At 40.9% G+C, this 115,343-nt stretch carries 104 protein-coding genes and 3 tRNA genes (2 of these 107 running past the window's edge); 69 read left to right on the forward strand and 38 right to left on the reverse strand.

Translation table 11 applies throughout. The features are described 5' to 3' along the window. The 11 genes from HC175_RS04290 to HC175_RS04340 form a co-directional block, all read left to right on the forward strand. Positions 1-1,815 carry the 3' portion of a SusC/RagA family TonB-linked outer membrane protein gene (locus HC175_RS04290; protein ID WP_168137280.1) on the forward strand. The gene continues 1,299 nt to the left of window position 1, outside the view, so only the last 1,815 of its 3,114 coding nucleotides appear in the window; its start codon lies off the left edge, out of view; the stop codon is at positions 1,813-1,815. 12 nt (positions 1,816-1,827) lie between these two features. Continuing rightward, positions 1,828-3,330 carry a RagB/SusD family nutrient uptake outer membrane protein gene (locus HC175_RS04295; protein ID WP_168137281.1) on the forward strand — a complete coding sequence of 501 codons (1,503 nt, stop codon included), beginning with the start codon at positions 1,828-1,830 and terminating at the stop codon, positions 3,328-3,330. A gap of 17 nt (positions 3,331-3,347) precedes the next feature. Further along, entirely contained in the window at positions 3,348-4,445 is a 1,098-nt protein-coding gene (locus tag HC175_RS04300) for a PKD domain-containing protein (RefSeq protein WP_168137282.1), read from the forward strand. A gap of 4 nt (positions 4,446-4,449) precedes the next feature. Then, positions 4,450-5,385, forward strand: coding sequence for a hypothetical protein (locus HC175_RS04305; RefSeq protein WP_168137283.1), 936 nt, complete (start codon positions 4,450-4,452; stop codon positions 5,383-5,385). Between the two features lie 158 nt (positions 5,386-5,543). Further along, positions 5,544-6,566: a glycoside hydrolase family 16 protein gene (locus HC175_RS04310; RefSeq protein WP_235942518.1), complete on the forward strand. Its 1,023-nt coding sequence runs from the start codon at positions 5,544-5,546 to the stop codon at positions 6,564-6,566. Positions 6,567-6,596: 30 nt separating this feature from the next. Beyond that, entirely contained in the window at positions 6,597-8,030 is a 1,434-nt protein-coding gene (locus HC175_RS04315; RefSeq protein ID WP_168137285.1) for a glycoside hydrolase family 30 protein, read from the forward strand. Positions 8,031-8,053: 23 nt separating this feature from the next. Continuing rightward, the gene (locus tag HC175_RS04320; RefSeq protein WP_168137286.1) at positions 8,054-9,802 is read left to right on the forward strand and encodes a cellulase family glycosylhydrolase; all 1,749 of its coding nucleotides are present in this window, start codon (positions 8,054-8,056) and stop codon (positions 9,800-9,802) included. Positions 9,803-9,806: 4 nt separating this feature from the next. Next, on the forward strand, positions 9,807-11,207 hold the full coding sequence (locus tag HC175_RS04325) for a glycoside hydrolase family 30 protein (protein WP_168137287.1): 1,401 nt from the start codon (positions 9,807-9,809) through the stop codon (positions 11,205-11,207). Between the two features lie 2 nt (positions 11,208-11,209). Further along, positions 11,210-13,537, forward strand: coding sequence for a glycoside hydrolase family 3 N-terminal domain-containing protein (locus HC175_RS04330; RefSeq protein WP_168137288.1), 2,328 nt, complete (start codon positions 11,210-11,212; stop codon positions 13,535-13,537). Positions 13,538-13,569: 32 nt separating this feature from the next. Next, a complete protein-coding gene (bglX, locus tag HC175_RS04335) occupies positions 13,570-15,843 on the forward strand; it encodes a beta-glucosidase BglX (protein WP_168137289.1) in 2,274 nt (757 codons plus the stop codon). A gap of 76 nt (positions 15,844-15,919) precedes the next feature. Beyond that, positions 15,920-16,786 (forward strand): glycoside hydrolase family 16 protein, encoded by an 867-nt coding sequence (locus tag HC175_RS04340; protein ID WP_168137290.1) that lies wholly within the window; start codon positions 15,920-15,922, stop codon positions 16,784-16,786. Between the two features lie 153 nt (positions 16,787-16,939). On the opposite strand, the gene HC175_RS04345 is transcribed toward HC175_RS04340, so the two are convergent. Next, positions 16,940-17,389: a nucleoside deaminase gene (locus HC175_RS04345; protein WP_168137291.1), complete on the reverse strand. Its 450-nt coding sequence runs from the start codon at positions 17,387-17,389 to the stop codon at positions 16,940-16,942. 38 nt (positions 17,390-17,427) lie between these two features. On the opposite strand from HC175_RS04345, the gene HC175_RS04350 reads away from it, so the two are divergent. Both HC175_RS04350 and HC175_RS04355 read left to right on the forward strand, forming a co-directional pair. Next, positions 17,428-19,215 (forward strand): 1-deoxy-D-xylulose-5-phosphate synthase, encoded by a 1,788-nt coding sequence (locus HC175_RS04350; RefSeq protein ID WP_168137292.1) that lies wholly within the window; start codon positions 17,428-17,430, stop codon positions 19,213-19,215. Positions 19,216-19,288: 73 nt separating this feature from the next. After that, positions 19,289-20,233 carry a DUF3078 domain-containing protein gene (locus HC175_RS04355; protein WP_235942519.1) on the forward strand — a complete coding sequence of 315 codons (945 nt, stop codon included), beginning with the start codon at positions 19,289-19,291 and terminating at the stop codon, positions 20,231-20,233. Between the two features lie 17 nt (positions 20,234-20,250). Here the strand turns inward: HC175_RS04355 and HC175_RS04360 are convergent, their stop codons facing one another. From HC175_RS04360 to HC175_RS04380, 5 genes are all read right to left on the reverse strand, one after another. Beyond that, positions 20,251-23,064 carry a T9SS type A sorting domain-containing protein gene (locus tag HC175_RS04360; RefSeq protein ID WP_168137294.1) on the reverse strand — a complete coding sequence of 938 codons (2,814 nt, stop codon included), beginning with the start codon at positions 23,062-23,064 and terminating at the stop codon, positions 20,251-20,253. Positions 23,065-23,118: 54 nt separating this feature from the next. Continuing rightward, a complete protein-coding gene (locus HC175_RS04365) occupies positions 23,119-24,459 on the reverse strand; it encodes a deoxyguanosinetriphosphate triphosphohydrolase (RefSeq protein WP_168137546.1) in 1,341 nt (446 codons plus the stop codon). A 288-nt stretch (positions 24,460-24,747) separates the two neighbouring features. Beyond that, the gene (locus HC175_RS04370; RefSeq protein WP_168137295.1) at positions 24,748-27,165 is read right to left on the reverse strand and encodes a ribonucleoside-diphosphate reductase subunit alpha; all 2,418 of its coding nucleotides are present in this window, start codon (positions 27,163-27,165) and stop codon (positions 24,748-24,750) included. Positions 27,166-27,293: 128 nt separating this feature from the next. Beyond that, positions 27,294-28,271 (reverse strand): ribonucleotide-diphosphate reductase subunit beta, encoded by a 978-nt coding sequence (locus HC175_RS04375; protein WP_168137296.1) that lies wholly within the window; start codon positions 28,269-28,271, stop codon positions 27,294-27,296. 382 nt (positions 28,272-28,653) lie between these two features. Beyond that, a complete protein-coding gene (locus HC175_RS04380) occupies positions 28,654-29,226 on the reverse strand; it encodes a DUF3109 family protein (RefSeq protein WP_168137297.1) in 573 nt (190 codons plus the stop codon). Positions 29,227-29,351: 125 nt separating this feature from the next. On the opposite strand from HC175_RS04380, the gene HC175_RS04385 reads away from it, so the two are divergent. From HC175_RS04385 to HC175_RS04395, 3 genes are read left to right on the forward strand one after another with little or no spacing between them, the layout of a single operon-like run. Continuing rightward, on the forward strand, positions 29,352-29,927 hold the full coding sequence (locus HC175_RS04385) for a MarC family protein (protein WP_168137298.1): 576 nt from the start codon (positions 29,352-29,354) through the stop codon (positions 29,925-29,927). Next, on the forward strand, positions 29,924-30,121 hold the full coding sequence (locus tag HC175_RS04390) for a hypothetical protein (protein ID WP_168137299.1): 198 nt from the start codon (positions 29,924-29,926) through the stop codon (positions 30,119-30,121). The genes HC175_RS04385 and HC175_RS04390 overlap by 4 nt, the downstream gene beginning before the upstream one ends. Next, positions 30,121-30,726: an FAD-dependent oxidoreductase gene (locus HC175_RS04395; RefSeq protein WP_168137300.1), complete on the forward strand. Its 606-nt coding sequence runs from the start codon at positions 30,121-30,123 to the stop codon at positions 30,724-30,726. The genes HC175_RS04390 and HC175_RS04395 overlap by 1 nt, the downstream gene beginning before the upstream one ends. 21 nt (positions 30,727-30,747) lie before the next feature. Here the strand turns inward: HC175_RS04395 and HC175_RS04400 are convergent, their stop codons facing one another. From HC175_RS04400 to HC175_RS04415, 4 genes are all read right to left on the reverse strand, one after another. After that, positions 30,748-32,352 (reverse strand): S41 family peptidase, encoded by a 1,605-nt coding sequence (locus tag HC175_RS04400; protein WP_168137301.1) that lies wholly within the window; start codon positions 32,350-32,352, stop codon positions 30,748-30,750. Further along, the gene (locus HC175_RS04405) at positions 32,349-32,780 is read right to left on the reverse strand and encodes a deoxycytidylate deaminase (protein WP_168137302.1); all 432 of its coding nucleotides are present in this window, start codon (positions 32,778-32,780) and stop codon (positions 32,349-32,351) included. The genes HC175_RS04400 and HC175_RS04405 overlap by 4 nt, the downstream gene beginning before the upstream one ends. 107 nt (positions 32,781-32,887) lie before the next feature. Beyond that, positions 32,888-33,475 (reverse strand): HupE/UreJ family protein, encoded by a 588-nt coding sequence (locus HC175_RS04410; RefSeq protein WP_168137303.1) that lies wholly within the window; start codon positions 33,473-33,475, stop codon positions 32,888-32,890. Between the two features lie 205 nt (positions 33,476-33,680). Continuing rightward, positions 33,681-33,751: transfer RNA gene (locus HC175_RS04415), tRNA-Leu, on the reverse strand. Positions 33,752-33,884: 133 nt separating this feature from the next. Between HC175_RS04415 and HC175_RS04420 the strand changes: the two genes are divergently transcribed. Next, positions 33,885-35,099: a site-specific integrase gene (locus HC175_RS04420; RefSeq protein ID WP_168025996.1), complete on the forward strand. Its 1,215-nt coding sequence runs from the start codon at positions 33,885-33,887 to the stop codon at positions 35,097-35,099. A 211-nt stretch (positions 35,100-35,310) separates the two neighbouring features. Here the strand turns inward: HC175_RS04420 and HC175_RS04425 are convergent, their stop codons facing one another. The 5 genes from HC175_RS04425 to HC175_RS04445 form a co-directional block, all read right to left on the reverse strand. Continuing rightward, on the reverse strand, positions 35,311-35,607 hold the full coding sequence (locus HC175_RS04425; protein ID WP_168025995.1) for an amino acid permease: 297 nt from the start codon (positions 35,605-35,607) through the stop codon (positions 35,311-35,313). A gap of 119 nt (positions 35,608-35,726) precedes the next feature. Continuing rightward, complete coding sequence (locus HC175_RS24135; protein WP_168025994.1) at positions 35,727-35,951, reverse strand: GDCCVxC domain-containing (seleno)protein; 225 nt, start codon at positions 35,949-35,951, stop codon at positions 35,727-35,729. A gap of 20 nt (positions 35,952-35,971) precedes the next feature. After that, on the reverse strand, positions 35,972-37,318 hold the full coding sequence (locus tag HC175_RS04435) for a dihydrolipoyl dehydrogenase family protein (RefSeq protein ID WP_168025993.1): 1,347 nt from the start codon (positions 37,316-37,318) through the stop codon (positions 35,972-35,974). A gap of 15 nt (positions 37,319-37,333) precedes the next feature. Beyond that, positions 37,334-37,942: a mercuric transport protein MerTP gene (gene merTP, locus HC175_RS04440; RefSeq protein ID WP_168025992.1), complete on the reverse strand. Its 609-nt coding sequence runs from the start codon at positions 37,940-37,942 to the stop codon at positions 37,334-37,336. Position 37,943: 1 nt separating this feature from the next. Continuing rightward, positions 37,944-38,315 (reverse strand): ArsR/SmtB family transcription factor, encoded by a 372-nt coding sequence (locus tag HC175_RS04445; RefSeq protein WP_168025991.1) that lies wholly within the window; start codon positions 38,313-38,315, stop codon positions 37,944-37,946. Positions 38,316-38,588: 273 nt separating this feature from the next. Between HC175_RS04445 and HC175_RS04450 the strand changes: the two genes are divergently transcribed. The 23 genes from HC175_RS04450 to HC175_RS04560 all read left to right on the forward strand — a co-directional run bounded on the left by HC175_RS04450 (position 38,589) and on the right by HC175_RS04560 (position 62,923). Next, entirely contained in the window at positions 38,589-38,981 is a 393-nt protein-coding gene (locus HC175_RS04450; protein WP_168025990.1) for a hypothetical protein, read from the forward strand. Positions 38,982-39,074: 93 nt separating this feature from the next. Then, complete coding sequence (locus HC175_RS04455; protein ID WP_168025989.1) at positions 39,075-43,550, forward strand: CusA/CzcA family heavy metal efflux RND transporter; 4,476 nt, start codon at positions 39,075-39,077, stop codon at positions 43,548-43,550. Between the two features lie 30 nt (positions 43,551-43,580). Further along, a complete protein-coding gene (locus HC175_RS04460) occupies positions 43,581-44,822 on the forward strand; it encodes an efflux RND transporter periplasmic adaptor subunit (RefSeq protein ID WP_168025988.1) in 1,242 nt (413 codons plus the stop codon). Positions 44,823-44,910: 88 nt separating this feature from the next. Next, entirely contained in the window at positions 44,911-45,246 is a 336-nt protein-coding gene (locus HC175_RS04465) for a P-II family nitrogen regulator (RefSeq protein WP_168025987.1), read from the forward strand. Positions 45,247-45,515: 269 nt separating this feature from the next. Then, entirely contained in the window at positions 45,516-45,803 is a 288-nt protein-coding gene (locus tag HC175_RS04470) for a cation efflux transmembrane domain-containing protein (protein WP_168025986.1), read from the forward strand. Positions 45,804-46,062: 259 nt separating this feature from the next. After that, complete coding sequence (locus HC175_RS04475; protein ID WP_168025985.1) at positions 46,063-48,615, forward strand: heavy metal translocating P-type ATPase; 2,553 nt, start codon at positions 46,063-46,065, stop codon at positions 48,613-48,615. Next, positions 48,602-49,054, forward strand: coding sequence for an OsmC family protein (locus tag HC175_RS04480; protein ID WP_168025984.1), 453 nt, complete (start codon positions 48,602-48,604; stop codon positions 49,052-49,054). The genes HC175_RS04475 and HC175_RS04480 overlap by 14 nt, the downstream gene beginning before the upstream one ends. Before the next feature lie 72 nt (positions 49,055-49,126). Next, a complete protein-coding gene (rpe, locus tag HC175_RS04485; RefSeq protein ID WP_168025983.1) occupies positions 49,127-49,786 on the forward strand; it encodes a ribulose-phosphate 3-epimerase in 660 nt (219 codons plus the stop codon). 60 nt (positions 49,787-49,846) lie between these two features. Then, complete coding sequence (locus HC175_RS04490) at positions 49,847-50,191, forward strand: SpoIIAA family protein (protein WP_235942520.1); 345 nt, start codon at positions 49,847-49,849, stop codon at positions 50,189-50,191. Further along, the gene (gene nhaA, locus HC175_RS04495) at positions 50,176-51,540 is read left to right on the forward strand and encodes a Na+/H+ antiporter NhaA (RefSeq protein WP_168025981.1); all 1,365 of its coding nucleotides are present in this window, start codon (positions 50,176-50,178) and stop codon (positions 51,538-51,540) included. Before HC175_RS04490 ends, nhaA begins: the two co-directional genes overlap by 16 nt. Positions 51,541-51,709: 169 nt before the next feature. Then, positions 51,710-52,120, forward strand: a complete 411-nt coding sequence (locus HC175_RS04500; protein WP_317172082.1) for a SpoIIAA family protein — start codon at positions 51,710-51,712, stop codon at positions 52,118-52,120. A gap of 76 nt (positions 52,121-52,196) precedes the next feature. Continuing rightward, positions 52,197-52,373 carry a hypothetical protein gene (locus tag HC175_RS04505; protein ID WP_168025980.1) on the forward strand — a complete coding sequence of 59 codons (177 nt, stop codon included), beginning with the start codon at positions 52,197-52,199 and terminating at the stop codon, positions 52,371-52,373. Positions 52,374-52,797: 424 nt separating this feature from the next. Further along, the gene (locus HC175_RS04510) at positions 52,798-53,424 is read left to right on the forward strand and encodes a cation diffusion facilitator family transporter (protein WP_168025979.1); all 627 of its coding nucleotides are present in this window, start codon (positions 52,798-52,800) and stop codon (positions 53,422-53,424) included. A 127-nt stretch (positions 53,425-53,551) separates the two neighbouring features. Beyond that, on the forward strand, positions 53,552-53,728 hold the full coding sequence (locus HC175_RS04515; RefSeq protein ID WP_168025978.1) for a hypothetical protein: 177 nt from the start codon (positions 53,552-53,554) through the stop codon (positions 53,726-53,728). A 354-nt stretch (positions 53,729-54,082) separates the two neighbouring features. Beyond that, complete coding sequence (locus HC175_RS04520; protein WP_168025977.1) at positions 54,083-55,399, forward strand: APC family permease; 1,317 nt, start codon at positions 54,083-54,085, stop codon at positions 55,397-55,399. Between the two features lie 378 nt (positions 55,400-55,777). Next, positions 55,778-56,569, forward strand: coding sequence for a cation efflux transmembrane domain-containing protein (locus HC175_RS04525; protein WP_209309364.1), 792 nt, complete (start codon positions 55,778-55,780; stop codon positions 56,567-56,569). A gap of 629 nt (positions 56,570-57,198) precedes the next feature. After that, positions 57,199-58,209, forward strand: a complete 1,011-nt coding sequence (locus HC175_RS04530; RefSeq protein ID WP_168025976.1) for a sodium:calcium antiporter — start codon at positions 57,199-57,201, stop codon at positions 58,207-58,209. A gap of 224 nt (positions 58,210-58,433) precedes the next feature. Continuing rightward, a complete protein-coding gene (locus tag HC175_RS04535) occupies positions 58,434-58,922 on the forward strand; it encodes an asparaginase domain-containing protein (protein ID WP_168025975.1) in 489 nt (162 codons plus the stop codon). A 41-nt stretch (positions 58,923-58,963) separates the two neighbouring features. Continuing rightward, the gene (locus HC175_RS04540; protein WP_235942521.1) at positions 58,964-59,839 is read left to right on the forward strand and encodes a helix-turn-helix domain-containing protein; all 876 of its coding nucleotides are present in this window, start codon (positions 58,964-58,966) and stop codon (positions 59,837-59,839) included. A gap of 243 nt (positions 59,840-60,082) precedes the next feature. Then, positions 60,083-60,919 carry an RteC domain-containing protein gene (locus HC175_RS04545; protein WP_168025974.1) on the forward strand — a complete coding sequence of 279 codons (837 nt, stop codon included), beginning with the start codon at positions 60,083-60,085 and terminating at the stop codon, positions 60,917-60,919. A 317-nt stretch (positions 60,920-61,236) separates the two neighbouring features. Then, positions 61,237-61,521, forward strand: coding sequence for a helix-turn-helix domain-containing protein (locus tag HC175_RS04550; RefSeq protein ID WP_168025973.1), 285 nt, complete (start codon positions 61,237-61,239; stop codon positions 61,519-61,521). Between the two features lie 3 nt (positions 61,522-61,524). Further along, complete coding sequence (locus tag HC175_RS04555) at positions 61,525-62,277, forward strand: hypothetical protein (RefSeq protein ID WP_168137305.1); 753 nt, start codon at positions 61,525-61,527, stop codon at positions 62,275-62,277. After that, a complete protein-coding gene (locus tag HC175_RS04560) occupies positions 62,261-62,923 on the forward strand; it encodes an ATPase (RefSeq protein ID WP_168025971.1) in 663 nt (220 codons plus the stop codon). Before HC175_RS04555 ends, HC175_RS04560 begins: the two co-directional genes overlap by 17 nt. A gap of 158 nt (positions 62,924-63,081) precedes the next feature. Here HC175_RS04560 and HC175_RS04565 read toward each other — a convergent pair whose 3' ends face one another. Next, the gene (locus HC175_RS04565) at positions 63,082-63,732 is read right to left on the reverse strand and encodes an N-acetylmuramoyl-L-alanine amidase family protein (RefSeq protein WP_235942522.1); all 651 of its coding nucleotides are present in this window, start codon (positions 63,730-63,732) and stop codon (positions 63,082-63,084) included. 194 nt (positions 63,733-63,926) lie between these two features. Here HC175_RS04565 and HC175_RS04570 point away from each other — a divergent pair, with 194 nt between their 5' ends. Genes HC175_RS04570 through HC175_RS04610 form a run of 9 tightly spaced genes read left to right on the forward strand, consistent with a single transcriptional unit; the run spans position 63,927 to position 71,054 of the window. Continuing rightward, positions 63,927-64,214: a hypothetical protein gene (locus tag HC175_RS04570; protein WP_168025969.1), complete on the forward strand. Its 288-nt coding sequence runs from the start codon at positions 63,927-63,929 to the stop codon at positions 64,212-64,214. Further along, positions 64,214-64,498 (forward strand): hypothetical protein, encoded by a 285-nt coding sequence (locus HC175_RS04575; protein WP_168137306.1) that lies wholly within the window; start codon positions 64,214-64,216, stop codon positions 64,496-64,498. Before HC175_RS04570 ends, HC175_RS04575 begins: the two co-directional genes overlap by 1 nt. Next, on the forward strand, positions 64,485-66,896 hold the full coding sequence (locus tag HC175_RS04580; protein WP_168025967.1) for a TraG family conjugative transposon ATPase: 2,412 nt from the start codon (positions 64,485-64,487) through the stop codon (positions 66,894-66,896). Before HC175_RS04575 ends, HC175_RS04580 begins: the two co-directional genes overlap by 14 nt. Next, positions 66,893-67,462 (forward strand): TrbJ/VirB5 family protein, encoded by a 570-nt coding sequence (locus HC175_RS04585; protein ID WP_146831850.1) that lies wholly within the window; start codon positions 66,893-66,895, stop codon positions 67,460-67,462. Before HC175_RS04580 ends, HC175_RS04585 begins: the two co-directional genes overlap by 4 nt. A gap of 2 nt (positions 67,463-67,464) precedes the next feature. After that, positions 67,465-68,307 (forward strand): hypothetical protein, encoded by an 843-nt coding sequence (locus HC175_RS04590; protein WP_168025966.1) that lies wholly within the window; start codon positions 67,465-67,467, stop codon positions 68,305-68,307. 10 nt (positions 68,308-68,317) lie between these two features. Next, positions 68,318-68,932, forward strand: a complete 615-nt coding sequence (locus tag HC175_RS04595; RefSeq protein ID WP_168025965.1) for a conjugal transfer protein TraK — start codon at positions 68,318-68,320, stop codon at positions 68,930-68,932. Continuing rightward, entirely contained in the window at positions 68,922-69,851 is a 930-nt protein-coding gene (gene traM, locus HC175_RS04600) for a conjugative transposon protein TraM (RefSeq protein ID WP_168137307.1), read from the forward strand. The genes HC175_RS04595 and traM overlap by 11 nt, the downstream gene beginning before the upstream one ends. Further along, the gene (locus HC175_RS04605; RefSeq protein WP_168025963.1) at positions 69,848-70,681 is read left to right on the forward strand and encodes a DUF4138 domain-containing protein; all 834 of its coding nucleotides are present in this window, start codon (positions 69,848-69,850) and stop codon (positions 70,679-70,681) included. The genes traM and HC175_RS04605 overlap by 4 nt, the downstream gene beginning before the upstream one ends. 7 nt (positions 70,682-70,688) lie before the next feature. Continuing rightward, entirely contained in the window at positions 70,689-71,054 is a 366-nt protein-coding gene (locus tag HC175_RS04610; protein ID WP_168025962.1) for a Tim44 domain-containing protein, read from the forward strand. 16 nt (positions 71,055-71,070) lie between these two features. On the opposite strand, the gene HC175_RS04615 is transcribed toward HC175_RS04610, so the two are convergent. From HC175_RS04615 to HC175_RS04650, 8 genes are all read right to left on the reverse strand, one after another. Continuing rightward, the gene (locus HC175_RS04615) at positions 71,071-73,683 is read right to left on the reverse strand and encodes a S8 family serine peptidase (RefSeq protein ID WP_168025961.1); all 2,613 of its coding nucleotides are present in this window, start codon (positions 73,681-73,683) and stop codon (positions 71,071-71,073) included. Continuing rightward, the gene (locus tag HC175_RS04620; protein WP_168025960.1) at positions 73,676-74,656 is read right to left on the reverse strand and encodes an AAA family ATPase; all 981 of its coding nucleotides are present in this window, start codon (positions 74,654-74,656) and stop codon (positions 73,676-73,678) included. Before HC175_RS04620 ends, HC175_RS04615 begins: the two co-directional genes overlap by 8 nt. 38 nt (positions 74,657-74,694) lie before the next feature. Further along, positions 74,695-76,275 carry a type IV secretory system conjugative DNA transfer family protein gene (locus HC175_RS04625; protein ID WP_168137308.1) on the reverse strand — a complete coding sequence of 527 codons (1,581 nt, stop codon included), beginning with the start codon at positions 76,273-76,275 and terminating at the stop codon, positions 74,695-74,697. A gap of 13 nt (positions 76,276-76,288) precedes the next feature. Then, positions 76,289-77,320: a MobB family relaxase gene (gene mobB, locus HC175_RS04630; protein WP_168137309.1), complete on the reverse strand. Its 1,032-nt coding sequence runs from the start codon at positions 77,318-77,320 to the stop codon at positions 76,289-76,291. Positions 77,321-77,331: 11 nt separating this feature from the next. Then, entirely contained in the window at positions 77,332-77,712 is a 381-nt protein-coding gene (locus HC175_RS04635; protein ID WP_168137310.1) for a BfmA/BtgA family mobilization protein, read from the reverse strand. Positions 77,713-78,141: 429 nt separating this feature from the next. Then, positions 78,142-78,339 carry a hypothetical protein gene (locus HC175_RS04640; RefSeq protein ID WP_168025957.1) on the reverse strand — a complete coding sequence of 66 codons (198 nt, stop codon included), beginning with the start codon at positions 78,337-78,339 and terminating at the stop codon, positions 78,142-78,144. Positions 78,340-78,350: 11 nt separating this feature from the next. Then, on the reverse strand, positions 78,351-78,800 hold the full coding sequence (locus tag HC175_RS04645; RefSeq protein ID WP_168025956.1) for a JAB domain-containing protein: 450 nt from the start codon (positions 78,798-78,800) through the stop codon (positions 78,351-78,353). A gap of 73 nt (positions 78,801-78,873) precedes the next feature. Beyond that, positions 78,874-79,230, reverse strand: coding sequence for a single-stranded DNA-binding protein (locus HC175_RS04650; RefSeq protein WP_168025955.1), 357 nt, complete (start codon positions 79,228-79,230; stop codon positions 78,874-78,876). Between the two features lie 917 nt (positions 79,231-80,147). Here HC175_RS04650 and HC175_RS04655 point away from each other — a divergent pair. The 4 genes from HC175_RS04655 to istB all read left to right on the forward strand — a co-directional run bounded on the left by HC175_RS04655 (position 80,148) and on the right by istB (position 85,497). Further along, positions 80,148-82,667 carry a DEAD/DEAH box helicase gene (locus tag HC175_RS04655; RefSeq protein ID WP_168137311.1) on the forward strand — a complete coding sequence of 840 codons (2,520 nt, stop codon included), beginning with the start codon at positions 80,148-80,150 and terminating at the stop codon, positions 82,665-82,667. 12 nt (positions 82,668-82,679) lie between these two features. Beyond that, positions 82,680-82,764: transfer RNA gene (locus HC175_RS04660), tRNA-Phe, on the forward strand. 422 nt (positions 82,765-83,186) lie between these two features. Further along, positions 83,187-84,740 carry an IS21 family transposase gene (gene istA / locus HC175_RS04665; RefSeq protein WP_168025953.1) on the forward strand — a complete coding sequence of 518 codons (1,554 nt, stop codon included), beginning with the start codon at positions 83,187-83,189 and terminating at the stop codon, positions 84,738-84,740. Positions 84,741-84,759: 19 nt separating this feature from the next. Next, positions 84,760-85,497, forward strand: coding sequence for an IS21-like element helper ATPase IstB (istB, locus tag HC175_RS04670; protein ID WP_168025952.1), 738 nt, complete (start codon positions 84,760-84,762; stop codon positions 85,495-85,497). A 366-nt stretch (positions 85,498-85,863) separates the two neighbouring features. On the opposite strand, the gene HC175_RS04675 is transcribed toward istB, so the two are convergent. The 3 genes from HC175_RS04675 to HC175_RS04685 all read right to left on the reverse strand — a co-directional run bounded on the left by HC175_RS04675 (position 85,864) and on the right by HC175_RS04685 (position 89,779). Further along, positions 85,864-87,612: a hypothetical protein gene (locus HC175_RS04675; protein WP_168025951.1), complete on the reverse strand. Its 1,749-nt coding sequence runs from the start codon at positions 87,610-87,612 to the stop codon at positions 85,864-85,866. Beyond that, positions 87,609-89,501 carry a hypothetical protein gene (locus HC175_RS04680; protein WP_168025950.1) on the reverse strand — a complete coding sequence of 631 codons (1,893 nt, stop codon included), beginning with the start codon at positions 89,499-89,501 and terminating at the stop codon, positions 87,609-87,611. The genes HC175_RS04675 and HC175_RS04680 overlap by 4 nt, the downstream gene beginning before the upstream one ends. A 195-nt stretch (positions 89,502-89,696) precedes the next feature. Further along, positions 89,697-89,779, reverse strand: a tRNA-Leu gene (locus HC175_RS04685). A gap of 334 nt (positions 89,780-90,113) precedes the next feature. On the opposite strand from HC175_RS04685, the gene HC175_RS04690 reads away from it, so the two are divergent. From HC175_RS04690 to HC175_RS04750, 13 genes are all read left to right on the forward strand, one after another. Continuing rightward, positions 90,114-91,055: a ribose-phosphate pyrophosphokinase gene (locus HC175_RS04690; RefSeq protein WP_168137312.1), complete on the forward strand. Its 942-nt coding sequence runs from the start codon at positions 90,114-90,116 to the stop codon at positions 91,053-91,055. A 186-nt stretch (positions 91,056-91,241) separates the two neighbouring features. Then, positions 91,242-91,868, forward strand: a complete 627-nt coding sequence (locus HC175_RS04695) for a 50S ribosomal protein L25/general stress protein Ctc (RefSeq protein ID WP_168137313.1) — start codon at positions 91,242-91,244, stop codon at positions 91,866-91,868. 86 nt (positions 91,869-91,954) lie between these two features. Continuing rightward, the gene (gene pth / locus HC175_RS04700) at positions 91,955-92,590 is read left to right on the forward strand and encodes an aminoacyl-tRNA hydrolase (RefSeq protein WP_168137314.1); all 636 of its coding nucleotides are present in this window, start codon (positions 91,955-91,957) and stop codon (positions 92,588-92,590) included. Positions 92,591-92,598: 8 nt separating this feature from the next. Continuing rightward, entirely contained in the window at positions 92,599-93,537 is a 939-nt protein-coding gene (locus HC175_RS04705; RefSeq protein WP_168137315.1) for a bifunctional riboflavin kinase/FAD synthetase, read from the forward strand. Next, positions 93,527-94,846: an HTTM domain-containing protein gene (locus HC175_RS04710; protein ID WP_168137316.1), complete on the forward strand. Its 1,320-nt coding sequence runs from the start codon at positions 93,527-93,529 to the stop codon at positions 94,844-94,846. The genes HC175_RS04705 and HC175_RS04710 overlap by 11 nt, the downstream gene beginning before the upstream one ends. Positions 94,847-94,921: 75 nt before the next feature. Continuing rightward, positions 94,922-96,193: a serine--tRNA ligase gene (gene serS / locus HC175_RS04715; RefSeq protein WP_168137317.1), complete on the forward strand. Its 1,272-nt coding sequence runs from the start codon at positions 94,922-94,924 to the stop codon at positions 96,191-96,193. A gap of 131 nt (positions 96,194-96,324) precedes the next feature. Then, positions 96,325-98,109 carry a tetratricopeptide repeat protein gene (locus tag HC175_RS04720; RefSeq protein ID WP_168137318.1) on the forward strand — a complete coding sequence of 595 codons (1,785 nt, stop codon included), beginning with the start codon at positions 96,325-96,327 and terminating at the stop codon, positions 98,107-98,109. Positions 98,110-98,153: 44 nt separating this feature from the next. Next, on the forward strand, positions 98,154-98,462 hold the full coding sequence (locus tag HC175_RS04725) for a DUF4286 family protein (protein ID WP_168137319.1): 309 nt from the start codon (positions 98,154-98,156) through the stop codon (positions 98,460-98,462). A 14-nt stretch (positions 98,463-98,476) separates the two neighbouring features. Beyond that, on the forward strand, positions 98,477-99,319 hold the full coding sequence (gene rsmA, locus HC175_RS04730) for a 16S rRNA (adenine(1518)-N(6)/adenine(1519)-N(6))-dimethyltransferase RsmA (RefSeq protein WP_168137320.1): 843 nt from the start codon (positions 98,477-98,479) through the stop codon (positions 99,317-99,319). Beyond that, entirely contained in the window at positions 99,309-100,661 is a 1,353-nt protein-coding gene (gene mgtE, locus HC175_RS04735; protein WP_168137321.1) for a magnesium transporter, read from the forward strand. The genes rsmA and mgtE overlap by 11 nt, the downstream gene beginning before the upstream one ends. Before the next feature lie 266 nt (positions 100,662-100,927). After that, positions 100,928-101,293 carry a cupin domain-containing protein gene (locus HC175_RS04740; RefSeq protein WP_168137322.1) on the forward strand — a complete coding sequence of 122 codons (366 nt, stop codon included), beginning with the start codon at positions 100,928-100,930 and terminating at the stop codon, positions 101,291-101,293. A 6-nt stretch (positions 101,294-101,299) separates the two neighbouring features. Next, positions 101,300-102,247: a 2-hydroxyacid dehydrogenase gene (locus HC175_RS04745; protein ID WP_168137323.1), complete on the forward strand. Its 948-nt coding sequence runs from the start codon at positions 101,300-101,302 to the stop codon at positions 102,245-102,247. Between the two features lie 120 nt (positions 102,248-102,367). Further along, the gene (locus tag HC175_RS04750; protein ID WP_168137324.1) at positions 102,368-102,754 is read left to right on the forward strand and encodes a VOC family protein; all 387 of its coding nucleotides are present in this window, start codon (positions 102,368-102,370) and stop codon (positions 102,752-102,754) included. Here HC175_RS04750 and HC175_RS04755 read toward each other — a convergent pair. The 5 genes from HC175_RS04755 to HC175_RS04775 all read right to left on the reverse strand — a co-directional run bounded on the left by HC175_RS04755 (position 102,749) and on the right by HC175_RS04775 (position 106,725). Next, positions 102,749-103,258: a hypothetical protein gene (locus HC175_RS04755; RefSeq protein WP_168137325.1), complete on the reverse strand. Its 510-nt coding sequence runs from the start codon at positions 103,256-103,258 to the stop codon at positions 102,749-102,751. The two genes, HC175_RS04750 and HC175_RS04755, sit on opposite strands and share 6 nt — an antisense overlap. A gap of 160 nt (positions 103,259-103,418) precedes the next feature. Next, positions 103,419-104,177, reverse strand: a complete 759-nt coding sequence (locus HC175_RS04760) for a DUF6090 family protein (RefSeq protein ID WP_168137326.1) — start codon at positions 104,175-104,177, stop codon at positions 103,419-103,421. A gap of 184 nt (positions 104,178-104,361) precedes the next feature. Continuing rightward, complete coding sequence (locus HC175_RS04765; protein WP_168137327.1) at positions 104,362-104,874, reverse strand: PIN domain-containing protein; 513 nt, start codon at positions 104,872-104,874, stop codon at positions 104,362-104,364. Positions 104,875-104,885: 11 nt separating this feature from the next. Then, entirely contained in the window at positions 104,886-105,932 is a 1,047-nt protein-coding gene (locus HC175_RS04770) for a helix-turn-helix domain-containing protein (protein WP_168137328.1), read from the reverse strand. 229 nt (positions 105,933-106,161) lie between these two features. Next, a complete protein-coding gene (locus HC175_RS04775) occupies positions 106,162-106,725 on the reverse strand; it encodes a hypothetical protein (protein WP_168137329.1) in 564 nt (187 codons plus the stop codon). Between the two features lie 281 nt (positions 106,726-107,006). Here HC175_RS04775 and HC175_RS04780 point away from each other — a divergent pair, with 281 nt between their 5' ends. Then, the gene (locus HC175_RS04780; protein ID WP_168137330.1) at positions 107,007-108,206 is read left to right on the forward strand and encodes an MFS transporter; all 1,200 of its coding nucleotides are present in this window, start codon (positions 107,007-107,009) and stop codon (positions 108,204-108,206) included. Between the two features lie 660 nt (positions 108,207-108,866). On the opposite strand, the gene HC175_RS04785 is transcribed toward HC175_RS04780, so the two are convergent. From HC175_RS04785 to HC175_RS04805, 5 genes are all read right to left on the reverse strand, one after another. After that, positions 108,867-109,067: a YwbE family protein gene (locus tag HC175_RS04785; RefSeq protein ID WP_168137331.1), complete on the reverse strand. Its 201-nt coding sequence runs from the start codon at positions 109,065-109,067 to the stop codon at positions 108,867-108,869. A gap of 39 nt (positions 109,068-109,106) precedes the next feature. Beyond that, positions 109,107-109,757: an SDR family oxidoreductase gene (locus HC175_RS04790; RefSeq protein WP_168137332.1), complete on the reverse strand. Its 651-nt coding sequence runs from the start codon at positions 109,755-109,757 to the stop codon at positions 109,107-109,109. Between the two features lie 82 nt (positions 109,758-109,839). Beyond that, positions 109,840-111,663, reverse strand: coding sequence for a GNAT family N-acyltransferase (locus tag HC175_RS04795; RefSeq protein ID WP_168137333.1), 1,824 nt, complete (start codon positions 111,661-111,663; stop codon positions 109,840-109,842). A 24-nt stretch (positions 111,664-111,687) separates the two neighbouring features. After that, positions 111,688-112,938: an aspartate kinase gene (locus HC175_RS04800; RefSeq protein WP_168137334.1), complete on the reverse strand. Its 1,251-nt coding sequence runs from the start codon at positions 112,936-112,938 to the stop codon at positions 111,688-111,690. Continuing rightward, positions 112,935-113,417, reverse strand: a complete 483-nt coding sequence (locus HC175_RS04805; protein WP_168137335.1) for a GNAT family N-acetyltransferase — start codon at positions 113,415-113,417, stop codon at positions 112,935-112,937. The genes HC175_RS04800 and HC175_RS04805 overlap by 4 nt, the downstream gene beginning before the upstream one ends. Before the next feature lie 115 nt (positions 113,418-113,532). On the opposite strand from HC175_RS04805, the gene fbp reads away from it, so the two are divergent. After that, positions 113,533-114,543, forward strand: a complete 1,011-nt coding sequence (gene fbp / locus HC175_RS04810) for a class 1 fructose-bisphosphatase (RefSeq protein ID WP_168137336.1) — start codon at positions 113,533-113,535, stop codon at positions 114,541-114,543. Positions 114,544-114,628: 85 nt separating this feature from the next. On the opposite strand, the gene HC175_RS04815 is transcribed toward fbp, so the two are convergent. After that, positions 114,629-115,054, reverse strand: a complete 426-nt coding sequence (locus HC175_RS04815) for a TerB family tellurite resistance protein (RefSeq protein ID WP_168137337.1) — start codon at positions 115,052-115,054, stop codon at positions 114,629-114,631. Between the two features lie 200 nt (positions 115,055-115,254). Here HC175_RS04815 and HC175_RS04820 point away from each other — a divergent pair, with 200 nt between their 5' ends. Continuing rightward, positions 115,255-115,343, forward strand: partial view of a ligase-associated DNA damage response exonuclease gene (locus HC175_RS04820; protein WP_168137338.1) — the 5' end (the start) only. 964 nt of this gene lie beyond the right edge of the window; the window shows 89 of its 1,053 coding nt (coding positions 1-89); the start codon lies at positions 115,255-115,257; its stop codon lies beyond the right edge, outside the window.

Raw genomic sequence — 115,343 nt, forward strand, 5'->3', positions numbered from 1 at the left:
GTGGCATATGTGCAAACGCGTTTAGGAAACTACAGCTGGTCTGATGACTTTGTAGGGAATGCATATGTGGAATTCCGTCCAATAGAGCAATTGACTTTGCGTTCATCTGTTGGAGGTAAAATAGCTTATTGGGGAGGAGATGCTTTTACCCCGGTATACTTCTTAAGTTCTACAGTAGGAGCTTCAGAAAACAGCCTTAGCCGTAACCTTAACCAAGGTTTTGGCTGGAATATAGAAAATACGTTGTCATACGGAGATACCTATGGAAAACACGATTTCACATTATTACTTGGGCAAGGTACTTACGTAGACGGTATCACCAGTGGTACTTACACCTCTTACCAGGGACTACCAGTAGATAGCTATAGAGATGCTTCTTTTAACTATCAGATTTCGCAGGACAAGATCACTGCAAGTGCTTACACTGGAACCGAACACAGGGTTATTTCTCTCTTCTCTCGTTTGAACTACAACTATGATGAGAGATATCTCTTTACCGGAATTGTACGTAGAGATGGATCTACCAACTTTGGATCAAACAATAAGTTCGGGGTATTCCCATCCTTCTCGGCTGGTTGGAATATTTCAAATGAAGAATTCTGGAATGAAGAGTCCTTTATCAATACTCTAAAACTTAGAGCTGGATATGGGGTGACAGGTAATGACGCTATTAAGCCTTACGGATACCTTGCGCTTATTGGAGGCGGCCGTAACTATACCTTCGGAAGAGATGGAAGTGGAATTATCATTGGGTACAGCCCAGATGCTCCACCAAACCCAGACCTGAAGTGGGAGGAAACTTCTCAGCTTAACGTGGGGGTTGACGCAAGATTATTTAGAAATCTTACTACAACGATCGAATACTATAAAAAAGTGACTACAGGTATCCTTCAGGAAGTGGAACTTCCAGGTTATGTAGGTTCAACAGGTCTTCCTGTTGGTAACGTAGCAGATATGGAAAACCGCGGTTTGGAATTCGAACTTGGTTTCAATAAGAACTTTGGAGATTTTTATTTCTCTGCTAATGGAAACCTTACCTACCTTGAAAATGAGGTGACTTACTTAGGGCAGGATAAGGAGTTCATTACTACAGGAACTGCTGGTTTCCAATCTATGGGTCCAATAACCCGTACCCAGATTGGGCAACCTTACAACTCATTTTATGGTTTCAGAACGGCTGGGATCTTTCAGACCATTAGCGATGTAAATTCTTATACCGGACCCGACGGAAATCCAATTCAGCCAAATGCTGTTCCTGGAGATTTCAGATGGGTTGATACCAACGGAGATGGTACCATTACAGATGATGATAAGCAATTCATTGGAAGTCCGCTGCCAGACTTTACTTTCGGTCTTACCCTTAACATGAATTACAAGAATTTCGACTTCATGTTATTTACTCAGGGTGCTGCAGGAAACCAGATCTTCCAGGGCCTTAGACGTCTTGATATTCAGAATGCGAACTATTCTACTAAGGCACTTAGCAGATGGAGAGGAGCAGGAACTTCAAACGATTACCCGCGCTTGACAAATGAAGATACCAATGAAAACTTTAGCAAAATGTCTGACTTCTATTTGGAAGATGGTGATTATCTTAGAGTTAAGCTGGCGCAGGTAGGATATACCATTCCGAAGTCCTTTACCGACAGCTATGGAATTCAGAACCTGAGATTCTATGTTACAGGAGAAAATCTCTTAACCCTTACAGACTACACCGGGTACGATCCCGAGATTGGTGGAAACGTATTGGGAATTGACCGGGGTTACTACCCACAAGCCAGATCCTTCTTATTTGGAGCGAACTTACAATTTTAAAAAAAAATGAATATGAAAACACATACTGTCAAGTTAGTAGTAGCTGCTCTTGCAGTGGTATTTACGATGAACTCTTGTAGTGAAGAATTTCTTGAGGTTCCTGTCAAAGGTTCCAACCTGGAGTCTAACTATTACAAGAATGAAACTGAAGCTTTTGCGGGTCTTGTAGCAACTTATGATGTTATGAGAAAATACTCGGGAGGTTTTGAAAATATGGTAACCTTCTTCAACGCTGGGTCAGATGACTTTAGAGCTGGTGGAGGTAACGCTTCCGATGGGGTTGGAATTCAGAGTTTTGATGATTTTATCATAACTCCTACTACCATGCCTCAAAGTTACTGGGGAGATTTCTATCAGGGAATAGCTCGTGCGAATTTCCTTTTGACCAAGTTACCAGATGTTCCAATGGCCGAAGACCTGAAGGCTCAGTACACTGCTGAGACCAAGGCGCTAAGAGCTTTATATTATTTCAACCTGGTTAAAATGTTCGGGAATATTCCATTGATCACTGAACCATTAGCAACCAGTGAATTCCTTAACGTACCACAGGCAGAGCCTGCAGCAGTATATGCTCAGATCGAAGAAGATCTTCTTGCTGCAATTCCAAATTTACCAGGTAACCTGCCGGCAGACCAGGCGGGACGAATTACCAAAGGTGGCGCACAGGCGATCCTTGGAAAGGTTTACTTGTTTCAAGGTAAAAATCAGGAAGCTGCAGATCAGTTAAGAGAAGTAAATGGAACTCCAGGCGAGACCAACCAGTATGGAAACAGGTTGCTTGAAAGCTTTGACGCTTTGTGGGAAACTGACAATAAATTTAATGCTGAATCTCTTGTGGAAGTAGCACATACCAATGCTTCAAACTCTCACTGGGGTATTTGGGGGAATGGAATGGATGAAGGAAATTCCATTAATACCATGGTAGGCCCAAGATCTTACTCTCAGGTAACTGAAGAGGCACCAGATCTTCCTTCGGGCTGGAGTTTTAACCCTGTAGAACCAGAATTATATGACCTACTTCAGGGAGATCCAAGATTTGATGCTACGATACTTGATATGGAAGCACTTGTTGCTGCAGGGGCAGCCGTTTATCTTCCCGGATATGAGGATACAGGATACTTCCTTAACAAATACATCCCCACTCGTGCAGATGTTACTACTGGTGCAGGAGAACCTATATTGAATTATAGACAGAACCACTATGTGATCCGTCTGGCCGATACCTATTTAATGGAAGCTGAAGCTTTAGGTGGTACAGGAGAAAGAGCACAGGCTTTACTTGATGCTGTAAGAGCGAGAGTTGGTCTTCCTAGTGTTCCTGTTTCCTTACAGGCTATATACAGAGAACGCAGGTTGGAACTTGCAGGAGAAGGACACAGATTCTTTGACCTTGTAAGAACCGGAAGAGCTGCCGAGTTTTTGGCAGATGAAGGATTTACCGCTAAAAATGAAGTATTGCCAATTCCATTCAGGGAACTTGAAAATACCATCATTGAACAAAACCCAGGCTACTAAGCAATAAATTTAAAGACATGAAAAAAATTAAAATTCTATTCGGATTCTTTGCTCTGCTTACTTTCGCAGTAGGTTGTAGTCTGGAAGATGGCATTGATGGAGATACTTCTTTCCTCAATTCTATCAATACCGAAAATATTGATGCCATTTTTGAAATTACTAATGACAATTCTGGAAATGTGACCATTACCCCAACGGGAGAAGGCGTTACAAGATATAAAGTCATCTATGGAGATGGTTCAGGGTCTGATGGGGCAGTTACTTTAAGCCCAGGTCAGAGCACTACCCACTCTTATGCTGAAGGCAGCTATACTGTGACTGTTGTAGGAATGAATCTTGCTGGTGAAGAAGTTTCCCAGGATTTTCCTTTGACGGTGACCTATCGGGCTCCCGAGAATGTTACTGTAACTACTTCAGGTAACATGCAGGTATCGGCAAGTGCAGATTATGCTGAATCTTTCCTTGTATATTATGGGGATGTGGAAAATGAAACAGGGACTCCACTTGCTGTAGGAGAAACTTTACCTCCTCATACTTATCCAGCTACAGGAGCTCCGTTTACCCTTCGGGTAGTAGCTTTAAGTGGAGGTGCCGCTACGACCGAAGTGGCCAAAGAACTTTTTGGCCTGCCTATTACTTTTGAAAGAGAGGGCGGGGCATTCTTCGGAACTTTTGATGATTGGGGACAACAGGCCTTTGAAGTGGTAGACAATCCTGCATCTTCTGGTTTGAATACCTCGGCTAAAGTAGGGAAATATACCAATGGTCATGCACCATGGAGTGGTACTTACAGCCCTCTGAATATTCCTTTGAACTTTGAACACGGCCAGGTCGTGAAGGTTATGATCTACAATCCAGATTCTGCAAATATTGGTAAAATGCTGAATCTGGAATTGGAATGGCCGGTTGGAGGCAGTGAAGCTAATCCTTACGGAGCCATTTTGAAGCAACCTATCACCAAATCGGGCGCTTGGGAGGAACTCACCTTCGATTTTAGTGCTATGGAATCAATTCCTGATGATGCTTTATTTACACAGTTGGTTTTCAGGTTTAATGATACCGCTGAAGGTACAGAAGAAGTCATCTACATGGATAATATCACATTAACAAATTAAAAGTATGAAAACGAAATTTCTATTAGGGATCAGCCTGATCTTTGCCAGCCTCCTGCTTTTTGTAAGCTGTTCAGAAGAGGAATACGAAATGGGCGAGCTCGCTGCACCCACAAACCTGGTTGTAGAAACCGAACTGGTAGGTCAGGATGAAGAACATCCTTATGGCGATGGTTCAGGAGAGGTCAAGATCACAGTGACAGGAGACAATGCCCTGGCATATAAAATCGATTACGGGCTTTCCGAGAATCTGAACCTTGTTTCTTTTGGGGGGCAGACTACCAGAAAATATACAAGAACAGGAGTTAACACCTATACGCTAACCATCGTGGCTTATGGCCCGGGGGGAACAGCTACGAATATCACTCATGATATCACTGTAGAAAGCGTGTTTACTCCAGAGCCTCGCATCATTACTGCTCTTGTTGGCGAAGGTTCAAAGACCTGGGTTGTTGATAAATCTACTTCAGGACATTTTGGAGTTGGGCCCTGGTCCGATGCTTCAACCTGGCCAGAATGGTGGTCTGCTGGTGTGAACGAAAAAGTAGGATCTGCAGATTGTTTCTATTCTGCGACCTTTACCTTCAGTCAGGAAAGTGAAACCAGTTTCTCTCTTTCGGTAGATACTCCAGAGGGGGCATTTACAAAGACAGGCGGCTTAACCTCTCTTCCTGGTATTCCAGCTTCTGGAGATGAAGGTTGTTATGATTATGGTGGTGGTGCATCAGATTTTTCATTCATTCCGTCAAGCACTGGAATTCCGGCTTCCACGCCGTCTACCAGAACTAGTATAGAACTGGCAGGAAATTCCACTTTCATTGGTTATGGTGCAGTTCAGAAGGAATACGAGATCCTTGAGATCACACCCGATGTACTTTATTTAAGAGTACAGGGTACAGAAACAGGTAATGCCTGGTATATCAGATTAATTCCGGCCGAATAATATTAGTGCCGTAGCTACCTGAAGAACATCCGGAGTCGAAAAAATCTCCGGATGTTTCTCGGGTAATAGATCAATTCAAATACTTCTCAAAAATGTCTTTTCAAAAGCTAATTTTTAGGCTAAGGCCTCTCTTTTGCCTATTTTTCTGCATCCTTCCATTGAGTTGCAGCAGTTCCGATCCTGGTGAGGATGAGAGTGGCGCCCTTTCTAATCTTACCGTTGAGGTAGATGTAGTTGGTACCTCTGAGGCCAATCCGAATGGCGATGGGAGCGGAAGGATCAACCTTAGCTTTAGTGCCGATAATGCCAAAAATTACAAGGTCAATTTTGGTAATGGTGATGTCCTTGAGACCAGCCAGAAAAATCTCTCTTACACCTATACAGGAAAGGGGACCAATACCTATCAAATCTTCGTTTCAGCCTACAAAGGAAGTGAGTTCATTTCCAAAACCACAACAGTAACCATTTATGTAACACCTGCTCTGGCTTTTTCTGAAGAATTTAATTATTCAGGTGCGCCAGATGGTTCCAAATGGACCTTTGACATTGGCCGCGGTGATGGCGGATGGGGAAATAATGAGGCTCAGTTCTACACCCAGCGCCCCGAAAATGTAGTCGTTGAAAATGGCATTTTAAAGATCACAGCCAAGAAAGAAGATTATGAAGGTGCTGCGTATACTTCGAGCCGATTGAAAACTCAGGGTAAGTTTTCCTTTACCTACGGAAAAGTGGAAGTCAGGGCGAAATTACCTCAAGGTGGTGGAACATGGCCGGCGATCTGGATGCTGGGCTCTAATATCAATACTGCAGGATGGCCTGCCTCTGGAGAGATAGATATCATGGAGCATGTAGGTAATAATCCGGGGAAGATCATAAGTGCCATTCACACGCCTTCAAGTTATGGGAATACGCAGAACAAGGCTGTAACCACAGTAGCTAATGTCTCTTCAGAATTTCATGTTTATGGTCTTGAATGGACTCCAGATAAGTTGGTGTTCTCTGTAGATGGGAAAGTTCATTACACCTACAACCCAGCTACAAAGAATGCGAGTACATGGCCTTTTAATGCAGATCAGTTTATCATTCTGAACATAGCTGTTGGAGGTACACTGGGTGGAAACATAGACCCCGATTTTAATTCGGGAACTATGGAAGTGGATTATGTTAGAGTATACCAGTAAAACTTCCAAAGCAAATAAAAAATAACAGATATGAAAGGGATTATTTCAGTTTTGCTTGTCCTCCTTATTTGGAGTTGTACCAGCGATGGGGAAACCGATCCACCTAAACCTCCGGAGCCGCCCCAGGTGGAGAACGAGGTTGATTTCTACCTCACAAAGGGGGACCAGTCGCAGAAGTTTGCGAAACAACCTGGCATTCTGGCTTTCGGAAGTTCCTATAATGCCTATGCCTCTATAAAAGTAAGTACCTCAGAAACCTATCAAACTGTTGCAGGTTTTGGTTTTACACTCACAGGAGGAAGTGCCGAAGTGATCAATTCCCTTACCGCAAGCAAGAAGCAGGAGCTGCTCGACATGCTTTTTGGAAAAGGCGAAAATGCCATAGGTATCAGTTACCTGAGGATCAGCGTTGGGGCATCAGACCTTAACTCCAGCCCTTATTCATACAATGATCTTCCTGCTGGAGCAACAGATGAAGATCTTTCCGAATTCAGCCTGGAAAAGGATCTGGAAGACGTTATTCCTTTATTACAGGAGATCCTTGAGATCAATCCGGAAATAGGCATCATGGCCACCCCGTGGTCAGCACCTGTGTGGATGAAAGACAACCAAAGCTTCGTGGGAGGAAGTCTGCAGCCTCAGTACTATGATGTGTACGCAGATTATCTTGTAAAATATATCAAGGCAATGGAGGAATTGGGAATAGAAATTCACGCCCTCACACCACAAAATGAACCTCTGCATGCCGGGAATAATCCAAGCATGCATATGACTGCTGCAGAGCAGACCAATTTTATAAAAAATTCCTTAGGGCCTGAATTTGCCGAAGCGGGAGTAGCAACAGATATCATTATTTATGATCACAATGCAGACAATCCCGGTTATCCCATCTCCATTTTAAATGATCCGCTGGCAAGACAATATGTAGCCGGCTCTGCCTTTCACTTGTATGCTGGAGATATTTCGGCCTTGTCAACTGTTCATGATGCTTATCCCAACAAGGATATTTATTTCACAGAGCAGTACACTTCTTCCACCGGAGATTTTGGAGGGGATCTGAAATGGCATTTAAGAAATGTGATCATTGGTTCCATGAGGAACTGGAGTAAAACAGCTTTGGAATGGAATCTTGCTAACGATTCCAGCTTTGGGCCGCATACCGATGGCGGATGCACCACCTGTAAAGGTGCCATTACAGTGAACAGCAGCGGAACTTACACCGAGAATGTGGGTTATTACATCATTGCTCATGCTTCCAAATTTGTTCCGCCAGGTTCGGTAAGAATCTCAAGTAATATCATTGGAAACCTTCAAAATGTAGCTTTTAGAACGCCGTCAGGAGTAAAAGTGTTGATCGTGCTCAATGATGGGAACAGTAGTGAAAACTTTAATATCGAATATAACGGGGAGTGGATAACAACCTCCCTTAGTCCTGGTGCTGTGGGAACCTATGTGTGGGAATAACCGGGGAAACTAAATCAACAGCAATGAAAAAGCTTTTATTCTTTCTCTTTTTGATCTTCAGCCTCTTCGGAAATGCTCAGGAGATCCCTTCTGAATTTTTACATACCAGTGGCCAAAAAATTCTTGATCGAAATGGTGAAAATGTTCTTCTAAGAGGAATAGGTCTGGGAGGACATATGTTGCAGGAAGGATATATGCTGAAAGTGCCATTTTCAGGACAGCAGTATGTGATCAAAGAGCATATTTCAGAACTCATAGGGAAAGAAAGAACTGAAGAATTCTATGAGGCATGGCTTCAGAATCATACCCGGAAAATTGATATTGATTCTTTAAAAAGCTGGGGCTTTAACTCGGTACGGCTTCCCATGCATTTTAACCTTTACACCCTTTCTGTAGAAGAGGAACCTGTAAAAGGTGAGAATACCTGGCTGGAAAAAGGCTTCCAAATGACCGATTCTCTTTTGAGCTGGGCCGAAGCAAATGAAATGTACCTGATCCTGGATATGCATGCTGCACCCGGGGGGCAGGGACATGACGTTAACATTTCAGATCGTGATCCTTCCAAACCCTCTCTTTGGGAAAGTGAAGCCAATCAACAAAAGCTGGTGGCGCTATGGAAGAAACTTGCAGAACGATATAAGGACGAACCCTGGATTGGAGCTTACGACATCATCAATGAACCCAACTGGACCTATGAAGAAGGCAAGCACAAGCACGGGATTGAAGACAGCCAGAATGCGCCTCTAAAAAAGCTGATGGTCGAAATTACCAGATCTATTAGGGAAGTTGACAATAACCACATAGTGATCATTGAAGGCAACGGCTGGGGTAACAACTACAACGGCATCCTTCCGCCATGGGATGACAATATGGTCATTAGTTTTCACAAGTACTGGAACTATAACGACACAGCTTCCATTCAGCAATTCCTTGACTTCAGGGAAAAATATGATGCTCCTATTTGGCTTGGGGAAACCGGTGAGAATTCGAACGTCTGGTTTACAGATGCGATCAGGTTAATGGAAGAAAACAACATTGGCTGGTGCTGGTGGCCTCTCAAAAAGTTGGGATTCAATAATCCTCTTGAAGTACCGGTGAATCCTGGGTATCAAAAGATGCTCGAGTACTGGAGAGGAGAAGGCGAAAAACCTTCCGAAGAGGAAGCCTATCAAGCAGTCATGCAGCTGGCTGAAAACACAAAACTGGAAAATAATTACTTCCACAAGGGCGTGGTGGATGCCATGATAAGGCAGCCGCATTCCAAAGAAGCTATTCCGTTTACCAAAATTATCGTCAATGATTCTGCGACCATTAAAGCTGCAAATTACGACATGGGACCATTGGGAACTGCCTATCACGACAGTATCTCGGCAAACTACTACATCTCAACCGGAGGAGAAAGGCAAAGCTGGAACAGCGGTCGCACCTATCGCAATGACGGAGTAGATATTTTTCCTTCCGAACCCAGGGCGGCGTATGCCGATGTTTATGTAGGCGAAATGGAAGCAGGGGAATGGCTGCAGTACACTTTCCAGGCTTCCGAAAAAGGGGATTTTGAGCTGAGCTTTACTATGGCTGCAGATGCTGAGGGGGAAGCGGCAATTGAGATCAATGGGAAAAGACATCCTGTGTTTGCCGTTCCTGCCAGTAAGGATTGGATTGAAATAACTGTAAAAAACATACCCCTTCAAAAAGGGGAAAATCAGCTTAGATTTCTGGTGATCACCGGAGACTATAAGCTGAAAGAAATAAAAATTAACCGACAAAACTAACCTCATGAGACCCCTGCAAATAATCTCTTTACTCCTGTTGCTTGTTGTAGCTTCATGTGCAGAAGCACCAGAAAAGACATCAACAGCTAACCTTTGGATAACCACCTTAGATCAAAATTCGCTTTTAGAGTTGCGCAATCTGGAGGTGACATCTGCAAAAGATTCCCTGGAGCATGCAATTTCCATTGACACTTCTCAAACCTATCAGGAAATTGACGGCTTTGGCTATACACTTACCGGCGGGAGTGCGCTTCACATTAACAAGATGAGAGATTCGGCAAGAACTGCTTTACTTCAGGAGCTTTTTGGAACAGGTGAAAACGAGATCGGGGTGAGCTATCTTCGGTTAAGTGTAGGGGCTTCAGATCTTGATGAGGCGCCATTTTCCTATAATGATCTTTCTGAAGGGGAAACAGATGTAAATCTTGAAAAATTCAGCCTGGCAAATGATACTGTTCATTTAATTCCCGTGCTAAAAGAGATCCTTGAGATCGCACCAAATATCAAGATCATGGGTTCTCCCTGGTCTCCGCCGGCCTGGATGAAAGATAATAAGGATACCCGCGGTGGCAGCCTGTTGAAAGAGTATTACCCGGTTTATGCCGAATATTTAGTGAAATACGTAGAGGCAATGGCCGCTCATGGGATCACCATTGATGCTATTACAGTTCAGAATGAGCCGCTGCATCCCGGAAATAACCCAAGCTTACTTATGCTTGCTGAAGATCAGGCTGAATTCATCAAGAATCATCTAGGTCCGGCATTTGAAAAGAACAACATCGACACCAAGATCATCATTTACGATCATAATGCCGACAGACCCGATTATCCCATCAGCATTTTAGATGATCCTGAAGCAGCTCAATATATTGATGGTTCTGCTTTCCATCTATATGGCGGGGAAATAGGAGCTTTATCTGAAGTACATGAAGCGCATCCCAACAAGAATCTCTACTTCACCGAACAGTGGGTTGGGGCACCGGGAAATTTCTCCCAGGAAATGAGCTGGCATACCGAAAACCTAATTATTGGCGCTACGCGGAATTGGAGTAGAACTGTCCTTGAGTGGAACCTGGCAGCCGATGAAAATCAACAACCCCATACAGATAGAGGGGGATGCGACCGCTGCCTTGGAGCGATCAGCATTACTGGTGATGAAGTGACAAGGGAACCGGCATACTACATAATTGCACAAGCTTCAAAATTTGTTCGTCCGGGTTCTGTAAGAGTAGAATCTAACATGCCGGAACACCTGCCAAATGTGGCATTTTTGACACCCCAGGGAAAGGCCGTTCTTATCGTTCAGAACAAAGCAGAAAAAGAAGAGACTGTAACTGTAAAATTGAATAATAAACAAACTTCCTTTCAGCTTCCGGCAGGAGCAGTTGGGACTTTAGTATTGTAAAGATGAAGATCACAAAGATAATTTTAGGATTGGGCCTTGTTATGGCCACCGGCTGCGGTGTAAAAGCTCAGGATAAAGCAACTGCACCCTCAAAGGCAGAAATTACTGCTAAAGCAAACGAGCTATTGGCAAAAATGAGCCTCGAGGAAAAAGTGGGGCAGATGACCCAGGTAACTCTTGACGTCATTGGAAAAGGCGACGATAGATTTTCTAGTTTTGAACCCTTCGCATTAGATAAGGAGCTCGTTAAAAAAGCAGTTTCTGAATACCATGTCGGTTCATTTCTGAATACCGCAAATAACCGTGCTCTTCCAAAAGAGAAATGGTATGAGGTGATCAAAGAAATTCAGGATATCAATAAGGCCGAAACCAATCTGGGAATTCCTATCATTTACGGAGTTGACATGATCCACGGCGCCACTTACACCGCGGGAGCGACCATGTTTCCGCAGCAAATAGGGCAGGCAGCCAGCCGTAATCCGGAACTTGTTCAGCGGGGAGCCGAGATCACAGCTTATGAAACCCGTGCCAGCGGAATTCCGTGGAACTTCTCTCCTGTTTTAGATCTGGGAATGGATCCGCGTTTCTCAAGAATGTGGGAATCTTTTGGAGAAGATCCCTATTTGGCATCTGTCCTGGGAGTGGCGATGATCGATGGTTACGAAGGTAAAGACAACAATATTGGACATCCCGAGCATATCGCTTCTACCCTGAAGCACTTTTTGGGCTATCACGCTGTAACTTCAGGAAAGGACAGAACTCCGTCTTATATTCCACAAGATGCTTTAAGAGAATATCACCTGCCGCCTTTTAAAGCTGCAGTAGAGGCTGGAGCGCACACGATCATGGTGAATTCAGGGATCATTAACGGAGTTCCTGTTCACGCGAATTACGACCTGCTTACTTCTCTTTTGAAAGAAGAACTTGGCTTTGAAGGATTAGTAGTGACCGACTGGGCCGATATTGAAAACCTGCACCGTCGCGACCGCGTAGCTGCATCTGATCGTGAAGCTATAAAAATGGCAATTAATGCGGGTATTGACATGTCAATGGTGCCTTATCAATATGAAGTCTTTGTAGATAACCTGCTTGACCTGGTTAAGTCGGGTGAAGTTAAGGAGTCACGTATTGATGATGCGGTGAGAAGGATCCTGAAAGTAAAGCTTGCACTTAACCTTTTTGAGACTCCGATAACACATTACAAGAACTATCCAAAGTTCGGGAGCAAGGAATTTGAACAAGCTGCCTACACCACGGCGGCCGAATCAATAACGCTGCTTAAGAACGAAGAAAATATACTTCCGCTTGAGAAGAATGTAAAGGTGCTTGTGACGGGTCCAAATGCGAATTCCATGCGCACGCTTAACGGAGCCTGGACGTACTCATGGCAAGGTGAAAAGACTCCGGAATTTGCGGAATCCTATAACACTATTCTGGAAGCAGTTCAGAAGAAAATAGGAGCCGAAAATGTCATTTTTGAACCTGGAGTTTCCTACGTCGAAGGCGGTAAATACTATGAGGACGAAAAAGTGAATTTTGAGCAGGCAATTTCCGCAGCTAAGAACGTAGATTACATCATTCTTGCTGTAGGTGAAAATACTTATACTGAAAAGCCGGGGGATCTTAATGATCTCTACCTGTCTGACCATCAAACGGAATTAGCCAAAGCTCTCGCAAAGACCGGTACCCCCGTGATTCTTGTCCTTAACGAAGGGCGCCCCCGGATTATCAGTAAGTTCGAAAGAGAAATGAACGTGATCGTTCAAACCTATCTCCCCGGAAACTTTGGTGGTGATGCGCTTGCCGATATCTTATTCGGAGATGTAAACCCTTCCGGAAAGCTGCCATATAATTATCCGCGTTACCCAAACGCCTTGATCCCTTACATTCATAAGCCTTCTGAAGAGCAGGCAAAAGCTGAAGGTGTTTACAACTACGAAGCCGATTACAATCCGCAGTTCTTCTTTGGTGACGGGTTAAGCTACACCACTTTTGAATATTCAGATCTAAAGCTGGATAAGAGCCAGATAAGCACCACCGGAAGTGTCACAGTAGAAGTGAAAGTGACCAACACCGGTAAAAGAGCAGGAAAAGAAGTCGTAGAATTATACACCTCAGATCTCTATGCGAGCCAGAGTACACCCGATGTAAAAAGATTGAGAAGGTTTGAAAAGATATCTCTTGAACCGGGAGAAACAAAGACCGTCAGCTTTATTTTAAATGCGAAAGATCTTGCCTACTTCACTCCAAAAGGAGCGTCGATGGTTGAGCCGGGAGATTTCGAGGTAATGGTAAATAAATTGAAAACAAATCTTGAGGTGACCAACTAATTTAAGCAGCCTCTTATATCAAATTCAAAATAATGAAAAAGCGAATATTACTCCTGGCCTGCCTTTTTCCGGCTTTTACAGCTACTGCACAGGATGCGGAGATCCAAAGTTCAATAAAGAATGTAGAAAAGAAAGTCGATTCTGTACTTTCCCTTATGACCCTCGAAGAAAAGGTGGGGCAAATGGTGCAGTACAGCGGGACCTGGGATCTTACCGGTCCGGCAACCGGCGATCAAAACCAATATCGCAAGGAACAGCTGAAGAAAGGACTTGTAGGCTCAATGCTGAATGTACTTTCAGTTGATGCCACCCGCGAAGCACAAAAGCTGGTCATGGAGAATTCCAGGATCAAGATCCCGCTTATGTTTGGATATGATGTGATCCACGGGTACAAAACAATGTTTCCCGTGCCTCTTGGAGAAACCGCGAGCTGGGATCTCGAGGCAATGGAAGAAACTGCAAGGATCTCTGCACTTGAAGCAGCAGCCGACGGAGTGAACTGGACCTTTGCACCAATGATCGATATTTCGCGCGATGCACGTTGGGGCCGCATTATGGAAGGTGCCGGAGAAGATCCATATCTCACCTCCCGAGTTGCTGAAGCAAAGGTTAGAGGATATCAAAGTGATGATCTCTCTAACCCTGCATCTATTGCGGCAACAGCCAAGCATTTTGCAGGTTATGGTTTTGCTGAAGCCGGTCGTGATTACAACACCGTCCATGTGGGTGAAAATGAGCTGCATAACACTATTCTGCCTCCGTTTAAAGCCGCTGCTAAAGCTGGAGTTGCAACCTTTATGAACTCCTTTAATGATATTGATGGCACTCCATCTACCGGAAACAAAATCCTTCAAAGAGAGATCCTGAAAGGCAACTGGGACTGGGACGGATTCATAGTTTCAGACTGGGCTTCAATCGCCGAAATGAGAGATCATGGTTTTGCTGAAGATCTTACTCATGCCGCCGAAATTGCCGTTAAAGCCGGAAGCGACATGGATATGGAAGGCAGTGCCTATGAAACCGGACTTGTAGAACTGGTTGAAGAAGGAAAAGTAAATGAGGAATTGATCAATGATGCCGTAAGAAGGATCTTAAGAGTGAAGTTCAAACTTGGCCTTTTTGAAGACCCATATCGGTATTCAGATCCAAAAGCCATGGCTCAGATCGACCAGGCTGCTCATAGAGAAGTTGCAAGAGATGTGGCTAAGAAGTCGATTGTACTTCTGAAGAATGAAAAAAATATTTTACCGCTCTCCGCCTCAGTTAAGAATATTGCTGTTATCGGTCCTCTGGCCGATGATAAGAATACCCCGATTGGAAACTGGCGCGCCCAGGGAGAAGCTAATTCAGCGGTCTCAATCCTGGAAGGTGTGAAAAATGCGGTTGGAAAAGATGTGAAGGTAACTTACGCGAAAGGAGCAGATCTGGGAGTAGGAGAAAAAAGCTTCCTTAAACCACTTGAGATCAATACTACAGATAAGTCAGGTTTTAAAGCGGCAGTAGATGCTGCTAAAAAGGCAGACCTTGTGATCCTTGCCCTTGGAGAAGATGCTTTCCAGAGTGGAGAAGGAAGAAGTCAGGTAAAAATCGGTCTTGCAGGTGTTCAAATGGATCTGATGAAAGAAATTTACAAGGCCAACAAAAATGTTGTTCTGGTGCTTCAAAACGGAAGACCGTTGGAAATTTCCTGGGCTTCAGAAAATATCCCTGCAATCGTAGTTGCATGGCAGCTTGGTACTGAAAGTGGAAACGCAATCGCCGATGTACTCTTCGGAAAATATAATCCTTCCGGAAAACTTCCGGTGTCCTTCCCAAGAGCTGTTGGCCAGGAGCCATTGTATTACAATCAGAAGATGACCGGCCGCCCAACTAACCCTACAGATGTGACTTATTCAGCTTATACAGATGAAGAAAAGACAGCTTTGTATCCCTTTGGCTACGGACTAAGTTATACCACTTTCAACTATGGCGATTTGAAGTTGTCTTCAAAGGAGATGACGCAGGATGGATCTATTCAGGTGACTGTGCCGGTAACAAATGCCGGAAGTACAGCCGGAAAAGAAGTGGTGCAATTATATCTGCGCGACCTGGTTGCCAGTACTACGAGACCTGTCATCGAACTAAAGGGATTCGAACTTGTGGAGCTACAGCCCGGGGAGACTAAGGAGGTAACTTTTGAGATCACGAATGAGTTACTGGAATTCTACAACTCCGAAAAGAAATGGACATCAGAACCAGGCGAATTTCGGGTCATGGTAGGTGGAAATTCAGTAGATCTGAAAACCGAGACCTTCAGGTTGAACTAGATAAAAGAGTCCCAAAAATGTCATTTTTGGGACTCTTTTTTTTAAAATTCTTAGAACTTAATATAAAACGATGAACATGAAAAAACTAGTTAGAAAAATCCTTCTGGGAATATTCTTCACGACAGGTGGAGGTGTATTTGCCCAGGATTTACCTGTAGAGAAGAAAACCGACACGATCTTTTTCGAAGATTTCTCCGGAAGTTCTCTCGACCGTTCTAAATGGAACGTTGAGGGTACCGATTTTTGGGTGAATAACGAACAGCAGATCTACATAGATTCTTCAGCAACTATTTTCACTGTAAAAGGTGCTGAGGCCGGTGGTGTTGAAAATGCGCTGGTGCTAAAAGCTCATTACAGTCCCAATTACCTAAATTACCGCGGAAATGATTTCGACTTCATCTCCGGAAGAATAAACACCCGGGATAAAGTAATGTTCACTTATGGGACTGCAGCAGCGAGAATGAAGCTTCCGGAAGGCTCCGGCTACTGGCCTGCATTCTGGGCACTCGGCGGCGGTGACTGGCCTGCAACAGGCGAGATCGATATCATGGAATATGTTGGAGAAACAGACTGGATCGGGGTTGCCCTACACGGCCCCGGTTATTCCGGAGAAACTCCATTAGTCAATAAATATTTCTTTCCGGAAGGAGAAGATGTGACCGACTGGCATGTATACTCTGTAGACTGGACACCTGAAGGTTTCAATTTTAGAGTTGATGGAAGATTGATCTATCGGGTTACAAAACCTATGGTGGAAATATATGGGAATTGGGCATTTGATAACCCCAAATACCTGATCCTTAATCTTGCTCTGGGTGGAGCCTATCCTTACAAAACCAACGGGGTGGAAGAACCCTACAACGGGCTTCCTCAATCAACAGTGGACCTAATTAAAGAAGGAAAAGCAGAGGTGCTTGTAGACTGGGTTCTAATAACGCAATAGTAAATTTGAGTGAGCTAAAGATCCCCTTCAAAAATGGCATTTTTGAAGGGGACCTTTTTCGGCTTTCCCCAACCCTTTCAGGGTTTGGAACCCTGAAAGGGTTCTCCTTAAGGAAATCTGCCTCTTGATTTTTGCCTCTTGTAGCGCAGCGATCTAATTAAGATTCCTCCGCTCAATAAAAAACCTCTTTAACAACTCCGACGCTTCCTGCTCTAAAATGCCATTTTTCACCTTAGTTTTTGGATGGAGTTTTGCGCCCATTTTCCTGTAGCCCCTTTCAGGATCTTCTGCTGCAAAGACGAGGTTGGAGATCTGGCTCCAGTATAAAGCGCCGGCACACATCTGGCAGGGTTCCAGCGTTACATACATGGTGCAGTCAAGCAGGTATTTTCCGCCTAAAAAATTGGCTGCAGAGGTGATGGCCTGCATTTCGGCGTGAGCGGTGACATCATTCAAAAGTTCTGTAAGGTTGTGTCCGCGGGCGATGATCTGTCCTTTGGCCACGATCACAACCCCCACGGGAATTTCTCCTTTTTCGTAGGCAAGATGTGCTTCATCCAAAGCCTTGCGCATAAAATAGCTGTCGTCAAAAACTAATTGCATATTCAAAAATACAATTTCAAGATGTACCTTTGCAATTTATGGCCCATACTATTCTCGATACAATAAATTCCCCTGCAGATCTGCGGAAATTAGCTCCGGAAAAACTTCCGCAGCTGGCGGCAGAACTTCGGAAATTTATTATTGAGATCGTCGCCACAAAGGAAGGTCACCTGGGTGCCAGTCTTGGGGTTGTAGAGCTTACTTTAGCACTGCATTATGTATTCAAAACGCCCGAAGATCTGCTCGTTTGGGATGTGGGGCACCAGGCTTACGGCCATAAGATCCTCACCGGAAGAAGAGATAATTTTCATACCAACCGGCAGCTGGGTGGGTTAAGCGGATTTCCAAAAAGAAGCGAAAGCGAATATGACACATTTGGAGTGGGACATTCTTCCACGGCAATCTCAGCTGCGCTGGGAATGGCGCTGGCGTCAAATTTAAAAGGAGAATTTCAAAAGCAGCATATAGCAGTTGTTGGGGATGCTTCTATCGCCAGCGGAATGGCTTTTGAAGGCCTCAATCACGCCGGCGTAACCAATGCCAATCTCTTGATCATTCTCAATGACAACGCCATTGGCATAGATCCCAGTGTTGGGGCGCTTAAAAATTATCTTACCAAAGCCAGAGTAGGTTATAAGCCGAAGCAGGACAATATCATTGAGGCGCTCAACTTCAAATATTTTGGTCCCGTTGATGGTCACGACCTGGAAAGTCTTACTAGTACTTTAAAAGAACTAAAGGAAATAAGCGGGCCCAAGTTCCTTCACGTCATCACCACCAAGGGGAAAGGGCTTAAAAAGGCCGAAGAAGATCAGGTGAAGTACCACGCGCCCGGGAAATTTGTTCCCGACACCGGAGAATTACTTCCTTATGATACTAAAGGTCTTCCGTTAAAATTTCAGGATGTATTTGGTCTCACATTAGTGGAGCTCGCAGAACAGAATGAAAAGATCATAGGAATAACTCCGGCGATGCCAACAGGAAGTTCCTTAAAATATATGATGCAGGCCTTTCCCGAACGCGCATTCGATGTGGGAATCGCAGAGCAGCATGCAGTAACCCTGGCTGCCGGAATGGCGACCCAGGGATTTACCGTTTTTTGTACCATTTATTCCACCTTTCTGCAAAGAGCTTATGACCAGGTGATCCATGATGTGGCACTTCAGAAGTTACCGGTAATATTCTGCCTTGATCGCGCGGGGCTTGTAGGAGAGGATGGAGCTACGCATCATGGAGCTTTTGATATTGCGTACCTGCGGTGCATCCCCAATATGAGCATCTTCGCTCCGCTTGATGAAGTGGATTTGAGAAATATGCTATATACGGCTCAAAAAGATGTTTTATCGGGACCTTTGGCCATTAGGTATCCGCGGGGACGAGGTAGCAAAAAAGACTGGCAGTTACCTTTTGATAAGTTGTTGATAGGTAAAGGCAGAAAGCTGCAGCAAGGAACAGTTATTGCAGTTTTGAGCTTTGGTGCGATTGGCGTAAACGTCATTGAAGCCCTTGAAGATCTTCCGAAGCAGAAGGAGATTGGGCATTATGATATGAGGTTTGCAAAGCCTCTTGATGAGGAGCTGTTGCACGAGATCTTTGCGGGTTATAAAGCTGTAGTAACTATAGAAGATGGCGTTGTCAATGGCGGATTTGGATCTGCAGTGACCGAATTTGCACAACAACATGATTATCATTTGCCAGTAAAAATACTGGGACTGCCAGATCGATTTATTGACCACGGAAAAGTGACCGAATTACAAGAAATCACCAAAATAGACGTTGACCATATAAGAAAGTACCTGAACGACTTTCTTGATAATTTCGAATAGCCTGATGCCTAAAATTTTTCTTTGCCTTCTTATTCTCCTCGTAAGTTCAGTTTCTTATGGGAGGATCCATAATATGACAAAATTAGATACTGTTGAAATTGCAACTGCAGAGGTTGATACGGCAGTGGCAGACACGACTGTGGTGCGGAATGAAAAGGTCACTTACTGGAAGGAAACTAACAAGGTGGGGCTCAATTTAAGTGAGGTGGCCTTTGTGAACTGGAGTTCGGGGGGGAATAACTCGTTTTCAGCCCTCTTTCATGGACTTTTTGGTAGGAAATATCAAAAGAAATTGCTCAACTGGAACAACACGCTTGTCATAAAATATGGTTTCAATGCCCAGGAAGGAAGAGAATTAAGGAAGACAGAAGATAACCTTGAGATCAATTCAAATTTTGGTTACCGGCGGGATTCTGTTTCGAATTTTTATTATTCTGCAAAATTCAATTTCAATACCCAGCTCACGTATGGATACCGGTATCCCAATACCGAATCTCCTATTTCAAAGTTCATGGCTCCAGGTTATGCATTTTTAGGAGTGGGAACAGAGTATTCCGATCCTAATGAAGACCTTACGGTTTATGTTTCTCCTGTGACCCAGAAGTCGACATTTGTGCTCGATCAAGCGCTGGCGAATGAGGGAATGTTTGGGGTGCAGCGCGCCATTAAGGATGAAGAGGGGAACATTATCAAGGAAGGGGAGCGGGTGCGAACAGAATTTGGTTTTCTTTTGAGCAGTGGCTTCAGCAAACAGATCTTTGAGAACATTGGACTTAATAATCAGCTGAAATTATATTCTGACTATCTGAATAACTTCGGAAACGTGGATATAGACTGGGAACTCAACCTGGACCTCAAAGTGAACGAATATGTCAAGGCGAATGTGGGTTCTCATCTTCGTTATGACGATGATGTGAAGTTCAAGCAGGACCTGGATGGCGACGGAAAACTTGAAACCGGTGGGCCCCGGGTTCAATTCAAGCAGTTGCTGGGAGTGGGAGTGGTCTACTCCTTCTAAAATGGGATTTTAAGCGCCTATTTTTTGATCAGCTTGTGGATCGTTGTGCCGCCGGGAGTCACCACCCTTAAGATATATATTCCCGATGCTTCGGTTGATAAATAGAAGGGTTCTGAAATATTTGCATCTAGCTGGGTAGTTATTACCTGAACCAGTTTTCCGCTAATGCTATACACATAGATCTCAACTCCTGTGGTTGCCCCTGAAACTATATTATAGGTTCCGTTAGAAACAGTGGGATAAACGTTAAGGGTCTCATCGTCAATTACCACTTCGCCACGTTCTTCAGCTTCCTGTTCGGCAGTTTTAAATACTCCTGAAAACATTCCGCGGCCATAAGAAGCAGCATAAACCATATTATTTCCTTTCTTAAGATCCAGATCAGTCACTTTTACATCGCTCATTCCATTGTAGGACTGTTTCCAGGTAGGAGAACTGCTAAGAAAATTCTCTGATGCCCAAACGCCAAGTTCTGTCCCCACGATCACCTCCTGTGGATTAAGCGGATTAGGGAGAATGGCAAGTACAGGAAGATCGGGTAGATCTCCTTCTTTGTTCACCCAGGTGGGATTTGCGGAAGTTGCATTAGCCGTGTACCAGATACTCCTCACTCCGTAATTATAAAAAGTCACATAGATCTCATCTTCATTCCTGCCGAATTCCACATCTGAAATACTTCCCACAAATTGTGATCCTGTGATGTCCTTCCAGTTTGCATTTGCCGGATCTCCATCTGCGTTCTGCACCCTAAGGAGCTTTCCATTAATAAGCCCTAAGAGCACGGTACTGCTTGAGGTGGTATAGGGTGAAACGTTGATGGCACTTATAGAGGTGCCTAAAAGGGCATTTTTGAGAGACCTTCTGGTAGCTACGGGATCGTTACCCGTTATGCCGTCATCCCCAATTGCGGTAAGCGAGGTGAGATTGTCGTAGCGATAAAGCGTGCCTTCTGGACCATTGGAGTACAATTTGTCAAGCTGGGAATCGAGGGCCTGCGGATTTATAAAAAAGCCATCCCGGTCCTCATTATTGGCAATTAAAGCATAACCTTCGCTATCATAATCGTACAGCACGATGAGATCATTGTATACAAGGTTGGAAATAAAGTACTGCGTGTCATCCTGGTCATAAAAGGCATGTGCCCCATCTCCTCCAAGTACGCCAATTGCTACAGGATTTCCATTTTGAATAAGCTGTGTGCCATTGTCCTGGGTGCCTCCAAGAAAATAATCTCCGCTGGCAAAGCTGCTGGGTGCAACAGCAATAGAATAGAATTGGGTGGTGATGTAATTAGTTTCAGGGGTTATGAATACATCAGAAGTGCTTGCGGCAGCAAGATCCCGTGAGTAAGAAACGCCTCCGTCATGCCCAAATATTGCCTGGTTCGTATTTCCCGGCCTAAACTGCATCACATGATGATCTGCATGTACCAGGGAAACCTGGAGTTCATTCAAGTTGTCGTTGTTCGCCCATTTCGAGATTTGTTCCCAGCTCTGGCCACTGTTGGTGGAACGAAAAAGATCAATTCCGCCGGCATATACGATATTATCATCTGTAGGATCAGATTCTATCATGAGATTGTAGAATGCCTGTCCTCTCGCAAAATCCTGTGCGGGAATGTCGAGATCTGCGTCATTTGGTTCGTTGAGGCTCGAAATATTTGCAAAAGCATCTGTGGTGATCCACATTTCAGCTTCTTCAGAAAGCCCTTCGGCCAGGATATAGAATTTCTCAGGATTGGTGGCCGAAGCTTCTATTTCGGTGCGGTACACATTAGGAATGGTAGTTATTTGCATGAACGAGGTGCTGGTACCTTTTTCCCGTTTATAGATATTTCCGCCCCTCGAATTTTCGACACCCGGCGAATAAGTAGTCGCTACCCAAAGATGACCGCTGGCATCAACTTCGAAGTCATTAAAAGATTCATCTCCCACAAGTTTTGTCCAGTTGCTTCCGCCGTCCTTTGTTCCGTAGAGTCCTTTTTCGTAAAAGCCAAGGAGATTGAGTGGATTTCGGGCATTAGCATACAGGTGAGTGGAAACACCAATAAAAACTTCGGTACTGCTGCCATTGTCCCAGGCCTGTATATCGTTAATGTAAAAAACACCTCCTATAGCGCGAATGTTACTGCCCGAAGTGGAATCTGAAAAATCTTCTACATCCAGCACTCTGGTCCAGGTTTCCCCGGCATCTGTTGTTTTATAAACGCCTGTCCCTACAACGTCTCCTCCTGTATATTGCTCTCCTGTACCAGCATACCAAATGTTGGAATCGCGGGGATCTACAGTTAAACATGAAATATTGAGATTGGCGGGCAGGCCTTCTACCTTTCTCCAGGGAGAGGAAACACTGGTGATATTGTCATTCACCCATAGTCCGCCACTTATGGCTCCTGCGAATACTCTTCTGCCATTTTCGTCATTGGGGTCGAACATAAGAACTCTCGTGCGACCGCCCACATTGTTTGGTCCCCTGGAAGTCCACATGTGCTTTTCACTATCTCCGGGAGATTTTTGATTTGCTTTACTGCGCCTTTGTTGCTGTAAACGCTCATGCAGCTCTCTCACTTTATAAGGTTCGGGATATCCCAGCGCCGGATTCATGGTGAGATATTCCATGAGTTCGTAATACTGATTAGGTGGCAATCCCTTCTGAATTTTTTCAAGGCGTGAAAAACCTTTGTCCTTTTCGGGGGCATTTTCCTTCAGAAATTCCTCGTGGGTTTTCCGAAGATCTGAAATATTGGAGGTATTAACTTCCGTAGTGACGTACATACCAAAAACAGCGGCAAATACCAGTACCGGAAGAATAAAATATAATCTTTTACTCATAAAGGGGGTAATAACTGGTTTCAATAGGAAACCAATGTGGCAAAATACGAAAAATTAAATTTTGAGCCCTTTGAATTTCTTGAAAGATGAAACGATGTTACTGTCTGTAAGAGAGGAGATATAACTGCAAATCCTTATCAACTTTTGATAAAGTGACAGGTCTTCAAAATGTTCTGCCTCAGGGATGAGCTTTAGAACAAGTTTGTTATAATTTGTAGCCTTTCCATCTTCTGGAGCGAGGGCCTCTGTATAGGTATCTAGCAGATGCGACAGCATTTGGTAACCTGCGATCTCCTTGCTAATGACCTCTTCACTCTGGTAAATTTTATCGATACTTATCTTGATGATATCGGTGATCTGGGCTTCATATTTACTGCGGTCAAATAAGGCCTCATGAAATTCTCCTTTTAGAATAGCTTCTTCATTGGTCATAAAGATCTCAACAGCTTCAGTTAGAAGCGTATTGATGGCTAATGCCCGTAAATAACTAAGCCTGTCTGCACGGGTTTGCAGGTTGTGATATTTCTTGGTGATAATGGAATCCTTGACCAGATTGATTAGATATTCCAGCGCGTATTCCTCCTGAATAAGCCCAAGATTGATCCCGTCTTCAAAATCTATGATGGTATAGCAAATATCATCGGCTGCTTCAACAAGGAAAGCCAGGGGATGACGACAGTAGCTAAGATTTTTTCCGGTGCTGGTGGGAATGAGACCGAGTTCATTTGCTACCTCTTCAAAAAAGGCTTTTTCAGACTGAAATATTCCGAACTTTTTATCGGCTATTCTTGAAGTGGGTTTATGCGGAAGGGATTCCTTCGGATATTTTATAAAAGCGCCCAAAGTAGCATAGGAAAGCCTGATGCCTCCTGGAATCCCGGGACGATCTTCGGTAAGAATTTTAAAGCCATTGGCATTTCCTTCAAACTTCGCCAGATCCTGAAATTCTTCCGGGCTTAACAACTCCTGAAATCTCTTTCCTTTCCCGTTGCTGAAATATTCTCCTATTGCTTTTTCTCCGGAATGTCCGAACGGCGGATTCCCAATATCGTGCGCCAGGGCAGCAGCAGCGACTATGGCACCAAAGTCGTTCATTTGGTATCCATGGGTGTTCTCAAGCTGCGGATGTTTCTCCAGGATCTTTTGCCCTGCAAGTCTGCCTAAAGAACGACCCACGACCGAAACTTCCAAACTGTGAGTAAGGCGGGTATGAACAAAATCTGTCTTGGAAAGCGGAATGACCTGGGTTTTATCCTGCAGACTTCTAAAAGCTGAAGAAAAGATGATCCTGTCATAATCAACTTCAAAACCTAGACGGGTAGCATTTTGTTCTTTTCTTAATCTTTTATTTGTGTCTCCTGCTTTTCTTAAAGAAAGCAGCTGCTCCCAGTTCATCATTTTTTTTATTATTTCACTAAAGCTTCAAAAATAAACAATGAGCAATTAACAATTGTCAATTAACAGAAATATTAAAATAAGCGCCAAAATTTCAAGCGCCAAATTCCCATTTAAGAAGAGGACTAGGCAGTCGTTCTTATTTCACGCAGAGATCGCGAAGCAAAACGCAAAGAGCGCAGGGAAATTTTTTCTAGTGAAAAGCTCTGCGTCCTTTGCGAAACCTTTGCGTCCTTTGGGCTGAGAGAAAAATCTCAAATCTCAAATCTCATATCTAAGATCTCAAATCTACGATCCACACATCAAACAATCATCCCCTTCAGCCTCTTTAGAACTGGCGATAAGCGCTCGTAATTCCTCCGGAGTGAGTGAGGTTCCTTCAGGAACAGGAACTGCAGCTGGTTTTGGTGCTTCCGCAGGAATTTCTTCCTTCTTTTCCTCTTTTGCAAGAGTAAATTTGATGGCATCCACAGCACTTTTGGTGCGCAGGTAATACATTCCGGTTTTGAGACCGCTTTTCCAGGCGTAGAAGTGCATGGAGGTGAGCTTACTGTAATTAGCATTCTCCATAAAAAGGTTCAGCGACTGCGACTGATCGATAAAATATCCACGGTGACGGGACATGTCGATGATGTCTTTCATACTCAGTTCCCAAACAGTTTTGTAGAGCTCCTTCAGGTCTTCAGGAATTACGTCGATATTCTGCACAGAACCATTGGATCGTAAAATGGCATTTTTGACATCCTCTGTCCACAGGTTTCTTTCCACCAGGTCTTCGAGCAGGTGTTTGTTTACGACAATAAATTCTCCCGAAAGCACACGGCGCGTATAAATGTTGGAAGTGTATGGTTCAAAAGCTTCGTTGTTTCCAAGGATCTGGGAAGTTGAAGCCGTAGGCATTGGCGCCACTAAAAGGGAGTTGCGCACGCCATTTTTGAGCACCTGCTTGCGCAGCTTTGCCCAATCCCATCTTCCGCTGAGATCTTCATCATTAATGCCCCACAGGTTGAATTGGAATTGACCTTTGCTCATTGGGGAACCTTCGTAGGTAGAATAAGCTCCTTCCTCTTTTGCCATTTCCATGGAAGCCGAAACTGCAGCGAAATAAAGGGTTTCAAAAATCTCCTGGTTCAGTTTTTTTGCTGCGTCACTGGTAAAAGGTAACCTTAATTTGATGAAAGTATCTGCGAGCCCCTGAACTCCCAGTCCTACAGGTCGATGCCTGAAATTGGAATTTTCGGCCTCCTTCACCGGATAGTAGTTCCGGTCGATCACCTTATTGAGGTTCCGGGTCACTCTTTTGGTAATTCTGAAGAGTTCCTTGTGATCAAATTCATCTCCTTTTATGAACATAGGCAGCGCAATGGAAGCCAGGTTACAAACCGCGACTTCATCTTCGCTGGTGTATTCCAGGATCTCTGTACATAGATTTGAAGAGCGAATAGTCCCGAGGTTCTGCTGATTGGATTTTCGGTTTGCCGAATCTTTGTACAGCATATAAGGTGTTCCGGTCTCGATTTGGGATTCCAGGATCTTTTCCCACAGGTCACGGGCCTTTATTGTTTTCCGGCCCTTGCCTTCGGCCTCGTATTTTAAATATAGTTCCTCAAATTCGTCACCGTGAATATCGTAAAGTCCGGGGCACTCGTGCGGACACATCAGCGTCCAGCTTTCGTTGGTTTCGACACGTTTCATGAAAAGATCGGGCACCCACATTGCGTAGAAAAGATCGCGGGCGCGCATTTCTTCCTTTCCGTGGTTCTTTTTGAGATCCAGAAAGTCGAAAATATCTGCATGCCATGGTTCTACGTAAATTGCGAAAGATCCTTTCCGCTTTCCGCCGCCTTGATCTACATATCTCGCCGTGTCATTGAATACTCGCAGCATGGGCACAATTCCGTTGGAAGTTCCATTGGTTCCCGAGATATAGGATCCTGTAGCTCTAACGTTATGGATAGACAGACCAATTCCGCCGGCAGACTGGGAGATCTTCGCAGTTTGCTTTAGGGTGTCATAAATGCCGTCGATGCTGTCATCTTTCATGGTAAGCAGGAAACAGGAAGACATTTGTGGCTTCGGGGTTCCGGCGTTAAAGAGCGTAGGAGTGGCGTGCGTGAAATATTTTTTCGACATGAGCTCATACGTCTCGATCGCGGCATCCATATCATCTGGATGGATCCCAACAGAAACCCTCATAAGCATGTGTTGAGGTCTTTCAGCGATCTTGCCGTTGATCTTCAGCAAATAGGAGCGCTCCAGAGTTTTAAATCCGAAGTAATCATACTGGAAATCCCGGTTATAGATGATGGTAGAATCCAGCAGTTCCTTATTTTTCTGAATCACTTCATAAACGTCATCGGCGATAAGAGGGGCCTTTTGATTTGTCCGCGGATTCACATATTCATAAAGATCGGTCATGACTTCCGAAAAAGTCTTCTTCGTATTCTTATGTAAGTTAGAAACCGAAATTCTCGCAGCTAGCTTAGCGTAATCGGGATGAGAAGTGGTCATGGTCGCAGCGATCTCGGCCGCCAGGTTATCGAGTTCACTGGTGGTCACCCCGTCATAGAGGCCTTCGATCACGCGCATTGCAACTTTTACAGGATCAACAAGTTCATTAAGACCATAGCACAGCTTCCTTATTCTGGCTGTGATCTTGTCAAACATTATAGGTTCTCTGCGGCCGTCTCTTTTTTCTACGAACATAACTGAAGGTTTAAAGCCCCTCCCAGCCTCCCCAAAGGGGAGGAGGTGTGGACGATTATTTAGATGATGCTTCACCGAAGGTGGAGCAGAAGATTTACATGTACCCCCTCCGGGGGCTAGGGGCCGGCTTAAAAATCGGCGTCGAAGCTGATCTTGTCAGCGTCCTTGTCTTTGTTCATCACCCCGGCTTTCTGGTATTCGCCAACTCTTTTTTCAAAGAAATTGGTCTTCCCCTGCAGGTTGATCATATCCATAAAGTCAAAAGGATTTGCAGTGCCATATTCTTTCTCACATTCCAGTTCCACTAACAAACGGTCGGCAACAAATTCGAGATATTGAGTCATTAGTTTTGAGTTCATTCCAATGAGACTGGCAGGAAGAGACTCAGTAATAAATTCTCTCTCAATATTCAAGGCGTCAACAATGATCTCTCTAATTCGCTCTTTTGGCACCTTATTCACCAGGTGGTTATTGTGCAGGTGAACGGCAAAATCGCAATGCACGCCTTCATCTCTCGAAATAAGTTCGTTGGAGAAGGTAAGACCGGGCATTAATCCGCGTTTTTTCAGCCAGAAGATGGAACAGAAGGCACCCGAAAAGAAGATCCCTTCCACAGCTGCGAAAGCGATAAGCCTTTCAGCAAAAGAATCAGATTCTATCCATTTTAGGGCCCACTGGGCTTTCTTCTGAATAGCAGGAAATACCTCTATAGCTTTAAAAAGCTGATTCTTTTCCTTCTCATCTTTCACGTAGGTATCGATGAGGAGGGAGTAGGTTTCAGAATGGATGTTCTCCATCATGATCTGGAAACCATAGAAGAATTTAGCTTCAGAATATTGAACTTCGTTGACAAAGTTCTCTGCTAAATTCTCGTTTACGATTCCGTCTGAAGCGGCAAAAAAGGCAAGAATGTGCTTAATGAAATATCGTTCATCTTTAGTGAGCTTCTGGTTCCAGTCGGTAAGGTCCTGGTGCAGGTCAATTTCTTCTGCTGTCCAGAAACTTGCTTCCATTTTTTTATACCAGTCCCAAATGTCATGGTGCTTAATAGGGAAGATCACAAATCTATCCTTGTTTTCCTGTAAAATGGGTTCTAACTGGGCCATGAGCTCTCTGGTTTGGTTGGTTGGTAATAATGGTTAAAACAAATATGAAAATTTATGTAAGATTTTCTCCTACAGCAGCAGAAAGCTTTTCAACAAAGTTTTCAACACAAGCCACGGAAATTGTTACTGAAGCTATGTTAAACGCGAGCTTCATAAGGCTGATAATAAATATCTTAAGATTGTTAATGGAATTTAAGAACAGCCGATCTCCTTCTGATTTCCTCTGAAAATAAGAGGTGTCAAAAATGTCATTTTTGAAGGTCGTATTTTTTGAAGTTCTGGCAGTATCCTGAGGCTCAGAAAGAGAGGAAAATGGCTTGTCTTAAAGCTGAAATGACATTACAGTTTTGCAGAAAAAAATTCCGAAGTAACAGGAGCAACTTTACTTTTTTTCAAGTTGCGAGGCAATTTTTTCCAGTTCGGCGTACCAGTCTTCACCGTATTTACGAATAAGCGCTTCTTTCACAAATTTGTAAACCGGCACCTGTAGTTCTTTGCCAAGGGTGCAGGCGTCGTCGCAAATATACCAGTGGTGATAATTGACAGCAGAGAATTCGGAATAGTCCTGCGTGCGCACCGGGTAAAGATGACAGGAAACTGGTTTTTTCCAGTCAATATCTCCCTGGTTGTATGCCTCCTCAATGCCACAAAGAGCGGTACCTTTTTGATCGAAAGTAACGTAGGCACAGTCGGCGCCGTCTATAAGCGGCGTTTCATAGCCACCATCCTCGCCTATGATCGAAGTTCCCTGTGCTTCTATCGCCTCGATCCCTTCCTTGCGCAGGTAGGGCTTCACTTTTGGATATATATCTTCCAGGATATTAGTCTCCGCCTCCTCTAAAGGAGCTCCTGCATCTCCAGCAATGCAGCAGGCGCCTTTACATGCAGAAAGGTTACACACAAAATCCTTTTTCAGGATCTCTTCAGAAACTATGGTTTTTCCCAGTTGAAACATTTTGCAAAGATAATTTTTTCAGGCAGTTCTGGAAGGCTAAAAACGATGTCTTGTTTTGTTAAAATTTTCTAATTAGAAGATGAATTCTGCTATTTCCCAGTACTTTTGCAGGCTAGTTTTGTAAGATGGAATTTGATTTTAGGGAAACCGCAACTGCGACCATGATTCTGTTTGCTGTTATTGACATCATTGGCAGTATTCCTATTATAATTGATTTACGCAAAAAGGCTGGTCATATCCAGAGTGAAAAAGCCACTGTGGTTGCCGGTTTGCTCATGATAGCCTTTCTTTTTGTGGGAAAGGAGATCCTTAATCTTATTGGCATTGATGTGAATTCCTTTGCCGTGGCAGGCGCGCTTATCCTGTTCTTTCTTGCTCTTGAAATGATCCTTGGAATTACGCTTTATAAAGATGAAGCTCCCGAGACAGCCGCTGTAGTACCTTTGGCTTTTCCGCTTATTGCGGGTGCCGGTACAATGACCTCTATCCTGGCCCTTCGTGCTGAATATGCGACTGTTAATATTATTGCAGCCATAGTTATAAATATTATTTTTGTCTACATAGTTCTCAAGTCTTCCGGAAAGATTGAAAGGTTTTTAGGAAAGCAGGGAATCAACGTGATCCGAAAGATCTTTGGGGTCATTCTTCTGGCAATTGCCGTAAAATTATTTGCTACAAACATTAAGAGCCTGTTTATATGAAAGTCCTCATTTATCTATTGATCCTCCTCGCCACCGGCCTTATCATTTATAATTTCACTTTTCTTGATTTCCAGAATGCTTTATCGGGAGACAGTAAAACTGCCCTTATTGGGATCCTTGCCTCCAGCATTGTGGTGGTTCTTATGGTCATCCTTTTAATGTCTCGCGCTATTTCTGAAAAGTCACAGGAGTAATGGAATATGACGTGGTGATCATTGGAGCAGGAGCAGCCGGATTGTCCTGTGCGCTTGTTCTGGGATCGGGATTATCAAAGTCATATGCTGAAGATAAAAAGGTAGCACTTATTGCTCACCAGAAGGCTTCTCATCTTTCGAGCGCCCTTTTGAACAATGCCCTCGGAATTTCCCCCGGAACATCGGGCAGGGAAATTCTGGAATCGGGACTGGAACAGCTCAAGACCTTATATCCACGAGTGGAGCAACTCCTAAAAGAAAAGGTGCTGAAAATCACATTTTTGGAAGGTAAGTTTGAAGTGAGCACAAACCGCAATTCTTACTTTACCAAAAGTCTCATCATTGCTACGGGCTATGCACAGCCTTTCACCATCGCCGGCCTCGGGGATTTCCTTATTCCTCATGAAAAAACAAAGCCCGAAAAGAACAGGGTCATGTTGAAAAATATTGATCACCAGGTATATCCGGGACTTTATGTAGCAGGAACCCTGGCGGGACATCGCAGCCAGTATGCCATTGCTTGTGGTAGTGGTGCCGCAGTGGCAACAGATGTACTTACTTCCTGGAATGCTGGGGAGCATACCAAAGTACATGACAAACTATAAGCCTTGAATTTCTAAAAAAGCTTATTTCTTAAGATTTCTGTGAGTAGCGAGATCGATCACCTTGTGAATGGCAGGATCTTCTTCATTCAGAATTTGCTCAAAAGCTGTACTGCCAAAAAGTTGTTGTGCCATTGCAGCTTTCAAATATCTTCTTAGAACAGGCCTGTAATCTGAAAAACGGATGTCGAAATTTTCCCGACGCATAAAATTCCTGAACTCCATCAGGATCTCGTCAGATATCATTTCTCTCTGCAGAAAATCCTCGTAACTTAAAGCATTGTAGTATTTCCTGTTCTTCTCGAGTACTTCAAAAATGAATCCGTCCATATATCCGTTCCGAAGCATGAGATTAAGACTTTGCTTTTCGAAATTGGTGTCTTTTGGAATAAAGATATCCGGAATGATTCCGCCGCCGCCATACACGATCTTTCCGCCAGGAGTTACGTATTTCAAGGAATCATCAACATGAATACTGTCTGCACTTTGCAGCTCTCCGTTTTTGTACCTGTTGAGATAATCATTAAAATATTCTTCACTTCCATTGGCATACGGCCTTTGAATGGACCTTCCGGTAGGGGTATAGTAGCGGGCAATGGTAAGTCTTACTGCACTGCCATCTCCCAGGGCCATTTCTCTTTGCACAAGGCCTTTTCCAAAGGAACGCCGTCCCACAATCACTCCCTTGTCGTTATCCTGAAGAGCTCCAGCAATGATCTCACTGGCCGAAGCTGAATTTTCATTGATCAACACATACAGCTCTCCGGTCTCAAAATTTCCATCTTTTGTAGCAAAGGTTTTTTCTATTGCCCCTTTTTTATTCTTGGTGATAAGAACAAGTTTTTTCTCTGGAAGGAATTCATCAACAATCTTTGTTGCTTCTGCAAGATAACCCCCGGGATTGTTGCGCAGATCAAGAGCTATTTTAGTGGCACCTTTTTTCTTTAATTTCAGGAGACTCTCCCTAAATTCTTCATAGGTTGATTCGGCAAACCTGTTGATCTTTATATACCCTAGCTCTGGAGTGAGCATGTAAGCCGCATCTACACTTTTTAGAGCGACACGGCCACGTTTTACGTCAAATTCGAGAAGTTCGGGCACACCTTTGCGATACACTTTCAGTACCACGCGGGTATCCTCCTCACCTTTAAGTTTGTTGGTAATGGAATCTTCACTGATATTGGCATCAAAAAGAGCTTCTCCATCGGCATAGAGGATCCTGTCGCCCCCCTTAATTCCTACTCTTTCACTTGGGCCGCCTTCCATAGTCTGGATCACGGCAATTGTGTCATTGATATTTCTAAAGCTAACTCCTATGCCCACAAAATCTCCTTTCATGCTGGCGCTGAGGTCTACGTATTCTTCCTGCGGAATATAAACCGAATGTGGATCAAGATCTGTGAGAATTTCATTGACAGTAACATCTACAATGCTGTCGATATCTACATCATCAACATATTCATATTCGATGTAGTCAATAAGTCTTGCGAGCTTTTCCTTTTTCTTGTTGTTCTTAAGTAAGGAATTTCCGGTATAGTCAGAGAAATCCAGGGCTGCACCTAAGAGTACCCCAATGGCACAGGCGAAACCTAAAAGTAATGGCAAGTATGTTCTATTCCTGTTCTTCAACCGTCAAGTTCGGTTATCTGTTCAATTTCTACTCCGGCTTTTTCCAAAAATTCGAGTCCGGAGCAATCTTTGTAATCTATGCTGTAAACCAGGCGGGTAATGCCCGACTGGTGGATCAATTTACTGCATTCCTTGCATGGGGACATTGTGATATATAAAGTGGCTCCCTTGCATGACTGCGTGGAACCGGCAACCTTTAAGATCGCATTGGCCTCTGCGTGCAAAACATACCATTTGGTATATCCTTCTTCATCTTCACAAGGATTTTCAAAACCTGTTGGGGTTCCATTATATCCATCAGAAATGATCATTCTGTCTTTCACAATAAGTGCGCCAACCTGTTTTCGATTACAATGGGAAAGTTTTCCCCATTCCTTCGCAATTCTTAGATAGGCTTTATCGAATTTTAGTTGCTTCGTTCTTTGCATAATATGTTGAAGGCTGCAAAACCTGAAGCTCCTAACTTATTGACTCCTGGAGCTTTACTAAAGTATTGCAAGCCAGATTTTAAACCATTAAAGGAAAGTTAAATTTTCTACAGTGCAAGATAATTCTCTTTTAAAATTGGTAAAACAATTCCAATCACTATTGCCGAAACAACCAGGATCCAGTCCCTGCGTTTTACCCTGAATAAATTCTGAAGTAAAAAACCAAGAATAAGAACAAGTAACACCACAATGATCTGAGCTGTTTCTATTCCTAATGCAAATTCGAGCAGGGGCAAAAATTTGCTTTCGTTGCCCGAAGCGATCATCTTAAAATAAGTGGAGAAGCCCAGGCCGTGAACAATTCCGAAGAAGGCGGTAGTAAAATAAAGCACACCAATATTATTCTTGCTCTCTTTCTTTTTGGCATTCACCATGTTAAAGATCGCCGTAATAAGAATGGTGAGAGGAATTAGCAATTCTACCAGAGTACTGTCAACAATGACGATCTCGTAAGTAGAAAGGAAGAGCGACAAGGTATGTCCCAGTGTAAAAATACTTACCAGCCAAAAAACCCTTTTCCATGAAGTAAAGGAGTAGGAGACAACGAGGACGATTAGAAACAGAATGTGATCGTAAGCGTTCCAGTCCAGAACGTGCTCCAAACCTAATCTAAAATATAACCAGAATTGTGACATTTTACCGTATTGAGGGGGGTGGAAATTACAACTTTAAGCGAAAATGGCAAAGGGAACTTTTTTAAAGCTGGTCGTAACTGTATATGCAGGCTGAATTGTAACTGAGTTTCGGTTTTTTGCTATGACGAATCAAGAGCTTTCATATCTGAAAAAGTGCAGGAAAGAAAAAACCCATCACAAAATGATGGGTTTTCTAAGTACTCGAGGCGGGAATCGAACCCGCACGTCCGAAGACACTGGATTTTGAATCCTGCGTTTTTAATGATAAATTAAACTAATTATACTTATAAACAATTGATTAACAGAAATGTAATTTTTATTAATTTCATTTGATATGGTTTAAAATCAAAGTTTGTTGTACCTATGTTGTACCAAAAATGATTATCTTTATAGTTCTAAAATCAAAGAGGTGACGTCAAATGCAAAAATAGTACTCAGAAAAAAACCCAATAAAGAAGGACTGTATCCACTGGCGGTTCGTATTACAAAGAATCGCCGTTCAAACTATCATTATATAGGTCATTATATAAATTTAAAAGATTGGGATGAGAAAAATATCCGAGTTAGGAAATCACATCTGAATGCAGATAGTCTCAATGGCTTATTAACCACTAAACTTTCTGAAGCTAATAAGATGCTAATTGATTTGCAATCGGGGAAAAAGGATATATCAGCTAATCAAATAAAACAGAAACTGTATGCCTCTTCTGAATCTATTACTTTCTTTGAGGTTGCAAAAGATTTTCTTGATGAACTAGAAGCAAATAAGAAATTGTCAAGACTCTCTACCGATAAGGCTCGCGTTAACCACGTATTGAACTTTTCCAAATCAAAGCAGCTTACCTTTCAGGAAATAGATGAACAATTTTTAAGGAAATTTAAAATCTACTTACGTAAAAAACACAGCCTATCAGAAAGGTCAATAGTAAATAATCTTATAGTGATTAGGACTATCTATAATAGAGCTATTAAATTGGATATAGTAGATAGAAAACTCTATCCCTTCGGTTCTGATAAAATACGAATTAAATTCCCAGAAACCGAAAAAATAGGTCTAACCAGAAATGAGGTCATAAAACTTGAATCCGTTAAAAATCTGAATGAAAACGAAACTCACGCTCGAAATGTTTGGCTTTTTAGTTTTTATTTTGCTGGAATTCGAGTAGCTGACGTATTGAAAATTCGCTGGAGCGACATTTATGATGAAAGGCTTCATTATCGTATGAATAAGAATTCAAAATTGTTATCCCTTAAAATCCCCGGTAAAATATTTCCGATTTTGGAATACTATCAGGACAATAAACAAAATGATGATGATTTTATATTTCCTGAAATGAAAAAGGCAAATTTAAAAGATGCCAAAGATGTCTATGCTAAAACAAAAACAGCCAACAAAAAATTCAACAAATATTTGTTATCCGTTGCAGAACAGGCCGAAATATCAAAAAAAGTCACAATGCACATAGCACGACATACCTTTGGAAACATATCAGAGGATAAAATTCCGATCAATATGCTTCAAAAACTATATAGGCATTCATCAATTACTACCACAATAAATTACCAATCTAACTTTATGCATAAAGATACCGATGAGGCATTGGATAGTGTGATTAATTTCTAAATAGATATTCACACCGAAGGCATTTCAAATGCATGGATAAGCAATATTTGTGATAAAAAAGACACTGCTACTGCTATTGACACTTATGAAGAATTAAAAAGCATTACCACAATGTTGGCAAGTACATTGGCGGGTCTGATCTGGTTTTATGATAGTCCTGAAATTACCTTTATCGTTAGTGGAACAGGGGTTGTAATTGCTATAGTATATTTTATGTGGATGCCATACAGAAGAACGCTGCAAATGCTGTAATTGTGCCTTTCCCGTAGGCCTTTTTCAGGAACATAGCTATCCCCCCTGCGGAAGGATAAGCATCGGCCATTTTAATATATGAATAAGCACTAAATCCCGAAATTACTCCACCCACTATAAATGATAGTGCGAAATATTGTCCGGAGAGTTCAGCGATTTGCCCCAGAAGGGCAAAAATACCTGCTCCAATCATTACTCCAGTACCCATAGCAACGGTATTGCCAAGACTAAGGCTTCCTTTCTTATAATCACTCATAAAACAATTTTTAAATAGAACATCACTTCAATAAAATCTCTTGATTTTGACCTATAGGTATTTTTTAAGCGCTTTTACCTATTCTTATATCCATGAGCCATCTTTTTTATTGTAACTTTTTAGCAATAATTAGAAAACCCGCAAGTATTATTTTGTTGGATAGGAGGACAGGGTACGCTGCCATAAGAACAGAATACACAACAATCACCCTCTTTGGGTTTTAAAACCTCTTTACATTGCTCGCATTCATAAAAGAACTGGCAGGCATCTGTAGGCATTTCTTCTGTCTTGGAATGTCCGCAATCTGGACAAGTTATAGTTGATTCAATTATAAAGGAATTCATTTTTTTATTTTTTTAATTAATCATACCATATATACAACATCTGAACTTGATGAAGGATAGGTTAAGATTATGGTTTTTAAATCTTTGGAAGTAAATCCGGCTTTTATAGCCATGGCAAATAAATTTATAATTTCCTCGGCGTGAGGGCCAATGAGATGTGCTCCCAAAATTTTTCCGGTTTCTTTCTCGATGAGAGTCTTATAGGCATAGGTTTTCTCGTTGATCCTTTTTGCGGTAAACCAGTCGGGAACACGATCCTTGTTTACCTTAAAGTTTAAACCTTTTTTAACAGCTTCTTCTTCAGAAAATCCTACCGAAGCCATTGTGGGCAGTGTAAAAACCACAGTGGGAATGGCGGTATAATCTGGTTTTTTAATGTTGCCTTTTAATATATTGGATGCTACAATATGTCCTTCCATAACTGCAACAGGTGTAAGGGGAATACCATCTGTATCTGCTGCATCCCCGGCAGCATAGACATTTGGATTAGTGGTGCTTTGCAAATATTCATTCACTTCAACTCCTTTTTCACCAAAGGCAACATTGGCTTTTTCCAGGTCCATATCAAAAATGGCAGGAGACCTTCCTGCAGAATTAATCACCTGCGCCGCCTCCCATTTCTTTTCCCCGCTTTCACCTTTTCCGGTCACGCAAAAAGCCCCATTCGCCTTTTCAATCGCGGTAACATTGGTATTCAAAACTAGTTGTATACCCATTTGTTTGGTAGCTTCAGTTAATTGATCTACTATGAAAGGATCAAAATTTTCAAGCGGTCTTCTCCCTTTGTGAACGATTGTCACTTTGCTGCCAAAACGGGCAGCCATATGTGCAAATTCAAAAGCGATGTACCCACCGCCAATAAACAGCAAAGAGGATGGCAGGAACTGGAAATTCAGAAAATCTGTACTGTCCATAGCGTACTCCTCCCCGGGTATTTCCAGCTCTCTCGGTTTTGCACCCGTGGCTATTATAATCTTTCCGGCTTCTATAGTTTCATTTCCTACCTGCAATTGAGTTTCAGAAATAAATTTTGCTGATCTATGAAAGGTATCAATTTTGTTTTTTTCGTAACTTTTTTCAATTTTAGGCGGCATAGCATCCACAAAATCCTGTTTAAATTTCATTGCTTCCTGCCAGTAGATAGCTGGTACTTCAGAAATTTGCTTCTCGTGTAGATTATCAGCCAAATGTTTTACTTCAGTAGGGCCGAGCATGATCTTTTTGGGATCACATCCACGAAGAGCGCAGGTACCACCATAGGGCAATTTATCTGTGATTCCCACCCTAAGCCCTTTAGAAGCACATTTATTGGCAATATTCATTCCTGCCATTCCGGAACCTATCACAAAAACATCATAATTTTTCATCTGGTTCTTTTTAAGTTACTTATCAACTACCTTATAACCGGTACTGCTTATAGCACTAATAATTGCAGCCTTATCTACTTTTGTTTTGTCATATTCGACTACCGTATTGGCATTTTCATAATTTGCCTTTACCGAAATAATGCCATCAAGTTTATTGACTTCATTTTCCACAGGGGCTTCACATCCTGCGCAGGTCATTCCTTCTACAACAAATACCTCCTTAACAATATTTGATTGTGAAACATAGACTATTTCCTTGGTAGGTTGGCTGTAAAATACTTCGGAGTAAGTGGGAAAAGCCAGCATGAGCCCTGCAAATAATGTTACAATCAGTAAAAACTTCTTTGACTGCAGAAATGTTGGTTTTTCATCTTCTGCACATCCGCAATCACTTTCAGCTTCTTTTTTAGATCTTAGTTTTTGATACCAGGCCAGGCCCAGAACTAAAACCGTGAGCGCAATTAAATACGGCCGGAAAGGTTCCATCCACGAAAAGGTAGTAGCCATTCCACTCGTGCCCACGACCAAAGCAAGAACTGGTGCAATACAACATAAAGATGCTGCTGTTGCCGCTACTACACCGCTTAAAGCAGCTTTATTGGATCTATTTTGAGATGCATCCATTTTAAGCGGATTTTCTTGATGATTTAATTGAACTCAAAATGTTATCCAGAACCTGGGTTTCAGAATTTACCAGCGAATAATATAAAGTTTGCCCCTCCCTTCTGGAGACAATAAAGCCGGCGTCTTTAATTTTTCGAATATGTTGCGAAATCGCCGGCATACTCATTTTTAAAATGTCTGCTATATCACAGGGACATAATTCCTTCTCCATGTTTAAAAGGAAGAGAATCTTTAAACGCACCTCATTACCGGCAATAGAAAGGAGTTTTGTCATCTGCTGGAAACCGTTGTCCAAACTTTCAATTGTTGCCTGACAATTCAATAGCTGTGTATGGTTAGCTTCAGCACGTGTACAGATTATTTCAAGTTTCATAAAAAATTTTAAAGCTGCTAAGATATAAATTATTTATTATTTAAGCAACTTATTAAATATGATAGAGAAATAGTGTATTATGTTGATATTCATCCCGCCAAATTTCTTCCAGGAATTACCTCAGTTTAATCCATTCTAAAAACTGGTTTAATATCTGATTTCTTCCGCTCAAATGGCCGCAGGCATCGGTTTTAAATTTTCATTTCAATTCGCTAAATATTAGAAGTTCTACTTTTGCACTTCTGTTGCATTTAAATTTTTTATCTTTGTAATGTGAAAATTCTAGCAACCACTTTTTTATCCGTCATTTTCTTGTTCCAATCTTCGGGACCAGTAACGGATTGGTGCTGTGAACTACTGAAAATACCAAATCTTGTTGAGCATTATAAAGAACAATCGGCAGATACCGGTATTACTTTTTTTGATTTCATAGATTATCATTATGGGGATCAGAAAAAATTTCCGGGCCACGAGAAGGATAATCATGATGGTGAACTTCCATTACAAGGCAACCACTCGTGTTATCATGGCATGGCCTATGTTGATTCGCCGAATCTTGAAACCTATTCCTTAGGAATTCCAGAAGCAAAAACTAATTCTTTATTCTACCAACCTCCATTTTCCTCGGCCAGTTTAGGTACTATCTTTCAACCACCCCAAGTTTAATTTAACTTTTGTGATAGGATAATTATATCCTGACGCCATTGACTTCTTTAATGGCCATCTCATCTATTTACGTTGAATTAAATTCTATTATTAATGATTAACAAAATTATAGCATTCTCTATAAACAACAAGTTTATAGTAGGACTGCTAACATTGGCACTTATAGGAGCCGGAATATGGTCGATGATGACCGTGAACCTGGGTTCAGTTCCTGATATTACAAATAACCAGGTACAGGTGATTACCCAATCTCCCAGCTTAGGTACTGAAGATATTGAACAGTTTGTCACTTATCCGGTCGAACTGGCAATGGGTAATCTCCCCGGGGTGACTGAATTACGATCTGTTTCCCGCTTTGGACTATCCGTGGTAACCATCGTCTTTGAAGATGACATGGGAACTTATTTGCCCCGGCAGCTGGTTCAGGAAAAATTGACAGAGCTGCAGGAAACCATTCCCGAAAACTTTGGTAGCCCAACTATGGGGCCTATTTCCACCGGGCTGGGACAGATTTATGAATATACCATCCAGCCACAACCAGATTATGAAGAGGAGTATACTCCTACGGAGCTCCGAAGTATTCAGGACTGGATTATTAAGAGACAGCTGACACTCCTTGAAGGTGTTGTAGAAGTGAATTCCTTTGGAGGATACATCAAACAGTACGAAGTAGCTATTAGTCCTGAGAAATTAAATGCGCTGGATGTAAGCATCTCCCAGGTTTACGAGGCCCTGGCCCGGAACAATGTAAATACCGGGGGAGCCTACATTGAAAGGAACAGAATGTCCAACTTCATTCGGGGAGAAGGCCTGATCCAGTCTTTAGATGACATCAGGAAAATAGTGGTTACCAATGAAAACGGGATTCCTGTTACAGTTGGAAATATTGCCGAAAAAGTGAGTTTCGGAAGTCAGGTGCGTTATGGTGCTTTTACTCAGGATGGAGAGGAAGCTGTGGGCGGTATTATTATGATGCTGAGGGGCTCAAACCCCAATGCGGTAATACAGAGGGTCCAGGAAAGGATGGCGGAGGTAGAAGAATCCTTGCCGGAAGGACTTGAAATAAGGCCCATCATTGACCAAAGCGCCCTTATTGGAAGAACAACCGATACCGTGACTAAAAACCTGTTGGAAGGTGCTTTAATCGTAATCTTTGCATTGGTATTCCTATTGGGGAGTTTGCGTGGGGGCCTCATTACAGCCACTACCATTCCGCTGTCCTTGCTCTTTGCCTTCATCCTGATGAAGCAGTTTGGGGTTTGGGCAAATTTAATGAGCCTGGGGGCCATTGACTTCGGGATAATTATTGATGGGGCGGTTATTATTATAGAAGGTGCCGTTTATGAAATCCATAAAAGGATCAAAGCCGGAAAAGTCAAATTTAATCAGGCGGTCATGGATGAGGTCGCTTACGATTCCGGAAGCACTATGATGGGGTCGGCATTTTTCGGCCAGGTTATCATCCTTATTGTGTTTACACCCATCTTGTTCCTAACAGGAGTGGAAGGCAAAATGTTCAAGCCAATGGCCTATACTTTTGGTTTTGCAATGATAGGTGCCATTATCTTGTGCCTTACCTACGTTCCTATGATGACGGCATTGTTTATGAAGCCGATTGAAAACAAGAAAAACTGGTATGGCAAGTTAGAACGCTGGCTGGAAAGAGTCAGTGATAAAATCATTGGTGGCATTCACCGTGCTTACCTTCCGCTCTTAAAAGCTTCCCTCCGCCTCAAAGCTGCGGTGATCATAGGATCTATTGTTTTATTGGGGGCTGCAGGCTATGTTTTTTCCGCGATGGGGGGAGAATTTATTCCGCAGCTGGATGAAGGGGACATTGCCATGCAAGCTTTAATCCGTCCAGGTAGTTCATTAAATGAATCTATTGAAGTCTCTAAAAAAATTGAGACCTTACTTTTGGACAACTTCCCGGAAATAGAGACAGCAACAGCCCGAATTGGGGTGGCCGATATTCCTACTGATCCCATGCCGATGGATATAGCAGATATGTACATCATACTCGAAAAAGACAGGGACAAATGGGTTTCTGCTGACACAAAAGAGGAACTCATTGAACAAATCCAGGACCTACTCAATAAAAACCTCACAGGTGTCAACCTTGTTTTTACCCAACCTATAGAGCTAAGGTTTAATGAGCTATTGGAAGGGGTAAGAGAAGATATTGCGGTAAAACTCTATGGCGAGGATTTGGAAGTTCTATCCACTAAGGTTCAGGAAATGGCAGAGATTATTCAAACTGTACCCGGAACAGGAGATGTAAATGCAGAGAGAACTTCTGGTCTCCCACAAATGACGGTACGCTACAATCGTGACAAGTTAGCACAGTACGGGCTGGAAATCGAAAAAATAAATGAATATATAAATACCGCTTTTGCAGGTGGAGTGGCAGGAGTGGTTTTTGAAGGAGAAAGACGTTTCGACCTGGTAGTGCGCTTTGATGAAGAGCACCGACAGAGTATTGAAGATATACGGACTTTATACATTGATCTGCCTAATGGTACCCAAGTCCCGATTAATGAAGTAGCTGATATCAGCTTTGTTCCCGGGCCAATGCAAATTTCCAGAGACGACACCTATCGCAGAACATACGTTGGGGTAAATGTGAGGGGCCGTGACGTAGAGTCGGTTGTGAATGATATTCAGGCAAAACTGGGTGCCGAACTGGATTTACCTCCAGGTTACTACATTTCTTATGGCGGTGAGTTTGAGAACCTTCAAAATGCCAAAGACCGCCTGATTATTGTGGTGCCTATCGCTCTCTTGCTGATATTCGTGCTGCTGTATTTTGCCCTGGGCTCATTCTCGCAGTCTATCATGATTTATATGGCCATTCCATTAGCGGCCATTGGGGGTGTTTTCGCCCTGTGGCTCCGGGACATGCCCTTTAGTATCTCTGCAGGTGTAGGCTTTATCGTGCTCTTTGGAGTGGCAGTACTTAACGGTCTGGTCCTGGTGAATCGCTTTAATTCATTAAAAGAAGAAGGCGTAACCAGTATCAAAGACCGGATTTTTATGGGTACGAAAGAACGAATCAGGCCGATCATGCTTACAGCGGTAACAGATATTTTAGGATTTATGCCAATGGCATTTTCTTCTTCGGCCGGTGCAGAGGTGCAGCGCCCTTTAGCAACCGTGGTTATTGGAGGTATGCTTACAGCTACCCTTCTCACCCTTGTGGTGTTGCCAGTCCTTTATACTTTAATAGAAAATATGAAAAACAGAAGAAATAGTAATAACAATAATGGCTTTGCACCAGCCCCTGCAATAGTGGTGGCATTGCTTTCTGTCGGAAGCCTCTTAGGATTTAGCACCCCTGCAGAGGCACAGGAAAACAGTTCTTCACAGAAAAATTCTCCGGCTCAGGCTGAAATAATTGTCCAACAGGATTCTTTGCCAGTCCTCTCGTTAGAAGAGGCCAAGGAACGGGCAATAGAGGCTTTTCCGAGAATAAGAGCTGCTGCCCTGGAGATAGAAAGTCAGCAGGCTTTAAAGAAAACGGCCTGGGACCTTGGTAATACCCAGATATTCACCGGCGCAGAAGAAATTAGCGGTGGTTCGAGTAATGCTGATCTTGGTGTCTATACACAAATTGGGGTTCAGCAACAGAATATCGACATCTTTGGTATTGCGCCACGCCTGAAGTTGCAGAAGGAAAGGGTGGCCCTGGCAGAAGAAGCCCTTGATCTTTCCATTCTTGAAGTAGAACTGGAGGTAAGTCAGGCCTGGGCGTCGGTATATGCTGCTAAAAATGAGTATGAGACCTTATACAGTCTGGATTCAGCCTTTACCGATATTGAGAGAGCTGCACAGATCAGGTTGGAAACAGAGACAATCTCGAGACTTGAATACCTGGCTACGGTAAACCAGGGCAATGAAGTTGAAATACAAAAAGAGCAGGCCTATAGGGATTATCTTGGAGCCTTGCAGCGATTCAACCTGTGGTTTGCCAGTGACACACTTTACACGGTACCTAATGTTCCTGCCGATCAGTTTGATGAGCCCATTAGCGGATTACTGCAACCCCTTGGGAACCATCCCCTGCTCAATGTGTATGAACAAAGGATAGAGGTGGCTGATGCAACCCTAAGGGAGAGGCGATCGCAGTTTCTTCCGAAATTTCAGGCGCAGTACGGCAGGCAGAAAATTGACGGCCAAACCGGCTTTTATCAATATCAGGTAGGGATCAGCATTCCTTTGTTCTTTGGACCTGAATTGGGCAGAACACAATCAGCAAAAATAAACCGCGAAATAGCTGAAGCTAATTTACAGCAGACGCAGTTTGAGCTAAAGACAGCTTATGCTGAGGCACGCGAAGAATACCTGAAGTGGCTTAATTCCTGGACATACTATCAGGAAGAAGCGCTACCCTTGGCCAGAGAACAGCGGGCAGGGGCCATCATCGCTTATCGGGAAGGAGCAATTGACTATGTGACTTTCCTGCAAAACATACGCGATGCCGTACGCATAGAAGTGAATGCCTGGCAGGCATTGGGCAGCTATCTTGATAGCCGCTCCCAACTCGAATATTATATAAATACTTCAGAATAAGATAATTAATTAATAGACAAAGATATAAAAATGAAAAAGCACATTATAAAACTGTTCACATTGCTCATTACGGTAAGCTTTCTTTCAGCCTGCAATGGCGGAGAAGGCAAAGGTACGGAAGAAGCGTCCCCTGAAGCTCAGGAAGAACATTCTGCAGAAGAAGAAGGAGGTCATGAAGAAGGAGAAGAAGGAGGAGGAATGGGTGAAGTGCATCTTTCCAGTCTCAAGTTCAACAGTTTGGAAATAAAAGTGGACACCCTGCCCACAAGGCCCATTTCCGATATAGTAGAAGCTACCGGACAACTGGAAGTCCCACCACAATATGAAGCTACAGTAACTGCTTTTATAGGAGCCAATATAACTTCTATTGAGGTCATTGAGGGGGATCAAGTAAGCAAAGGTAAGGTACTGGCATATCTATCCCATCCTAACCTCACCAGGTTACAAACCGATTATATGACAGCTTACAGCCGTTTGCAGAACCTGGAGCAAGAATTTAATCGTCAACAAAGGCTTTATGAACAAGAAGTAGGTTCAGGCAAACTTTTTCAACAGGCACAGGCCGATTATCGTGTTGTGCAGGCAGAGGTTCAAGGGTTTGAATCACAGCTCAGGCAGTTAAACCTTAATGTTGCTGGCATACGAGAAGGAAATATTGTCGAGAATGTTCCTGTAGTCAGTCCAATAAAAGGGAGCATTGAAGATGTAAGTGTGCAGGTAGGACAATATGTTGATCCCCAAACCGAGCTATTCGAAGTGATCAACGCCGAACATGTGCATGCAGATTTAATGGTCTTTGCCAAAGATGTATATAAAGTCAAGGAGGGACAAAAGGTCCTGTTACAAATGGAATCAGTGCCCGGCCAGACTTATACTGCTGAAATTTATTCTATCGGCAAGAAATTTGAACAGAATCCCAGGGCTGTCCACGTGCATGCAGAGATACAGGAAGATTCAGAAAACCTGGTACCGGGCATGTACATCAACGGCAGGATCGTTACGGGCACAGGAACAGAAGTAACAGCCTTACCGAAAGAAGCAATTATTGAGGAAGAAGACAAATCCTACATCTTTATTGCTGAAGAGCACGAGGAGGACGGGGAAACCGAGTGGTCTTTTAAGCCGGTGGAAGTGGTGACAGGAGAAGAAAATGAAGGATGGGTGGAAATTAAATTATTGCAACCTTTACCTGAAGGTGCAAAGGTGGCGTGGAACAATGCTTATTATTTGATAGCAGAAATGAAGAAGAGCCAGACTTCTCACGGTCATTAAATTAAAAACTTAAATGGATGGGCTCTCTGTATAATGTTTGTCTTAATTAGTTAACCCAGAGGGTTCATCCTTAATACAAACTATAGCGATGAAAGAAATAAAAGCATTTATAAAACCAAAAAGAGTACAAAAAGTAGTTGAAGCCCTTAGTGATAGTGGCTTTAATAGCATGACCCTTTCGCAAGGGGAAGGGACCGGTGCATTCAAAGCCAAAGGTGCCAGCCCCTCCCTTGATTTTCGCATTACAGATAGTCCCGTAGTGAAACTGGAACTGGTGTGCCAAAATGAAGAAGCACGAAAAGCAATAGACATCATAGTCGAAAATGGAAAGACAACGGATCCTGGCGACGGAATTATTTATGTTTCAGATATTGAAGATGCGTTTCAAATAAAGACGGGAAAATCCATAAAGAAATTTGATTGACGGGGAGCAACAACAATAAAATAAGTCCTGTAAAGGAAGTTCTAACTGTTTGTCTTACTAATGGGATTTCCTTTTCAGGCATAATTTTTTGTAGCTCGAAATTAAAAATACAGGAAGTAATAAAGGAGACATATAGATGCCATAAGGAAAGTTGTAACTTATAACTGAAAAGAAGAAATGATCTATGAATGATTTTTTGACTGTTCTATTGTTTGCAGCCATGCCTGCCTTAGGAAATTTTGGCGGAGGTATGTTGGCAGAATTTATAAATGTTTCGGGCAAAACCGTTAATCTATACCAGAACCGCCTTTTTTCTCAACCTGACCTTTACGGTAGTCGAATTGATTGGTGGTTTTCTTTCGGGCAGTATTGCCATAATGGCTGGTTCACTGCATGATTTTGCCGATTGCCTTTCTTTAGGGGAACCTGAAAAAAAGACAAGAAATTATGAGGAGGCGAAAAATTTTTATAGCGATTCTAACAGGTGTGGTCTTTGGAATATTGATCATGCAACCGCTGGTTCTTTCCCTACAAATGAATTATTTACAGGGAGATGAAAATTGGTGGAAGTACCTCCCTGAGAGTTACCAGGAAATATTCAATTTTAGTGATAAAAATCAAATCTTGATGAACCTTCTTTTTGCATTGCTGGGGATAGCTCTTGCTTTCATGGTCGCTGTAAGAAAAAGGATATTTAAACTTAAAAAACAAAGTAGAAGTTCAAGGAGGTGAAGGCGCATTAATTAAAAGATCATCGCCAATTTAAAGATTTCAGCGAGAGTTTACCGGACAAGAATCGAAAAACCGATAGAAAAAATGAAAAAAACGCAAGTAAAACTGCCAATACTCCTGCCGGAAGTTCCCGATGAGAACGATCAATGTGTGCAGAGGCTAATGGATCACCTGCAAAACAGGGAAGGTATTGAAAAGGTGCATATTGTTTCTGAAAAAGAGGATGATACCCCTCAGCTTTGTTTTCATTACGATCCCGACATTATTTCCATTGCCCATATTACAAAACTCGCAAAACAGGCAGGGGCATCATTGACCAATGAATTTGGACATACCCTGTTGGAGGTTGAGGGAATACGACATGCAAGGCATGCGAGGAAAATTCAAAATGCCCTGAGAGGATTGGAGGAGATAATGGAAGCCTCGGTATCCGAATCGGGAATCGTAAGGCTGGAATTCATAAAGGCTAAAACTGATGAAGAAGATTTTCGTCAAATCCTGAGGAACGAAGGCCTGAAAATCAAGACTGCCAAAAAGAATAAAAAAGTGCCTCCTGAAACGGCTGAAACCCATAAACATTCCAACAAAGAGGCAGAGCTTAAAGATGAAGGCCACGCTCATGACCACGGGGGTATTTTAGGAAAAAATACTGAGATGTACTTTTCCATTATTTGCGGGGTGTTATTGGGCACCGGTTTTGGCCTTTCCTACCTGGAAACTGTGCCCGAATGGGCAAGTTTGGCCTTGTACATAGGCGCCTATTTCTTTGGGGGCTATTACACGGCAAAAGAAGCCATTGAAACGGTTGCCAAAGGAGGTTTCGAAATTGATTTCCTTATGCTGGTCGCGGCCATCGGGGCAGCCATTCTGGGAGAATGGGCAGAAGGGGCTTTGCTCCTCTTCCTATTTAGCCTGGGCCATGCACTGGAAAATTACGCCATGAACAAGGCGCGAAAATCTATTGCAGCTTTAGCAGACCTTGCACCTAAAACTGCTCTGATAAAACGAGATGGAAAGACGCAGGAAGTAAAAATAGAAGAGCTTCAGATAGGTGATATTGTTGTAGTGAGATCCAACACCAAAATTTCTGCCGATGGTGTTGTTGTTAATGGCAATAGTAGTGTGAACCAGGCACCCATCACCGGTGAGAGCGTCCCTGTGGATAAGTCCCCCGTACCCGATCCTGACAGGGACTATTCAAAAGAAAGCGAAATAAAAGAAGAACATCGGGTTTTTGCGGGAACCATCAACGGCAATAGTACCCTGGAAGTAAAGGTGATAAAAACCTCTCAGGATTCTACACTGTCAAGACTGGTGACATTAGTGAATGAAGCCCAGACACAGAAATCACCTACCCAATTATTGACTGATAAGTTTGAAAAATATTTTGTGCCATCGGTTTTGGCCCTGGTGGTTTTGCTGAATTTCGCCTTTCTGGTCATTGATGAACCTTTTAGTGAGAGTTTCTACAGGGCTATGGCAGTTTTAGTGGCTGCCAGTCCCTGTGCCCTGGCCATTTCCACACCCAGTGCTGTACTTAGCGGAGTGGCTCGTGCAGCCAGGGGTGGTGTTCTGGTAAAGGGAGGGCGGCCCCTGGAAGACCTTGGCGTGCTCACCGCTATTGCTTTTGACAAAACCGGTACCCTTACTGAAGGCAAACCAAAGCTCACCAAAGTTATCACTTTAACGGACGTAAGTGAAGAGGAACTGCTAAAAACAGCTGTAGCTGTAGAGGCTTTAAGCAACCACCCCCTTGCAAAAGCAGTGGTACGGGACGGCAAAGAACGCCTGGGAAATGCACAATTTCCGGAAGCAAGTAATATGGAAGCTGTTTTAGGAAAAGGTATAAAAGCCAGCCTCGGGGAAGATAAGGTGTATATGGGGAATCTTGAGCTCTTTGAAGCCCTCGATGATCAAAAGCCTTCAGAAGAAATCGTTGAAAAAGTAAGGGAACAGGAAGCCGCAGGGAACACGACAATGTTGATACGCAGGAATGAGGAGTATATTGGAATTATTTCCCTTATGGACACTCCACGGGAAGAAGCTAAAGCCACCTTGGAGGAGCTTAAAAAAATCGGTATTAAACGTATGATCATGCTCACCGGGGATAACCAAAAAGTGGCTGATGCGGTGGCCAAAGAAATTGGCCTTACCGATGCCTGGGGAAGCCTGCTTCCCGAGGAAAAGGTAGATGCTATTAAAAAATTAAAGAAACAGGAGGACAAAGTAGCCATGGTGGGCGATGGAGTGAATGATGCTCCCGCTATGGCACATAGTACCGTGGGTATTGCAATGGGGGCAGCAGGATCTGATGTAGCTCTGGAAACCGCCGATATAGCCCTGATGGCCGATAAACTGGAAACGCTGCCCTTTGCAATAGGTTTGAGCCGGAAAGCCAAAAGCATCATCAAACAAAACCTTTGGGTAAGCCTGGGGATTGTAGCTTTATTAATTCCGGCCACTATCTTCGGGTTTGCCAACATTGGTATAGCAGTACTGGTTCACGAAGGTTCTACATTATTGGTAGTGGGCAATGCTTTGAGATTATTAGCTTATAACAATAAGAAAACTGCCTTTCCCGGAGGCCGTATAAAACAAATTCATGAATTAAAACAAGAAAATAATGTCAGAATTTAAAGTTAAACTAGAATGGAAATCCGATTCCGAGGATTTCTCCTATAAGAATTATACACGTACCCATCAATGGATCTTTGGAGGAGGCTCGCAAATTACTGCATCTGCAGCTCCAGAGTATTTGGGGAAAGCTGAATTTGTCAATCCTGAAGAAGCCTTCGCTGCTTCCCTCTCCAGCTGCCACTTATTGACTTTTCTGGCTATTGCCTCCTTTAAAAAGTATATTATAAAGAGTTACAAAGATGAAACCGTTGCTGTGGTTGAGAAAAACAAGGATGGTAAACAGGCTGTGACCAGGGTTTTTTTACGGCCCAAAGTAGAATTCTCGGGGGAACATATACCTGATGAAGAAGAAATGAAAAAAATGCACCATAAAGCACATGCTGAGTGTTTTATCTCTAACTCTGTAATAACAGAGATTGTGTTGGAACCTGTTTTATAATTTTCTTCAGGTAGATTTAGTGTGTAAGGGTTTTAGTTTGAATTTTGAACTAGCCGATAAAATATAGTTGATATGAAAAATCTCATGGTTGCCCCTTCCATTCTTTCGACAGATTTTGCCCACCTGGGCAAAACCCTCGAAACTATTAATAGAAGTGAAGCAGACTGGCTGCATGTGGATGTAATGGACGGTATGTTTGTTCCCAATATCTCCTTCGGAACCCCTGTTTTACAAGCTATTCATAAGCACAACAAGAAACCGGTCGAGTTGCACTTAATGATTGCTCAACCTGAAAGGTATTTGGAAGTTTTTTCTAAATATGGGGAGCAAATTACGGTGCACGCCGAGGCCTGCCTTCATTTGCACAGCGTGGTGCAACAAATAAAAAACCTAGGTTGTAAAGCAGGGGTAGCTTTAAATCCGCATACCTCTTTAGGAAGCCTGGAATACGTCATCAAAGATTTAGATACAGTTTGCCTAATGGCTGTAAATCCGGGTTTTGGCGGACAAGATTTTATTCCCGATACACTGGAAAAAATAAAGGAATTAAAGCAATTGATACAAAGAAAAGATGCAAAGGCCTTTATTGAAGTAGATGGAGGGGTTAACAGGAATAACGTGAAGGAAATTTTGAATTCAGGAGCTGATGCTGTTATAGCAGGAAGTAGTATTTTCAATTCCAATGATCCCCTTAGGGCAATTCAGGAGCTTAGAAACCCCCTAATAAGGTAACTAATGTTGTAAAAAGGAATAAATTAAATAATAATTAAAAGAGGAGTTATGCTACAAATATTGGGACAAACAGAAGGGAATTTAATAGCCACAAGGGCAACAGGAAATTTGACTGAAGCCGATTACGATAAGCTATTGCCCCTGCTGAACAACATAGTGGAGAAACATAAAAAAATTCGCTGTTATTTTGAAATGGAGGGTTTTGAAGGATGGAAACCAAAAGCCTTTTGGGAAGATTTGAAATTCGATGTCCAACATGCCAACAAATTTGAAAAAGTGGCCATGGTAGGGGATGAAAAATGGGAAGATTGGATGACGGATTTGATGAAACCTTTTACCTCTGCCGAAGTAAAATTTTTTGAAATAAACCATGCAAGCGAAGGACAAAAATGGATAGAGAAGTAAAAAAGGAATCTACCCCTATAAGCTACATGAAGGAAACTGGCCGAAAATTCCTTGACCGGGAAACCGCAGGCGGCCTTCTGCTCATTTTTGCTACTTTGGTCGCTTTGGTATTGGCCAATACCGGTGTGGCCGATATATACCACCATTACCTGACTGATGAAATTGTTATAGGGGCATCGGAGCACCTGGAAATTTCCCTTTCGGTGGAAGAATGGATCAACGACGGCCTGATGGTAATCTTCTTTCTGGTGGCCGGTCTCGAATTGAAAAGAGAAGTAATGGTAGGAGAGTTGTCTAATTTCAAAAAAGCTTCCATGCCTATATTTGCTGCCCTGGGTGGCATGCTCGTACCGGCTTTACTTTTTTTCCTATTCAACCTTAACATGCCTACAGCCAAAGGCTGGGGTATTCCCATGGCTACCGATATTGCCTATTCCCTTGGAATACTGGGTCTCTTAGGAAAGCGGGTGCCTGTGCAGTTAAAGATATTTCTGGTAGCTTTGGCCATTGCCGATGATATCGGTGCGATTCTGGTCATTGCCATTTTTTACAGCAGTCAAATAGCCTGGATGAACCTGCTGATTGCAGGAGGGGCTCTGCTAATACTGGCCATATTGAACAAGACAGGGATAAAACACCTGTCTTTGTATATTTTACTGGGAATTGTATTATGGCTGGCTTTCCTTGACTCCGGAATACATCCCACCCTGGCCGGGGTGCTGTTTTCCCTTACCATTCCCATTAAACCGAAATTAGAAAGTGGGGATTTTCAACAACGGACAAAGTCCCATGTGCAGGAGTTGGAAAAAATTGACCTGGTAAACACCCATCTGCTCACTGATAAGAAGCAACAGAATATTCTGGAAACAATTCGAAATGACACGAAGCACACCCACCCTCCCCTGCTGCGGCTGGAAAATGCGCTTACCGGTTTCAATGCCTTCTTTATCATTCCGGTCTTTGCGTTGGCCAATGCAGGAGTAGAACTCAGTCTTGGAATTTCAGAAGTACTATCAAGTCCTTTGGGTCTCGGAATTTTAACAGGATTGGTGCTGGGGAAAGTATGCGGCATTACCGCCTTCTCCTATTTAGGTGCTAAACTGGGCTTTGCCCGCCTGCCGGTAGGCCTCCGCTGGAAACATATTGTAGGAGTCGGGCTGATAGCCGGTATCGGGTTCACCATGTCCCTGTTTATCACGAACCTGGCATTTGCAGATGAAAACCTTGTTCAGGTAGCGAAAATAAGTATCCTGCTTGCTTCACTTGTAGCAGCCATAGCCGGTGTGCTTGTGCTTAGTCTGGGGAAGACCCGGAGCGCTAAGCAACAAGAGCTGGGAGAAGTTTTTTAAGGTTTTTTGTGAAAGCCAGAGCATTGTCAAAACAAAAACCGGAAGGAGTTGGTCATTTTAAGAACTTTAAAAGGAACTAAAATGCAACTAATATTAACATTGAGTCCTATGGGAACTGCTCTAGTTGGAGAGGCTAAGTATATGTCACAGTAATTTTGAAGATTTTACTGTGGTAGACAAATTAGAAGTATTTTTAAGTAAAATATTAAAAATTATGATAAACCTTTTAAATTCAGATAGAGACAACCTTATAGCCGTGGAAGTGAGCGGTAAGGTTTCAAAAGAGGAAGTGGAAAATTTGCATCCGCTTATCGATAAAATTATTGCTAAAAACAATAAAGTGGATTTTTATTTTGAACTGCACGATTTCTACGGTTACGATTTGGAAGGATTGTGGGCAGATCTAAAAATAGATGCTGCACATATTTCCGACTACGGAAATATGGCTATTGTTGGAGATAAAATATGGCAGGAAAAGACTACAAAGGTTTTAAATTTCTTTTCAGGCTCTCAAATAAAATACTTTGATTTAAACGAAAAGGATACGGCCAAAGCCTGGATTGGTTTAGTAAAGGCGTAGTCTTCAGCAAAAATCCTTCTTGAGATAGAAAACTGTCAACAAACAGGAAAAAATTGTTCAACAAAAATAACTCATTATGGAATGGCTATTTGAAGATTTTAAAACAGATTTGGAATCCCTGAACCCGCCAGTCAGGGAAAAAGCTCTTGAAATAGCTAACGAGCTTGTGAAAGAGGAAAAGTATACAAAAAAAGAAGCGATAACCGAAGCCATTAAACAGGCGGAAGAATGGTTTTATGATCTGGAAGGATGAAATCTAAGGCATAAGCCAATAACTTTCCTGTGAACCCTATCAGAAAGTATTGGTCAAAGTGGAATGTAATCGCTGTTTCCTAAAAAGTAGACCTAATCTTTGGGTTGTTGTGAACAATATTAAAACTTAAATTTCAAAAAATGGAAAAATTTGATGTAACTATTATAGGATCTGGCCCGGGCGGAAAATTTGAAAACGTGTTCAATTAAAATTTTCCGTGGGCTTTCCCCGGAGAATTTTGCCATTTGAAGAACAAACATTAGACAAACGATTCTGATAGGGAACAAAGAATGGCAGGGATGGTGAAAAACCTGACGGAGCCGCTTTTTACCCCTGGGATCTGCTTCTTTAAATCACCTATGAGAATAAAGTCCATAGGTGGCTCAGAAGCTAAGCTTACAGAATTTAAACATAAAATAAAATTATGGCAGACAAGGAAAGAAAAAAATATTTAAGAAAAGCAGAGACAGTTCAAAAGTACAATGTGTTTTATGATACCATTGAAGTAGGTGTGTCCTTAACGGCTGGATTTACGTCCGGTAGTGCAGCCTTGATTGGCTGGGGGCTCGACAGTGTTATTGAAGTTATTTCGGCAAGTACCCTCTGGTGGAGGTTACATGGTGAAATTCATGATATTAGTGATAAACGGGTAAAGAAAAGAGAAAAAATCACCCTCTACGTAATTGCTACTTCTTTTTTAATTGTTAGTACTTTTATTACCTACGACTCTATAACAAAGTTACTCAACAAAGAAACTCCTTCCTGGAGTACTTTGGGATTAATAATTTTATTGGTTTCACTCGTGGTTAACCCTATCCTGATTTGGTACAAATTCAGGTACGGTAAAAAGCTGGACAGCCAGGAATTAATAGCCGACTCCAAAGATACCTTTGTGTGTTTGTATCAAACCATTGCTGTATTGGGAGGTTTACTGGCGGTTCAGTATCTAGATTGGTGGTGGGCCGATCCGGTGGCTGCTCTTCTGATTGTTCCTTATGCCCTTAAAGAAGGATGGGAGGCTTTACAAAATGGAAGAAAGGTTGAATATTAAGGATTAAATAATGGATCTCCACTCTTTCATTAATTAATTATAATGCGGAAAAGTGCTCCACGATTATTTTTTTCTAATTTATAGGAGTGAAGCTTTCAGTAACTTTTGATAGCAAAAAAATAAAACAATGAAAGGAGCAGAACAATTTGAGGAATTTCACCAGCGGCTTAGTGTTCTTGATGAAGAAGTGCGGGAAGCAGTCTTAAACTATGCTGTCTCTTTCTACCAAGACAGAAATTGCACTAAAGAGGAAGCATTGGAAATGGGAATTGCAAAAGCTGAATTAGAGAAAAGGAATCTATAAAACGAGAAAACGTTGACGAATGTTCAAAATATTGGAAGAAGCCTTGTTCTTAAGGAGAGGAAGCCTTTGCGATAAAAGAAACGGGCATAAAAACATTTGTTTTTCCAGGCAATTTTCTTTACTAGCAAAAGTAACATCAAAAATGCCGTTGGTGTTTAGTTTTGACATTTTAAGTAAAATGCTATTGGAGGATTTAAATTAACCTTAAACATATCAGTGACATTTAAACAATCCTTGAGTGGGTAAAAAGCGTAAAACAGATAATATTTTACTGAAGTTTTTTTACCTCGACAGATTTTGATTTCCTGATTATTTAAAAGAATTAGCATTTAAATGAATTTAAAAAGTTAAAGTATGGCTGAACTAAAAAAATCATTAGGAACTTTAAGGCTCACCTTTTATGGTGTGGGCACGATTGTAGGCGCAGGAATTTATACTGTTATTGGTGCCGCAGCCGGGCAGGCGGGTTATGACCTTTGGCTCAGTTTTATTTTGGCCGCAGTTGCCGCAAGTTTCTCTGCGGTATCTTATGCGGAACTATCCTCAACTTTTCCCAATGCAGGTGCCGAATTCATCTTTTTAAAAAAGGCTTTTCCTAAGATCCACATCCCCTCGTTTCTTACCGGCTGGACCATTGCTTTTCATAGTTCTGCTACCATTGCAGCAGTATTACTGGCTTTTTCGGGATATCTTAATGTGTTCTTTCAATTTCCTTCATTGTTGATTAGCTACGGGGCTTTAATTTTACTTGCTTTAATCAGCATCACAGGAATAAAGAAATCCTCTACCGCCAATATTTTTATGGTGAGTATTCAATTACTCGGGCTGTTGATTCTAATAGTAGTAGGACTAACAAGCACAGGTGCACCGGAAAAAGAGTTTTTTCAAATTGAATCCTTTGAAAATACCCTGGCAGCAACCGCCACACTCTTTTTTATTTATACCGGTTTTGAGCATATGGCGGCTTTGGGCTCGGAAGTAAAAAATCCCGGAAAGACAATCCCCAGGGCTTTTTTATTGACAATGCTCATTACTACAATTATTTATTTGTTTATTTCTTTTACGGTTTTGAACATCAGCAATCCCTCTAAATTGGCCAATGAGGACTCCCCCCTTTCAGTTGCTGCATCGAATTTGAATTCCTGGCTCCCTGTTGTATTGGCGGTTGCTGCACTGTTTGCAACTGCCAATGCTGCCTTTAGTGGAATTATCTCTATAAGCAGGTTATTGTTTGGGATGGCAAAAACCGGCGAACTTCCGACATTTATAGAAAAAACCAACAAGCAAAAAGTGCCCTGGGCGGCAACATTGATTGTTCTTGTGGCAGTTGGCGCTTTCCTCCTCCTTGGAGACATAAAAACAGTGGCAGGAATGTCTTCTTTAGGAGCTTTACTAGTCTTTATAGCAGTCAATATTGCACTTATAGTTTTGAGGTATAAGGCCCCCGAGCAGGAAAGACCGTTTAAAGTACCATTATCCCTTGGTAAATTGCCTGTTTTGCCCATTTTGGCCATTTTAATAAGTGCAAGTCTGACAATCCAGTATCAATGGCAGGTATATGCTGCTTTTGGGGGGGCTATAGTAGTGGGTGTTGTACTACATTATTTTTTGGACAGGAAACCCAAAAAAGAATTAAAACCGGAGGAAGAGAAGGAGCTGTTCGGCCATTAAAACTTCTAAAGCGAATTACTATGGTGTGGACATTGGGAGATTTTCAAACTGAATTTGGAATCCAAAAATAAAGAAGAAGGCACTCGAAATTACCAGTCAACTAATAAAAAACGGAAATTTTTCAGAAAAGGTATACGGGTGAAGCTATAAAAGGAGCTGCAGAACGGTTTTATGATTTAGCAAAATGAAAACAAGAACACAAGAAGGTAACAAAATGACCCTTGATTAATAAAGAATGAAAGATCAAAAACAAAAAGATTATTTGAAAAACAGCGAGAAAAGTACAGAATATCAATGTTGTTTCCATTTCGGTAGAGACAGTAGTATCTTTAGGAGTGAGTTTTTGAAAATAATTTTGTGGTACTAAATAGAATTTAAATGAAAAGATCAAATTTTACCATTCAGAAAATGGATTGTCCTTCTGAAGAGCAAATGATCCGGATGAAATTAGAGGCTTACCCTCAAGTAAAATACCTCGATTTTGATATACCCAATAGAAAATTGCAAGTGTATCATTTGGATGGCATTGAGGATATACAAACATCAATAGCCAGTTTAAAGCTTGGGGATACACTTCAGGGAACCGAAGAAGCCGAGCCTCCCGTATGGGAAGACCAATCTAAACAAAAAAATATTCTTTGGTGGGTCCTGGGAATCAATTTTGGTTTTTTCATTATCGAAATGACCACGGGGTGGATTTCGTCTTCTATGGGTCTTATTGCAGATTCCCTGGATATGCTGGCAGACTCCATAGTGTACGCACTAAGTCTGTTCGCGGTTGGTGGTGCTATTTCAAGAAAGAAGAAAGTGGCAAAGTTTAGCGGGTACTTCCAAATGGCACTGGCGACATTTGGATTTATGGAAATTTTAAGAAGATTCTTTAGTGAAAGTGAAATACCAATGTTTCAATGGATGATCATTGTTTCCATTTTTGCCTTACTGGGCAATCTTATTTCGCTTTGGTTGATCAACCAAGCCAAAAGTAAGGAAGCGCATATGCAGGCGAGCGCGATTTTTACTTCTAACGATATTATTGTAAATGGCGGGGTAATCCTGGCCGGTGTGCTGGTATATTTTCTCGATAGTAAATGGCCCGATTTGGTGATTGGTGGAATCGTGTTCACTTTTGTAATGCGCGGTGCCCTTAGAATTTTAAAAATATCCAAGTGACGGGGCAAGATGTATTTGAGATTATAAGAAGAGACTTAAAATACTCTTTGAACATGTAAGATTATCTGCCAAACAATATACCGATATATTCACAGATAAAAACCCATGATAGAATAGGTATTTTCCAAAGAACGCATATTGTGAAGAAACTATGAATTAAAATTGAAGCAATTGCTCTGTTTTCCGAAGAAAATCATATAAAAAAGCCAGTTTCAAGAAAAAAGAAAGCCAAATGACTGTAGATCCAAAAACCAGAAGGAAAATAAAAAAGATAAAGAATAAAAAATCCCCGAAAAGTAAAATTACCAGAAAGGACAGAATAAATGGAATTTTAATGCTTATAGGCTTATTTGTATTAGCATTTTTATTTTTTTGGTTTGTTTTGAAAGACTTACAAGGCTAATTTTTCTTGGAATTTGTTTTTAAGGTTTGGAAGAAGAGAAATAAAAAAGGTTCTAACAGAAGTTTAGGAGAAAGTTCCTTTATCTTTTTTTAAACTGGGATAATTCTCTATTCGGTTTTAATTAAGGCTAAGATAAGTCTGAGAAACTATTTCGCAAGAAAGGATGTTCATCAGCTAGAAAAACGAAATTTATTTTGAGAACTTAAAAAAATCTTTAAAAGCAGATATGAGTACATGGATCTGGGCATTGGTTTTGCTTGCTGCCGTATGGCTGGCAAATTGGGGCGCAGAACATTTAGCAACACCTTTAAAAAAACTAAGGAAGCAATGGGGCTTTTCTGTGGCTGCCGGAGGAGCCCTCGTAGGGATAGCTTCGGCAAGCCCTGAAATAGGAGTTAACATTGCCAGCGCTGTTACAGGTGTAGGCGATATAGGTTTAGGGACAATGCTGGGCTCCAATGTTATTGCCATTCCTCTAATGGTCATCACGGCTTATATAGCTACAAGGAATCTGAAGAAAAAGAAGGCTGAAAAAAACCATGGACAACATATCAAAGAGCAGCTGCTAAAAGTAGACCCAACCGCTGTCACCGTACAGGCTATCCCTTATTTGGTAATTGTGGCGGTAGTGGCGATACTCACCGTTCCTAAGCAGTGGCGGGGTTTACAGCCTGTGGATGGTTGGATCATGCTGGGTTTGTATGTAATTTTTCTTACCCAGGCCCTTTTAAGGGGAAGAAAAGAAAAGGAAAAAATAGAATGGAAAAAAAAAGAAATCTGGCTGGCAGTGGCAGGTGTAGCTGCTCTGGGGCTGGGGGCCTTTTTTACTGTTCGAGCTACGGAGAATTTAGTTGCCGCCTTTGGTATTTCTAAAGTGGTAGGTGGTTTATTTATAACAGCGCCTATGGCTGCGCTTCCTGAAATCTTTGCCACCTGGAGTGTAGCCAAAAGCGGGCAGATAACCTCTGCCGTCACTAGTGTAATAGGCGATCATGCGGCTACTTTAGCAGTAGCATTTTTGCCCCTTGCCCTGGTAACGGTACCGGTTGAAAATTTCCCTTTGTTCATTACCGTCCTAAGTTTTGTGGGCCTTGTAGCTATACTTTATGCTGCTTTTATTCACTGGGGAAGTAGTGAAGGAGAGCATGGCTTTAAACGCTGGCAGGTTTATACCTTGGGTGCTGTTTTATTTGTTTACGTGGCGGTTGTTCTCTTTTGGGTGCTGAACTATTTTTAGCAGTGGGCAAAGTAGTATTTAAGCCTATAGACCATTCTATTAACCGTTTGTTTTTTCAGAGATATGCTAAAGATTACAAGTTACCCACAAAAGAACTTAATCGAAACAGTTGCCATAGCAAAGTTGACTGAAGCCGATTGGGTACGGGTAAAAAAAGGGAAAGGATCACCCTGTAAAGAGTAAGTATCTTATCTTTAGTACGTAAAATCCCAAATCTTACAATTTTGATACATATACTTACCACAGGAGGCACCATCGAAGGCCTGGATTATAATCAAAAACAAAGCGCCAGAAAAATTTCATTAAGTAATTTTCTGGAATCAGCAAATGTTTCATTTCCTTTTACCTTGGAGGAAGTCTTCAAAAAAGACAGTCGTTTCATAACTCAGGAAGACCGGGAATTTTTAGCAGAGAGAATTAAAGCAACCGGTTCTTCTAAAATATTGATCACCCACGGCACTTTCACTATGGAAGATACTGCGGCGCATATAGGAAAACTTAACCTTGATAAAACAATTGTTCTCGTAGGTTCATTTATCTTAGGTTCATCAAAGAACACGGATGCACCTTTTAATTTAGGTTATGCGATATGCTCCTTGCAATTTTTAAAACCTGATGTATATGTTGCTATGAACGGCAGGATTTTTCATTGGAGCAATGTGACTAAAAATTTAAAGACAAATAAATTCGAGCCTAAAGATGAAAAACAATGATGTTTGGCACTTCAATCCATTGGACGACCTTTTTCTATCTTTTGATTGACACCATTATTGTACTTATTGCTGTCATTCAAAATGCAAAGCTAAAACGCCTGAGCCTAAGAAGGTATATAATTCTAGGGTTGCTGTATATTGCTTACAACTTAACCGGGGGATTCCTCCCAACAGAAAGTTTTCCTGATCCAATAATTGTTCAATACATCATTACTTATGGCGTAGCAATAGCACTATGTGTATACATAATTTATTATTTGTATAAGGACTATGATATTGAATTTTTAAAATTCGGTTCCACTATTCCCAATATTGCTATACTGGTAGGTTGTAGTTTTATTCTGTTATTCTTAATTCCCTACTTCCTTACAAATTCTTTAGATTCAGCAAGGCTTCTTTTCACGATCCCGGTTTCAATTATAGCATTTATTTTTCTCGGCTTATTTTACAGAAGGATTTCAAACATCGACAATCCAAATTCATTTGTTTCTAAAAAAAACAGATTAGCCATCATAAGTATCTCTTGCATAGCCCTTTTGCCCATACTAACAGTTATAGGTGATTATCAATGGTTAACATTCACTGTAATGAACCTGGCTTTCTATGCAATAACAGTTATTGAAGTAAATAGATACCTTCGTTTTCTGAAGAATAAGCCTGAAGCCTTCGAAGTCTTTGCTTTTCAAAAAGTAGAAGGAAATGAAGCCCTGAAAAACAAAATAATTTATGGAGATCTGACAAGAAGGGAAGTTGAAATTGCATTATCCATTTTACGAGGATTATCCTATAAAGAAATTGCCAAAGATTTTTTCATAGCAGAAAGCACTGTTTCTAAACATGCCTCAAATATTTTTAAAAAAACTGCGGTCAAGAATAGAGGTCAATTCATATCCCGCTTCAAGCCAAAGAATGAATAGCTTCAATACTATTTTGGGTTTCTAGCTCGTATTCCGTAGGAAAATACGGGCTTTTCCGTAATAAAATACGGCATCAATTACTGACAGTAAAGGTATTTGTGATTATCTTCAAGGAGGTTCTTTAGCTGTAAGGAAAGTACCTCCCAATTTCCTTTTTGATCATTCGTAGTCGATAGACTCGAATGGACTATCTAACCATTTATATAAAAAAGTGTATGATGCTTTACAGTAAAATTGTTACAGATGGATACAGAATTGCTCTCATACAAGCTATTGGAAGATCTGAAGGAAATCAAACTTCACAGTAAGAATATCCTTAAACAATCCTATCGCTCTATTGAAGTCTGTCGTAACCTACTCATTACACTCAAAAGAGAAGTCATAGCTAAAGGCTTTGACTCAATTGAAGCCGAAATTGAATTCTTTAAAACTATAAAACAGGCTCCCCTAGTTCAACTCATTTATTTCTCAGAAATCCATTCCTTTGAAATCCAGTTTCCAAAAGCGGATAAAAACTCCCAGCTTAAATTCATAAAAAAGAAAATTGGTAAGCTAAATCGTTTCTTTCTGTACAATATGGATTTCGGGCAGTATGTCAATTCCGGGGCCACCCATTTCGACAAAGAATATTACACCCGGGATTACCTGGATAGCTTTCATATAACCACTTCAAAATTCTATTTTCAGGACCCTGATTTTTGCACGCCCAGGGACATGCTCCTAGGTAAATTCAAAGCCTACAATACATTGGTTATTTATCTGGATGAACGAATGTCCAATGTTGAAAATAATCTTAATGGAAAAGAGGTAAAGCTCCATGCCACCGAAAAAATACATTGGCCATTTACGAATTCGGATTGGGTGGAATTGGTTTATGCCCTATGGTATAATGGACTTCGAAACCAAAATGGCCTTAGCATTATGAAGGTTTCACAAAAGCTTCAGGAAATCTTTGATTATACACCAAGGGACATCTACAAAACCAATCAGGACATCAAGGGCAGAAAAAATAGCAGGACGTTATTTCTTGACCAATTAGCGACCTCACTACTTTCCGAAATGGATAAGAGTGAAGACTAAAATTTTTGGATTTTTTGATCTTCCAGAATTGATAAAAAAAGACCGTACTACGGTTGACCTACCGAAATCGATATTTTTTTCAAACCTCCATTTAATTTAATGTTATTTGAAGATTTAAGTTTAAAATTTATAGGATAAAAACAGCCAAAGTTCATCAAATTTCAAAATGTTAAACTTTGACCGTACTACGGTCGTACTGGGGAATAAAATCCAGTAATCCCTCCCAATTTTGTAGAACGAAAGTCAAATTCAGTCAGGGGCTATCAATTTAAAAAGTTTAACCCTTTGGTAGTCCCTTTCTTCTAAAAAATTCTATTATGCCAACAAGTATAATTACCACAGACGATCTTCGGGAATTCAAAATGGAATTGCTCGATGAGATTAAAGACCTTCTTGCCAAACAAACTTCAGGAAGAATTAAAAAATACCTTAAATCTTCCGAAGTGATGGACCTGCTCCAGGTAAGTCCGGGAACCCTTCAAAATTTACGAATAAATGGTACGCTCCCATACACAAAAGTGGGCGGAATCATATATTACGATGCAGAGGAAATCCAGAACGTGATGGATACCAATCGTGTGCAGCATGGTTTAAATTCCTAAGCGATGAATTATATAAAGCTTCTTAATGCGGCTTTTGAAAAATTTTTTTTTGATGACCGCCTAAATCCAACGCACATCAGCCTGTATATGGCTTTGTTTCAGGAATGGAACAGTAGCCGGTTTGCCGATGAATTTTTCGTTAACCGCAGAGAGTTGATGCGTGTAGCCAAAATCGGCTCCAAATCCACATACCATAGGTGTGTCACGGATCTTGATACCTGGAGATACCTCTGCTATTTTCCGTCGAATAACCCTTACAAAGGCAGTAAGATCAAGATGTCCATTATCGGGACAAGTGATGAATCGGAGACGGGACAGTACAATCCCAGATTAGAACATCTTGCGGAACGCTACCATCCCAAAAATGAACCAGTGGTGTACCAGCACCGTCCCACCAATGGACAAGCTGTGGACTCGCACCGTCCCGTGAGTGGACAAGCATTGGTATCTTATATAAACAATACTAAACAAGTAAACATTAATAAACAGCCAAAGGACAGGCAGGCTGTTTTATTTTTTTTTGAGGAAAAAGATTTTTCTGCTGATGAAGGAAAAAAATTCTATGAACATTATCAGGCAGATGATTGGAAAACCAGTGACGGAAAAGCGATAAGGGATTGGCGTGCCCTGGCCAAAAACTGGATGGACCGAATAGAATTATTCGGAGAGGAAAACAAACAAAACAAAAAGCGAGCGTCCCAAAATCAGGACAACCTCAGAACCACTAAAGCAAAAGATTATGGACAACCCCTCTAAAATTATCGAAGGTGGTATGGAATATTCCCTGGGAAAGTTTGATGGGAAAACCGTTGTTTACGATTTTCCAAAAATGCTCATCTACCTAAATGCCAAAGGAAAACTTCTATTCGGACAAAAATTCCGGATCTATGAGGACGACCGTGATATTTTACTGAAGCTGTGCTCTTATTTTATAAAGGAAAAAGATAACTGCCAGAAATTTGGGATAGATCTTGAAAAAGGTATTTTGCTGTCCGGCCCGGTCGGATGCGGCAAAACAAGTTTGATGAAGTTATTACACCATCTGGTTCCTTTGCAGCGGCCTTACGAAATGATTCCCTGCCGGAATGTGACCTTCAGCTTCAACCATTTGGGCTATAAAACGATTGAAGAATACGGGAACACCAAATTCTTTTGTTTTGATGATCTGGGTGTTGAACCACCCGGTCGCTATTACGGCAAAGACTGTAACGTAATGGGCGAAGTCCTTTTATCGCGATATGAATTTTTTCTACAGACAAAGCAACACATAAAAACCCACGCAACGACCAACCTTAACGCTGAGGAGCTGGAAGAACGTTACGGAAACAGAGTCCGAAGCCGTATGCGGGAATTATTCAATCTTGTTGCTTTTGATGAAACCGTGGGGGATAAGCGGAAATAGAAATGGGCATCTATGATATAAATTTGAAGAGATAATAACAACTTATCATCAAGCCATGGTTCATTTTTTTAAGTCCGAAAGTTGCTTTAAAGTTTCTGAAACGAAAGCTTTTACAACATCCCCAATACTTTTAATAATTTCTAAAAATGCTTCTTTCATTATTTCGATTTTAAATGATTATTTATTCCTGATAAAATAGCCAATGCTATTGCTGTAATACCTGATGGTCTGGAAAAATACACTGCCTCAACCGGATTATTCAAAAAGCCTACTTCAATTAGAATAGCAGGACAAAACTTAATCATTTCCCTGAGTACTTGAAAATTGGCAAATTTCATCCCCCTGTTTTCAATGTTTAAATTAAGAGTAGACTCTTTTAGAATTTCATTTCCAAGAGCGATTGAAGTCCTGGTGTTATAGTCATTTTTTATGGATTCAGAATTAAATGTAAAAATTTCCATTCCCTTGGCATCGCTATAAAATGAATTGCAATGCAAGGAAATACATATATCTCCCCTTAATGATTTTGCTAAGTTGATCCTTTCTGAAAGGGTGAAAAAACTATCATCATATCTTGTAAGATAAATGTCGTACACATCTCCAAATATTGTTTTATTGAGCCTGATCATTTCTTTTGCTATGGCCAGGACAACATCTTTTTCCTGGATTCCGTTTATTCCGATCGCACCAGGGTCTTTTCCTCCATGACCAACATCGACAATAATTCTTTTTCGATGTTCTTTTCCCTGCCCAAAAATGAAACACATTTTCAGGAGCAAAACCAGAAAAATGACGTTTTTCAGCTTCATGAGCATTTAAAATTTTCAGGTTGTTACCAGTTCTCCTGGTGATTTCAATTCAGTTTGACATCATTTAATATCAAACTAAACTATTAAAAATCAAATATTATTTTTTATTTATTATGCTGATTTTCAACGTATTATATTGAAATATATGTATTTTTTCCATAACAAAAACAACACAAAATTTTAAACTGTGCTTTATGAAAAAACCAATCTATCCCACGCTCTTTTTGTCCCTGGTTTCTTTACCGCTTTTTGCACAAATCGGGGGAATTGAAAATTCGGTTAATGATATTGCCGATACGATCCGGACCATCTTCCCAATCCTCCTTGGAGTGATCTTTCTTGTCGGCTTCCTGTTTAACGCAGGCCACTTCTTTGGGGAAAATGCAGACCTTAAAAAGGGGATTACCCGGGTGCTCGTCTTTGTCCTTATTGCAGGAGCAGTAGTGGGCATCTTCACCTATTTGATTTCAATCGTGGTCTAATGAAACAGTTTGAAGTCTATAGAAACATTAGGAAAGGGGCTGTCATTTTTGGGCTGCCCATCTCCTCCTTTGCTTTAATGATGATTTGCGTAGTAGCTTCATTACTGGTCATCATTTTCTCTTTCAGCTTCTGGATCATCATTAGTGCTTTGATCCTCAATTGTATCCTTTATTTAGTACTAATCAGAATAACCAGAACATCACAGCTCTTTCAGGTTTCGGTAAAATTTCCAGAAATCATCAGCAACAGAAGAAATTCAAATTTTAATTATGAACAAGATTAATCTTTCGGACTTTACGCCCATAATCGATATTCAGGACAATATCATTTTTGCCAATAATGGTAACGTAGTTCTTTGCTATGAGGGGATGTTACCTGAAATCTACTCTTTATCTGAAAAGGACTTTAAAGATATTCATGGGGTTTGGTTCCAGGCCCTAAAATCTTTGCCCAATGGAAGTGTTGTACACAAACAGGACATTTATTTAAAAAAATCTTATTCTGCGGAGTTATTGCCAAATACTACCTTTTTAGAAAAGGCAACACACGAACATTTCAAAGGCAGGGAATATATGGAACATCGCTGCTATCTGTTTTTTATCCTCACCAAAAACAAAGCATTAAATAACCCGAAGTATGTCAATCCATTTCGAAAGGTCTCTAAAGGGATGTGCCAGGAACTGGATGATAATCTCAAAAGTTTTATCAGCTCTGTGAGCGATTCCGTTTCCTTTATCAATAATAGCCGTAGGATGTCTTTTCTACCTCTGGGCGCCGTGGAAATTCAGGCTTTAACCAATAGCTTTTTTAATGGTTTTTCTGAAGGTTTTGATACAGATATGCTGCTAAATAAATCCAATATTCAGGTTGGCGACAATTATTTTGATGCCCTGGCTATCAACAGCGAACGCTGTTTTGGAGAAACTGTTCAGAGCAGTAAGGTCAATGAAAGGTTTACTTCCGATGAGTTTATATTCCACCAGGGCTTTATTGACGGCCTCGGCTTGACCCTTAATGAAAATCATATGGTAAACCAGATTCTCTACCTGGATGACAAACAAAAATGGCGGAAGCTCCTTGATAACAAAATCGAAGAACTTCATAAAAGTTCAAATTTCGGATCTCAGAATAAGGTTGTGCTGGGTAAAATTCAGCATATCCTTGATCAGATAAATGCGGATGATACGTCCAGAATTATCCGTGGCCATTTCAATGTCATCTATTGGGCTAAGGAAGCCGGAGAGCTGGCCCAGATAGCTTCGAAGGTAAAGACTGAATTTAAGGAACTTGATATTACGCCGTACTACCCGCGGGGGGAAGAACGTAAAAATTATGTAGTGAATAGCTACTGTTGTTTCTCTTCCAATTTTTCCAATTCAGATCTATATGTGACCGATTTAAAACATGCGCTGTGCCTGCTGATTAATAATACCAATTATAAATCTGATCCCACAGGAATCATCTTCAATGACCGGGAACACAACATCCCGGTGCTAAAGGATGTATGGGACGAGGGAAAGAAGCGGATTAAAGCCCGGAACTTTGCCATTTTTGCCCCTACAGGGGAAGGAAAATCTTTTCTGGCCAATAATATTTTGCGCCAGTACTTTGAGAGCGGAGTGCGCCTGGTGATCATTGATCTTGGTGGCTCCTATACAAAATTCGCAAAATTATATCCTGAAAAGTATACTGTTCTGAGATATGAAAGCGGGAAAAATTTGGGTATTAATCCGTTTTACATCAGTAATTCAGAAGATGTCACGCCAGAACGGCTGGAGGATTTGTCAATGTTCCTGTTTGAACTCTTCGGCTCAGATTTAAAAGTCACCAAAGCACAATCAGTTTCGATCAGAAAAATATTGCTCCACTACTATTCGAATGTTCCTGAAAAGCATTCCCTGGATAATTTTTATCGGTTTGTAGAAACCAATCAGAAGGATCTCCTGCAAAAACTGAAGATCCATGCGGATTACTTCAACATAGTGAACTTCCTGCACGTGATGTCAGAATATGTTGGAGATGGCCTGTACAGTTTCCTTTTTGAGATTAGCGAGGACCAGACCTATAAAATTGAAGATAAAAGATTGATTGTTTTTGAGCTTGATGAAGTAAAGGATAACAAGGAAGTTCTTTCAGTAATGCTTAAGCTGATTAAATCCGCTATCCAACGAACCATTTGGAAAAATCGTGCCGAGAAAGGAATTATCCTTTTTGATGAATTTGCGAAGCAGTTGAAATTTGAGAACGTACTGGAAAGCGTGGAATTCTACTATCAGGCAATTCGGAAACAGAACGGGGCAATCGGTATCATCTTACAATCTATTAACCAGCTGCCGAACAATTCCATCTCGGCAAGTATCCTGGAGAACACTCAGGTCATTTACAGCCTGCATAATGAAAAGGGGTATAACGAGCTGGCCAAGCGGTTAAACCTTTCCAGCCACGATCTTAACCAGCTAAAATCCATCAGGAACAATCTTTCCGGGGAACGGAAGTACACTGAAATGTTTATCAAGATTGGAAAGGAAAGCAATGTCTTCCGTCTGGAAGTGCCAAGGGAAGTTTATGCAGCATATTTAACCGATGGATACGAGAATGAAGAAATAATGAAGCTTTATGAAAAGCATCAGGATATGGAGAAAGCAATTACAGAGTATTCATCCAAAAAAATAAAAATATGAGAACAAAAATTTTAATTCTTGGAATGGCTATCTTTTTTAGTCTAAACACCCGGGCCCAGGGAATGCCGGTTTACGATAATACGAACTTTATCAGCCTGGTGAAGTCGCTGGTGGAATCTGCAAAGCAGACTTCCCAACTTTTAAAAACTGCTGAATTCCTGAAACAGCAGAAAGAAAATCTTGAAAAAGTAAACAATGTAGTTAAGCAGTTAAAAGCCGTACAGGAAATAGGCCGGAACAATCAACGTCTTATCAACGTAATGCAGAATGACTTACAGGACATTCTTAACTCACCCTATATCAAACCAGAGGAAATCCAACGGGTGACTGAATCTTTTAGCTCCATTGTAGAAAACTCATTAGAAACAATGGACTTTATTGATGAAATCCTGTCCAGCGATTACCTCAAAATGAGCGATGCCGACCGTGCGTATATCCTAAAAGAAAAGGAAGAAGAATCCAAAATTATGGTTTCAGAAATTACATTGAAAACGAAGCGATACCGTGATATTATTTCTTTCCGAAAGATGCAGGATAAAATCAATAATCGTGAAACAGAATATTAATTATGGCTGCTAATATCATCTTAGGAATAGGTCTGGAATATGTTGATACCATTTTCCAGACCATACAAAATAGTAGTTTCTCGCAATATACCATTGCTGGAATGAAAACGCTTGCCGTCCTTTTCTTTTTAGTCAATATCCTCAAAAAATACAGTGAGGGCGTTGCGGATAAGGATGGCTATACCTGGGGGTTAAGCCCTGGAGAACTGGCCAAAAACTTTGCTGTCGTGCTACTGGTAATTTTCTCGACACAAATTCTCGGCTTTTTTGATGGTATTTTAGTGGCCATTGAAGGCCAATATCGCGGCACGGCCCCAGCTTTACTTCCTTTACAGATGCAGGATATTCCTATTGAAGATGAAGTAAACATTATAAAAGCAGCTCAGGCTGCAATGGCATTGCTCTATGAAGCTTTGGTAACACCCCTTTTTGGTTTCAAAATATTCGCTTTTATAGGAAGTACTATCCTATGGATTCTAGATCTGTTCATTTATCCCTTATTTTTGGCAGAACGCTTTTTCCTACTGGGGATTATGCAAGCGTTTTTCCCATTGGTCATCAGTCTGGCCGTTTTTGAAAAATTCCGTTCCCTGGCTTATAATTTTTTCAAATTGTATACAGCGGTCTATATGCTGGTACCGGCCTTCTTCTTGGTCAATGTCTTTGTCAATGCCATTTATACTGAGATAAACACCAACTTTTGGACGAACTTGTTCGGGACGGATGTAGGCAGCGGCTTTTTTGCCCCAGTTGTACAGCTTGGTTCGGTAGGGTTTATCGTTTTCCTAAAGTTCAAATTGTATCGCCGCGCTACTTCATTTACCCTGAAATTATTTACTGCCTAAAACTAATACAATGAAAACACCTTATAAAAATATTTACGCCGTCCTTAGAATAAATAGGTTTATCGTCTTGGCCGTCATCATCTGTTCCTCATTATCCAGCTTCTTTGCCGTTTGGATGGCATATAACATTAATAAAAAGGCCTTGAACAATGCTTTTGCCATCAATACCGATGGAAGTATCATTCCATTAAAACTTGTTACTCAAAAGGAAAACTATAAAGTTGAAGCCTTGGCTCATTTACAGCTTTTTCACAATTATTTCTACAACATCGATGCAAGCAATTATGAAAAGAACTTGGAAAAGGCACTATGGCTCGGCAATAGCTCTGTGGACAACCTCTATCGACAAAAAAAGGCGGATGGTGTTTATAATCGCTTGTTGCAATATTCACTAGTTCAAAAGGTGCTTAGCATCGATTCCCAAATCGAAGAAAAACACGGGGCTTACAGTTTTAGAACGGTTGCTGTTTTTGAAATCAACCGTGGGTCAATTGTCGACACCTATGAAATGGTATCTACTGGAAACCTAATTTCGGTTGACCGCAACTTTCCTAACAATCCACACGGGTTATTGATTACGAATTATTTTGAAAATACCTTAAAGAAAATATCCCATGAAAATTGAAAAGAATAAAATAGTCTTTGCGGCAGTTTTGGCCGTGATATTCCTATTTCTTATTTCCTATTCCGTGATGGTAATGGGTGATGACGAAAGCGAAAACGAGAACCTTAAAGAGACATCTGTTCCCGCACTGGAAGAAAGTCAAAAAGAATACAATTCCAAACTGGATGCAATCAACGATTTGAAGGAAGTGAAGGAAACCAACGCACCAAGCATCTACAATGAAAAGCTGATTGATTCCTTGGGTTTTTATGATGTGGATTTACCTGAAAAAGAAAAGGAGCGCATTGTAGATAGTATTTACTCCGCAGGGAAAATTAAGTATTCCGAAAAAAAATATCAGAATATTGGCGTTAAGAAAACTGTTGCCAAAGTCGCAAACCTAGTTGACTCCGCAGAAATAAAAGCTGAACAAAAAATTGCTGCTAAGGAATTGGGACTGGAACATCAGTTGTTCTTTGCCTCTGATCCAAAGGAAAGTGATATTTCCATTTCCGGAACAACGGATGCCGTCATCTATGCGGCCGTGGATGGTGATCAAGTGGTGAAGGTCAATTCTCGTTTGCGAATGCGCTTGACCAAAGCCGCAACCATTAATAACAAAAGCATTCCAAAGAACACGTACGTTTTTGGCTTTATCAGTTTTCAACCCCATCGGGTATTAATTGAAATCGAAAATATCCATCACCATCCCACAAAACTTAAAGCCTTCGATCTTCAGGATGGAAGTGAGGGAATATACGTGGAAAATAGTTTTCGCGCAGAGGCCACTAATGAAGTCTTAGATGATATTTTAGGGGATATCAACATCCCTAGCGTACCGCAAGTGAGTGGTATAACCAAATTACTCAAGCGCAACAACCGGAACTTAAAGGTTACCGTGCTCAACAATTATAGACTAATTTTAAAACCTAAATTATGAAAGCTTATATCTTAATTATAGCCTTTGTTTTGGCTTTTAGCAAAGCTTCTGCGCAACAACCTATTACTCTTGATACCATTTATGCTAATGACCAAAAGAATGTAGCATTGTTTTTTCCAGAACCCATCCGTCAAGGAATTACGGGATCAGAAAATTTTGTATTTACTTATAATCGGGAGAAAGAACAATACTTTGGACTGCTTCAGGCAAAGCCGGGAAAAGAAAGTAATCTTCTGGTGGTCAATAAAAATGGTGCAGTTTTTTCGTATATTGTTAAGTATAAAAAACAGCTTTCCACGCTGAATTATTTCATCCCAAAATCCAGTAGCATCGGCAACGAAAAGCCTATTGCTCCTGATTCAGCTAAAAGTGATGAGTCCAAGATAGAGTTAGGAAACAAGATCTATTATTACAAAAAATTCTGTTCCTATCTACTTGATCGAAAGCAACGGATTAACCGGATAAAAAAGCGTAATGAGGGCATCGTTTTAAGTATTGAGAACATTGTTTTCGATAAAGAAGAACTTTACTTCGTGATCCAGATTGAAAATAAATCTACTTTGGATTACGATCTAAATTTTTTGAAACTTGCGGTTGAAACGAAACAAAAAGGAAAAAAGAAATCATTGCAACGTCTTTATCAAGAGCCGATTTTCAAATATAAGTTGCCTTCCACAGTAGCCGAAAACGAAACCGTAAGATTGATTTACGTTCTACCAAAGTTTTCAATAAGCAATGACCGCAGAGCGGTTTTAGAGCTAAATGAAAAGAACGGGGAAAGAGGCTTAAAATTAAAAGTATCGCATAGATTTATCAACAACCCTAATTAGCAATGCAATGAAAAACGTCGTCATATACTCAATAGCCTTCTTATTCCTTGCCTGTACCGGAAAACAAGACCTTTCACCAAGCGAAACTTCAAAAATTGTAGTTGAAAGTTTCTACAATAAGGATAATGAGACCTTGAAAAAATATACTACCCCAGAAGGCTACGAAGGTCTTAAATCGGTACAAGATTTGATGGCGGCAGGCAAATCGGGGAATTCCAATTTTGAAGTGCTGGAAGAAACCACCGATAATGAAATAGCTTGGGTTAGATTCACCACATCTTATGAAGAAAACCCTGAGCTATTTAAGCTTTTAAAAATTGATGGAAACTGGAAGGTTACGCAGCAAGGAGCGAGGGAGAAAGGACCTTTTTGAAAAATAATTTTTGAATTTATAGAGTAGGCCTAATTCGTGTTTGAACTCGTTGCCTAATTTCTTCATAAATTTTTATGTCATTATTTTCCTTGACTTCTAAAGTAACAGACAATCCATATTTAATTGACAGTTTTCCAAGCTCAGATGCGTCTTCTCTGCAATTCACTTTTATTTCTAAAAAATCTCCATCAACAAAGACGTCAGCCTTGTCCCCAATAAGAATATCGTGTTGCACAGTTCCTAATTGTGTGGTTCGGAAATCATAATATGATCTATCTAATTCGAGATGATTATTATGTTTAAGATTATCAAAAAATAATTGTGCTTTACGATATTGTCTTGTTTTAAAATTTAGAGGACTATTGTAGGCTAAAGTTATTGTCAGTTTTTTATCAATCCTCCCCTTAGTAAGTGATGGCGGCAATGGAAATCTATATAAATGGGCTTGACCATCGTAAAGCTTTCCGAATCCGATAATGGTTACTCGTTTCTCAGTGCAATATAAAATGCGTTCTGGATCTATACCCCCATACCCTAGATAAGGCAATACGTTTTTTTTTGAAGTATTTGCAGCTGAGCCTGGTAAATCCTTAATTAGTTGCAATAAAAAATCTGAACTTTTACTCCAACTAGCACTATGTACCAATAAACTTTTAATAATTACAGTAAGAAAATCTGATGGTATAGATTTATCTCCAGAATTATTTATAGAAATTAAAACATCATAAAGTTGGGCAGCAAGACGAGATGTCAAAGCTGCTGCATTTGAAGTACCACATAAATACCCAGACTTATTTATTTGTCCTGGACTACCTGGAAATGCAGATCTGTTTCCGGGAGGATTTACATTAAATGGGATAGATTCTAATTTAAGAACCGTTTTCCCTGGTAAATTTTGAATTGGAGATTTCCGAAATAACTTCCGCCCACCTGACGTTATAATCTCTGGCTTTATGCTCCTTCGGAAACCAAAACCAATCCGGCTTATTGGAGATAATAAGGAGGATGACTTAATCAGATTTTTCCTTTGGTATAAATTATTAGGCTTTGAGAAATCAAAATGTGCCGCACCAACTGTAATAGAATTTATTGATTCAGCTGGTGCCAAAATCTTTCTATTAAAATTTGTCCTAACTATTTCCTCTAAAGCTAATTTTTGTACTTCATCATCAGAGAGATTATCAAATTCATCATCTGGGATTTCCAAAGCGATATCGTCACTAAAATTTCCTGCACTAATTACAAATAAGATATCGTATTGATAAGAAAGCCAATCCAGTAATTTTGCCCAAGAGCTCATATTGTTTAAGAAAGGTCTAAAAGCGTCTCCAATAGAAAAATTAATGATCTTTACCTCAGGGGCTACTGGAGGATTGTCCGCATCTCCCACTTTCATTCTTAGAACAGCCCTATGCACTAAATCTATTGGTAAAACGTCATCTGGAAGACATTCTCCTTGATAAAGTTGTGTGTCCAATTTCATTATAGGGCGGACATATAAGGGTCTTTTTAATATCGATTTTTTCTCATTATCTAAATCACCGTGAATAATAAGAGAAGCCATTGCGGTACCGTGAAATCTTTGATTACCCGTATAATTACTGGAGAAACCATCAGGATCATCAATTTGTAATCTATTTTCTAATAGAGAATGATTTGCTAAGGGAAGACCATCAAAAAGTGCAATGACTGGATGGCCATCTGTGGGTAGTTCATCATTTTCTTCAACATTGGGCAACTTTTTTAATTGCTCAATATCTTCAGGAGTTTCAAAAACCATCTGTCCTACAGGACGAAAAAACAAAATTTGTTGCGATTTTAAAAAGGAAATATTCGTATTCTCCGTAAGATCATCAAATACTTGAATCGGAGCTCTTGCAATAAAAGCGTGATATGATATCTCGGAGATTATAGTCCTTGAACCTTTCACTTCTTCTCCGTTATGTAAATTCAGTAAACGGGTTACTTCTTCATAGGCTTTTCGATTGGCTTGGTCACTACCTTTAAAGGCCAATTCTATTTCAAATCTTACGAAATCAAAATCGTATAATTTTCTTTCCTGAATATATTTTTCAATACCTGTATCACGTACCCTATCACTAACATTATAGGGCCTAATATCCTTTAATTGTTCAAAAAGCGATCTGAATTTTGCAGTCCCTCGCTTAAAATTTTGTTTTTCTTTATCTTTCTTATATTCTCGCCAATATTTCTGAAGTTCTTTAAGTGCCCTTTGGTTGGTCATAGTGAGGTAAAATCTGGCATCCACATTTTCTTCAGATCTATTACCGTTTTTATCTATGTTATAGAAATCATCTTCTGCCTCGAACTCAGTCTCATATTCAGCTAAAAACTCCATTCCTGGAGTCTTTTTCACAGCTTTAAAAAAATCTTTTATTTCTCCGGCAGTTTCTAACACCAAGATCATTTCAGGGATAATATTCCCTGCTTCCTTTTGTAGTGAAGCTGACCTATTAGAAAGTACACGATCTAATTCCGTTATCTTTAATTCATTTCTCTGAATTTGTTGAGTTTTGGTTGGGATAAACATTTTACCCGGAAAACCTTGTTTTTTAGATTTTTCCGCACTTATAGGGAATGGGAACAAAAGAAGTGGTTTTTTAACCATTCCCTAAGGAATATTTATGCTCCATTTGAACAAGGCATTCATCCACTAACCTTTTTACGTTTACGTCAGGGAGCGACAATATATATTTACGTTCAACATCGAGGATGAATTCTTCAATCTCCGCAAAATTAAGACCTTCAAGCTTATTTGCTATTTTATCAATAGGATATTGCAAATCGTATTTAACTCGCTGTTCAAAGTTTTTGAGCCAAATCTTTATCATTGACTTATCCGGAGCTTTTAATTCCAATCTTACTTGAAATCTTCTCCATACAGCCCTATCTAGAAGTTCGGCGTGATTAGTTGCTGCGACAACTACTACATAACTCGGCAAACGATCAATCTGAAGAAGTAAAGAACTTACAACTCTTTTAATCTCACCCGTTTCGTGAATGTCTCCGCGTTCTTTTCCTATAGTGTCAAATTCATCAAAAAATAAAACACATTCTTGGGTTCTAATAAAATCAAAAGTTGTTTTAAGCCGAGTAGCGGTTTCTCCTAGATAACTACCAATTATTCCATCATACCTTACAACGTAATATGGAATCATTAAAGATTGAGCTATGACTTCTGCGAGAGAAGTTTTTCCATTTCCAGGAGGACCTGCCAATAGAATACGATTTCTAGGTTCTAAATTATAGGATCTCAATAAGTCACTACGATGATGTTCCTGGATAAGGTCTTGAATGACGGCTTGATTTTCATAATTTAAAATCACATCATCCAAAGTCTTTTGAGGGTAAATGCGATATAAAAAACTGTCTAATCCATCTTCCAGTAAACGATTATGTATAGGTTGGTTGGATTGAGGCTTAGAGGCTTTGGAAAGTGCATCTAATAATTGTTGAGCTACAATATGATGTTGTTTACTCTTTTCTTCGGCAATTATAGATTCAACAACCTTTCTAAAAAGGGTATTGTCTCCGTTAGTTCCGGCCTTAACTAATTTTAATAATAAATCTGCTCTTGCCATTTGTACAAATATAATATTCTGATTTGTTAAACTATAATTTAATTAAAAATTGATCTCACTTCCTGATAAACTCTTTCAAAATTAGCTGCTAAATCAGCCTTGGAAAACTGCCTTAATTCATCCGGAAGCTGCCTCTGAATTCTCTGCAATTTAAACTGCACTTTTTTATCTTCCCCATCCGCATAGGTAATAAACTCCCCCTGCTTTAAACGGAAAAAAGCATCAGCCCGTATTTTAGGAATTTCCCGTTCCCCGGTAGTAATGCGTGTATCAAAGTCAAGACTGTAACCTCGGTTGATGCTGGTTGTTTCTTTTTTTATGATTTCAAAGAAGCGTTCATAGTATTTTGCAGTATCAGGATCATTGACCTTTCCGAAGAATTGATAGGAAAGGTTGCTTAAAATAGCTTTACTCGCTTTATCTCCATACATCATATCGTTCTGGATCTTGTCCTGCATTACATAAACAGTTGCTATATCATAACTTCTTAAGGTAGCCGGAATGCGGTGCATATTCAATAACCGAATGGTTGGTGCTTCTTCCATTAAAAGAAAGGAAGAATTTGAATTGCGTACACTCATTTGCTTTGTAATCGTGTGGATTATGGTGGCAATTACAGGGGAATAGGAGGTTTCAAATTTAGGATTGTTCACTACTGAAATCACAGCAGGATTTTCCGGATTATTAATATTTAATGGCACTTCATCTGCAGAAAGGGCCATAAAAATATTTTGTGTGCTTATGCGTTTCAGAGCATTGGCCAGGGTACTTTTCACTCCTGCGGTCTGTCTTTCGGAATCTTTGCCGCTAATGAAAGCATCTGCCATTGCCCTGGAGGTGGTATTGGTCTCTAAAAACTTTATGAGACTATCGGTATCCAAAAACTGATAAATGGCTATGAGATGGGGTAAGGTGCAGAATTCCGGATAGGATGTTTTCAGTTTCCAGATCAATCCACCAATCAATCCTTCAGCTGCATCGTTAAAAAATTTAGAGGTTCCCGTAGTTCCCGATTCCCGCTGTTCCAGAAGATTTTCAATAAGTACTCTCGAAATCTCATTCACACTTTCTTCATTCTCGATATATCGGGGTGCAATAGGGTTCACCCTATGGATGATTTTATCAAAGGAGACTATACAAAAAGGAATATCCCGATTTTTAAAGAGCGGGTATGCCATTTCGGTGAGTTCAAAATCCTTATAGTCGTGAATAACCCCACAGAAATCATGTTCCTGGAAATGTTTTAAAAATCCGTAAACCACGCTTTCGGTTTTTCCACTTCCGGCAGACCCAATAATGGATGCACCGCGTTTGATGTTTTCAATTTTAAAACTTTTCTTATCTGTTTTAAAAGTTACCCGATATTTTTCAGAGGTATTTTTCTTTAAATCCGTTTTATGCAGAAAAACGTAAAATACCGTATTGACCAACAATAAAGGACAGCCTAAATAAAGTAGTGCTTTTATCGTATTATGCGGATAATACACATAGGCTATTAATCCAGAAAGCAGCACCGTATTTAAGAAAAGGGCATATTTTGAAATCCGATACAGTCCATAAAATACTGAAGCTGTCAAAACGACAATTAAAAGTATATGTAGGGGATTTATTAGTTGCATTATTGTTTTTCCTTTAGATACCTATTGAACTTGATTTAATAACCACTTCCAAACCACGGCGCAGGCGGTTGAATATTTTCATTGCCAGTTGTGCCTGGGTAAACGGAATATTTGGTAGCATTGGAACATCACTTTCCTTCATCATTTTAAAGGCGATTGCCCTTTCATTGATGGGCAATTTCATCAGCGATGCAAAATAGATTTTAGGGTTTTTGATAAAATCCTTCCGGGCCTTATAGGTTTCGGCAAAATTTCTTTGATAGTCAAAAGTCCTGTCAAAGGTCTTTTCTGCCTGGTTAAAAAACTGATCACGGTCAAAGCCCCGTTTTACATTCTTACCATGCATCTGGACTTCCGAGGCCTTATGCTTGCTCCCAGGAGAAAGACTGAAAGTATTGGAGGCATCCTTTCTGCTTACGATGATATGGATATGACTTTGATTTCCTGCCTTTGGCATCCCCTGGACAATTCGCTTTCCATCCTGTTGGTGCGGAGCTTCCTTTTCCAATCGATCAATTCCACTCTGCAATAGTTTGATATTGCCTTCAGATCGCCCCTCCTTAATGTTTCTGATTTCTGATTTGAGCTGAAGGATTTTCGTTGCATAAGGTTGGTTTTCCTTTATTTGCCAATCCGTTCCCTTAAAAGTTCGTTGGTGTTCTATTTTTGCGTAATACTTTATATCATCGATGCTAATCGGTCTTCCGTTGATTTCCCTATTGAAGGATGCCACATAGTCCTTCATCAGTTCACGGGTGTATCTTTTTAGATCCTCGCTATTGTTCTGTAACCGGTTCAATTCATATTTGGAAGGGCTGACCGTAATCGAATAGAATTTTGGTTCCGTCTTTTTGAGTTTGGCACCATTCCCATCAATTTCCTTTACGACTTCTTCTGCTGATATTTCATCATCATATTGACTGAAAAAATGTTCCATAGCTCCCTGTTCCAAACCCTGGTTTTCTTTCTCCAGATAGCCCACAAAATCCGCTGAACTTTGTGAGTAATTATTCCCTAATTTTTGAGGTGTGATGGTGATGTACATAGCTCAAAAAATTACAGTTCTCTGTTCCCATTTAGCTTTTCTCCAAAGCGTACTTCATTCTTTTCTTCAATGATTTTCTTTTCCAAAATCAACGGTTTCTTTTTGGGCTCTTCGGTTTGAAAAAGGGATTCCAACATTGCCACGGTGGGTTTGGTCTGGCTCTTTTCCATATCTCTCATAATGGCAATGACCGCATTGATACGTTTCTTTAGGGAAGCTTCGATTGTTCTACCCGTAGGCCCTAGTTTTTCCTTTGGGGAAATTTCGTTGTAGAAGAAAAAATCGAGCATTGTTGCCATTGCTTCGGTGTGCGATTTGAAGTGTGTCCTTGAAAATTCCTGAAAACGTTTTGCCGTTTTCTTTTTGAACCTGATGCCGATAAATGTGTCCATAATTCGCCGATTTGTCGCAAATCTTTCCCCAAAAATGGGCGTTCGCAGCGTATTTGTCGCAAATTGTAGAAGGTCGGGAATTTTTTATTTTTTCAAGTTGCTGAATATCAGCATTTTTAAATCGAAAAGGAGTGCTTAACATCGCATCGCGTGTTACCCTCTTGCTACTCCTTTTCGTTCGCCACAGGCGAACAAAAATTCCGTACAATTTGGTCAAAAGCCAATTGCTAGTTCCAGGGAAATAATTTCCTGTTATGTATTTTTTTGATGGGTACGGTTATCGGCGAAAGTCAAAAAATGGATAACCCTACGTAAAATTAAATGCTGAATTTCAGCGAAATAAAGATAATGATTTTTATTGAATTGAAAATAATTGAAAAGAAAAACACCTCCAAAAATTTAGAGGTGCTTGACTATAAAGTTTAGGAATTAAATGTTGAATATGAAAGTATAGGAATATAAATTTCGCAATGCTTCTTCCTCTACCATCGTCTTAAAGCAGGTATAATTTTCTCTTACGTACTTGCGGATATCATTCCCAAATTTTCGTTCCACATCCTTTTTGGAATTCTCCAAAAGTCGGTTTTGGGCTTCTTCGGTCAGGTCTGAAAAATTAAGATAAATCATAAGCTTTCCATTTAAAGGATTCCTTCATCTGCAAAACTGAAATAATTTCCATCAGGTATCAGGATCAAATGGTCCAATACCTTAATATCAAATAATTCCCCTGCCTTTTTAATTTTTTGGGTCAGGCGTTTATCGGGTTCACTCGGTGTCAAGGTTCCGCTCGGGTGATTGTGGACCAAAATGACTGCCGTTGTCAAGCTCTTTAACAGTACGGCAAATAAGATGCGGACATCCACTAAAGTTCCTGTTATTCCTCCGTTAGAGGTTTCATATATTCCTTTTACCTTATTGGCATTGTTGAGCAGCATTATTTTAAAAGTCTCGTGCAGTTCAATAGTATCTTTGTTCCATTGGCTGTAGGCTAAATCTGCAGCACTCTGGGAACAGGTTATCTTGGGAAGCAAATTTGCTTTTAAACTTCCACTATAACTTATCGCGATTTCATTAACTTTGGTTTCCATTATGATCTGATTTAAAAGGTGAATAATGAAAGAGGGCGCAACTTTCGAGAGGAACGCCCTCTTTGTTTTAAATTTACCCGGCTGAATTATTGCCGTTCTTTACGCCCAACAAAAGGATTTCGTTGGCTTCAACTTCGGTAACATAGCGTTTTACGCCCTCGTTGTCCTCATAGCTTCGGGACTTTAATTTTCCCGTTACACCGATTTCCTTGCCTTTTCCGGCATACTTCTCGATGATTTCAGCGGTCTTGCCCCAGGCTACTATAGTATGCCATTCGGTGTTTTGCACTTTCTCGCCCTTGTCGTTTTTGTAATACTCATTGGTGGCAAGTGAAAAACGGGCTACTTTTTTACCGTTTTCAAGGTTGGTAATGGTTGGTTCCTGACCAACGTTCCCAATTAGCTGTACGTGATTTTTAATAGTACTCATAATAAAAGAATTAAAGATTAATTAATAGACTACCTGAACCTTTCAGGCAGTTTTCATTTATATTTTTTTGAAGCGATTTACTTATTGTATCCTGAGCGTTTTCCTTTTTTTGTTTTTTTGGCCCCGCTTCCTTTCTGATGTTTTTGTACGATTTCACAATGTTCATTTTAGATTTACTTCCCGTAGTGCCGTCGCAGTACCTTTTTTTGTTGCTTATACATTTTCAATATTTGGAATTGATAAAGACTTATAAAAGGGAGGCACGACCGGTTATGCAGTCTGTTCAACTTCAAAATGTTGGTATTTTGCTTACAAAAAAAGGGAAGGGACAGTGACGGCGCGGAAGTGGGTCTAAAGGCTTTATGTGAAGTACTAAAACATAGGGAACGGGGCCAAAAGCAAGGATGGAATCCGATGAAGCGGACTCCATTCCCGATTTCGAATTGGAATGAAGTGCACTTCCTAGCATAGCGGGAAGGGCTAACGAAATGGAAAGGAGAAATTGGGGATGGTGTCCAAGACTTTTATAGTGAAGCTCTTTCCCCGCAATGGAGCTTTTTCTGCGGAATGGAGGGGAATGTGCTGACCGGGTTATGAAAATGGATTATCCTCTTGAAGTAGGATTTAAAGCGGACTTAATTTTAAAGATGGAGATTGGGAATGTAGCGTTCCTGCCTTTTTTGGCAGGGGTAGCGAAATGGAAATCGGAAGCTTTGAAGTTGTGTCCAAGATTTTTTGAATGAAGCGTATTTCCCGTAATGAAGCTTTTTCTGCGGAATGGAGGGGAATGGGCTGAATAACGTGAAAAACATAGCATTCATTCCAACTCATTAACTAATTGAAGATTGGTGTGTCTATCAGTCAATAGATTTTTAAGATATTTGTTAATCAAAACATAATAAAAAATAAAACTATAGATGAATATATTTAAGAAAAAACTAGAAGATACATCTCCAAAGCAATTAAATTTTGAACCCATAGAATTATTTCAAAATTTGTTCCATAAGGAGGGATACGCGTATTTAAGAGGCATACAAGAAGAAGTGTTAAGTTCTTGGCATAGCATAAGGGATCAACGAGATGTTTTGTGCAAAATGAATACAGGTTCAGGAAAAACTCTTGTAAGCCTATTGATGTTATACTCAAAAATGATTGAAGGAGTCGGTCCCAGTTTGTATCTATGTCCAGACAAACAACTATTAGAACAGGCAAAGTTGCAAGCGGATTTATATGGAATACCTGTTTGTGAAATTGAATATCACGGGCAAAGAAGTGTTTTCCCTGATGACTTTTCAAATTCAAAAGCCATCCTATTATGCACGTTCCAAAAATTGTTCAATTCCCGTTCTATTTTTGAAAGGGATAATATTGATGTTGGTTCAATCGTCCTTGATGATGCCCACGTCTGTCTTGACAAAGCTAGAGAAGCAACTACATTAAATATACCCTTCAATCACGACTTGGCAGATAGGTTACTGAAGTTATTCCAAGAAGAGCTGAAATACCAAGCCCCAGGAACTTATCACAGACTTATTCAGGGTGATCCATATGCCAAGATACTTAAAGTCCCTTATTGGGCTTGGCTAACGCGTATTGATGAGTTAATAAAACTCATAGGCAGTTTTAGTGAAGATAGAGAGCTTATGTTCAAATGGGGTTTAATAGCTGACGACTTGAAATCTTACGATTGTTATGTCGGACCCAGAGGAATTGAGATAGCACCATCCTATGTGCCATTTCATAATGTCAGAGCTTTTAATGAAGCCAAACATAGATATATTTTATCTGCTACATTTGAAGATCAAATTGATTTAATTAAAGATTTAGGTATTAACATAAACAGTATTAAGAACGCCTTGATTCCTAAAGATCGTAAGGACGTTGGGCAAAGATTGATCCTTGCTCCTCAAAGATTTGATTCAAGAATAACAGATGAGCAGATTATGTCGTTGGCCAAGGAATATTCCGAATCTGGAATAAATGTAATGGTATTGACACCATCTTCAAATAGGGCGGCCAAATGGGAAGATTTTGGAGCGGAAATAATCGAAAATGATAACATAAATGAAGAAATCGCTAAATTAAGAACTGAGAAAGGGCAGTTCTATGTTTTAGTTAATCGTTATGATGGTGTTGACCTGAATGGTGATATGTGCCGAGTTTTAATATTAGACGGCTACCCCTCATTCAGCTCTTATGAACAACTTTATGCCGAATTGCGCTTAGAATCCGTTAAGGCTTCTTTGAAAGCACAGATAATAGAACAAGGACTTGGTCGAGCTGTAAGATCTGGTAGTGATTACTGTGCAGTTTATTTAATGGGTAAAGACTTGCTCCAATTTGTAGGCAACAAATCCAACTTACAATATTTCACACCAGTTACACGCAAGCAATTGAAACTTGGTTTATCGCTTCTTGATGACGAATCTACTGATAAATCTTTGAATACGATTAAGGATACTGCCAACCTATGTCTCGTTCAAGATATGAGCTGGAGGGAATATCATTCAGAAATATTGTCGAAAATTGACGCTGACAAAACTGACGATCGAATCATTAAGAATTTAGAAATTGCAGATTTGGAATCACAAGCAATCGAAAATTACAGAAGAAGAGATTATGAAAGTGCATCAAAGGTAATTCTAGATAAAATAGTAGATACGGTCGCGTTAACTGACAAGCAGAAAGGCTGGTATTTTGAAAAAGCTGCTAATTATCTATATTTAGATAATGCACCAAAATCAAATGACCTTCAAATTAAAGCAGCACAAACAACTTCCCATATGCTGCAATCAAAAAATGGACATAGTTATACGAAAATTATGGCTAGTGAAGAGCAGGCATTTCAAGTTTTAAATTTTATCAAGCAATTTGAGACTTCCCAAGACTTTAAAATGTACTTTGAAACCTTATTGGAAAATCTTCAATTCAGTCAAGATATTCCTCATACTAAATTTGAGAATGCCTTTGCTGAAATTGGCAGGCTTATAGGTTTTTACACTCAGGAACCTGAAGCGGAATTTGGAAACGGCCCTGATGTACTATGGGTGATGACTGGAAATCATTATCTAGTTTTAGAAGCCAAGTCTAGAGCCATACACGGTGAAATCACTAGAGATAATATCAATCAATTATTAGGATCAGGTGAATGGTTCAAAAAACTCTATGGTTCTGCTGCAAATTTTAATTTGGTTACCATTCAACCTCCAAATATAAAAGGGTGGAATGTAAATACTAGTGAAAATACACGAGTGATTGATGAAGAATCATTAAATTTATTAAAAGATAATCTTAGAAGATTTGTTGACGGAATCAATAATTCAGGTTTCACGGCATCTAGTAATAAAGAAATAGCTAACTTATTGGGCATACACAATTTAACAACAAACGGTTTTTTGAAAAGTTTCTTAAAACCTGTAATTTCTAAAAAGGGATAATCTTTTTAAAATATAGATGGTCGAGAGGTCTAAGGCACCTGATTGAAGATCAGGGGTACGGGGAACTGTACCGGGAGTTCGAATCTCCCTCTATCCGCAAAAATACGAAAGTATTATAGCCCGCAACTTCTAGTTGCGGGCTTGTTGGTTAAATCAAGACCATAAAATATTGGAAAAAACAGTGTATTAATTGAATTCTTTTGAATAGGTATGACCCACATTTTGGTTTTTAATACATTTTTGGAAAAGGAATGTTTCAGTTGAGCTATTTGGCTATTTCGGTTCGAATTGTGCCAGTGGTTTCGGTCGGTTAGTGCCAGGCATTTCGGTTTAATTTGTGCCACTTTTGGCAGCAAAGAAAACCATAACGGTTCAAATTGTGCCAGTAATATCGGTTTGATTTGTGCCACTGCCGGTATTCTATGAATCATAACGGTTCGTTTGTGCCAGTCGTATCGGTTCGTTTTGTGCCACTTTGGAAGATCAAGTAATATCTTGTTGCAAAAAATGTAATAAGATATGGCCAACACCCTTGATCCGATGGACTTAAAACAAATTATTTCCCTAAACCTAGATGGTTTTAGCAATCGTAAGATAGCTACCACTCTAGGCATCTCCCGCAACACGGTCAACAGCTATATGAAGTTTTTAACGGCCAGTGACTATTCATTTAAAGAACTACTTTCCTTTGACAATGCACGCCTGAGTGCGCTTTTTCCTTCACATACCACTATTGATAATGAGCGACATGATGAACTGATGCTATATTTTGAGGGGGTCAATAAGGCCCGGAATCATCCTGGTTTTACTTTTCTGTACCATTATCAGGAATATGCGCAGCAGGCTTCCCAGCCGTATAGCTATACGCAGTTTATGGAGCATTATCGGCGGAAATATGCCAAGGTCAAAGGTTCCATGAAACTCGAACATGAAGCCGGTAATGAAATGTACATCGACTATGCGGGTAAAAAATTACATGTCGTTAATAAAGAAACCGGAGAAGTGATCCCGGTAGAGGTATTTATAGCAATTCTTCCCAGCAGCCAGTATACTTACGTAGAGGCTAGCTTAAGCCAAAAACGAGAGGATCTTATCACCTCTTGCGGTAATGCATTACAGTTTTATGGAGGTGTCCCAAAAGCTATTGTCTCAGACAACTTAAAATCGGCAGTGACCAGAGCCAGTAAATATGAGCCGGAGATCAACCGGAGCTTTAAAGATTTTGCCCGCCATTATAACTGTGTGATCAATCCCACCCGCAGCTATGCCCCACAAGACAAAGCTTTGGTTGAGAATGCAGTGCATCTTGTTTATCTGCGTATTTACTATCCCCTGCGGGAGATGACCTTCTTCTCTTTACAGGATCTAAACCGGGAGATAAAGCGCTTACTTGTTGGCTATAACGATCTACTGTTCCAGCGAAAGGAAGCCAGTCGTAGAGAACTGTTTCAATCAGTAGAACGTGAGTACTTAAAACCCCTGCCAACATCTGCCTATGAAATCAAAGACTATAAACGGGCAAAGGTGCAAAAGATGGGCTATGTATACTTCTCTCCAGATAAAAGCTACTACAGTGTTCCCTACCGCTACATCGGTAAAAAGACCCTGATCCATTATACCAAAACTGTGGTCGAGGTTTATTACAATCACGTTCGAATAGCCCTGCATCATCGAAATCCAAGTAAAGGAAGCTACAATACAAATACAGATCATTTAAGTAGCACCCATAAAGGTTATACCTCCTGGAGTCCTGAATATTTTAAAAACAAAGCCGCTCCTCACGGAGCTCACGTAGTGAATTGTGTGGAAAAGATACTTGCTGACAGTGAGTATCCTGAAACAGGCTATAAGCGGGTGATGGGCCTTATCCAGCTCCATAAGTCTTACGGTTCTAAAAGACTTGATAATGCTTGTAAAAGAGCTTTACAGGCAGATGCGACTTCTTATATGCGTATCAAGAATATCCTAAAGAACAACCTTGACCAAAGCTCTCTTTTTTATCAGGATCTTGAAGAAGATAAAACTCATATCCCATCCCATCAAAACATCAGAGGTGCCGCTGCTTATCAATAAATCATTTTAATCCAGAAATATGAATAACAATCAGACTATTGAAAAACTAAAACAAATGCGACTGGGGGCTATGGCCCAGCTACACCTTCAGCATGTAAAGAACAACGAATTAAACGATATCACTGCCGATGAATATCTGGCACTACTCACAGACCATGAGTGGGAGGATCGCCAGAACCGGAAGATTGAACGTCTTTTTAAGCAGGCAAACTTCAGGCAGAAAGCAAGTCTTGTTGAAGTAAACTACGCCTCCAATCGTAACCTCGACAAGAACATGTTTGTTCGTCTGGGATCCCTGGATTTTATAGCTAAAAAGGAAAACCTTATACTGACCGGTGCCTCCGGAGTAGGCAAGAGTTATTTAGCACAGGCCTTAGGCCATCAGGCCTGCATGATGGAATATAAAACCATCTACTCAAACACTGCCCGTCTATTTAAGAAGTTAAAACTCCGTAAAATTGATGGAACCTATCTCAAGGAACTAAATAAACTGCTTAAAGCAGATCTACTCATCCTTGATGATTTTGGACTTCAAGCCTTCGACAATCATGCAAGAGAGACCTTAATGGATATAATCGATGACCGATACAATAAAACATCTACCATATTATCCTCTCAAATACCGGTATCTGCATGGTATGATATTATCGGGGAAGGGACTATTGCTGATGCAATCCTGGACAGGATAGTAAACTCCTCACATAGGATAGATCTTAAAGGAGAATCATTAAGAAAGGGAGTTCTGAAAAACGAGTAACATTATTTTTTTATATAATTGCATGATCTTTCAAAGTGGCACTGTTTGAACCGAAATAGGTGGCACGGTCACTCCGAAATAGCCAGTATTAAACAGAATTATCTTTCTGTAGGATTTAAAGCGGACTTGACTTCAAAGATGTAGATGGGAATGGAGTTTGACCGCTTCCCGATTTTTCTCGGGAAAGGGCGGACAAGTGGAATGGAAATCGGAAGCTTTGGAGTTGGGTTCAAGACCTTTGTAATGAAGCGCTTTTCCCGGAATGTAGCTTTTCGCGAAATGCAGGGGAATGTGCTAAATGGATAATGACTCGATTAATTCACTTCAATTAGAATTACGCCATAAATCAAATATGTCTACCGAAATTTATCCTTGGGATTTTAACAAACCATCTGTAACATTTCTCCATTTGTCAGGAAAATAAGGTGTATGAAAATAGAAATGTGCCAAATCTTTCAGAAAAGCATATCCTGCTTTATCAGTACGATATTCATAGATAAATTCATCTTTTCTTTTCTTTATCTTTTCCTTAAACTCTTCAAAAGGCAATTCGTCTATTAAATTTTTTGTAAGTCTTGTATCCACTTGATATCCATCTCGCAGAGGTTTCGAAAATAACTGTTCTTCGAGGTCGTTTTCTTTATCCTCAATGAGGTTTTCAGACACTGAATTTTTGCTGTGATGAGGAATAAAAAGTCCCAAAGTGATATCGTGTTTTTTGACGAAAATTCTCAATTGGTTATATTCTTCCTCCAAACCAAAAAGAGCAATATACTCTAATAAAACTGCCAACAAAGGCGAGGTGGAATCCGAATAATAAACTGGTTTAGTTCCTGTAACCGTATATTTAATAACATTTTGAATACTATTGTTGGCATCCGGTAGCATTCCAGATTTTTCCTTTCTATATTTTATTGTAGCAAGTATACTTTTAAGATATGCTTTCGCTGCATCAACATCATCTGTCTGTATAAAAAGTTCTATGGTATTGACGATGACCAATGAGTGAATATCCAGCAAAGGTCGCTTAGAAACCGAGTTGTGCTGAACAACATTGTAAACTCCAGTTCTAGCATCTAGTAAGTCGTAGTCTGGGAAACAAGCTTTCTCCATATTTATTAGAATCAACAAATAAGCCAAGTAGTCGAAAGTTCTTTGGGTATAACCCACCTGTTCAGACATACCACCATTTTCTGCGTAAAGTCCATCTTTTGTTTGTACTATGGAAAGAGTCCTATCAAAATACTGTTGCAATACTTCATAGAAAAACAGCATTACCTGATTAAAGTGCTTGAGCACCTTTTTATTATTTTCCAGGTTATTCTTCAAAACCCAGTACCAATATCGTAATACCAAATGAGTAAGGTAGCGTTTTGCAATGTCAAGGTTGTTATATTCTTTAGACTCCGTGTAAATTATGAATGAAATTAGTTTTAAGGATTCAAAAAGTAATTGCCATTTTCTTGGAATTTTAGTTTTATAGCCTTTCCATTCAATCTTTTCAAATAATGAATCGATAAGTTTTATAAAGTCTCGTGAAACCCCATCGGATGTATCCAAATTAACCAAAACTCTATTGAAAAGTTTTGTGGTGGAAGAATCAGTAAGTAGGTATGCCCCGAAAAGGTTTTCAGAGAACATAGCGGTTAAACGTGCAATATCCCAACGTTCAAAAACCGTGTTATCTACAGGTTTACTTATTTTGACCAAAAAGTTTTCGAAGGTTTTTTGCAGGCCGCCTTCAATAACCCCATTGTGCACAATTACAACTTTTAAGGGTAGTTCTTGGAATTTTGGGTACGCCGATACAAATGGCGTATAAGTTGCTTCGGTAATTGATTCCTGTATTCCATCTTTACCGTAAAAGTTCCTCGTAGTGATATTTCTGTCCGCTCCACCCTTTAGTTCAAAATAGAATCGCTTTTTAACTTTATCTTCGTCAATCCCAACAGCCACAATGTCTTTGCCATATTCTTGCAAACCCAAATATTCGGTCGGTTTAGACAAAATCTCAAATCCCATACTTTCCAATAAAAGAGGGAAAATACGATTTAGCTCGTCTTTCTCTGTTAAAGATTCCAGATAGTCCTTAACCACTAGTTGCTTAATATTCATCTCTTATCGTAGGTATTTAAAATATACTCTTGCAGGTCGGGATTTTTGAACAATCTGGCGTCAAGTATAAAACTGGATTCTACTTTCCCTAATGGCATCACTTTATCTTCAAGTTCTTGCTTCCAACTGTTGCCCCTAACTATTATTGTACTCCTCCCCACAGCCGCAAGAATACCATTGGGATTCTCATTAATATCTTGCATCATTTTGGCTCTATTCTCGTGTTCTAGACTATAATACAAATCCATTAAATCCCGTTCATTTTCATAGGGGTTTAGGTCATTTATAGATTTCTTTTTTGATACAATAGATTCATAATTTTTATAGGCTTCCCTTAACGGTCGTACAAATGCTTTATCTTCTTTAGATTCATCTAATAGGTTTTCTATGTCGTCCAGTAAAGACCTATGGTAGGCATCATATATCAGTTCAGAGAGTTTTATCTGAAGAAACTTTACAACTTCCGGATAAGGCGAACGTCTTAATGGAAGAACTATTGGAAGTAATTTGTCAAAAGTATGTGGAAACAAGGTAATAGCTTCAATCGCCTTTGCCTGCTCCTGTTTTGTGTCCAATTTCAGCAAATCTATTGGAAGTGCCCCAAAACTTCCAGTCATTATAATTTCTACCGGAAGCAAACCAAACTTGTCCTCAGGCTTAAAAAGTTCAAGGATATGTTTTTCTGTTTCTTGTATATTATTACTCCAAAAATGGAAAATGGAACTTTCAAATCGGTTGATGGAACCTCTTTGCCATCCAGCTAGGTAAAACATTTTCATTAGGTGAAATAAATGCTCGGGATGCTCATAGTTATAGAAAAAGCTTTCTATAACGGAAATATCCTGCGTATTTTCAAAATAAATGTGGAGCAATTTGTATTTCTCAGCCTCAAAAGACTTAAGATTATAGATTATTCTGTGAAAGGCAATTTTAACAAGTTCCTTATTTTCTTTTTGAAGATAGGTGGTAATTAAATTAAAACAACCCTTCCGCAGTTCTTCACTTACTTTTGGATTGTCGATTAAACCGCAAATAACTTGAGTTTTACTACCAATAGATTCTGGTAAATAATCATTATGGACTAATTCGAATATCGAATTATTTTGCTCGTCTGAAAGGTTTTGTAACGAATTTAAAACGTGATAGCCCTGTTGCGGATGCTTGTTTTGTAGCTCAAATGCCTTTTCAAATACCCCTTCAAATCCATTATTGTGAAGTCCTATTAAAAGGCTAGCTATGAAAAATGTATCATTGGGTTGTTCTGACCTGATGGCAATAGAATAAATATTTTTTGCTAAATCAAAATTGTTGAACGGTAGCTTACGGGCAAATTCATCCACGTAATATCGGTCGTCAAAAGCAAGTGTTCGCTGACATATCTCCCAAATATCTTTTGCTGAATATTTTGAATATGGAAGGAATCTATAAAGGTGCTGTTCAAATAAGAAGAGTTCCTTCTCTCTTTCTCCTTTAGGCTTCAATTTGTCTAAAAAATATCCTTTGACATCAAATCCATCTGAATGCAGTCTATGTAAAATATAACCTTGTAATCCCTTAATCAAACTGCCGTAACCATTGATTACATTTTTGGCAATTCCATTTTCCTCTTTTAATTTTTCCTGAAAATCTTCTACAAAACCAAAAGCTCCCACAATATTCTTAGGCATTTCTCTTTCAAGTTTAACTTCAGCTTCTTTAAGTAGGGCTTCGTTAAATTCAATAGAATTTGGGTTGAGCTTAATAAATTCAGGATTTGATTCCATTTGTAGGACGATTTCTTTTTTCAACAGTAGGCCACAATTAGCTGTTTCCACTTTAGGAAATTCTATTTTTTTTGTGTTTATACACTTTTGGATTAAAGTGTTAATCTGTCTATCAATCTTGACCATCGGATTAAATGTTTACTTAAAAAAGTTCAATCATCTCAAACTCTGAATATAAGCCCGTAAAAGTTGATTTTCATTTTAGCTTAATGATACCAAATGAAATCATTTTTAATGAGTTCATTAAATATACTTAAATGTTGTACCTATGTTGTACCTGAGCATAAAAAAAGCCGAGATTTTCATCTCAGCTCTTTTTCGTACCGAAGGCGGGAATCGAACCCGCACGCCTTATCAGCAATGGATTTTGAATCCATCGTGTCTACCAATTCCACCACTTCGGCCTAACATTTTACGCTCTTTTAAGTTTGGATTTTGAATCCAGCGCGTCTACCAGTTCCGCCACTCGAGCTAATGTACTTTAGAATGAACTGAACATTTTAGATCGCCTATAAAACCACAGCATGATCTAATGGTGGGCAAAAGTATGAATTTTTATTTTTTGGAAAGAGATTAATGTAAAAATTTTATCTTCAGAAATGACATTTTTGAGAGGTTATGCTGTGGCGACTATGGAGAATGGGCGGGATGGTTTTTCTGAAGAAAGTATTCTTACGCCACTATCTCCAAAGATTTATTTCTAAATTTGCAGGGCAACAACAAACAACACACTACACAATGCCTGAAGTATCCACCGCAGCTAAGATCTTTACCTGTAATCAAAGCCGTGAACTGTCCGAAAAAATCGCCGAATCCTATGGCGCAAAACTGGGAAAAGTGATCACCTCCACTTATAGTGATGGCGAATTTCAACCTTCCTTTGAAGAATCTGTGAGAGGCTCAAGAGTATTTATTATTGGGTCGACCCATCCCGGGGCCGATCATCTAATGGAACTGCTGCTTATGCTGGATGCTGCAAAAAGGGCTTCTGCAAGACATATTACAGCGGTAATTCCTTATTACGGCTGGGCTAGACAGGATCGAAAAGATAAACCAAGAGTGCCTATCGCTGCCAAGCTGGTGGCCAAGATGCTCGAGACAGCCGGAGCTACGAGGATCATCACCATGGATTTACATGCCGACCAGATCCAGGGATTTTTTGAGAAGCCAGTGGATCATCTTTTTGCTTCTACCGTTTTTCTGCCATACTTAAGAAGTCTTAACCTTGAGAATCTTACTATTGCCTCTCCAGATATGGGGGGATCAAAAAGAGCTTATGCCTATTCCAAAACTATGGAAAGCGACGTGGTGATTTGTTATAAACAGCGTGCAAAAGCGAATGTGATCTCACATATGGAACTAATTGGAAATGTGGAAGGGCGCAATGTTGTGCTTGTAGATGACATGGTCGATACAGCTGGTACTTTGACAAAGGCAGCAGATGTGATGATGGAAAGAGGTGCTCTTAGTGTACGAGCCATTTGTACTCATCCTGTACTTTCTGGGGAAGCTTATGAGCGAATAGAGAGGTCCAAACTTTTAGAATTGATCGTGACTGACTCCATTCCGCTTAAAAAGGAAAGCAAGAAAATTCGCGTAGTCACCTGTGCCGATCTTTTTGCCGATGTGATGAACAGGGTGCACAGTAACAGGTCCATCAGTTCCAATTTCATCATGTAAGCTGAAGGTAGAATTTAGAACTTAGAAGTACGAAGGATTTAGGGTTCAGTATTCAGTGGTAACTGATCCTGACTCTTGACTCTTGCCTCATGATTCTCCGAAAATATTCCGTGTCATAAATAATTAGGCGCTAAGCTTTTATTAGCTGAAAAAAAGATTTACTTTTGCAGCCTAAAATTTTTAACAATGAAATCAATTACGATCAACGGATCTAAAAGAGAAAGCGTAGGCAAGAAAGCTACAAAAGCCTTACGTAATGCTGGACAGGTTCCTTGCGTATTATACGGGGGAGACGAGCCAATTCATTTTTCAGCAGAAGAGATTGCTTTTAAAGACCTTGTATACACACCAGATGTGCATACAGTGGAAATTGACCTGAAAGATGGTGGCAAATTTAATGCTGTTCTTCAGGACATTCAGTTCCACCCTGTTACCGATGCAATTTTGCACATTGATTTCTATCAGATCTTCGAAGACAAAGAGATTACGATGGAGATTCCTGTTCATACTGTAGGGGTTGCCCGTGGAGTAAGAAATGGAGGGGTATTGAGATTTAACCTTCGTCGCATGAGAGTAAAAGGTCTTCCAGGAAATCTTCCGGATTTTATCGAGGCTGACATTACCTCTCTTAAGATTGGTAACAAATTGTATGTTACTGCCTTAAAAAGCGATGACTTTAAGATCATGCACCCAGATAATACTGTTGTTTGCCAGGTTAGAACTTCACGTAACGTTGTTGCTCTTGATGATGAAGAGGAAGAAGGTGAAGAAACTGCAGCAGATGAAGTGCCAGCAACTGAAGTTGAGCAATAAGAAGAAGATTAAGTTCAAAATTCTTATTCAAAATATAAAGCATCCCGTTCGGGATGCTTTTTTTATTTTTACCAAAAAAGAACGCTATGCTCTCTTTCTTTGGTAGGATTTTAAGCAGGAAGTCTAAAGAAGATTCTAAAGAAGAAGTTTCTCCTATGAAAAAGTTTCTCATTGTAGGGCTAGGAAATATTGGCCCCAAATATCACAACACCCGCCACAATATTGGATTTAAAGTACTGGACCACCTTGCAGCTAAGGAAGATCTTACTTTCGAATCCCAGAAACTGGGGGAGGTTACCACATATAAATTCAAAGGTCGCAGCTTCATTTTGCTCAAACCTTCCACCTATATGAACCTTAGCGGGAAAGCTGTAAATTACTGGTTGCAAAAGGAAAAGATTCCGCTGGAGCATCTATTGGTGATCACAGATGATCTCAATCTGCCCTTTGGGACGCTTCGCGTAAAGACCAAAGGGAGCGATGGTGGGCACAATGGGTTAAAAGACATTCAGGTGCAACTGGGAACTACTCAGTACAACCGTTTCCGTTTTGGAATAAGTGATGAGTTCTCAAAAGGCAGGCAGGTAGACTATGTGCTGGGAGAATGGGATGAGGAGGAGACCAAAAAGTTACCCGAGCGGCTGGATAAATCGGCAGAGATCATCCGGTCCTTTGGAACCGCAGGAATAAACAATACAATGAATACCTTTAACGGGAAATAGCAGAAGCCTTGAAAGAACATAAAGGAGCGAATGCTTTTAGCAGCAGTCATCATACAGTAGTCACCATTGGAACTTTTGATGGCGTACATGTAGGTCATCAAAAAATCATTGAGAGACTTGTAAATGCGAGTAAAGCCGGAAATCTGGAATCGGCCATACTTACTTTCTTTCCACATCCCAGGATGGTACTGCAAAAGGATGCCGATATCAAACTCATTAACACCATAGAAGAGCGCAAGGAGATCCTTGAAAAGAGTGGCATAGATCATTTGATCATTCACCCATTCACTCAGCAGTTTTCCAGGCTGTCTGCCCGGGAATTTGTAAGGGATATCCTGGTGACAAAATTAAAGGCAAAAAAGGTGATCATTGGCTATGATCATCGGTTTGGCCGCAACAGAACGGCAGATATTAATGATCTTCGGGAGTTTGGTAGGGAATATGATTTTGAAGTGGAGGAGATCTCCAAGCAGGATGTTGAAGACGTGGCGGTAAGTTCCACAAAGATCAGAAATGCTTTACTGGAAGGCAGAGTAGAAAAAGCAAACCGCTATCTCAGCTATCCTTTTTCACTGTCGGGAACTGTAGTAAAAGGTAAAGGCCTAGGAAAGGAATTTGAATTTCCAACTGCCAATCTGGAAGTGTCAGAAAGTTATAAGCTCATTCCGAAGAACGGGGTCTACGTCGTAAGAAGTTTAATTGATGGGGAAGTGGTATTTGGGATGATGAGTATTGGCACGAATCCAACGGTAGGAGGAACGACGAAAACCATCGAAACGCACTTTTTTGAACTCGAGAAAGATCTTTATGGAAAATCTCTTTCCATAGAACTGCTTACCCGGATACGAGATGAGAAGAAGTTTGAGAATATCGAAGTCCTTAAGACCGCGATGAAGCAAGACCAGGCTTTCAGCATGCAATTTATCAGGGATAATTATGGTGGATAAATGGCTCTTCAGGCGAATCGACAATTCAGCTCTTATAGTCTTCCGAATGATGTTCGGATTCCTTTTAGCTGCCGAAGCCTTCGGAGCTATATTTTCCGGATGGATCCGTCGCGCCTTTATTGAGCCTCAGTTCACTTTTAATTTTATTGGCTTCGAGTTTCTGCAACCATTGCCCGGCAATGGAATGTTGTGGTATTACGGGATTCTGGGCTTGTTCGGGATCTTCGTGATGCTGGGGTTTAAATACAGGTTCAGCATCTTCATGTATGCAGTGATGTGGTCTGGCGTGTACCTTATGCAGAAGTCCAGCTATAACAATCATTACTACCTGTTGATGCTGCTTTGCTTTCTCATGGTCCTTGTGCCGGCGCATAAATATGCGGCTTTAGATGTGTGGAAGAAACCACATCTTCAGAAAATAAGTATGCCGCGCTGGGTATGGTTACTGCTGGTACTGCAAATGTGGATCGTTTACACTTACGCCGCAATCGCTAAAATATACCCAGATTGGCTCAATGGAACACTCCCGGCATTGCTAATGAAAGCGCGCAGGGATTACTGGCTGGTAGGAGAATTTCTGCAGCAGGATTGGGTACATCTTAGCATCGCCTGGTTCGGTTTCTTTTTTGATCTCTTGATCATTCCGCTATTGCTCTGGAAAAGAACGCGGATTTTCGCATTTTTGGCAGCCATATTTTTTCATCTCTTCAACAGCTTCATCTTTCATATCGGCATATTCCCTTATCTGGCGCTGGCATTTACCCTTTTCTTTTTTCCGACGGAAAGGATCCATCAGTATTTCATGTGGAAAAAGCCTTATTATGCCGGCAACGATGTCGTGGTGCCAGCATACAGAAATCTATTATTAGGTTTCCTCGGAATTTGGTTCTTAGTGCAACTTGCGCTGCCAGTGAGACACTGGTTCTTTAAGGATGATGTGCTATGGACAGAAGAAGGGCACCGGCTTAGCTGGCGTATGATGTTGAGGTCGAAGTCGGGGAGAATTCAGTTTAAAGTGGTCGACAAGGCAAGGCCGCAGGATACTCTTTTCATTCAAAACAGTAAATATCTATCCCGGAAACAGCAGCGGGCAATAGGTTCCAAACCCGACATGATCTGGCAATTTGCGCAGCATCTTGAAAAGGAATTTCAACAGGTGGGTAAAGAGGTTGAAGTTTATGTTGACAGCAAAGTAAGCGTGAACGGGAGACCTTATAAGCCATTTATTGATCCTAAAGTCGATCTCGCAGCTCAAAAATGGGATCATTTTGGCCATGCTCCCTGGATTTTACCTTCCTCAATAGATTGATGTTTTCGGGCTTTTGCTATTTTTGCTCTATGATTCCGGAAATGCCGTTTCGGCAAATCTTCAAAAAATAAGACTATGTTACAGGTAGCCAATATCAGGGCGAATAAAGAGGCATATATTAAGGCCTTAAAAAAGAGAAATTTTGATGCTGAAGATATTTTTTCTGAAGTGCTTGAACTGGATGAAACCCGTCGTTCCACCCAGGCTGAGCTCGATGAAAAACTAGCTGAATCTAACCGCCTTTCCAAAGAAATCGGAATGCTGTTCAAAACAGGAGAGCACCTGAAGGTGAATCAGCTGAAGCAACAAACTTCAGACCTGAAGGAATCTACCAAAGAACTATCTGAAAAACTGGCGGCTACCACTATGGAGCTTAACCGGACCTTATACAATATTCCAAACATTCCAAACGACCTCGTTCCGGCAGGAAATTCGGAAGAAGATAACGTTGAGGTCTTCAAGGAAGGAGAGGTGCCGCAACTTGCCGAAGGTGCCCTGCCACACTGGGAACTCGCCAAGAAATACGACATCATTGATTTTGAACTTGGCAACAAGATCACCGGTGCCGGTTTTCCTGTTTATAAAGGAAAAGGCGCCCGACTACAAAGAGCTCTTATTTCTTACTTTTTAGACAAGAATGTCAAAGCAGGTTATACCGAATTTCAAATGCCATTGATGGTCAATGAAGCTTCTGGTTACGGTACAGGACAGCTGCCCGATAAAGAAGGGCAAATGTACCATGTGACCGAAGATAATCTTTACCTTATCCCAACTGCCGAGGTGCCTATTACCAATATGTTCAGGGATGAAATGCTTACCGAAAGCGACCTGCCTATCGCCTGTACAGGTTATACTCCTTGTTTTAGGAGAGAAGCGGGTTCTTATGGCGCGCATGTTAGAGGACTAAATCGCCTGCACCAGTTTGACAAGGTGGAGATCGTAAGGCTTGAAAAGCCCGAGGATTCCTATACTGCTCTTGACAATATGGTAGAGCAGGTAAAAGATATCTTGAGAGACCTAAAGTTACCTTACCGCATCCTTAGACTTTGCGGTGGGGATCTTGGATTCACTTCGGCTTTGACCTATGATTTTGAAGTGTTCTCTACGGCACAGGATCGCTGGCTGGAAATTAGCTCATGTTCAAACTTCGAGACTTTTCAGGCCAACAGGCTGAAGTTGCGATATAAGAACAAAGAAGGCAAAAAGGAATTGGTGCATACGCTTAACGGAAGCGCCCTGGCTTTGCCACGCGTTCTCGCCGGAATTCTTGAGAATTACCAGACCCCTGCGGGAATAAAAGTGCCGGAGGTGCTGGTGCCCTACACAGGTTTTGATATAATTGACTAGAAGAAATCATTCTTTTATATTAGACCTCACAGGTTTCCAAAACCTGTGAGGTCTTTCTTATTTAGGAATAAATAGCTCTCTTTCAGGTTCTAAAAAGAGCATTTTCTTATCTTTATAAAAATTAAACCGGGATGCGCGACCTCTACTTCCTTCTCATCCTTCTCTTCACAGTTATTTCAGGCTATTCCCAGTCAGAACAACTGGCGAAGAACTATTTCGATCGCGGGGAGTTCGCAAAGGCAGAGAACATCTACGAAAAGCTGCTGAAGCAGGAACCACATAACGCTTCTTTTTTCTACGGCTTAATAGCCACCTACCAGCAGCTCGAAAAATACAATCAGGCAGAAAAACTGCTGAAGGACAGGGTGAATAACACCGCCAATGCGCCGCATTATTTGGTGGAACTGGGCCATAATTATGAGCTGCAGGGAAATCCTGCCCAGGCCGATCAATTTTATGCCGAAGCTTTAAGGGCAATAGAATCCCGACCTAATTATGCTTTTTCCATTGCCCGTTCCTTTGAGAAGTACAGCAAACTCGACCGTGCTGTAACGGCTTATGAACTGGGAATGAAAATGAATCCCGATGCCGAATACAATATTCAGCTGGCGAGACTTTACGGGGAACAGGGGGAAATAGAAAAGATGTTCAGCAACTATATTGATGTGCTGGGGAACAATCCGAATCTCTTGCCGGGCGTGAGCCGAATTTACGGGCAGTTCATTACAGATGATCCAGCCAATGAGGCGAATCTTATCTTTCGAAGACTGCTTCTTAAAAAGCTTCAGGAGGACCAGAATCTTTTGTTCAACAGCATGTTGAGCTGGCTGTTTGTGCAGCAAAAGGAATATCAAAAGGCATTTCAGCAGGAGAAGGCGATCTACCGCCGTTCAGATCAGGGCTTGGGTGCTATTCTTCGGCTTACGGTGATGGCGCGGGAAGAGGGACAACCTGCAACGGCGCTTGAGGTCCTGGATTTTGTTATTGCCGAAGCGCCCAATGAAGATCTCAAACTTCAGGCGCATCAGCTAAGATTGAATATCCTGCAGGAGACCCTTCCGAAGGAAAAATATTCAGAAATAGAGGCAGGTTATAATGCCCTTTTTGACACCTATGGAAATGGTTCTCACATGTTGTCCCTGTACATCGACTACGCTAATTTTCTGGCTTTCAAGCAAGCCAGGATTTCGGAAGCGCAGAAGATCCTGAACGAATTTTTGAACAGAGTGCTTAAGAAGTTTGAAGAAGCAGCTTTAAAAATGGCATTGGCAGACATTCTTGTGCTGGATGAGAAATTCAATCAGGCGTTGATCTATTATTCTCAGGTGCAAAACCTTGTGGAAAATGATGTGATCGCACAGATGGCGAGATTTAAAGTGGCAAAAACAAGTTATTATAAAGGCGATTTTGACTGGGCTACGATTCAGCTGGATGTATTGAAATCGGCTACTTCCCAGCTTATTGCCAACGATGCCATGGAACTTAGCCTGTTAATAAGCGAGAATTCTCAGGAAGACAGTACAAGAACTGCATTGAAAAAATACGCACGTGCCGATCTTCTGGCATTTCAGGAAAAGAACAGCAAAGCCATCGAAGTTCTGGATGCTGTTTTGTCTGAACACAAAGGCGAGAAAATAGAAGATGATGCGCTTTTAAAACAAGCGGGGCTTTATGAGCAGGCCCGGGAATATGCTAAAGCTGAACAGAATTATCTCGCTATTATAGAGCATTACAAAAATGGCATTTTAGGAGATAATGCGCATTTTTATCTCGCCGAACTCTATGCCGAAAAACTGGAACAACCGGGGAAGGCGCAGGAGTTTTATGAAAAAATTATCTTTAATTACGCCGATAGTATTTACTTTGTCGACGCCCGGAAAAAATTCCGGCAACTACGGGGGGACGAGCTGGAGTAAGAATTCATCTGACAGTCCTCCTGCCACGAAATAATAAGCATCTTATGTATATCTACAACGTCACTATAAATATTCAGGAAGATATCCACGATGAGTGGGTGGAATGGATGAAAAAAGAACATATTCCTGATATGCTCAACACCGGAAAATTCAAAAAAGCCCTTATGACAAGGGTAATGGTGAATGAGGAAATGGGCGGCGTGACCTATTCTGTTCAATATACTACCGAGAACAAGCAGATGCTGCAGCGGTATTACGACGAAGATGCCAAAACACTGCGGAGCAAAACAGCTCCTTTTGAAGGGAAATTCGTAGCCTTCAGGACCGAATTGGAGATCATCAGCGAGCAATAACATACCCACTTTCCATGAAGAAAAACTACAAAAAGAAAGGTGGGAAACACCAAACCTCTGCTGCGCATGCGCCTCAGGAAGGAGATGTAAGAGCCAAGAAACACCTGGGCCAGCATTTTCTTACCGATGAATCTGTAGCCGAAAGAATAGCCGATACCTTGAGCTATAAAGGTTATCCTCACGTCCTGGAAATTGGTCCGGGGATGGGCGTGCTCACAATATATTTACTTAGAAAGGAGACGGATGTTCATGTCATTGAAATAGACACGGAAAGCGTGGCTTATCTTCATGAGCACTATCCTGCACTCGAAGGAAAGATCCATGAAAAGGACTTTTTGAGGTACGACATCAGCGAAGTTTTTAAGCAGGATCAATTCGCCATTATCGGGAATTTTCCTTACAATATTTCTTCACAGATAGTTTTTAAAATGCTGGAGCTGCGGGAGTATATTCCTGAGTTTTCGGGCATGTTTCAGATGGAAGTTGCAAAGCGGATCTGTGAAAAGGAGGGCAGTAAGACCTACGGAATTCTCTCTGTTCTGGTACAGGCTTTTTACGAAGCCGAGTATCTTTTTACTGTGCCGCCTTCAGTGTTTAATCCGCCGCCAAAAGTGGATAGTGGAGTGCTTCGGCTTACCCGAAAAGAAGAGCTTTCCCTGCCTTGCGATGAAAAATTGTTTTTCAGGGTGGTAAAGACCGCTTTTAACCAGCGAAGAAAAACCTTGAGGAATAGTCTGAAGATCTTCGACCTGCCCGAAAATATTAAAGAAGATAGTATCTTTGGCCTTCGCCCGGAGCAGCTGAGTACTGCCCGGTTCATTGAACTTACACTAAAGATCCAGCCGCATGCAATTTGAGGTAAGCGAAGAATATATCGAGCACATTCAGCATCTCATTGAAGAGAAGCGTGATGCCGAGCTCCTGCAGCTGCTGGATGAGGTGCACCATGCCGATATTGCCGAGATCATTGATGAACTTGACCTCGACCAGGCTACCTATATCATAAAGCTGCTTGACAGCACCAAAACTTCCGAGGCTCTTATGGAGCTGGAGGAAGACGTGCGGGAACGCATTCTCGACAATCTTTCGGCCAAGGAAATTGCCGAGGAGCTCGAGAATATGGATACCGATGACGCTGCCGATATCATCGCCGAACTTTCTGAAGAACGAAAGCAGGAGGTGATCCAGGAAATGAGCGACGAAGAGCACGCCGAGCATATTGTGGAGCTGCTGCGCTATGACGAGAATTCTGCCGGCGGACTCATGGCAAAGGAGCTCGTGAAAGTCAACGAGAACTGGAGTGTTACCGGCTCGCTGGCCGAAATGAAGGCCCAGGGTGAGAATGTTACGCGGGTCCATTCCATTTATGTGGTCGATGACAAGGGCAAGCTCAAAGGTCGGCTCTCACTTAAAGATCTGCTTACCGCCTCTAGTCGTGCAAACATTAGCGATGTTTATATCGATAAGGTAGATTATGTTACCGTTCACACCAAAGGCGAAGAAGTGGCGCGTATCATGCAGAAATATGACCTGGAAGCTATTCCCGTCGTGGATGAAATGGGCCGGCTGGTAGGGCGTGTCACCATTGATGATATTGTGGATTTTATTCGGGATGAAGCGGAAAGAGATTACCAGCTCGCTGCCGGTATTTCTGAAGATGTGGAGGCCGATGATTCCATCCTGCGACTCACCCGGGCGAGATTACCCTGGCTTATTCTGGCACTTTTGGGAGGTTTTGTTTCTGTGACCGTATTGGGAACTTTTGATGCCGCCATGCAGGAACATGCTGCCCTGTTCTTTTTTGTGCCGTTAATTGCGGCCATGGCAGGAAATGTGGGTGTGCAATCTTCCGCAATTGTGCTGCAAGGTCTGGCCAATCAAAGCCTGAGCGGTTCTCTTTGGAACCGACTCATAAAAGAAATTTTGCTCAGCCTCTTGAACGGCGCTGCGCTCGCACTGCTGCTTATCATTGGCGGAATTTTCCTCTTGGGCTTCGACTTCTGGTTTGGACTAACTGTCGGGATCTCATTGGTCTCTGTGATCGTGATCGCTTCTTTGATCGGGACCTTTGTGCCCATTATTCTGGATAAATTCGGGATCGATCCCGCAATGGCCACCGGTCCTTTTATCACTACCAGTAATGACATTTTCGGGATCCTTATTTACTTCACTATTGCCAAAATGATTCTGGGATTCTAAAGAACCCAAATTCCAGGCACCAAATTCCAGGCACCAAGCACCAAATTTCAAATTTTAAAATCCAACGTCTCTTAAGGAAGATTCTTATGAAAGAGATATGCCCGGTTTCCCAAGTGCTTAAACCTATCTCCCGCAGGTTAACAAATTTCCGCAGAAAATATTCGTGAATTCGTGGCTAAAAACATTGAAATCTGCTACCCACAATCTCCTATCCAATTTTCTGTGTAACTTGCTTCTTCATTAGAATAGATTTGAAAAATCCTTTTATGAAAACAATTGATCCAAAGGAAAAACTAACGAAATTCAGCAACCACTGGCATCCGAGGCAAATAGGAATTGTGAACGATATGCAGGTGCTGGTGGCGAAAGTAAAAGATGAATTCGTTTGGCATCAGCACGATGAGGAAGACGAGTTGTTCCAGGTGTTGAAGGGCACTTTGTATCTTCAGTTTGAAGATCGAACAGAGACTGTAAAGGAAGGAGAGCTCATCATTGTTCCCAAAGGCGTCAAGCATTGCCCAATGACCAAAGATGGCGAGGAAGTTCATATCATGCTTTTCGAGAAGCTGAGCACCAAACATACCGGCGACGTGAAAGACAGCCTTACCCAATCTCACTATCCAAAAATCTGATTTTTCATGATCATTCTGCACGCCGATTCCAATCATCCCACGTTGATCCAACAACTTGAAGCAGCCGGGCATCATAATATCGAAGCCTATGACCAAAGTGAACAGGAGATCCTGGAAAATCAGCATCTCTATGATGGAATCGTGATAAGAAGTCGGTTTCACATAGGTAAAGCCTTTCTTGATGCCGCACCAAACCTGAAATTCATCGCCCGCGTAGGTGCGGGGCTCGAAAGTATAGATGTGGAACACGCAGAGAAACGCGGAGTAAAACTCTTTTCTGCTCCCGAAGGCAACCGGAATGCCGTTGGCGAGCATGCCCTTGGAATGCTGCTGTCCCTGTTCAATAAACTAAATCAGGCCGACAGGCAGGTGCGGGAAGGTCTGTGGTACAGAGAAGCCAATCGCGGCGTAGAACTGGAAGGAAAAACGGTGGGGATCATTGGCTACGGAAATATGGGGAAATCCTTTGCAAAAAAACTGCAGGGCTTTTATGTAAAGGTGCTCTGTTTTGACATTTTAGAAGGGGTAGGAGATGAGTATGCTGAACAGGTTTCTTTGGAAGAATTCCGAAGAGAATGTGATGTGGTGAGTTTACATACCCCCTGGACTCCGGAAACCAACCGAATGGTGGATAAGGATTTTATTGCGGCTTTTGCAAAACCCTTCTGGCTGCTCAACACCGCCCGCGGCAAAAGCGTAGTGACCGAAGATCTTGTCGCAGCCTTACAATCAGGGAAGATCCTGGGTGCAGGCCTTGATGTGCTGGAGTATGAAAAAGGCTCTTTTGAAAGCCTGTTTTCTGAAGGCGCCGAAATGCCACAAGCGCTGCAGGAATTGCTGGTGATGCCAAATGTACTGCTGAGTCCGCATGTGGCCGGCTGGACCGTGGAATCCCACCGTAAGCTGGCAGATACCATTGCTCATAAGATCACAGATCATTTTAAGGATCTATAGATTTTCCGTCAAGCTGAACTTGTTTCAGCTTCCGGTTTAGTGGGATTTTGAGATCCTGAAATAAATTCAGGATGACGTACTGCTTTTAAGAAAAACTCTCTGTTTAAAACAAAAGATATCATGAAAAAAAGAGTAACCGGTATTGGTGGGATCTTCTTCAAAACTAAGGATCCCAAGACCACAAAAGATTGGTACAACAAACATCTCGGCCTTAACACAGACCAGTGGGGGAGCACCTTCTGGTGGAAGGATAAAGAAGGAAACGACTGCTCCACCCAGTGGAGCCCTATGAAGGACGACACCGACTATTATGAACCTTCAAAAAAGCAGTTTATGATCAACTATCGGGTGGAAAATCTCGAAGAGCTGCTGGAAGAACTAAAGAAAGAGGGCGTAGAGATCGTAGGGGAGATGCAGACCTTCGACTACGGGAAATTCGGATGGATCATGGATCCCGAAGGCAATAAGATCGAACTGTGGGAACCGAATGATAAGGCTTTTTTATAGCAGCTTCTCGGCTACATTCTTTTCGTGCTTCATGATCTCGTCATTGAGGTATTCCTGGAAAAGCCGTAACAATCCATCTTCCTCGCTTCTAATGAAGTGCAGCAATCCCAAAATCGCAAGCGGAAAGAAGGCAAACAGGAGCAGGAAAATTGGCCATTCGAACCTGAAAATTATTTGAAGAAAAACAACAAGCAATGGTAGAACGACCAACAGTGTAGCAAGAAAAGTTTTGCTTCTTGTTTTCAGTTCAATTTTCGTTTTGGAATTCTCTATCTCACTTAGTTTCCCGTAAAAAAGGATCTCACTATTAGTATTTGGCCGGTTTACATCCCACACCAAATTGCTGCCGAAGGAAAAATTCAAGCTGATGATAAAACTGCTGTCCGTCACCCAATGGAAGTGAAATCTTTCCGGGTCTCCATTCAACACTTTCTTCAACTCCGCAGGTTTCATTGTTACTCCCAGGTTCTCGGTCCTGGCTTTATAAAGGGAGCGAAATTTCATTTTTTTATTTAAAGATTTGAAAATTAACCTTCTGTATTTTAGCAAATTGAGGGATTATAAATGGGGTTTTCCAATTCGGTTTCTGATTTCTATAAACTTACTTTTGGGCGAATGGTCGCAATTGCGAATAGGCTTGTCATGCCCTCAATTCTACTCTTTATTAATTTTCATTTAATTCACTTCCAATTAAGCGAATAATGGATTCGATCTCATTGTGTAGATCTTTCCGGTAACCTAATGCTTCTGCAGTTAGAACAGATTTGATTCCCATTAAATTGCGCACCTTGGGATCTGACATGATCTCAATGTAGTCGTTTCTTGGGCCTACTGAGATATTGTAATTTGGCATCCTATACTTCAAAAGCTGCAGAAAATTAATATTCTCTACACAAATTTCATCAATCCTAATTTGGTGGACATTCATCCTGTCTTGAATAAGCTTATCAAGATTATAAATATTTGCCTCTAATATGCTTAGCCGATCTCGAATAGAGTCATTCTGAACTATTGCAATTTTACCAGCATTTTTCAAATCGGAGTAAGTATTTATTACTGGAATCTTTATCTCAAAGTCCCAAAATGCCTTATTGAAATATTTTCTGGTTTTATCATGGTCGCCTACAATAGTTTTTATGGAATCATTGTGGAGTATGGTTTCAAGGACGTGAAGATAATTTTCCTCGCTCCGAATATATTCAGCTGAAAACCCTTTTGCGGAATTTAGATCTGCAAGCAAAACATTCAGAATTTCTTTTTCGACAACCTCTATTTTTCTTGTTTCATTCCAATTGTTTATTTGTAAAGCAATGAGGATTCCAATAACCACCAGGATGATCTCTCCAACTGCATAGATCAGATATTTGCTGAATTTATTTTCAGTCAGCAATCTTTGGCGAATTCTCCTGAAGAACTTTATCATTAGAGTCTGGATTTCTCTAAAGATATGATTTTGTGTAGTTATACCGCCAGAAGAATAGAGTGCAACAATTCCAAAGGCGTAAGTTGTAATTCCAGAAACTTGGATTTTTTAATGAACTATGATTTTTAATTCTAGCTTAAAATGTCTTTTTTGGAAGGTATTCCGGAATTTGTGTTATTCCTTGTTAGCCAACGTGTTTTTCCTCACGCCATAATTGGAGACGATCGTCTAATATTTTCTTAGGGAGTCTGTTGTTTAACTGATAGAGGATCGTAATTTTCTCAATTGCTACACTGAAGGTTAGAAGATTTTGCTTCAGCAATTCATCAAAAATGAAAATTATCCCTCTTACCTCTACATCCTTTGAGGCTTGTTTTCTCAATTTACCGTCTCCCGTTAATAATGCACCTGACAATTTTTTGCTATAGTACCAGACGGAGCAATCTTCGAAACTTAATCCATTACTAGTTGAGAGAATATCTGTAATGGCTTGGAAATCTTGAATTTCTTCGGTTTCTATTACAGTTAGTTTTCCGCTCTTAATTAATTGATTTACTGGAATAAGTTGTTCCTCATTTAGCTCCTCAATGATGAAATCTGTTGTATGAAGATCAAAGTTAAGTCTTGAAAAGGTTTCAATTAATTCTAGTTTAGCTAAATCAATCAAAATGTTAGCATCATTAATTACAATTCTCATAATTCAGATGCTTATATTAAAGAGCTTTCCTTTACTGCTTCAATATTTTTGTTCAATAGGGAAGAAGCTTTGCTAAATGAAATATTTTCTTGAGCTAATGCTCTATATACAAGTCTTTCATAACGATTAGAATTTTCTGGAGTCTCAAATCGAGTTAAATTAATTTCTCTATTTAAAGATGAATTAAATCTGATCTTTTTATAGAAATTGGTATGTCTCTGTTTAGACAAGATCCCTGAGTCGACCAATCTATATACAATAGCTGGGATACTTATGCCGTATTTTTTTTGAGTAGAAATTAATTCAGTCAGGGTAATATGGTCCCTTTTTCCTCCGAATTCCTTGATTACGATTTGTTTTGGAAATAAGAATTCTGCGGCGAATTTGTTGCAAAAATTTTCTTCTTCCTTAGGATTGCATTCTGGTAGATTGAGAAGTAGATGTCCCAATTCGTGAAGTAAAGTAAATCTTTTTCTTTCCACTGGAAAGTTTCCATTTACTACAATTACTGGAAACTTATTATTGACATAAGTTGCCATTCCATCAAATTTTTCATCAACATCAAAAAGTTCTATAACTTTAATTTCTTTATCTTCCAGTAATTGAATGATATTATGGATAGGATCAATGCCGATTTCCCATTCATTTCTTAATTGCAGAACCACATTTTCAACATCTTCAATGCTTTGTATTTTGATACCTTCAATAATATTTTTGAAAGTATAGTCAATAGAAAGTACATCCTCGATCCAGAGATAATTCTCTAAACTGATCTTGATTTGTTCTTTTAAAGAATTCTGTTTCTTTAATGAAAAAGTAGATTTTTTTCTAAAGTTTATTTCGCCCAGTTCAATTTGAAATGAACTGAAAAAGTAATCTATCTTGAGACCAAATAGTCTTGAGAGTTTTATGAATTTGGAACTTGACGGTAATGCTTCTCCCTTTTCATATTTGCTTACCATTTGTTTTGAAACGCCAATTTCGTCCGCAACATTTTGTTGAGATAAACATTTGAGAATGCGTGCATTCTTTATTCTGTGTGCTACGAGATTTTCCATAATTCAAAATTAGTCGGTTGACAAAACTACATAAATTTAATCATTTGTCAACTAATTATCAAGAATTCCTCTCACTAATAACATGTTGGGTAACGTCCCGAATAACGCAAGTTGCGGCTTGGGAACTCGAATTTGTCAGTTAAAGACTTAGTTTTAAAGGTACTCAAAAATGCCATTTTTGAGAGGTATTCCGCAATTTGTGTTATTCATTGTTGCCCACAGTATTTTTTCAGAACGTGAAACCTTCCACTTCTTCAAATTCCATTTCTGGAAATTCAAATTCTTTCTCCTCCGGATAATATTGTTTCATAAACTTATAATATTCATTTACTGCGCGACCTTTATCACTTAATCCGTTGGTGTAAAATGTTAGTGTGTCGTTAGGTGAAATAATTTTATAAATATACTGTCTAACGGAGGTATCCCTGGTTCGAGCAATTTTATTTTCGAAGTGATTTTCAAACTCCTCAACATTCTGAATAACTGTTTGAGGTAGCTTTTTAGTCCGCATTTCGTATTTCATTTCAAATGTCGAATCTTCCTTAATTGTTGTATCGAGTCTGATTTGGTCATCTTTTTTGGTGACTTTGATTTCGTCACGTCTGATCCACCATTCCATATTAAGTTCCGCAAAGATGAGTACGGTATCCTTGTCCGTCATTCGCGATGTAAAATCCGTCAGATTCTCAGATAGATATAAATCTGATTTATAAGGATCAGGAGCATTTTTGACCGTTTTACAGCTCGTAAAAAGACAAATAATTAAGAATACACAAAATTTTATTTTTACCACGATTTCTATATTGTGGGCAACTTGTTATACCACAAATAAACCTGCTGTTTCCAGTTTCTGTTTCCGGATAAACAAACTTACCTGTGACTTAATAAATTTATTAAATCTCTGTTAATGAAGTTTATGGAAAACCGTAATTGAACGGGTTCTCAACCAACAAGATGTTTCAATTCTTTTGAGAAAGTATACGAAATCTTTTTCTTTTAAAAATATCCTAAAGCGCAGCTAACTTTTTCCCGGCGGGAATAAGGCCTTACCTTTGCAGCTTCAAAAAAGGCAATTTGAAGGATTATTTTTATTTTCTAAAGGGAAATTTTAGGACCGTAAGCTTTGGCTGGCTGCTCACGCTGCTGTCGGGCTTTGGGCAGACCTTTCTTATTTCGCTTTATGTACCGGAGATTATCGAGTCCTTCAGTATTTCTGAAGGGGCTTTTGGAGCCATCTACGCCGGGTGTACCATTGCCGCTTCCTTTATTATGCTTTCCGTGGGGCATACTGTAGACCATAAGCCGGTAAAGAAAGTTACCGCCTTTACCATCACCGCGTTGGCACTTTCCAGCATTCTCCTGGGGATTTCTGAAAGTATCATCCTGCTTATTGTTGCAGTGACGGGCCTTCGGCTTGCAGGTCAGGGACTGCTCACGCACATTAGCATGACCATCATGTCAAAGCAGTACGCGAATGACCGCGGAAAAGCCCTGAGTTTTTCCTCCCTCGGTTTTTCAGTAGGGGAAGCTATTTTCCCTCTTATCATCGCCTTCCTTATAAGCTGGTTCGACTGGCGGGTTGCCGCAATAGCCAGTGGGGTTGCACTTTTGATCTACCTAATCCGACTAAAATTCACCCGACTGGAATATTTTGATGAGAAGCTGTCGACAAAGGGAAGTCCTTCTCCCTGGTCTTTATTAAAGGATTATAAAACTGTTGTTTTCGATAGGAAATTCGGAGTGATGATGCCCGCCAGCTTCATTTTAAGCTTTGGTGCTACTGCTATTTTCTTTTATCAGTATGTTTTTGTGGAGAACAAAGGCTGGTCGGTTCAATTATACGCCACCTTCTTTACCGTTTACGCAATAACCCGCTTTCTTTTTTCCCTTTTTGGAGGGGTATGGGTGGATAAGTACACGGCGAGGAAAATGTTCAGATATTATTTGATCCCGATCAACCTGGGGCTGTTGCCTTTTGCTTTTATGGAAAGCATTGTGGGAGCCTTGATCTTCCTGATCACCGCCGGAATAAGCATGGGAGTTTCGGGAACTGTAAAAACAGCTTTAATAGCGGAACTCTACGGCACCGAAAAAATGGGAGTGATAAGAAGTGTCTTTACGATGTTTTCGGTCATCAGTACCGCTCTTGGTCCTCTTGTTGTCGGCTTATTAATGGACGCCGGCGTTGGTTTTGATTATTTGATGGGTGGGATCTTTGTGGTCATGACAATTATTATCATCAATTCTCAGCGTATAAAAACTTATCAGGATTAAAGTTTCAAAAGATGCCATATTGTTGTTTCTAGTGTAGGAAACTTTTTCTCGTAATGTCCCTTTTTTGTAAGTGTAGTGCTTCCCCGGCGTTAAAAATTTTTGAAGCCTTGGAGAAAATTTAGCCGGGGAAGTACGGTTCCAATTTGCGAGAGCAAAATTGGAAACACCTATCAAAAAAGTGTCTTTTTTTTGGTTCGTTTTTTTGGACAAGCAAAAAAATGAACAATCATGAAAAAAGAAGGATATTTAATGACCGTAGGGAAATTATTATTTATGAATAGAGTCCTATTAGCTGCAGTAGCAGAAACTACGACCGAAAAACCAGATTCACTCCAACTGGCCTTAAATCATTTCTCATGATGACCTAAGGCAGGTTTGGTGTAACTAGGGGAAAAGGAAATCCTGTTCTTTTTCCATTGATGAAAAAGAACCAAAAAATCTAGGCTTACGAAAATGTTACTAAAATTTTCACTCGGAGCCTAAATTTTAGGAACTCGCCACCATACTTTCGGAAAATTTCATGATCTCGATGGCTCAAACAGCCTAAAATTTTACGGCTTCCTCATTTCAATTTTTACGCAAAATTTTCGATAGGCCGTTTAATTTTGATTGAAAACGGGATCCTGCCAACTGCTAATTGGTCATTGTTAATTGAAAGATTCACGCCAGTGAATCCTCAATCTTTTGAACTCTTCCCACTTCTCCGGTTTCCAGTCGGACTTTGATCCCATGGGGATGCATGGGAGATTTGGTGAGAATATCTGCCACGGTGCCATAGGTCAGCCTGCCCGATCGTTGGTCCTGCTTCTGCACTATGGCCACCCGTGTTCCCGGGCCTATATCTTTTCTCGTAGGTTTCATGAAATTCTACTGTCTACCGTCTAAAGTCTACCGTCTAATTTATTCCCTGCTCAATTCGATCATGGCCGATTTTATTGGCTCTTCACCTTCTATAGCCTCAAAGGTCATGTTCTTCACCAGCGGATCGGCAAGAGACATGATAAGTAGAAAAGCTACATCGTCCCGCGGTATTTCTCCGCTGCCATCAAGTTTCTCGGCTAATTTTACCTTCCCCGTGCCCATATCGTCTGTAAGTGCTCCCGGCCTGACGATCGTATAGTCAAGTCCGCTATTGCGCAGGTGCTCATCGGCTGCCGCTTTGGCTTCGAGATAATGCTCCAGCTTTTTGTGCTTTGACGGTTCATCGGCGCCCATGGAGCTCAGCATGATGAACTTCTTCACCTTCGCTTTTTTGGCTGCATCGATGATCTTTATTGCACCTTTTTCATCTACTTCGGTAGTTTTTTCAGGGCCTGTATCCCCGCCAGATCCTGCGCAGAAAATCACCTTTTTGACACCTTTTAGCGCAGGGCTTAGATCCTCCTGTTCGAGGTCGGCATGCACCCATTTCACCTCCATGTCGTCAAAGATTTCCTTCTGCTCTTCCTTCCTTATCATAGCCACAGGCTCAAAACTCTGACTGTTATTAAGGATTTCGATGATCCTTTTTCCAGTACTTCCGGTAGCTCCAACTATTAAGATCTTTTCCATTTTCTTATTTTATTTCCTGAACCAGCAAGTTAAGTATCAAAAAAGGGATTTCCAACCCTTTGGTTTTCGTATGGCACCCAATTTATTTCGGCATTTCCCCATTTTTCCGCATCTCGGTCACCTTTCGCTCCAGTTCCTGCTGGAACTCCTCCAGTACAGGTCGCACGGTGCTTTCAGGAAGATCGGCGATTCTTATGTACATCAGTCCGTCAACCGCGTCGTTAAATAATGGATCTACATTAAAGGCCACTACCTTGGCATTCTGCTTAATGTATTTTTTGATAAGTACCGGCAGCCTCATACTTCCGGGCTCCACCTCGTCAATGATCTTGTCAAACTTGTTAAGATCGGCCTGGGTTTCGTCAAAAATGAACTCCTTATCGCCATCCTTCAGCTTCACTTTAAATTCTTTTTTAGGTCTTATGTACTGCGCCACATAGGGATCATAGTAGTGAGAGCGCATAAATTCGATCATCAGGGATTTGGAGAAATTCGAGAATTTATTGCTGATGCTCACGCCTCCAATAAGATATTTATGCTTCGGAAATCTCAAAGTACAATGCACAATTCCCTTCCAAAGTAAGAACAGAGGCATAGGCCGCTGCTGATATTCCTTGATGATGAAAGCTCTTCCCATTTCTATGGATTCGCTCATCATTTTATGGAGTTCAGGTTCAAATCTGAAGAGATCCTGCAGGTAAAATCCATTAATGCCATATTGCTCATAGATCTCGGCGCCCATTCCCATTCTGTAAGCCCCCGCAATTTTGTTGGCTTCATTGTCCCAAAGGAACATGTGGTAATAATAATCGTCGAATTTATCAAGGTCTGTAGACATGTTGGTGCCTTCCCCAATCGCCCTGAAGGTGATCTCTCTTAATCGTCCTATTTCCTTTAGTACATTGGGAATGATCTCCTTCTTTGCCAGGAAGACCTCATAATTCTTGCTTTCCAGGAGGCGCTTGTCGAGTTTTCGGCAGGTCTCCACTTCCTCGAGCATCAATTCCCTGCTGGTCTCATCAACAATCTTCTTTGGAGGCTTGGGGATCTTGAGGTTCTTTGGTATACCTTTCAAAAATGGCTTTTTTTCGAAGGCATTTGCCAGCATATAGGTCTTGCGGCGAAGAAAAGCTGTGAGAGATTCTACGGTGGCTATTTCTTCCATGTCTTGCGGTGCAATGGCATTCCCTATCCGTACCTTGATCTTACGCTTCTTTTGAGAAAGCATTTCACTCGGCAGTTTTGCAGTACGTAAAATATCACTTACCGAAGCCAGCCTGTAGAAGAAGGTGCTGTTCTTTGCATGAAAATAAATTGGAATTACAGGCACTTTAGCCTTTTGAATAAGCTTCATGGCTGCAGGATCCCAGGGTCGATCCACGATCATGCGTTCGTCTCTATAGGTAGAAACCTCTCCCGCAGGAAAAATACCCAGGGGTTTGCCATTTCTTAAATGCATAATAGCTTCCTTGATCCCTTTGGTGCTGCTTTGTGCCTCTTTGTGCTCCTCAAAAGGGTTTACAGGCATGATATAAGGCTGAAGCGGCTCAATTCGCTGTAAAAGAAAATTGGCGATCACTTTAAAATCTTCTCTTTGAGAGAGCAGGAGTTTCAGCAGGATCATCCCATCAATACCTCCTAAGGGATGGTTGGAAATAGTAATAAAGGCGCCCGACTTCGGAATTCGCTTTAGATCGTCCTCGGGAATCTCGAAATCAATTTCAAAAGCCTTCAGCAGGGAATCAATGAATTGCGGCGCCGTCATATGCTTCCGCTTTTCATATTCCTTGTTGATCACAGAGAGTTTGGTGGTTTGCAACACTACCCAACCCATAGAGGTGCCCAAAAACCCGAATTTATCCAGGTTCATTACTTTGGCAACCTCTTTTGCACTTACTATTCCCATTTAAAAAAATTTATTTAAAAGCTTCTAAGGTATCGCAACCAGCTGCACGGTTTCCCGGGTGGTTTGCCTAAGCAATATTTTTTTGTCCTTCTCGAGCAAATTCACGGCTTCCTCGGTAAAATGCCTTATGGTATACAGGGAAACGCCCGTGTTATAACTTACCCTAAAAGTCGCCTTCAAATGATTTATCAACTTTTCCAAGTTATTAAATTTATTATCAATGCAAACCGAAAAGCTAATGGCCGAATTCTGAATAAGGTCAACTTTTATCTGGTATTTGTGAAAAAGGCTGAAAATTTCGCTGATGTTCTTTTCCATGATAAACGAAAAATCCAGAGAGGATAACGAAATAAGAACCTGGTTCTTTTTGACTATGAAGCAGGGCACCTTCGGAAAGATGGGCTGTCCCTTTCTTACTGCCGTTCCCGCATTAACGGGATTCAGGAATGACTTCACATAAAGCGGAATTTCCTTTCGCTGCAGCGGCTGAAGTGTCTTGGGGTGAATTACAGAAGCTCCATAAAAGGCGAGTTCTATGGCTTCTTCGTAAGATATATGCTCCAAGAGCTGCGGCTTCTCAAAAACCCTGGGATCTGCGTTCAAAACTCCCGGTACGTCCTTCCAAATGGTCACACTGTCGGCATTGAGGCAATAGGCGAAAATTCCCGCGGTATAATCACTTCCTTCCCGGCCTAAGGTGGTGGAAAAGTTGTTAGGATCGGCACCTATGAAGCCCTGAGTGACAGTAAGATTTTCACGATCAACTCTTTTCTGGATCTGGGTAAGTGTTTCTTCCCAGTGCACCTGGGCATCCCGATTTGTACTATCTGTTCGAATGCAAAAACGGGCGTCTAAAAAGTCATTTTTGACACCTCTTGAAGATAGATATTGGCTTACGATGGTGGTAGAAAGCAATTCCCCGTAGATGACTACCTGGTCATATACAAAATCGTAATTCGTAGACCGATTGTGATTCAGGAAGTTTTCCAATTCCTGAAACAATCCTCTCACCGCATTGAAAGTTCCATGTTCTTTATTTTCAAAAAGTCCGAGCATGATCTCGCGGTGATATTCTTTCACCGGCTGAAGGGCATCGTTAAAATCCCCTTTTTCAAGATAATCTTTTACCACCTCCTCGAGGGCATTAGTGGTCTTTCCCATGGCCGAGATCACGATCAACTTCTCCTGCAGGCCTTCAATTTCTAGGACCTTTAGCACATTTTGAACTCCTGCTGCATCCTTTACCGATGCGCCTCCAAATTTAAAGACTTTCATTTGGCCGATTTTACGTATTGTGTCATCCCATCTTCGTCCATTTGCACGGTGTACCAGTCCTTAAGAATTGTAGCGCCGCTGCGTTCATAAAAATCAATGGCATGTTTATTCCAGTCAAGAACAACCCATTCTACCCGTTTAAGATCCTGTGACCTGGCATATTCGATCACTTTTCGATAAAGTGCATTTCCCAGCCCTGTACCGCGCTTTTCCTCTCTCACAATAAGATCTTCAAGATGTAGGGTGCGGCCCTTCCAGGTGGAAAAGCGGTAATAAACCAGAGCCATTCCTTCGATTTTCCCGTCGACTTCGGCAACAAATACGTGGAATAAAGGCTGTGCTCCAAAACCTTCTTTTTCGAGAGTCTCTACAGTGGTGATCACCGCATCGGGTTCTTTTTCAAAGGCAGCCAGTTCTTTAATAAGTTCGAGCACTGCTGGCATGTCTTCTTTCCTGGCGTCGCGAATTGTGGTATTCATAGTCTTGGTTTAAGAACAAAAGTAGAGATTTGCTTTTAAGATTTTATTACGACATCGTTATAGTCGCTTAAATTTATTTGCTTTAGTTTTGTTTGGTACGCATACAACAACATCAATGGTCAAGAAAAATCAGACATTAGGCGAATTTATTATTGAGAATCAGGCAGAATTCGCTTATTCTTCAGGAGAATTATCAAGATTGATCAACTCCATCAGGCTTGCTGCAAAAGTGGTGAATCATGAGGTGAACAAAGCCGGATTGGTAGATATCACCGGGGCGGCGGGAGAAACCAATGTGCAGGGGGAAGATCAGCAAAAACTTGATGTTTACGCAAATGAGAAATTCATCCAAACCCTTACCAACAGGGAAATTGTCTGCGGAATTGCTTCCGAAGAATCTGAAGATTTCATTACCATAGCCGGCCAGAATAATGACCACAAGAATAAGTACGTAGTGCTTATGGATCCTTTGGATGGAAGTTCAAATATTGATGTCAACGTTTCTGTAGGTACCATTTTTTCGATTTACCGCCGGGTGAGTCCTATTGGCACCCCTGTGCAACTGGAAGATTTCCTGCAGCCCGGGCATAAACAGGTAGCTGCCGGTTATATTGTTTACGGCACCTCCACCATGCTCGTTTATACTACCGGCCACGGAGTGAATGGCTTTACATTAAACCCCGCGCTGGGTTCCTGGTATCTCTCGCATCCAGATATGAAGTTTCCGGAAACAGGGAATATCTATTCTGTGAATGAAGGTAATTATGTGCATTTTCCACGTGGTGTGAAAAATTATATTAAGTACTGCCAGGAAGAAAAGGAGGACAGACCCTATACTTCCAGATATATAGGGTCCCTGGTTTCAGATTTTCACCGCAACATGATCAAAGGCGGGATCTACTTTTATCCCACCAGTTCAAAAGCGCCCCACGGAAAGTTGAGGTTGCTCTATGAATGCAATCCTATGGCCTTTATTGCCGAACAGGCGGGCGGGAGGGCCAGTGATGGCTTCAACCGAATTCTAGACATTGAACCAAAGGAGCTGCATCAACGTGTACCTTTCTTTTGCGGCAGCAAAAATATGGTGATAAAGGCCGAAGAATTCATGGCCAAAGATCCTGAATAATTCAGGTTCAAAAAAGCCATTTTTGGAAGGAATATATCCGGTAAAAATCTTGGATCTTAATTCTTGTTTCTTGCAGTGAAGCGATCTATTTTTCCTTATTCAGCAGGTAACGGTAATCGTCAAAGCTCATTCCGCTAAAGATCTGCATGGAACGTTTGATGATCCCTTCAGAAACTTTTTCAGAAAAACCCAGTCCTATTGCATATCGGCGGAGTAGCTCTTCCTCTTCCTCTTCAATATCATGATCGGAATACACGATCCTGAATAGATCGTAAAGTCGCTCCAGTCTTTCTTCTACCGAGTTGTGGGGATGAATTGGGAATGAAGTAGGATTTTCAAGCACTTTTGAATACTCTTCTTCTCCAATGTCAAGTTTTCGTGCAAACCTCTTTAGTTGTGCCTCCTCTCTTGCGTTAATTTCACCATCGGCGGCTGCAAGATTAACAATAGCGGCAAAATGTCCAAGATTCCTAAGATGTTCTCCGGTTCCAAAAAGGTCTGAAAATGACATAATTTCTTTTTTTATCAAATATAGAAAATACAAAGGATTTTCTGCTATTCGTTTTTGGTTTCCATTGCCAGGAGTCGCCGCCATGACTTTTATTTCAGCACGGGCGCTGCACTCACTATGTCTTCAAAAAAGGGCAGTCTGAATTCTAATTTTTTCCTAATGCTACAGCTGCCCTTCTCAAATATTGCTAACTTGAAGTTATGCCACTTAAAAATCAGAAAAAACCCCTGCTTTGTTTTGATGATAAAGGGATCTACTGTGAACCCGCGGGTGTTTACCTTGATCCGTG

This window comes from Salinimicrobium oceani (assembly GCF_012037645.1).

What these genes read in the sequence shown, in the direction of transcription:
- HC175_RS04295 (WP_168137281.1), top strand. Translation starts at nt 1,828, where the DNA reads ATGAAAACACATACTGTCAAGTTAGTAGTAGCTGCTCTTGCAGTGGTA.
- HC175_RS04300 (WP_168137282.1), top strand. Translation starts at nt 3,348, where the DNA reads ATGAAAAAAATTAAAATTCTATTCGGATTCTTTGCTCTGCTTACTTTC.
- HC175_RS04305 (WP_168137283.1), top strand. Translation starts at nt 4,450, where the DNA reads ATGAAAACGAAATTTCTATTAGGGATCAGCCTGATCTTTGCCAGCCTC.
- HC175_RS04315 (WP_168137285.1), top strand. Translation starts at nt 6,597, where the DNA reads ATGAAAGGGATTATTTCAGTTTTGCTTGTCCTCCTTATTTGGAGTTGT.
- HC175_RS04320 (WP_168137286.1), top strand. Translation starts at nt 8,054, where the DNA reads ATGAAAAAGCTTTTATTCTTTCTCTTTTTGATCTTCAGCCTCTTCGGA.
- HC175_RS04325 (WP_168137287.1), top strand. Translation starts at nt 9,807, where the DNA reads ATGAGACCCCTGCAAATAATCTCTTTACTCCTGTTGCTTGTTGTAGCT.
- HC175_RS04330 (WP_168137288.1), top strand. Translation starts at nt 11,210, where the DNA reads ATGAAGATCACAAAGATAATTTTAGGATTGGGCCTTGTTATGGCCACC.
- bglX (WP_168137289.1), top strand. Translation starts at nt 13,570, where the DNA reads ATGAAAAAGCGAATATTACTCCTGGCCTGCCTTTTTCCGGCTTTTACA.
- HC175_RS04340 (WP_168137290.1), top strand. Translation starts at nt 15,920, where the DNA reads ATGAAAAAACTAGTTAGAAAAATCCTTCTGGGAATATTCTTCACGACA.
- HC175_RS04345 (WP_168137291.1), bottom strand. Translation starts at nt 17,389, where the DNA reads ATGCAATTAGTTTTTGACGACAGCTATTTTATGCGCAAGGCTTTGGAT.
- HC175_RS04350 (WP_168137292.1), top strand. Translation starts at nt 17,428, where the DNA reads ATGGCCCATACTATTCTCGATACAATAAATTCCCCTGCAGATCTGCGG.
- HC175_RS04355 (WP_235942519.1), top strand. Translation starts at nt 19,289, where the DNA reads ATGACAAAATTAGATACTGTTGAAATTGCAACTGCAGAGGTTGATACG.
- HC175_RS04360 (WP_168137294.1), bottom strand. Translation starts at nt 23,064, where the DNA reads ATGAGTAAAAGATTATATTTTATTCTTCCGGTACTGGTATTTGCCGCT.
- HC175_RS04365 (WP_168137546.1), bottom strand. Translation starts at nt 24,459, where the DNA reads ATGAACTGGGAGCAGCTGCTTTCTTTAAGAAAAGCAGGAGACACAAAT.
- HC175_RS04370 (WP_168137295.1), bottom strand. Translation starts at nt 27,165, where the DNA reads ATGTTCGTAGAAAAAAGAGACGGCCGCAGAGAACCTATAATGTTTGAC.
- HC175_RS04375 (WP_168137296.1), bottom strand. Translation starts at nt 28,271, where the DNA reads ATGGCCCAGTTAGAACCCATTTTACAGGAAAACAAGGATAGATTTGTG.
- HC175_RS04380 (WP_168137297.1), bottom strand. Translation starts at nt 29,226, where the DNA reads ATGTTTCAACTGGGAAAAACCATAGTTTCTGAAGAGATCCTGAAAAAG.
- HC175_RS04385 (WP_168137298.1), top strand. Translation starts at nt 29,352, where the DNA reads ATGGAATTTGATTTTAGGGAAACCGCAACTGCGACCATGATTCTGTTT.
- HC175_RS04390 (WP_168137299.1), top strand. Translation starts at nt 29,924, where the DNA reads ATGAAAGTCCTCATTTATCTATTGATCCTCCTCGCCACCGGCCTTATC.
- HC175_RS04395 (WP_168137300.1), top strand. Translation starts at nt 30,121, where the DNA reads ATGGAATATGACGTGGTGATCATTGGAGCAGGAGCAGCCGGATTGTCC.
- HC175_RS04405 (WP_168137302.1), bottom strand. Translation starts at nt 32,780, where the DNA reads ATGCAAAGAACGAAGCAACTAAAATTCGATAAAGCCTATCTAAGAATT.
- HC175_RS04410 (WP_168137303.1), bottom strand. Translation starts at nt 33,475, where the DNA reads ATGTCACAATTCTGGTTATATTTTAGATTAGGTTTGGAGCACGTTCTG.
- HC175_RS04425 (WP_168025995.1), bottom strand. Translation starts at nt 35,607, where the DNA reads ATGAGTGATTATAAGAAAGGAAGCCTTAGTCTTGGCAATACCGTTGCT.
- HC175_RS24135 (WP_168025994.1), bottom strand. Translation starts at nt 35,951, where the DNA reads ATGAATTCCTTTATAATTGAATCAACTATAACTTGTCCAGATTGCGGA.
- HC175_RS04435 (WP_168025993.1), bottom strand. Translation starts at nt 37,318, where the DNA reads ATGAAAAATTATGATGTTTTTGTGATAGGTTCCGGAATGGCAGGAATG.
- merTP (WP_168025992.1), bottom strand. Translation starts at nt 37,942, where the DNA reads ATGGATGCATCTCAAAATAGATCCAATAAAGCTGCTTTAAGCGGTGTA.
- HC175_RS04445 (WP_168025991.1), bottom strand. Translation starts at nt 38,315, where the DNA reads ATGAAACTTGAAATAATCTGTACACGTGCTGAAGCTAACCATACACAG.
- HC175_RS04455 (WP_168025989.1), top strand. Translation starts at nt 39,075, where the DNA reads ATGATTAACAAAATTATAGCATTCTCTATAAACAACAAGTTTATAGTA.
- HC175_RS04460 (WP_168025988.1), top strand. Translation starts at nt 43,581, where the DNA reads ATGAAAAAGCACATTATAAAACTGTTCACATTGCTCATTACGGTAAGC.
- HC175_RS04465 (WP_168025987.1), top strand. Translation starts at nt 44,911, where the DNA reads ATGAAAGAAATAAAAGCATTTATAAAACCAAAAAGAGTACAAAAAGTA.
- HC175_RS04470 (WP_168025986.1), top strand. Translation starts at nt 45,516, where the DNA reads ATGTTTCGGGCAAAACCGTTAATCTATACCAGAACCGCCTTTTTTCTC.
- HC175_RS04475 (WP_168025985.1), top strand. Translation starts at nt 46,063, where the DNA reads ATGAAAAAAACGCAAGTAAAACTGCCAATACTCCTGCCGGAAGTTCCC.
- HC175_RS04480 (WP_168025984.1), top strand. Translation starts at nt 48,602, where the DNA reads ATGTCAGAATTTAAAGTTAAACTAGAATGGAAATCCGATTCCGAGGAT.
- rpe (WP_168025983.1), top strand. Translation starts at nt 49,127, where the DNA reads ATGAAAAATCTCATGGTTGCCCCTTCCATTCTTTCGACAGATTTTGCC.
- nhaA (WP_168025981.1), top strand. Translation starts at nt 50,176, where the DNA reads ATGGATAGAGAAGTAAAAAAGGAATCTACCCCTATAAGCTACATGAAG.
- HC175_RS04505 (WP_168025980.1), top strand. Translation starts at nt 52,197, where the DNA reads ATGGAATGGCTATTTGAAGATTTTAAAACAGATTTGGAATCCCTGAAC.
- HC175_RS04510 (WP_168025979.1), top strand. Translation starts at nt 52,798, where the DNA reads ATGGCAGACAAGGAAAGAAAAAAATATTTAAGAAAAGCAGAGACAGTT.
- HC175_RS04515 (WP_168025978.1), top strand. Translation starts at nt 53,552, where the DNA reads ATGAAAGGAGCAGAACAATTTGAGGAATTTCACCAGCGGCTTAGTGTT.
- HC175_RS04520 (WP_168025977.1), top strand. Translation starts at nt 54,083, where the DNA reads ATGGCTGAACTAAAAAAATCATTAGGAACTTTAAGGCTCACCTTTTAT.
- HC175_RS04525 (WP_209309364.1), top strand. Translation starts at nt 55,778, where the DNA reads ATGAAAAGATCAAATTTTACCATTCAGAAAATGGATTGTCCTTCTGAA.
- HC175_RS04530 (WP_168025976.1), top strand. Translation starts at nt 57,199, where the DNA reads ATGAGTACATGGATCTGGGCATTGGTTTTGCTTGCTGCCGTATGGCTG.
- HC175_RS04545 (WP_168025974.1), top strand. Translation starts at nt 60,083, where the DNA reads ATGGATACAGAATTGCTCTCATACAAGCTATTGGAAGATCTGAAGGAA.
- HC175_RS04550 (WP_168025973.1), top strand. Translation starts at nt 61,237, where the DNA reads ATGCCAACAAGTATAATTACCACAGACGATCTTCGGGAATTCAAAATG.
- HC175_RS04555 (WP_168137305.1), top strand. Translation starts at nt 61,525, where the DNA reads ATGAATTATATAAAGCTTCTTAATGCGGCTTTTGAAAAATTTTTTTTT.
- HC175_RS04560 (WP_168025971.1), top strand. Translation starts at nt 62,261, where the DNA reads ATGGACAACCCCTCTAAAATTATCGAAGGTGGTATGGAATATTCCCTG.
- HC175_RS04565 (WP_235942522.1), bottom strand. Translation starts at nt 63,732, where the DNA reads ATGAAGCTGAAAAACGTCATTTTTCTGGTTTTGCTCCTGAAAATGTGT.
- HC175_RS04570 (WP_168025969.1), top strand. Translation starts at nt 63,927, where the DNA reads ATGAAAAAACCAATCTATCCCACGCTCTTTTTGTCCCTGGTTTCTTTA.
- HC175_RS04575 (WP_168137306.1), top strand. Translation starts at nt 64,214, where the DNA reads ATGAAACAGTTTGAAGTCTATAGAAACATTAGGAAAGGGGCTGTCATT.
- HC175_RS04580 (WP_168025967.1), top strand. Translation starts at nt 64,485, where the DNA reads ATGAACAAGATTAATCTTTCGGACTTTACGCCCATAATCGATATTCAG.
- HC175_RS04585 (WP_146831850.1), top strand. Translation starts at nt 66,893, where the DNA reads ATGAGAACAAAAATTTTAATTCTTGGAATGGCTATCTTTTTTAGTCTA.
- HC175_RS04590 (WP_168025966.1), top strand. Translation starts at nt 67,465, where the DNA reads ATGGCTGCTAATATCATCTTAGGAATAGGTCTGGAATATGTTGATACC.
- HC175_RS04595 (WP_168025965.1), top strand. Translation starts at nt 68,318, where the DNA reads ATGAAAACACCTTATAAAAATATTTACGCCGTCCTTAGAATAAATAGG.
- traM (WP_168137307.1), top strand. Translation starts at nt 68,922, where the DNA reads ATGAAAATTGAAAAGAATAAAATAGTCTTTGCGGCAGTTTTGGCCGTG.
- HC175_RS04605 (WP_168025963.1), top strand. Translation starts at nt 69,848, where the DNA reads ATGAAAGCTTATATCTTAATTATAGCCTTTGTTTTGGCTTTTAGCAAA.
- HC175_RS04610 (WP_168025962.1), top strand. Translation starts at nt 70,689, where the DNA reads ATGAAAAACGTCGTCATATACTCAATAGCCTTCTTATTCCTTGCCTGT.
- HC175_RS04615 (WP_168025961.1), bottom strand. Translation starts at nt 73,683, where the DNA reads ATGGTTAAAAAACCACTTCTTTTGTTCCCATTCCCTATAAGTGCGGAA.
- HC175_RS04620 (WP_168025960.1), bottom strand. Translation starts at nt 74,656, where the DNA reads ATGGCAAGAGCAGATTTATTATTAAAATTAGTTAAGGCCGGAACTAAC.
- HC175_RS04625 (WP_168137308.1), bottom strand. Translation starts at nt 76,275, where the DNA reads ATGCAACTAATAAATCCCCTACATATACTTTTAATTGTCGTTTTGACA.
- mobB (WP_168137309.1), bottom strand. Translation starts at nt 77,320, where the DNA reads ATGTACATCACCATCACACCTCAAAAATTAGGGAATAATTACTCACAA.
- HC175_RS04635 (WP_168137310.1), bottom strand. Translation starts at nt 77,712, where the DNA reads ATGGACACATTTATCGGCATCAGGTTCAAAAAGAAAACGGCAAAACGT.
- HC175_RS04640 (WP_168025957.1), bottom strand. Translation starts at nt 78,339, where the DNA reads ATGATTTATCTTAATTTTTCAGACCTGACCGAAGAAGCCCAAAACCGA.
- HC175_RS04645 (WP_168025956.1), bottom strand. Translation starts at nt 78,800, where the DNA reads ATGGAAACCAAAGTTAATGAAATCGCGATAAGTTATAGTGGAAGTTTA.
- HC175_RS04650 (WP_168025955.1), bottom strand. Translation starts at nt 79,230, where the DNA reads ATGAGTACTATTAAAAATCACGTACAGCTAATTGGGAACGTTGGTCAG.
- HC175_RS04655 (WP_168137311.1), top strand. Translation starts at nt 80,148, where the DNA reads ATGAATATATTTAAGAAAAAACTAGAAGATACATCTCCAAAGCAATTA.
- istA (WP_168025953.1), top strand. Translation starts at nt 83,187, where the DNA reads ATGGCCAACACCCTTGATCCGATGGACTTAAAACAAATTATTTCCCTA.
- istB (WP_168025952.1), top strand. Translation starts at nt 84,760, where the DNA reads ATGAATAACAATCAGACTATTGAAAAACTAAAACAAATGCGACTGGGG.
- HC175_RS04675 (WP_168025951.1), bottom strand. Translation starts at nt 87,612, where the DNA reads ATGAATATTAAGCAACTAGTGGTTAAGGACTATCTGGAATCTTTAACA.
- HC175_RS04680 (WP_168025950.1), bottom strand. Translation starts at nt 89,501, where the DNA reads ATGGTCAAGATTGATAGACAGATTAACACTTTAATCCAAAAGTGTATA.
- HC175_RS04690 (WP_168137312.1), top strand. Translation starts at nt 90,114, where the DNA reads ATGCCTGAAGTATCCACCGCAGCTAAGATCTTTACCTGTAATCAAAGC.
- HC175_RS04695 (WP_168137313.1), top strand. Translation starts at nt 91,242, where the DNA reads ATGAAATCAATTACGATCAACGGATCTAAAAGAGAAAGCGTAGGCAAG.
- pth (WP_168137314.1), top strand. Translation starts at nt 91,955, where the DNA reads ATGCTCTCTTTCTTTGGTAGGATTTTAAGCAGGAAGTCTAAAGAAGAT.
- HC175_RS04710 (WP_168137316.1), top strand. Translation starts at nt 93,527, where the DNA reads ATGGTGGATAAATGGCTCTTCAGGCGAATCGACAATTCAGCTCTTATA.
- serS (WP_168137317.1), top strand. Translation starts at nt 94,922, where the DNA reads ATGTTACAGGTAGCCAATATCAGGGCGAATAAAGAGGCATATATTAAG.
- HC175_RS04720 (WP_168137318.1), top strand. Translation starts at nt 96,325, where the DNA reads ATGCGCGACCTCTACTTCCTTCTCATCCTTCTCTTCACAGTTATTTCA.
- HC175_RS04725 (WP_168137319.1), top strand. Translation starts at nt 98,154, where the DNA reads ATGTATATCTACAACGTCACTATAAATATTCAGGAAGATATCCACGAT.
- rsmA (WP_168137320.1), top strand. Translation starts at nt 98,477, where the DNA reads ATGAAGAAAAACTACAAAAAGAAAGGTGGGAAACACCAAACCTCTGCT.
- mgtE (WP_168137321.1), top strand. Translation starts at nt 99,309, where the DNA reads ATGCAATTTGAGGTAAGCGAAGAATATATCGAGCACATTCAGCATCTC.
- HC175_RS04740 (WP_168137322.1), top strand. Translation starts at nt 100,928, where the DNA reads ATGAAAACAATTGATCCAAAGGAAAAACTAACGAAATTCAGCAACCAC.
- HC175_RS04745 (WP_168137323.1), top strand. Translation starts at nt 101,300, where the DNA reads ATGATCATTCTGCACGCCGATTCCAATCATCCCACGTTGATCCAACAA.
- HC175_RS04750 (WP_168137324.1), top strand. Translation starts at nt 102,368, where the DNA reads ATGAAAAAAAGAGTAACCGGTATTGGTGGGATCTTCTTCAAAACTAAG.
- HC175_RS04755 (WP_168137325.1), bottom strand. Translation starts at nt 103,258, where the DNA reads ATGAAATTTCGCTCCCTTTATAAAGCCAGGACCGAGAACCTGGGAGTA.
- HC175_RS04760 (WP_168137326.1), bottom strand. Translation starts at nt 104,177, where the DNA reads ATGATAAAGTTCTTCAGGAGAATTCGCCAAAGATTGCTGACTGAAAAT.
- HC175_RS04765 (WP_168137327.1), bottom strand. Translation starts at nt 104,874, where the DNA reads ATGAGAATTGTAATTAATGATGCTAACATTTTGATTGATTTAGCTAAA.
- HC175_RS04770 (WP_168137328.1), bottom strand. Translation starts at nt 105,932, where the DNA reads ATGGAAAATCTCGTAGCACACAGAATAAAGAATGCACGCATTCTCAAA.
- HC175_RS04785 (WP_168137331.1), bottom strand. Translation starts at nt 109,067, where the DNA reads ATGAAACCTACGAGAAAAGATATAGGCCCGGGAACACGGGTGGCCATA.
- HC175_RS04790 (WP_168137332.1), bottom strand. Translation starts at nt 109,757, where the DNA reads ATGGAAAAGATCTTAATAGTTGGAGCTACCGGAAGTACTGGAAAAAGG.
- HC175_RS04795 (WP_168137333.1), bottom strand. Translation starts at nt 111,663, where the DNA reads ATGGGAATAGTAAGTGCAAAAGAGGTTGCCAAAGTAATGAACCTGGAT.
- HC175_RS04800 (WP_168137334.1), bottom strand. Translation starts at nt 112,938, where the DNA reads ATGAAAGTCTTTAAATTTGGAGGCGCATCGGTAAAGGATGCAGCAGGA.
- HC175_RS04805 (WP_168137335.1), bottom strand. Translation starts at nt 113,417, where the DNA reads ATGAATACCACAATTCGCGACGCCAGGAAAGAAGACATGCCAGCAGTG.
- fbp (WP_168137336.1), top strand. Translation starts at nt 113,533, where the DNA reads ATGGTCAAGAAAAATCAGACATTAGGCGAATTTATTATTGAGAATCAG.
- HC175_RS04815 (WP_168137337.1), bottom strand. Translation starts at nt 115,054, where the DNA reads ATGTCATTTTCAGACCTTTTTGGAACCGGAGAACATCTTAGGAATCTT.